This is a genomic window from Corynebacterium sp. HMSC065H09 (assembly GCF_001812845.1).
In the GTDB taxonomy this organism is placed as follows: Bacteria; Actinomycetota; Actinomycetes; order Mycobacteriales; family Mycobacteriaceae; genus Corynebacterium; species Corynebacterium jeikeium_D.
Genome location: NZ_KV810583.1, coordinates 1 through 115,343, shown reverse-complemented (window position 1 = coordinate 115,343; position 115,343 = coordinate 1). Strand labels below are relative to the sequence as shown.

Annotated in this window: 103 protein-coding genes and 2 tRNA genes (1 of these 105 running past the window's edge); 69 read left to right on the top strand and 36 right to left on the bottom strand. The window is 58.9% G+C overall.

Features of this window, described 5'->3' with window-relative positions:
- Nucleotides 1-281 carry the end of a YhjD/YihY/BrkB family envelope integrity protein gene (locus tag HMPREF2878_RS03910; protein ID WP_016422146.1) on the top strand. 745 nt of this gene lie to the left of the window's left edge, so 281 of the gene's 1,026 nt are visible here — the last part of the coding sequence; the start codon falls outside the window, past its left edge; the stop codon is at nt 279-281.
- Here HMPREF2878_RS03910 and HMPREF2878_RS03905 read toward each other — a convergent pair whose 3' ends face one another.
- Nucleotides 282-1,532 carry a D-alanyl-D-alanine carboxypeptidase family protein gene (locus HMPREF2878_RS03905; protein ID WP_210387012.1) on the bottom strand — a complete coding sequence of 417 codons (1,251 nt, stop codon included), beginning with the start codon at nt 1,530-1,532 and terminating at the stop codon, nt 282-284.
- A 156-nt stretch (nt 1,533-1,688) separates the two neighbouring features.
- On the opposite strand from HMPREF2878_RS03905, the gene HMPREF2878_RS03900 reads away from it, so the two are divergent.
- Nucleotides 1,689-2,918, top strand: a complete 1,230-nt coding sequence (locus HMPREF2878_RS03900) for an adenosine deaminase (RefSeq protein ID WP_070652877.1) — start codon at nt 1,689-1,691, stop codon at nt 2,916-2,918.
- Between the two features lie 29 nt (nt 2,919-2,947).
- Here HMPREF2878_RS03900 and HMPREF2878_RS03895 read toward each other — a convergent pair whose 3' ends face one another.
- The 3 genes from HMPREF2878_RS03895 to HMPREF2878_RS03885 form a co-directional block, all read right to left on the bottom strand.
- Complete coding sequence (locus HMPREF2878_RS03895; RefSeq protein ID WP_070652876.1) at nt 2,948-4,189, bottom strand: hypothetical protein; 1,242 nt, start codon at nt 4,187-4,189, stop codon at nt 2,948-2,950.
- A gap of 132 nt (nt 4,190-4,321) precedes the next feature.
- Nucleotides 4,322-5,365 (bottom strand): C40 family peptidase, encoded by a 1,044-nt coding sequence (locus tag HMPREF2878_RS03890; protein WP_049171958.1) that lies wholly within the window; start codon nt 5,363-5,365, stop codon nt 4,322-4,324.
- Nucleotides 5,365-5,769, bottom strand: coding sequence for a hypothetical protein (locus HMPREF2878_RS03885; RefSeq protein ID WP_070429820.1), 405 nt, complete (start codon nt 5,767-5,769; stop codon nt 5,365-5,367). Before HMPREF2878_RS03885 ends, HMPREF2878_RS03890 begins: the two co-directional genes overlap by 1 nt.
- Before the next feature lie 261 nt (nt 5,770-6,030).
- Between HMPREF2878_RS03885 and upp the strand changes: the two genes are divergently transcribed.
- A complete protein-coding gene (upp, locus tag HMPREF2878_RS03880; protein WP_049171962.1) occupies nt 6,031-6,666 on the top strand; it encodes a uracil phosphoribosyltransferase in 636 nt (211 codons plus the stop codon).
- Nucleotides 6,667-6,675: 9 nt separating this feature from the next.
- Here the strand turns inward: upp and HMPREF2878_RS11130 are convergent, their stop codons facing one another.
- Nucleotides 6,676-7,374, bottom strand: a complete 699-nt coding sequence (locus HMPREF2878_RS11130) for a hypothetical protein (RefSeq protein WP_141753109.1) — start codon at nt 7,372-7,374, stop codon at nt 6,676-6,678.
- 184 nt (nt 7,375-7,558) lie between these two features.
- Here HMPREF2878_RS11130 and HMPREF2878_RS03865 point away from each other — a divergent pair, with 184 nt between their 5' ends.
- Together HMPREF2878_RS03865 and HMPREF2878_RS03860 are read left to right on the top strand one after the other, a co-directional pair.
- Entirely contained in the window at nt 7,559-8,785 is a 1,227-nt protein-coding gene (locus tag HMPREF2878_RS03865; protein WP_070595952.1) for a M20 family metallopeptidase, read from the top strand.
- 75 nt (nt 8,786-8,860) lie between these two features.
- A complete protein-coding gene (locus HMPREF2878_RS03860) occupies nt 8,861-10,270 on the top strand; it encodes an NAD(P)H-quinone dehydrogenase (protein WP_049193280.1) in 1,410 nt (469 codons plus the stop codon).
- Between the two features lie 122 nt (nt 10,271-10,392).
- On the opposite strand, the gene HMPREF2878_RS03855 is transcribed toward HMPREF2878_RS03860, so the two are convergent.
- From HMPREF2878_RS03855 to HMPREF2878_RS03840, 4 genes are all read right to left on the bottom strand, one after another.
- Nucleotides 10,393-10,671 (bottom strand): mycoredoxin, encoded by a 279-nt coding sequence (locus HMPREF2878_RS03855; RefSeq protein WP_038627805.1) that lies wholly within the window; start codon nt 10,669-10,671, stop codon nt 10,393-10,395.
- 139 nt (nt 10,672-10,810) lie between these two features.
- Entirely contained in the window at nt 10,811-11,341 is a 531-nt protein-coding gene (locus tag HMPREF2878_RS03850) for a dihydrofolate reductase (protein ID WP_049171970.1), read from the bottom strand.
- A gap of 23 nt (nt 11,342-11,364) precedes the next feature.
- A complete protein-coding gene (locus HMPREF2878_RS03845) occupies nt 11,365-12,201 on the bottom strand; it encodes a thymidylate synthase (protein WP_049171972.1) in 837 nt (278 codons plus the stop codon).
- Between the two features lie 16 nt (nt 12,202-12,217).
- Entirely contained in the window at nt 12,218-12,973 is a 756-nt protein-coding gene (locus HMPREF2878_RS03840) for a 3'(2'),5'-bisphosphate nucleotidase CysQ (protein WP_049171974.1), read from the bottom strand.
- Between the two features lie 171 nt (nt 12,974-13,144).
- Here HMPREF2878_RS03840 and HMPREF2878_RS03835 point away from each other — a divergent pair, with 171 nt between their 5' ends.
- A complete protein-coding gene (locus tag HMPREF2878_RS03835; protein WP_049171975.1) occupies nt 13,145-13,558 on the top strand; it encodes a YccF domain-containing protein in 414 nt (137 codons plus the stop codon).
- A gap of 82 nt (nt 13,559-13,640) precedes the next feature.
- On the opposite strand, the gene pgi is transcribed toward HMPREF2878_RS03835, so the two are convergent.
- Nucleotides 13,641-15,278 carry a glucose-6-phosphate isomerase gene (gene pgi, locus HMPREF2878_RS03830; RefSeq protein WP_070652874.1) on the bottom strand — a complete coding sequence of 546 codons (1,638 nt, stop codon included), beginning with the start codon at nt 15,276-15,278 and terminating at the stop codon, nt 13,641-13,643.
- A 224-nt stretch (nt 15,279-15,502) separates the two neighbouring features.
- Between pgi and HMPREF2878_RS03825 the strand changes: the two genes are divergently transcribed.
- The gene (locus tag HMPREF2878_RS03825) at nt 15,503-16,984 is read left to right on the top strand and encodes an NAD-dependent succinate-semialdehyde dehydrogenase (RefSeq protein WP_070652873.1); all 1,482 of its coding nucleotides are present in this window, start codon (nt 15,503-15,505) and stop codon (nt 16,982-16,984) included.
- Nucleotides 16,985-17,006: 22 nt separating this feature from the next.
- Here HMPREF2878_RS03825 and HMPREF2878_RS03820 read toward each other — a convergent pair whose 3' ends face one another.
- On the bottom strand, nt 17,007-17,381 hold the full coding sequence (locus tag HMPREF2878_RS03820) for a chorismate mutase (protein WP_049171980.1): 375 nt from the start codon (nt 17,379-17,381) through the stop codon (nt 17,007-17,009).
- A 65-nt stretch (nt 17,382-17,446) separates the two neighbouring features.
- Here HMPREF2878_RS03820 and HMPREF2878_RS03815 point away from each other — a divergent pair, with 65 nt between their 5' ends.
- A complete protein-coding gene (locus HMPREF2878_RS03815) occupies nt 17,447-20,146 on the top strand; it encodes a UvrD-helicase domain-containing protein (protein WP_070652872.1) in 2,700 nt (899 codons plus the stop codon).
- 67 nt (nt 20,147-20,213) lie between these two features.
- Here HMPREF2878_RS03815 and HMPREF2878_RS03810 read toward each other — a convergent pair whose 3' ends face one another.
- Nucleotides 20,214-20,705, bottom strand: coding sequence for a hotdog fold domain-containing protein (locus HMPREF2878_RS03810; RefSeq protein ID WP_038627827.1), 492 nt, complete (start codon nt 20,703-20,705; stop codon nt 20,214-20,216).
- Nucleotides 20,706-20,857: 152 nt separating this feature from the next.
- The gene (locus HMPREF2878_RS03805) at nt 20,858-21,565 is read right to left on the bottom strand and encodes a M23 family metallopeptidase (RefSeq protein WP_016422164.1); all 708 of its coding nucleotides are present in this window, start codon (nt 21,563-21,565) and stop codon (nt 20,858-20,860) included.
- Nucleotides 21,566-22,100: 535 nt separating this feature from the next.
- On the opposite strand from HMPREF2878_RS03805, the gene HMPREF2878_RS03800 reads away from it, so the two are divergent.
- The 14 genes from HMPREF2878_RS03800 to HMPREF2878_RS03735 all read left to right on the top strand — a co-directional run bounded on the left by HMPREF2878_RS03800 (nt 22,101) and on the right by HMPREF2878_RS03735 (nt 39,204).
- On the top strand, nt 22,101-23,912 hold the full coding sequence (locus HMPREF2878_RS03800) for a cell division protein PerM (protein WP_070652871.1): 1,812 nt from the start codon (nt 22,101-22,103) through the stop codon (nt 23,910-23,912).
- 57 nt (nt 23,913-23,969) lie between these two features.
- Nucleotides 23,970-24,623 carry a phosphoribosylglycinamide formyltransferase gene (purN, locus tag HMPREF2878_RS03795; RefSeq protein WP_016422166.1) on the top strand — a complete coding sequence of 218 codons (654 nt, stop codon included), beginning with the start codon at nt 23,970-23,972 and terminating at the stop codon, nt 24,621-24,623.
- The gene (purH, locus tag HMPREF2878_RS03790) at nt 24,620-26,167 is read left to right on the top strand and encodes a bifunctional phosphoribosylaminoimidazolecarboxamide formyltransferase/IMP cyclohydrolase (RefSeq protein WP_016422167.1); all 1,548 of its coding nucleotides are present in this window, start codon (nt 24,620-24,622) and stop codon (nt 26,165-26,167) included. Before purN ends, purH begins: the two co-directional genes overlap by 4 nt.
- Before the next feature lie 199 nt (nt 26,168-26,366).
- Nucleotides 26,367-26,960: a TetR/AcrR family transcriptional regulator gene (locus tag HMPREF2878_RS03785; RefSeq protein ID WP_016422168.1), complete on the top strand. Its 594-nt coding sequence runs from the start codon at nt 26,367-26,369 to the stop codon at nt 26,958-26,960.
- Between the two features lie 307 nt (nt 26,961-27,267).
- Nucleotides 27,268-28,848 (top strand): carboxyl transferase domain-containing protein, encoded by a 1,581-nt coding sequence (locus HMPREF2878_RS03780; RefSeq protein WP_049172754.1) that lies wholly within the window; start codon nt 27,268-27,270, stop codon nt 28,846-28,848.
- Nucleotides 28,849-28,902: 54 nt separating this feature from the next.
- Entirely contained in the window at nt 28,903-30,996 is a 2,094-nt protein-coding gene (locus HMPREF2878_RS03775) for an acetyl-CoA carboxylase biotin carboxylase subunit (RefSeq protein WP_049172756.1), read from the top strand.
- Between the two features lie 62 nt (nt 30,997-31,058).
- Entirely contained in the window at nt 31,059-32,228 is a 1,170-nt protein-coding gene (locus HMPREF2878_RS03770) for an acyl-CoA dehydrogenase family protein (RefSeq protein ID WP_049193284.1), read from the top strand.
- Nucleotides 32,229-32,230: 2 nt separating this feature from the next.
- The gene (locus tag HMPREF2878_RS03765) at nt 32,231-32,773 is read left to right on the top strand and encodes a MaoC family dehydratase (protein WP_049172760.1); all 543 of its coding nucleotides are present in this window, start codon (nt 32,231-32,233) and stop codon (nt 32,771-32,773) included.
- A gap of 7 nt (nt 32,774-32,780) precedes the next feature.
- Nucleotides 32,781-33,659 carry an HpcH/HpaI aldolase/citrate lyase family protein gene (locus tag HMPREF2878_RS03760; RefSeq protein WP_049172762.1) on the top strand — a complete coding sequence of 293 codons (879 nt, stop codon included), beginning with the start codon at nt 32,781-32,783 and terminating at the stop codon, nt 33,657-33,659.
- A gap of 104 nt (nt 33,660-33,763) precedes the next feature.
- Entirely contained in the window at nt 33,764-35,518 is a 1,755-nt protein-coding gene (locus HMPREF2878_RS03755; RefSeq protein WP_070652870.1) for an AMP-binding protein, read from the top strand.
- A 4-nt stretch (nt 35,519-35,522) separates the two neighbouring features.
- Nucleotides 35,523-36,275 carry a CoA transferase subunit A gene (locus HMPREF2878_RS11450; RefSeq protein ID WP_016422175.1) on the top strand — a complete coding sequence of 251 codons (753 nt, stop codon included), beginning with the start codon at nt 35,523-35,525 and terminating at the stop codon, nt 36,273-36,275.
- Entirely contained in the window at nt 36,276-36,944 is a 669-nt protein-coding gene (locus HMPREF2878_RS11445; protein WP_005509864.1) for a CoA transferase subunit B, read from the top strand.
- Between the two features lie 58 nt (nt 36,945-37,002).
- Nucleotides 37,003-38,211, top strand: a complete 1,209-nt coding sequence (locus tag HMPREF2878_RS03740; RefSeq protein ID WP_038627863.1) for an acetyl-CoA C-acetyltransferase — start codon at nt 37,003-37,005, stop codon at nt 38,209-38,211.
- 129 nt (nt 38,212-38,340) lie between these two features.
- Nucleotides 38,341-39,204, top strand: a complete 864-nt coding sequence (locus HMPREF2878_RS03735; protein ID WP_070652869.1) for an HpcH/HpaI aldolase/citrate lyase family protein — start codon at nt 38,341-38,343, stop codon at nt 39,202-39,204.
- Here the strand turns inward: HMPREF2878_RS03735 and hypD are convergent, their stop codons facing one another.
- Both hypD and HMPREF2878_RS03725 read right to left on the bottom strand, forming a co-directional pair.
- Nucleotides 39,205-40,356, bottom strand: a complete 1,152-nt coding sequence (gene hypD, locus HMPREF2878_RS03730) for a hydrogenase formation protein HypD (protein ID WP_070652868.1) — start codon at nt 40,354-40,356, stop codon at nt 39,205-39,207.
- Between the two features lie 16 nt (nt 40,357-40,372).
- On the bottom strand, nt 40,373-40,642 hold the full coding sequence (locus HMPREF2878_RS03725) for a HypC/HybG/HupF family hydrogenase formation chaperone (RefSeq protein ID WP_049172773.1): 270 nt from the start codon (nt 40,640-40,642) through the stop codon (nt 40,373-40,375).
- A gap of 123 nt (nt 40,643-40,765) precedes the next feature.
- On the opposite strand from HMPREF2878_RS03725, the gene hypE reads away from it, so the two are divergent.
- A complete protein-coding gene (hypE, locus tag HMPREF2878_RS03720; protein WP_070652867.1) occupies nt 40,766-41,908 on the top strand; it encodes a hydrogenase expression/formation protein HypE in 1,143 nt (380 codons plus the stop codon).
- Here hypE and HMPREF2878_RS03715 read toward each other — a convergent pair.
- Nucleotides 41,905-44,319 (bottom strand): carbamoyltransferase HypF, encoded by a 2,415-nt coding sequence (locus tag HMPREF2878_RS03715; protein WP_083308218.1) that lies wholly within the window; start codon nt 44,317-44,319, stop codon nt 41,905-41,907. The two genes, hypE and HMPREF2878_RS03715, sit on opposite strands and share 4 nt — an antisense overlap.
- Here HMPREF2878_RS03715 and HMPREF2878_RS03710 point away from each other — a divergent pair.
- The 6 genes from HMPREF2878_RS03710 (at nt 44,276) to HMPREF2878_RS03685 (ending at nt 50,793) form a co-directional block, all read left to right on the top strand.
- A complete protein-coding gene (locus HMPREF2878_RS03710; protein ID WP_306297366.1) occupies nt 44,276-44,713 on the top strand; it encodes a hydrogenase maturation nickel metallochaperone HypA in 438 nt (145 codons plus the stop codon). The two genes, HMPREF2878_RS03715 and HMPREF2878_RS03710, sit on opposite strands and share 44 nt — an antisense overlap.
- 16 nt (nt 44,714-44,729) lie before the next feature.
- On the top strand, nt 44,730-45,548 hold the full coding sequence (gene hypB, locus HMPREF2878_RS03705; protein ID WP_070566216.1) for a hydrogenase nickel incorporation protein HypB: 819 nt from the start codon (nt 44,730-44,732) through the stop codon (nt 45,546-45,548).
- Between the two features lie 333 nt (nt 45,549-45,881).
- The gene (locus tag HMPREF2878_RS03700; RefSeq protein ID WP_016422185.1) at nt 45,882-47,120 is read left to right on the top strand and encodes a hydrogenase small subunit; all 1,239 of its coding nucleotides are present in this window, start codon (nt 45,882-45,884) and stop codon (nt 47,118-47,120) included.
- Nucleotides 47,121-47,133: 13 nt separating this feature from the next.
- Nucleotides 47,134-48,882, top strand: a complete 1,749-nt coding sequence (locus tag HMPREF2878_RS03695; protein WP_049193295.1) for a nickel-dependent hydrogenase large subunit — start codon at nt 47,134-47,136, stop codon at nt 48,880-48,882.
- Complete coding sequence (gene cybH, locus HMPREF2878_RS03690; RefSeq protein WP_083296836.1) at nt 48,879-50,147, top strand: Ni/Fe-hydrogenase, b-type cytochrome subunit; 1,269 nt, start codon at nt 48,879-48,881, stop codon at nt 50,145-50,147. The genes HMPREF2878_RS03695 and cybH overlap by 4 nt, the downstream gene beginning before the upstream one ends.
- Before the next feature lie 61 nt (nt 50,148-50,208).
- Entirely contained in the window at nt 50,209-50,793 is a 585-nt protein-coding gene (locus HMPREF2878_RS03685) for a hydrogenase maturation protease (protein ID WP_070566238.1), read from the top strand.
- On the opposite strand, the gene HMPREF2878_RS03680 is transcribed toward HMPREF2878_RS03685, so the two are convergent.
- Nucleotides 50,790-51,149 carry a hydrogenase maturation nickel metallochaperone HypA/HybF gene (locus tag HMPREF2878_RS03680; RefSeq protein ID WP_187403833.1) on the bottom strand — a complete coding sequence of 120 codons (360 nt, stop codon included), beginning with the start codon at nt 51,147-51,149 and terminating at the stop codon, nt 50,790-50,792. The two genes, HMPREF2878_RS03685 and HMPREF2878_RS03680, sit on opposite strands and share 4 nt — an antisense overlap.
- Before the next feature lie 40 nt (nt 51,150-51,189).
- Here HMPREF2878_RS03680 and HMPREF2878_RS03675 point away from each other — a divergent pair, with 40 nt between their 5' ends.
- Entirely contained in the window at nt 51,190-52,545 is a 1,356-nt protein-coding gene (locus tag HMPREF2878_RS03675; RefSeq protein WP_070604417.1) for a nickel-dependent hydrogenase large subunit, read from the top strand.
- 4 nt (nt 52,546-52,549) lie between these two features.
- Nucleotides 52,550-52,810, top strand: coding sequence for a HypC/HybG/HupF family hydrogenase formation chaperone (locus HMPREF2878_RS03670; RefSeq protein WP_070603458.1), 261 nt, complete (start codon nt 52,550-52,552; stop codon nt 52,808-52,810).
- On the opposite strand, the gene HMPREF2878_RS03665 is transcribed toward HMPREF2878_RS03670, so the two are convergent.
- Nucleotides 52,807-54,393 carry an LCP family protein gene (locus HMPREF2878_RS03665; RefSeq protein ID WP_048731647.1) on the bottom strand — a complete coding sequence of 529 codons (1,587 nt, stop codon included), beginning with the start codon at nt 54,391-54,393 and terminating at the stop codon, nt 52,807-52,809. The genes HMPREF2878_RS03670 and HMPREF2878_RS03665 overlap by 4 nt on opposite strands.
- Nucleotides 54,394-54,577: 184 nt before the next feature.
- Between HMPREF2878_RS03665 and rfbD the strand changes: the two genes are divergently transcribed.
- From rfbD to HMPREF2878_RS03645, 4 genes are all read left to right on the top strand, one after another.
- Nucleotides 54,578-55,552 (top strand): dTDP-4-dehydrorhamnose reductase, encoded by a 975-nt coding sequence (rfbD, locus tag HMPREF2878_RS03660; protein ID WP_070652865.1) that lies wholly within the window; start codon nt 54,578-54,580, stop codon nt 55,550-55,552.
- An 11-nt stretch (nt 55,553-55,563) separates the two neighbouring features.
- Nucleotides 55,564-56,487 (top strand): glycosyltransferase family 2 protein, encoded by a 924-nt coding sequence (locus HMPREF2878_RS03655; protein ID WP_070601206.1) that lies wholly within the window; start codon nt 55,564-55,566, stop codon nt 56,485-56,487.
- Nucleotides 56,488-56,528: 41 nt separating this feature from the next.
- A complete protein-coding gene (locus HMPREF2878_RS03650; protein WP_048731655.1) occupies nt 56,529-57,686 on the top strand; it encodes a mannose-1-phosphate guanylyltransferase in 1,158 nt (385 codons plus the stop codon).
- A gap of 320 nt (nt 57,687-58,006) precedes the next feature.
- Nucleotides 58,007-58,375 carry a WhiB family transcriptional regulator gene (locus tag HMPREF2878_RS03645; RefSeq protein WP_005510060.1) on the top strand — a complete coding sequence of 123 codons (369 nt, stop codon included), beginning with the start codon at nt 58,007-58,009 and terminating at the stop codon, nt 58,373-58,375.
- Between the two features lie 123 nt (nt 58,376-58,498).
- On the opposite strand, the gene HMPREF2878_RS03640 is transcribed toward HMPREF2878_RS03645, so the two are convergent.
- On the bottom strand, nt 58,499-58,981 hold the full coding sequence (locus tag HMPREF2878_RS03640; RefSeq protein WP_070439494.1) for a metallopeptidase family protein: 483 nt from the start codon (nt 58,979-58,981) through the stop codon (nt 58,499-58,501).
- A 172-nt stretch (nt 58,982-59,153) separates the two neighbouring features.
- On the opposite strand from HMPREF2878_RS03640, the gene HMPREF2878_RS03635 reads away from it, so the two are divergent.
- From HMPREF2878_RS03635 to manA, 4 genes are all read left to right on the top strand, one after another.
- Nucleotides 59,154-59,561 carry a DUF3499 domain-containing protein gene (locus HMPREF2878_RS03635; RefSeq protein ID WP_005509890.1) on the top strand — a complete coding sequence of 136 codons (408 nt, stop codon included), beginning with the start codon at nt 59,154-59,156 and terminating at the stop codon, nt 59,559-59,561.
- Between the two features lie 116 nt (nt 59,562-59,677).
- Entirely contained in the window at nt 59,678-61,057 is a 1,380-nt protein-coding gene (locus HMPREF2878_RS03630; protein WP_083295704.1) for a phosphomannomutase/phosphoglucomutase, read from the top strand.
- A gap of 38 nt (nt 61,058-61,095) precedes the next feature.
- The gene (locus HMPREF2878_RS03625; RefSeq protein ID WP_049172792.1) at nt 61,096-62,112 is read left to right on the top strand and encodes a hypothetical protein; all 1,017 of its coding nucleotides are present in this window, start codon (nt 61,096-61,098) and stop codon (nt 62,110-62,112) included.
- 86 nt (nt 62,113-62,198) lie between these two features.
- Entirely contained in the window at nt 62,199-63,401 is a 1,203-nt protein-coding gene (manA, locus tag HMPREF2878_RS03620; protein ID WP_049172794.1) for a mannose-6-phosphate isomerase, class I, read from the top strand.
- Here the strand turns inward: manA and HMPREF2878_RS03615 are convergent.
- The gene (locus HMPREF2878_RS03615) at nt 63,398-64,156 is read right to left on the bottom strand and encodes a hypothetical protein (protein WP_070652864.1); all 759 of its coding nucleotides are present in this window, start codon (nt 64,154-64,156) and stop codon (nt 63,398-63,400) included. The genes manA and HMPREF2878_RS03615 overlap by 4 nt on opposite strands.
- A gap of 349 nt (nt 64,157-64,505) precedes the next feature.
- Between HMPREF2878_RS03615 and HMPREF2878_RS03610 the strand changes: the two genes are divergently transcribed.
- The 9 genes from HMPREF2878_RS03610 (at nt 64,506) to secA (ending at nt 75,837) form a co-directional block, all read left to right on the top strand.
- Entirely contained in the window at nt 64,506-64,880 is a 375-nt protein-coding gene (locus HMPREF2878_RS03610; protein WP_049191146.1) for a DUF4259 domain-containing protein, read from the top strand.
- Nucleotides 64,881-64,947: 67 nt separating this feature from the next.
- A complete protein-coding gene (ahcY, locus tag HMPREF2878_RS03605; RefSeq protein ID WP_049172800.1) occupies nt 64,948-66,402 on the top strand; it encodes an adenosylhomocysteinase in 1,455 nt (484 codons plus the stop codon).
- 45 nt (nt 66,403-66,447) lie between these two features.
- Nucleotides 66,448-67,077 carry a dTMP kinase gene (locus HMPREF2878_RS03600; RefSeq protein WP_070652882.1) on the top strand — a complete coding sequence of 210 codons (630 nt, stop codon included), beginning with the start codon at nt 66,448-66,450 and terminating at the stop codon, nt 67,075-67,077.
- Between the two features lie 54 nt (nt 67,078-67,131).
- Nucleotides 67,132-67,806, top strand: a complete 675-nt coding sequence (mtrA, locus tag HMPREF2878_RS03595) for an MtrAB system response regulator MtrA (RefSeq protein WP_048731669.1) — start codon at nt 67,132-67,134, stop codon at nt 67,804-67,806.
- 78 nt (nt 67,807-67,884) lie between these two features.
- Nucleotides 67,885-69,558 carry an MtrAB system histidine kinase MtrB gene (mtrB, locus tag HMPREF2878_RS03590; protein WP_210387011.1) on the top strand — a complete coding sequence of 558 codons (1,674 nt, stop codon included), beginning with the start codon at nt 67,885-67,887 and terminating at the stop codon, nt 69,556-69,558.
- Nucleotides 69,559-71,400: an LpqB family beta-propeller domain-containing protein gene (locus tag HMPREF2878_RS03585; RefSeq protein ID WP_070652863.1), complete on the top strand. Its 1,842-nt coding sequence runs from the start codon at nt 69,559-69,561 to the stop codon at nt 71,398-71,400.
- Nucleotides 71,401-71,893: 493 nt separating this feature from the next.
- A complete protein-coding gene (locus tag HMPREF2878_RS10965) occupies nt 71,894-72,151 on the top strand; it encodes a hypothetical protein (protein ID WP_141751986.1) in 258 nt (85 codons plus the stop codon).
- A gap of 162 nt (nt 72,152-72,313) precedes the next feature.
- Nucleotides 72,314-72,973, top strand: coding sequence for a ribosome hibernation-promoting factor, HPF/YfiA family (hpf, locus tag HMPREF2878_RS03575; protein WP_016422210.1), 660 nt, complete (start codon nt 72,314-72,316; stop codon nt 72,971-72,973).
- Nucleotides 72,974-73,134: 161 nt separating this feature from the next.
- Entirely contained in the window at nt 73,135-75,837 is a 2,703-nt protein-coding gene (gene secA, locus HMPREF2878_RS03570) for a preprotein translocase subunit SecA (RefSeq protein WP_049193304.1), read from the top strand.
- Nucleotides 75,838-75,840: 3 nt separating this feature from the next.
- Here the strand turns inward: secA and HMPREF2878_RS03565 are convergent, their stop codons facing one another.
- Nucleotides 75,841-76,464, bottom strand: a complete 624-nt coding sequence (locus HMPREF2878_RS03565; protein ID WP_070652862.1) for a hypothetical protein — start codon at nt 76,462-76,464, stop codon at nt 75,841-75,843.
- 287 nt (nt 76,465-76,751) lie between these two features.
- On the opposite strand from HMPREF2878_RS03565, the gene HMPREF2878_RS03560 reads away from it, so the two are divergent.
- The 4 genes from HMPREF2878_RS03560 (at nt 76,752) to HMPREF2878_RS03545 (ending at nt 80,458) form a co-directional block, all read left to right on the top strand.
- Entirely contained in the window at nt 76,752-77,162 is a 411-nt protein-coding gene (locus HMPREF2878_RS03560; protein WP_038627918.1) for an HAD-IA family hydrolase, read from the top strand.
- Nucleotides 77,162-77,653 (top strand): DUF6912 family protein, encoded by a 492-nt coding sequence (locus HMPREF2878_RS03555; protein ID WP_049172814.1) that lies wholly within the window; start codon nt 77,162-77,164, stop codon nt 77,651-77,653. Before HMPREF2878_RS03560 ends, HMPREF2878_RS03555 begins: the two co-directional genes overlap by 1 nt.
- A 330-nt stretch (nt 77,654-77,983) precedes the next feature.
- Nucleotides 77,984-79,048 (top strand): flavin reductase family protein, encoded by a 1,065-nt coding sequence (locus tag HMPREF2878_RS03550; RefSeq protein WP_070652861.1) that lies wholly within the window; start codon nt 77,984-77,986, stop codon nt 79,046-79,048.
- A 69-nt stretch (nt 79,049-79,117) separates the two neighbouring features.
- Complete coding sequence (locus tag HMPREF2878_RS03545; protein WP_070429791.1) at nt 79,118-80,458, top strand: fatty acid desaturase family protein; 1,341 nt, start codon at nt 79,118-79,120, stop codon at nt 80,456-80,458.
- On the opposite strand, the gene HMPREF2878_RS03540 is transcribed toward HMPREF2878_RS03545, so the two are convergent.
- Genes HMPREF2878_RS03540 through aroA form a run of 3 tightly spaced genes read right to left on the bottom strand, consistent with a single transcriptional unit; the run spans nt 80,455 to nt 84,354 of the window.
- Nucleotides 80,455-81,840, bottom strand: a complete 1,386-nt coding sequence (locus HMPREF2878_RS03540; protein ID WP_070566228.1) for a chloride channel protein — start codon at nt 81,838-81,840, stop codon at nt 80,455-80,457. The two genes, HMPREF2878_RS03545 and HMPREF2878_RS03540, sit on opposite strands and share 4 nt — an antisense overlap.
- Nucleotides 81,827-82,873 carry a ribosome small subunit-dependent GTPase A gene (gene rsgA, locus HMPREF2878_RS03535; RefSeq protein ID WP_049172822.1) on the bottom strand — a complete coding sequence of 349 codons (1,047 nt, stop codon included), beginning with the start codon at nt 82,871-82,873 and terminating at the stop codon, nt 81,827-81,829. Before rsgA ends, HMPREF2878_RS03540 begins: the two co-directional genes overlap by 14 nt.
- 2 nt (nt 82,874-82,875) lie before the next feature.
- Nucleotides 82,876-84,354: a 3-phosphoshikimate 1-carboxyvinyltransferase gene (gene aroA / locus HMPREF2878_RS03530; RefSeq protein ID WP_080971514.1), complete on the bottom strand. Its 1,479-nt coding sequence runs from the start codon at nt 84,352-84,354 to the stop codon at nt 82,876-82,878.
- A gap of 70 nt (nt 84,355-84,424) precedes the next feature.
- Here aroA and HMPREF2878_RS03525 point away from each other — a divergent pair, with 70 nt between their 5' ends.
- On the top strand, nt 84,425-85,120 hold the full coding sequence (locus tag HMPREF2878_RS03525) for an SOS response-associated peptidase (protein ID WP_049172825.1): 696 nt from the start codon (nt 84,425-84,427) through the stop codon (nt 85,118-85,120).
- Nucleotides 85,121-85,159: 39 nt separating this feature from the next.
- Here HMPREF2878_RS03525 and ybaK read toward each other — a convergent pair whose 3' ends face one another.
- On the bottom strand, nt 85,160-85,672 hold the full coding sequence (gene ybaK / locus HMPREF2878_RS03520; RefSeq protein WP_049193314.1) for a Cys-tRNA(Pro) deacylase: 513 nt from the start codon (nt 85,670-85,672) through the stop codon (nt 85,160-85,162).
- A gap of 98 nt (nt 85,673-85,770) precedes the next feature.
- Here ybaK and HMPREF2878_RS03515 point away from each other — a divergent pair, with 98 nt between their 5' ends.
- Together HMPREF2878_RS03515 and rsrA are read left to right on the top strand one after the other, a co-directional pair.
- Nucleotides 85,771-86,400, top strand: coding sequence for a sigma-70 family RNA polymerase sigma factor (locus tag HMPREF2878_RS03515; RefSeq protein WP_049172829.1), 630 nt, complete (start codon nt 85,771-85,773; stop codon nt 86,398-86,400).
- On the top strand, nt 86,397-86,705 hold the full coding sequence (gene rsrA / locus HMPREF2878_RS11615; protein WP_016422222.1) for a mycothiol system anti-sigma-R factor: 309 nt from the start codon (nt 86,397-86,399) through the stop codon (nt 86,703-86,705). The genes HMPREF2878_RS03515 and rsrA overlap by 4 nt, the downstream gene beginning before the upstream one ends.
- Nucleotides 86,706-86,855: 150 nt before the next feature.
- On the opposite strand, the gene HMPREF2878_RS03505 is transcribed toward rsrA, so the two are convergent.
- The 4 genes from HMPREF2878_RS03505 to HMPREF2878_RS03495 form a co-directional block, all read right to left on the bottom strand.
- Nucleotides 86,856-86,928, bottom strand: a tRNA-Ala gene (locus tag HMPREF2878_RS03505).
- Nucleotides 86,929-87,292: 364 nt separating this feature from the next.
- Nucleotides 87,293-87,367, bottom strand: a complete 75-nt coding sequence (locus HMPREF2878_RS11610) for a 50S ribosomal protein bL37 (protein WP_014300525.1) — start codon at nt 87,365-87,367, stop codon at nt 87,293-87,295.
- A 76-nt stretch (nt 87,368-87,443) separates the two neighbouring features.
- Nucleotides 87,444-87,713, bottom strand: a complete 270-nt coding sequence (locus tag HMPREF2878_RS03500) for a WhiB family transcriptional regulator (RefSeq protein WP_016422223.1) — start codon at nt 87,711-87,713, stop codon at nt 87,444-87,446.
- A gap of 485 nt (nt 87,714-88,198) precedes the next feature.
- Nucleotides 88,199-89,398: a diacylglycerol/lipid kinase family protein gene (locus HMPREF2878_RS03495; protein WP_256375036.1), complete on the bottom strand. Its 1,200-nt coding sequence runs from the start codon at nt 89,396-89,398 to the stop codon at nt 88,199-88,201.
- A 7-nt stretch (nt 89,399-89,405) separates the two neighbouring features.
- Between HMPREF2878_RS03495 and HMPREF2878_RS03490 the strand changes: the two genes are divergently transcribed.
- Nucleotides 89,406-89,864 (top strand): hypothetical protein, encoded by a 459-nt coding sequence (locus HMPREF2878_RS03490; protein WP_236658477.1) that lies wholly within the window; start codon nt 89,406-89,408, stop codon nt 89,862-89,864.
- Here HMPREF2878_RS03490 and HMPREF2878_RS03485 read toward each other — a convergent pair.
- Entirely contained in the window at nt 89,861-91,192 is a 1,332-nt protein-coding gene (locus HMPREF2878_RS03485; RefSeq protein WP_070652859.1) for an Rv3212 family protein, read from the bottom strand. The genes HMPREF2878_RS03490 and HMPREF2878_RS03485 overlap by 4 nt on opposite strands.
- Before the next feature lie 68 nt (nt 91,193-91,260).
- Complete coding sequence (locus HMPREF2878_RS03480) at nt 91,261-92,625, bottom strand: DEAD/DEAH box helicase (protein WP_070652858.1); 1,365 nt, start codon at nt 92,623-92,625, stop codon at nt 91,261-91,263.
- A 94-nt stretch (nt 92,626-92,719) separates the two neighbouring features.
- Here HMPREF2878_RS03480 and HMPREF2878_RS03475 point away from each other — a divergent pair, with 94 nt between their 5' ends.
- From HMPREF2878_RS03475 to HMPREF2878_RS03445, 7 genes are all read left to right on the top strand, one after another.
- Nucleotides 92,720-92,944 carry a DUF3107 domain-containing protein gene (locus tag HMPREF2878_RS03475; protein ID WP_042388469.1) on the top strand — a complete coding sequence of 75 codons (225 nt, stop codon included), beginning with the start codon at nt 92,720-92,722 and terminating at the stop codon, nt 92,942-92,944.
- Nucleotides 92,944-93,852 (top strand): DUF3152 domain-containing protein, encoded by a 909-nt coding sequence (locus HMPREF2878_RS03470; RefSeq protein WP_049191106.1) that lies wholly within the window; start codon nt 92,944-92,946, stop codon nt 93,850-93,852. The genes HMPREF2878_RS03475 and HMPREF2878_RS03470 overlap by 1 nt, the downstream gene beginning before the upstream one ends.
- A gap of 9 nt (nt 93,853-93,861) precedes the next feature.
- A complete protein-coding gene (locus tag HMPREF2878_RS03465; RefSeq protein WP_049191104.1) occupies nt 93,862-94,713 on the top strand; it encodes a TIGR02569 family protein in 852 nt (283 codons plus the stop codon).
- Nucleotides 94,714-94,817: 104 nt separating this feature from the next.
- Nucleotides 94,818-98,168: an ATP-dependent helicase gene (locus tag HMPREF2878_RS03460; RefSeq protein WP_246821908.1), complete on the top strand. Its 3,351-nt coding sequence runs from the start codon at nt 94,818-94,820 to the stop codon at nt 98,166-98,168.
- Between the two features lie 2 nt (nt 98,169-98,170).
- Nucleotides 98,171-101,665: an ATP-dependent helicase gene (locus HMPREF2878_RS03455; RefSeq protein ID WP_070652856.1), complete on the top strand. Its 3,495-nt coding sequence runs from the start codon at nt 98,171-98,173 to the stop codon at nt 101,663-101,665.
- A gap of 115 nt (nt 101,666-101,780) precedes the next feature.
- The gene (locus HMPREF2878_RS03450; RefSeq protein ID WP_070652855.1) at nt 101,781-102,848 is read left to right on the top strand and encodes a potassium channel family protein; all 1,068 of its coding nucleotides are present in this window, start codon (nt 101,781-101,783) and stop codon (nt 102,846-102,848) included.
- Between the two features lie 119 nt (nt 102,849-102,967).
- Nucleotides 102,968-105,037 carry an ATP-dependent DNA helicase UvrD2 gene (locus tag HMPREF2878_RS03445; RefSeq protein ID WP_070652880.1) on the top strand — a complete coding sequence of 690 codons (2,070 nt, stop codon included), beginning with the start codon at nt 102,968-102,970 and terminating at the stop codon, nt 105,035-105,037.
- A gap of 26 nt (nt 105,038-105,063) precedes the next feature.
- Here HMPREF2878_RS03445 and HMPREF2878_RS03440 read toward each other — a convergent pair whose 3' ends face one another.
- Complete coding sequence (locus HMPREF2878_RS03440; RefSeq protein ID WP_242451365.1) at nt 105,064-105,999, bottom strand: TOMM precursor leader peptide-binding protein; 936 nt, start codon at nt 105,997-105,999, stop codon at nt 105,064-105,066.
- A 68-nt stretch (nt 106,000-106,067) separates the two neighbouring features.
- Between HMPREF2878_RS03440 and HMPREF2878_RS03435 the strand changes: the two genes are divergently transcribed.
- Nucleotides 106,068-106,598, top strand: a complete 531-nt coding sequence (locus HMPREF2878_RS03435; RefSeq protein ID WP_016422236.1) for a YgjP-like metallopeptidase domain-containing protein — start codon at nt 106,068-106,070, stop codon at nt 106,596-106,598.
- A gap of 4 nt (nt 106,599-106,602) precedes the next feature.
- Here the strand turns inward: HMPREF2878_RS03435 and HMPREF2878_RS03430 are convergent, their stop codons facing one another.
- On the bottom strand, nt 106,603-108,105 hold the full coding sequence (locus HMPREF2878_RS03430) for a zinc-dependent metalloprotease (RefSeq protein ID WP_070652854.1): 1,503 nt from the start codon (nt 108,103-108,105) through the stop codon (nt 106,603-106,605).
- A 139-nt stretch (nt 108,106-108,244) separates the two neighbouring features.
- Here HMPREF2878_RS03430 and HMPREF2878_RS03425 point away from each other — a divergent pair, with 139 nt between their 5' ends.
- Complete coding sequence (locus HMPREF2878_RS03425; RefSeq protein ID WP_049172847.1) at nt 108,245-109,318, top strand: YlbL family protein; 1,074 nt, start codon at nt 108,245-108,247, stop codon at nt 109,316-109,318.
- Between the two features lie 38 nt (nt 109,319-109,356).
- Here the strand turns inward: HMPREF2878_RS03425 and HMPREF2878_RS03420 are convergent, their stop codons facing one another.
- From HMPREF2878_RS03420 to HMPREF2878_RS03410, 3 genes are all read right to left on the bottom strand, one after another.
- Nucleotides 109,357-110,784, bottom strand: a complete 1,428-nt coding sequence (locus HMPREF2878_RS03420) for an alanine/glycine:cation symporter family protein (protein ID WP_070652853.1) — start codon at nt 110,782-110,784, stop codon at nt 109,357-109,359.
- A 69-nt stretch (nt 110,785-110,853) separates the two neighbouring features.
- Nucleotides 110,854-111,279, bottom strand: coding sequence for a fluoride efflux transporter FluC (locus HMPREF2878_RS03415; RefSeq protein ID WP_049193353.1), 426 nt, complete (start codon nt 111,277-111,279; stop codon nt 110,854-110,856).
- Nucleotides 111,276-111,695 (bottom strand): fluoride efflux transporter FluC, encoded by a 420-nt coding sequence (locus HMPREF2878_RS03410; protein WP_242451366.1) that lies wholly within the window; start codon nt 111,693-111,695, stop codon nt 111,276-111,278. The genes HMPREF2878_RS03415 and HMPREF2878_RS03410 overlap by 4 nt, the downstream gene beginning before the upstream one ends.
- A gap of 282 nt (nt 111,696-111,977) precedes the next feature.
- Here HMPREF2878_RS03410 and pgm point away from each other — a divergent pair, with 282 nt between their 5' ends.
- The 4 genes from pgm to HMPREF2878_RS03390 all read left to right on the top strand — a co-directional run bounded on the left by pgm (nt 111,978) and on the right by HMPREF2878_RS03390 (nt 115,242).
- Nucleotides 111,978-113,633, top strand: coding sequence for a phosphoglucomutase (alpha-D-glucose-1,6-bisphosphate-dependent) (gene pgm, locus HMPREF2878_RS03405; RefSeq protein ID WP_070566304.1), 1,656 nt, complete (start codon nt 111,978-111,980; stop codon nt 113,631-113,633).
- A 54-nt stretch (nt 113,634-113,687) separates the two neighbouring features.
- Complete coding sequence (locus HMPREF2878_RS03400) at nt 113,688-114,128, top strand: MauE/DoxX family redox-associated membrane protein (RefSeq protein WP_070601168.1); 441 nt, start codon at nt 113,688-113,690, stop codon at nt 114,126-114,128.
- Between the two features lie 131 nt (nt 114,129-114,259).
- Nucleotides 114,260-114,991, top strand: coding sequence for a DsbA family protein (locus HMPREF2878_RS03395; RefSeq protein ID WP_016422244.1), 732 nt, complete (start codon nt 114,260-114,262; stop codon nt 114,989-114,991).
- 175 nt (nt 114,992-115,166) lie between these two features.
- A tRNA-Ala gene (locus HMPREF2878_RS03390) sits at nt 115,167-115,242 on the top strand.
- The last annotated feature ends 101 nt before the right edge of the window (nt 115,243-115,343 follow it).

Sequence of the window (115,343 nt, the reverse complement as noted above, 5' to 3'; positions counted from 1 at the left end):
TTATCGGTGCGATTGGCCTTGAGGTTGTCAAGCAGCTCGGTAGCGTTTTCTTCTCCAACGCCCTGTCGAACCCGGCCGGTGCAGTTTTCGGTCCGGTCATCGGTTTGATGGTCGTTTTCTACCTCATCTGGCGCATCACTATGTATGCCACTGCCTGGACCGCGACGACCGAAGAAGCGCTTGCCGACGAGGAGCTGGATGCACCTGCTCCTGCTGTCATTAACGTCCGTGCGGAAGCGGCCAATCCGTCCGGATTGAACCGCCTGCTCGGTTCGAAATAATTAGCCGCGATCGCGTCTGCCGAAGCGGTAGGTGACCATCGCAATCAATGCGATGACACCTACGATGGCAGCGCTGACAGTAATTTTTAGCCCTGTTCCTGTTGACTCGTTGTCCAGGATATCGGGCAATTTTTCTACCAACTTATCCTCAGTCGCTTCCGCTTCGAGGACACCGACAGAGCTGTCCTGCGGTGCCGCGAAGCCGGCGTCGAGAAGCGATGCCGCCTGCTCCCAGGGGCGCGGTGAATCCTCCACAGTGACGTCGAGAACGATGACGCCGAGACGACGGCCATCGCGCTCAGCCACCCCAGCGAAGGTGTGACGGGCATCGTCGGTAAAACCGGTCTTGCCTCCAAGGGCGCCGGGGTAGTCCTGGGCAATCAGCTGATTGTCGTTGGCGATTTCGAAGTCATCTACCTCGAGAGCCTTGTCTCCGGGGATAGTGGCCAGGCGGGTGGCCGAGAGCTTGCGATAGGTCTCATTGTTGAATGCGTGCTGGAAGAACAGTGACATGTCGTATGCGGACGTCATCTGTCCCGGAGCATCGAGACCAGTCGGGTTGACCACTCGCGTATCCGTCGCCCCCAACTTCTTTGCCAGGGCATTGACCTTCTCGGTGGTCTTGTCCATGCCACCAAGTTCGCGGGCCAAGGCGTGGCCGGTGTCGTTGCCGGAGTTAAGCAACAGACCAGTCAGGAGCGTTTCTACCGAGTAGTTCACGTCCTCGACGATGCCGACACGAGAGCCCTCCATGTTCGCGTCCTCGAAGGTCGCCTTGACTGGAGTGTCGAGCTTCAAATTCTCGATTGCCTCCATCGCCAGCAGCACCTTAATAATCGATGCCGGACGGTAGCGGCCGTGCGGGTCCTTCGCCGCAAGGACATCGCCGGATTTCAAATCGAACACCGTCCATGCAGAGGCGGAGAGGTCCTTCGGAACGTCAAACCCCTCACCGCTGACAATGCCGCAGGCGGACATCTTGCTACCTCCAGCCGGCTTTTGAGGAACCGGAAGTGGAGCGGGAGATGTTTCGCCGGGAGCCGGAACCTCAGAGGAATCCACTGGTGCTGGTGGAAGGGTCTTGTAGGGGCAGCCCTCCGTGTCACGGATATCAGGTTCGGGACCGACAATCGGGGCGTCGTCGGTAAGCGAGGTGCTCTGCGCCATGGCTGCGGGGGCGGTGCTCGGCAGAAGCAGAGCGCTGGTAGCTAGCAGCGTAACGGCAGATGAGAAGCGGCGAGAGGGAAACATGATGAAATAAGGGTAGCAAAACGTCACCCGAAATGACGTATTCGTCATGTGTGGATGGGGGAAAACGGGGGAGCGGAAGCCTTTGTACAAAGCAGAATTACGATTCACCGGCAGTGAAGTAGAAGCGGAGGGCACAGTACCGATAGTCTGGCCATTATGACTAATTCTTTGCACAGTGATGCTCAGTCTCTGGACACACAGTCTTCGGCATCGAATCTCGATGAGATGCGCAAGGTTGTCGCCAGCCTGCCCAAGGTACTGCTTCACGATCACCTCGATGGCGGCCTGCGCCCGCAGACCGTTATCGACCTGGCCGCGGACTGCGGTTACACCGATCAGTTGCCCACCACCGACGTGGATGAACTGGAGAAGTGGTTCATTGACACCGGCAACTCTGGCTCGTTGCCGAGCTACCTGACCGCCTTCGCGCACACCTGCGCCGTCATGCAGACCGCTGAGTCGCTGACGCGCGTTGCGCGTGAGGCCGTCGAGGATCTGGCCGCCGACAACGTCGTCTACGCTGAGCTGCGCCTGGCTCCGGAAAACCATTTGGAAAAGGGCCTGGATATGCAGGCTGTCATCGACGCACTGGTCGAAGGCCTGGCGCAGGGTGAAGCCCATGCCGCCGCTGAGGGAAAGCACATCACCGCACGTCTGCTGGTCTGTGCGATGCGCCAGAATGACAATTCCAAGGAAGTCGCACAGCTGGTCATCGACAACTACAGGAAGAACTCCGACGGGTACGTTGTCGGTTTTGACATCGCTGGACCGGAAAACGGCTTCCCACCGGCTAACCATGCCGAAGCATTCACCATGCTGCGGGAAAACCTCATTCCGGTCACCATTCACGCAGGTGAAGACGCCGGTGTCGATTCGTTGCAGGATGCTGTCGTGCAAGGTGCTCGCCGCCTGGGTCACGGCGTACGCATCTACGAGGACTTCGGTGCTTCCCTCGAGGGCATCGAATGCCAGGAGGTTGCCTCCGCTATTCGTGACCGCCAGATTCCGCTGGAAATCTGCCCGACCTCCAACGTTCAGACTGGTGTTTGTGACAGCGTTGCGGATCACCCGTTCTCGCTTCTCGACGATATGAGTTTCGCCTGCACGGTCAACACGGATAACCGTCTGATTGGCGCGACTTCCATGACCCGGGAGTGCATGGAGTTGGTGGAGAACTTCGGTTACGGCTACAGCGAGCTGTTCGAACTGACCTCGAACGCGCTAAACAATGCATTCGTGGATCTGCCGACCCGCGAGCACATCATGGACACCATTATTTACCCCGCTTACCTGCAGCTTATCGACAACAGCGACGAGGACATCGAAACTGATGTCAACGGTGCGGGTTTCGGTGCCGAAGATGAGCTGAACCTGACGCTGGACTAGCCAGCGCCGGCCAGCTTTGCTGGGAGGAGCTAGATCTTGGTCGTGAACCGAGCGGCCAAGTCCTTCTCCAGCTGCCTCCAGCCCTCGGCCTCATCGTCGTAAGGCGGAACTGGCTCGGACATTTCTCCGGTGTCCAGCAGGAAGTTCAGCAGCCACTGCAGCTGCTGGTTGCCCGCCAGTACTTCGTTCACGGCATCATCTCCAGCCCAGTCAGCGGCGTCTGCGAGTAGCTCGTACGCGCGGGCGAGCTGGGCGGTGTCCACGGCGTTCGGGCCCTTTTCAATGTCCTCGGCCAGGCCGGTAAACGAGTACTCATTGTCCTCGTGCACCACGGCCTCCAGTTCACCTGCGTTGGCCGCGGTGATGATTTCATCCCACGTCGTCAGCGCCGACATGTCGTGATGCTTGTGCTCCAGCAGCCAACGCACCATCGTGCGGGGCTGTGAGAACGTGTGAATCTCACCGGCGCTGCCCAGGAATAGCGGGCGACGCCCCATGTAACAACGCAAGGTGTAGAGCGTGCGGCCAGCGATGGAGATCTTGATCGGGTCGATGCCAGCGTTGGCCCACACTGTCTGATCGTACGGATCGCCGGCGGTCTCCTCTGCGGACTTCTTTTCCTCTTCGCGCTTCTTCTCTGCTGCTTCACGACGCTCACGCTCCGCGGCCTCCGCTTCCTTTAATGCGGCTGCAGCAGTGGTTTCGGACTCTTCATCGATGCTCGGAGTATTTGCGCCGATGGCGTCGATAGCGTCAATGCAGCTGTCCCAGTTGGTCAAGATGACATTGCCGATAGCCGACCACTGAGCGGTGCCACTGCCCTGGAAGTGATCAGCACCATTTTGCGTGGCAGCCAGGACAGAGTGAGAGGCGAACATCTGGTTGATTGGAGTGAGATCCGCGATCGCACCAATTGAGCGAGTGATGGCAAGAATGCGATCAGCGCGCGAAACATGGTCGTAGTCGGCTCGGCCGGCCAGGATCTCTGGCAGTCCAATCAGGTCATAGCGGTGGCGCGGTGCCGCGATGGCCGCTCCCGGTAGCTGCTGGTTGAAGTTGCGCCAGCTGGGGTGCTGCGTGAAGTCGTGAGGAGCATCCGACTGTAGGAAAGCCAGGAGCTTTGCCGCCGATGAGAACAAATAGATGTCATCACCGCGGCCGAGCAGAGCCTGCCACTCGGAGCCACCCTCACGCCAGCTTGGAGCCCACAACGTGTAAAAGGTGCCCGAGGTCAGCTCGAGTTCGATAGGAACGATGCCTTTCCTGGCCATAGTTTTCGTCGCAGCCCTTCTGCTTGTTGGTGATTATTAAAACTCAAAAATTGTCATACCTGCAGCGCCCCCACGGGTGGCAAGTTTGCGTATTCCTATCTTAGAAGTTTTACGACGCAGATACCCACCGCACTATCCGGTCGGACGGTAGAACCCCTTAAACGGCATGCCGATGTTGGTCGTACGCACGGGGTTTACCTGCACCGGATCGCCCGCTTCGACCATCTTTCCGTCACCGATAACCATGGCGACATGGCCGTCCCACACTGCAAGATCGCCAGGTAGCAGTTCATCCTGGCTCACCTGTCTGCCGACGGCCTGTGCTTCTGCCGTGCGGGGAATATCAACACCAGCTTGCCCGTAGGCCCAGTGCGTTAAGCCTGAACAATCGAGCGCCTGCCCCGGAGTATTTCCGCCCCAACCATAGGGCGTTCCGACGGCACTGAGTGCAGCCTTCACCGCAGCTTGGGCCTCTGGTGTGGGCGCGCCAGCTCCAGCATCCGCAGGTACCGGCGCGCTGCCCGAATCGGACGACGCCTCCGAACCATCTGCAGCGTCGGTAGCGCTAGCCGATCCTGGGGTGTTCGTAGACGTAGAAGCGAGGGCGGCTTGAGTGGTACCTGGGGCCTCCAACTGTGCCGAGTGAGGTGGGGTAGGGGTGTCCACCGCGGTACTCGCTTGCTGTATCAGCGACTGCACCAGAGGTCGCAGTTCTTGCTCTAGTTTCATGAGCCGCGCAATGGCCTGGGAGATCGCGGAACTGGCCGCTGAGGCTAGGCTGGCGCCGGTCGCGGCGAGACCAGCGGGCCCCGCAGCCGTCGCAGTCAACGAGCCCATGGCGGAAGTGACAAAATCCATGGCGATCCGGGCCAAATCAGTGGCCGCTGACATTACTGAGGCCAGCCCCTTGGCAATGTCACTGTCAATGGTTCCGGCGCGAGTTTCCAAGTCGGCTGCCGCATTTGCAGCCCGTTTGAGACTTGTTCCCGCGGCCCCTGCTCCGGAACCAGCACCATCGCCCCAGTTGCGGTCAACGGAATCTGCCACTGAGCGCCAGGCGGTACTCGCGGCGGGTATTGCGGCCCCGGCAAGTCCTGCCAGTGCGGGTGCGATGGCAGGACTTAGCTGTTGTGCAATCGCGGTGGGGACCTCCGTAAGTAGATTGGTGGGAAGCATCACGCACCGCCCATTCCGCGAGTTGCAACGGCTCCCATTTTCGGTGAGATGGACTGCAGCGCATATGCGCCGGCATCTTCAGCAGTGGACACCGCAGAGACAAGAGCGTTCAGTGCACGAGCAGCGCTGGTGCCGTACTCATTCAGCTCAGCTACATGCTCATGCTGGCGCTGTAGAGCAGTGGCTGCAGCGTGACAGAAGGGCCCAGCAAACGGGACGTCGCCAAGCGAGAGCAGTGCGCTGATGCCCAAGTCAGCGCCGCTGACCTGCTGCGACAACGCGTCAAGGCGCGTGGCATCGGCAGAAATAAGCTCTGGCGCCAGCGTAAAGACTGAGTCATTCCCGCTAGTGGTCGGAGAGAGAAACGATTGGCTGTGGGAACTGTGTGGTGATGGACGGGACAATGTTGACGGCCTCTCTAGGAAATTCGCGTGTGGTTCAACACTCAGTGCTGTGGCTGAACGGCTAGCGGGGTTCGGACGGCGGCTGAGCGGCAAGTGGTTTGGTAGTAAGCGGGCTTACGCAAATGGGGCGCAGTAAAAAGCCCTCGTATTGTTAGGCGCGAAAAAGGCCGATTCGGTTCCATCTTTTTTGGGAACGCGTTTTCAGAAACTTGCGATGCCGGCACCAGAGCGGCAAAAGCAAAGCAATGTATTTTGGAAGGCATGGAGATTACCGTTGTCAACCATCCCTTGGCACAGTCACGTTTGACCATTCTGCGCGACGCGCGCACTGATAACGCGGGCTTCCGTGCGGCACTCGCCGATCTGGGCGCAATGCTGATTTACGAGGCAAGCCGGGAGCTGCCCGTCGATAACTTCGATGTTCAGACCCCAATCACTACCGCGCCGGGTTACCGTCTGCAGGATCCGCCGATTATTGTTCCCGTCATTCGTGCGGGGCTTGGCATGATCGATCCGTCGCTGTCGATGATTCCGGATGCGCAGGTGGGCTTTATTGGCTTGGCTCGTAATGAGGAAACTCATGAGCCGGTGCCGTACCTCGAGGCGCTGCCGGAGGATCTGTCCGGGCGCACTGTCTTCCTGGTCGACCCGATGCTGGCAACCGGCGGTTCACTGCTGCATGCCCTGAAGCTGTTGGCGGATCGCGGAGCGGACAACATCACGGCCGTGTGCATCATTTCTGCACAGCAGGGTGTCGACGCCTTGAAGGAATCCGGTTTCCCGGTGCGTCTTGTCACCACTGTGGTGGACCCGGATCTTAACGAGGATGCCTACATTGTGCCGGGGTTGGGAGATGCGGGCGACCGTCTCTACGGTCCCCGCAACATTGATCTTTAAATTAATCTCTTAGGCAGTTCCCCAGGCTTCTGCCGCGTACTTCTTGACGACCTCGTTGTCCTTGGTCACAAGAACTCCGTCGGGGGACATCTGGTACTTGTACGAGCCGTTTTGTGCAACAACGCGGTCGCCCTCATCGACGATGATGTCCATCGATCCGGAACCCTGTGGTGTATCCGAGCGGTAGTACTTCTCGCCGGAGCGCGTCTCACAAGCAGCAGCCTTAATTCCCTGTTCAGCGGCGATAACAGCAAAGGCGCGGTCACCGTTGTCGCAGCGTGCGGAGCTGCCCACGAAGCCCAGGCCGTCCAAGTCGGAGCGGCCAGTGCCGAAGTCCTGTCCCTCCGGAGCTGTTGTCGGCTCAGAGCTCGTCGTCGTGGATGGCGAAGACGTGGTGCTCGGCGTGCTTGACGACGAGGACGATGTCGAAGTGCTCGGCGTGCTTGACGACGTCTCGGAGGACTTCGACGTAGTTGTCGTCGTGGTGGTCGTCTTGCTCGTAGAAGTCGAACTCGTCGAGGACGGCGGTGTCGAACTGGGCGACGTCGGCTGCGAGGAGGAGGGGACCTCCGGACGCTGGGGCTCATCACTATTGTTCAGCGACAGGCCGATGGCGATGCCGATGACGACCACGAGTGCGGTGGCCACGATGATGATGGGGATGCTGAGAGACTTAGGTGTGCCATTGCCGGACATGCCTAATATCATCGCAGACTTCCTCAAAATGTGAAACATCTGATAATTGAAGGGGTCAAAGTGAAAGAAGTGGCCCCTGGTCATGTGTACGTCTGGCGCTGATATTCAAACGCTTGCCGGCCACTGCTGTCGCTGGCGCAGTCGTCGGTAGGCCTCTTGTTACGGCCTGTCGGTGGAGCGCTTACACTGGAGAATTGTGATTGAGGAGTTTATTAAGCACTGGTGGGCCGAGCACGCGAACGAGATTCTCGAGTGGCGGCGGCATCTTCATGCGCACCCAGAGCTATCTCACATGGAGCACGCCACCACGGCTTTTGTGGAGGAGAAGCTGCGTGCTGCAGGGCTGAAACCAGTGCTGTTTCCCAACACCGGCTTGATGGTCGACATTGGTGAAGATGAACTCGCCGGTAGCGAAGCCGGAGGTGAATTGCCGGGGCGTCTCGCTTTCCGCGGCGATATAGACGCGCTTCCAATTACAGAGACCACGGGGCTGGAGTTTGCCAGCACCAACGATGGCGTCATGCACGCCTGCGGGCATGATTTTCACACCACGATTACGCTCGCGACGGCTCTGGCTATGGCTGAGTACCACGAGAAGCACACGTTGCCGACGCCGCTGCGTTTCATTTTCCAACCCGCCGAGGAGGTCATGGTTGGCGGTGCACCCGAGGTTATCGCTGCCGGTGCGCTCAATGGCGTTGAGCGTATTTTTGCCGTCCACTGTGAGCCGAAGCTGCGCGTCGGTCACGTCGGCGTTCGAACAGGTGCCATCACCTCTGCGGCCGACACGTTGGAGATTCAGGTGCATGGCCCGGGCGGGCATACTTCCCGTCCGCAGATGACGGCCGATGTTGTCTATGCGCTGGGTAAATTGATTGTAGATTTGCCGGGCTTGCTGTCACGACGCGTCGACCCACGCACTGGCACCGTGCTCACGTTCGGCTCCGTTCACTCCGGGTATGCACACAACGCGATTCCGTCGGAAGGCAGCGTCAGCGGCACCCTGCGCACCGCGGACATCAAGACCTGGCGCGACATCGATCCACTGGTGCGTGAACTGATTGAACAGGTCCTCGCCCCGACCGGCGCTGATTGCACCATCAACTACGAGCGTGGCGTGCCGCCTGTGCTTAACGACGAATACTGCACCGCCCTGATTGCGGAAGCGGTGCGACGAGTGGACGAGAATGCTGTCATTCAGGCCCCACAGTCGTCCGGTGGCGAGGACTTCGGTTGGTATCTCGAGCATGTCCCGGGCGCGATGGCTCGTCTGGGCTGCTGGTCCGGTCGTGGAGACAAGCACGATTTGCACCGAGATGACCTAATCGTGGACGAGCGTTGCCTGGGCGTTGGTGTGAAACTCTTCGCTGGCATTGTTGCTCGCTATGAGGACGGCGCGCAGTCAACCATGACTGTCCGTTAGACTATGGGGGCAAAGCGGGGAAAATGCCTCCCGCGGTAGTTACATTGTGATATCCACGGCAACTTTGGAGGATTTGTGGCACAGAGGATCGTAATCATTGGCGGCGGCCCAGCCGGCTACGAAGCAGCGCTGGTTGGCGCCAAGTACGGTGCTGAAGTCACTGTGGTTGAGGATGCCGGGATGGGCGGTTCTTCCGTCCTGTGGGATTGCGTTCCCTCTAAGGCCTTCATCGCGGCGACGGGCGTTCGTACCGATATGCGTCGTGCGGACGAGATGGGTCTGCGTCCGGACTTTTCCCAGCGCAAAATCGACTTCACTGCGGTCAACGAGCGCGTTAAGCGCCTGGCTCAGCAGCAGTCCGACGATGTTCGCGCGCAGATGGAGCGTGAGGGCATCAAGATGCTGCAGGGCCGCGGTCGCCTCGATGACCACGACCCGGGCCGTGTAACTCACTACGTCACCGTCGACTTGCTCGAGGGCGGCGAGGTCACTCTTGAAGCCGACCTGGTGCTGGTCAGCACCGGTGCGTCCCCACGTATTCTGCCGGGTGCGATTCCTGATGGTGACCGTATTTTGACCTGGCGTCAGGTTTACGAACTGGAGGAGCTGCCAGAGCACCTCATTGTGGTCGGTTCTGGTGTTACCGGTGCTGAGTTCGTATCCTCGTTCACCGAGTTGGGCGTCAAGGTCACCATGGTCGCTTCGCGTGACCGCATCCTGCCGCACGAGGATGCTGACGCTGCAGATGCCCTGGAGGAGGTCCTGCTGGAGCGCGGTGTGGACGTTGTGAAGAACGCCCGCTGTGATCTTGTCGAACGCACTGAGGACGGCGGCGTTCGCGTCGTCACTTCCGACGGCCGTGAGGTCTTCGGCTCCCACGCGTTGATGACCGTCGGATCGATTCCGAACACTGCGGATATGGGTCTGGACGCAAGTGGTGTGAAAATGACCCCGTCTGGCCACATTCACGTTGACCGTGTTTCCCGCACCAACGTGCCGGGTATCTACGCTGCCGGTGACTGCACCGACTTGTTCCCGCTGGCTTCCGTTGCAGCTATGCAGGGTCGTATTGCGATGTACCACGCCCTCGGTGAAGGTGTTTCGCCAATTCGCCTGCGCACCGTTTCCTCGGCAGTGTTCACCCGCCCGGAGATTGCGACTGTTGGTGTCTCCCAGGCTCAGATTGAGTCCGGTGAGGTCTCCGCTCGTGTTGAGGTTTTCCCGCTGGCAGGTAACCCGCGTGCGAAGATGCGCTCGCTGCGCCACGGCTTCGTCAAGCTGTTCTGCCGTAAGAATTCCGGCATGATTATCGGTGGTGTGGTGGTCGCTCCGACCGCCTCGGAGCTGATTCTGCCAATTGCTGTGTGTGTCTCCAACCAGCTCACCGTCGATGACCTGGCAAGCTCCTTCTCTGTCTACCCGTCGCTGTCTGGCTCGATTACTGAGGCTGCTCGTCAGCTGATGGCACACGACGATCTGGACTAATGCTGGTATCGCGACTGGCAGCATGACCGGCCGCACTCGTAAATAAAACAAGCCGAGCCCCGAAAGTGGGGCTCGGCTTTTTGGCTGTGCAATAAGAACGTACCGATGCGCTTATGCTGCGCTTACTTGCTGGAGAGTTCAGCGTACTTAGCGGTGACTTCCTCCACAGACGGATTCGTGGCGTGCTCGCCATCGGAGTACAGCACAGTCGGCACAACGCGGTTGCCGTCATTGACGGACTCAACCCACTTCGAAAGGTCGTCGTGCTTTTCGACGTCCCAAGCCTCAAACGGAGTGCCGTTTTCCTTCAGGCCAGCAATGAGGTTCTGGCAGAAAGGGCACCAGGCCGCAGCGTAAATGGTCACGTGTTCGGTGGTCTGTGGAGTCTTCACATCAGTCATACTTAGTCCAACGCGCGGACCAAGGCCGATATTCCATTGCGCAATACGTCCGCCGGGCAGTAGCCCCACCTCAGAGCCTTGCTCGGAACCCTTCCCAGATGCTCTTCGGAGGCTTTCCTTCCGAGGCTTTTAAAGGAAGCTAATCCTCTAGACGCCGCCACGTGCAGAAGCGGTAGCGTAGGCCGGTCGTTGACGTCTGCCACGGGCCATCCTCGACACGAACCCAGTCGTAGAGGTCGGGAGCCATGACCGGTACCGGGACATTGACATCAGTATCAATGTCGGTGACCACGCATTCGTCGGCAAGCGAAAGTGCATCGCGATAGACACGTCCGCCCCCGAGAATCCATGCTGCGGGCTCGTCGGCGACGGCTGCGAGTGCCGCTTCGAGGCTGGCTGCGGATTCAGCGCCGGGGAAATCGGACACGGAGCGCGAAAGGACGATGTTTCGACGACCCGGGAGTGGACGGAACTTGGGATTCAGCGAGTCCCACGTGCGACGCCCCATGATGACCGGTGCGCCCATCGTCGTTGTTTTGAAATGCTGAAGATCTTCAGGCAGATGCCAGGGCATAGTCGCGCCGTCGCCGATAATGCCGGCCCGAGACTGCGCCCAAATCATCCCTACAAACGGGGGCCTTGCGCTGGTGGAAGCGGTGGACTCGTTCATGTTTACACTCACCTTTCGCTGACTTAGACAGCCACCTGACCGCGAATCAGAGGATGCGGGTCGTAGCCGATGACCTCGATGTCCTCGTAAGCGTAGTCGAAAATGCTGTCGGCCTTCCGAAGCTTCAGCGTGGGGTAGGGGCGTGGCTCACGGGAGACCTGCAGTTCGCACTGTTCAATGTGGTTGTCGTAGATGTGGCAATCACCACCGGTCCAGATGAACTCACCAACGTCCAAGCCCGCCTGCTGCGCCATCATGTGCGTCAACAGTGCATAGGAAGCGATGTTAAATGGTACGCCCAGGAACATGTCCGCGCTGCGCTGGTAGAGCTGGCAGCTGAGCTTGCCATCTGCGACGTAGAACTGGAACAGCAGATGGCATGGTGGCAGCGCCATATTGGAAATCTCGGAGACATTCCAGGCGCTGACGATGTTGCGGCGGCTATCCGGGTTGGACTTCAAAGTCTCCAGCGCCTGTGCAATCTGGTCGATGTGGTGCCCATCCGGAGTGGGCCAGGAGCGCCATTGCACGCCATAGACCGGGCCGAGGTCGCCGTTGTCGTCTGCCCACTCGTCCCAAATAGTCACTCCGCGGTCCTGGAGCCACTGGACGTTTGAATCGCCGCGGAGGAACCACAGCAGCTCGTACACGATGGACTTCAGGTGCACCTTCTTAGTGGTGATCAGTGGGAAGCCCTCGCTCAGATCAAAGCGCAGCTGGCGGCCGAACACTGAGCGAGTGCCCGTGCCTGTGCGGTCTGATTTAGCTGCTCCGTCAGCGAGAATTTCGCGCAGCAAATCCTCGTACGGAGTCTGAATGCCCTGATGAGCCTGTGTCGTGATGTCAGTGGAGTCGGTCATAGCCGCCCTAGCTTACCTACTTCTGCTCTTGATTCTTGAATTCCTTCACCGCTGCCAGAATCTCCTCCGACAGGTCCGGTCGGCAGAACAGCATATCCGGCAGGAAAGTATCGACATTATTGTAGGTCGGCGCGGAGCCGTCTAGGCGGCTGACGAAAAGTCCTGCGGACTTAGCGACGCCAACCGGCGCTGCCGAGTCCCACTCGTACTGACCACCGTCGTGGATGTAGGCGTCGTAGTCACCGAGCAGTACGTGCATTGCCTTCGCACCAGCGGAGCCCATCTCTACCAGCTCCATGCCCAGCTTGTCAGCGACGTACTTCGCCACAGCCGGTGGGCGAGTACGCGATACGACAATCTTGCCCGCACACGGCCCCTGGACAGCCTTGGCCTCACCCGTGTGGAAAACCTGGCCGTGATCCGGCAGACCAACAGCAGCGTGGGTCGGCTGACCGTCCTCTACCAGAGCGACATGAACTGCCCAGTCCTGGCGGCCCGAAGCGAACTCACGCGTGCCATCGAGTGGGTCAATAATCCACACCCGCTTTGAGTCCAGGCGCTCACGGTTATCCGCGGCTTCCTCCGACAGCAGTCCGTCGTCCGGACGGTGCTGCTCCAGTACGCGGGCAATCCACTCCTGTGCCAGTGCGTCGCCGGCATCTCCCAGAATGCGGCCACGCAGCAGGCCTACGTTGCGGACACCCTTGAGAATTTCACTGGCGCCCACGGCAAGTCGATAGGCAAGAACATCATCTTCAATGTAGGCAGACATGACTTAGATACTATTCACTTTTTCCCAACCCCGCTTTGCGACGGGATGCCGCGCCCCATCCTCACCGCAACCGAGTGGCCCTATGGGCTTAATGCCTCACTTTGCGCAGGCGTTAGGTGAGCTGCGCTAACTCCAGGTGCCCACTACGCATCCTGACTACACTTAAGTGGCATGAAGACCTTGCTGAATATCATTTGGCTGTTGTTCGGTGGCCTGTGGCTTGCTTTGGGCTACATTTTCTTCGGCGTTCTTGCCTGTATTTTGATTGTCACAATTCCCGCTGGCGTGGCCTCGTTCCGCATGGCTTCTTATGCACTGTGGCCGTTCGGACGCTCCGTGGTGGAGCGTTCCGGACGGGGCGCGGTCGGTGCCGTTAGCGCCGGTGTGATGAATGTAATCTGGTTCCTCATCGCCGGTCTGTGGCTGGCCATCGGTCACATCATGACTGCGGCGGCGCAGGCTGTCACCATCGTTGGAATTCCACTGGCGGTGGCCAACGTCAAGATGATTCCGGTGACCTGCTTCCCATTCGGCAAGGACATTGTGAAGGGCTACCGTGTGGACGGCTATGCGGTGAAGATTTAGAGGGATACAAATAACAACAGCCCGCCCGCAGCGAGAAGCCGAGGGCGGGCTGTTAGCTAGTTAGCCAGCTATCTCAGGGCCGTTAGCGCTTGTCGCGGTACCACGTCAGCAGCGCATCGGTGGAAGCATCGCCAGAATCCGGTGCTACTTCACCAGTGACCGCAGGCAGCAGGTCGCCGGCCTGCTGCTTGCCCAACTCGACACCCCACTGGTCGAAGGAGTTCAAGCCCCAAACAATGCCCTCGACGAAGGTGATGTGCTCGTAGAGTGCAATCAGTGCACCCACAGCGTCCGGGGTCAGTTCCTCGGCCATGATGGTCGTGGTCGGACGGTTACCAGGCATGACCTTGTGCTCTACGAGTTCCTCGTCAACGCCCTCTGCGCGAATTTCTTCTGCGGTCTTACCGAAGGCCAGCACCTTGGTCTGTGCGAAGAAGTTACTCATCAGCAGGTCGTGCATAGAACCTTCGCCGGATGCCGTCGGCAGATCCTGGCGTGGACGGGCAAAGCCGATGAAATCAGCCGGAACCAGGCGAGTTCCCTGGTGAAGGAGCTGGAAGAAAGCGTGCTGGCCGTTCGTTCCCGGCTCACCCCAGAAGATTTCTCCGGTGTTGTAGTCCACCCTCTTGCCGTCGGTACGCACGGATTTACCGTTCGATTCCATGGTGAGCTGTTGAAGGTACGCCGGGAACCGGGAGAGGTCTTCAGAGTAGGGTAGCACGGCATGCGACTGAGCGTCGAGGAAGTTTGAGTACCAGACGTTCAGCATGCCCATCAGCACTGGCACGTTCTGCTCCAGCGGAGCGTTGAGGAAGTGCTCATCCATTGCGCGGAAGCCCTGCAGGAAGCGCATGAAGTCCATCGGACCAACGACGGCCATGATGGACAGGCCGATGGCGGAGTCGACGGAGTAGCGGCCGCCGACCCAGTCCCAGAAGCCAAACATGTTCTCAGTGTCGATGCCGAATTCGGCGACCTTTTCGGCATTCGTGGAAACGGCAACGAAGTGCTTGGCGACGGCTTCTTCGCTACCCAGCTGCTGGATAAGCCAGCGGCGAGCTGCGTGAGCGTTGGAGAGCGTCTCCTGAGTGGTGAAGGTCTTGGAAGCGACGATAAACAGCGTGGACTCCGGATCGACCTCATCCAGAACTGCCTGCAGATCAGACGGGTCAACGTTGGAGACGAAGCGGGCATCAATGCCGGCAGAGGCGTAGGTGCGCAGCGCCTTGGTCACCATTGCCGGGCCCAAGTCGGAGCCACCGATGCCGATGTTGACCACAGTCTTAATGGTGTGACCCGTGTATCCCAGCCAGTCTCCACTGCGGAGGCTGCGAGCAAAGTCGCGCATGCGGCCGAGCACCTCATGCACGTCGGCAGCGACATCCTGGTCGCCGACGGTCAAATTTTCCTCTGCTGGCAGGCGCAGCGCTGTGTGCAGCACGGAGCGGTTTTCAGTGGTGTTGATCTTGTCACCGCGGAACATCTTTTCGCGTGCTTCCTCGATACCAGCGGCGCGAGCAAGTTCAACCAGCTCGGCAAAACCGTCGAGGCACATCAAGTTCTTGGAGAGGTCAACGTGGAGAGTGCCAGCATCGAAAGTCAGCTTCTCAGCGCGGCCTTCTTCATTTGTGAAGAGCTCACGCAGCGAGGTGGCGCGAACATTGTCCACGCGCTTAGCCAGCTGAGCCCACTGCTCGGTTCCAGTGATATCTACAGTCATTCCTGCTCCCAGGTGATTTTTGACGAAATGCACTTTATACATCCCCAGACTAGTTACGTTTTGGCGCTCTCGCCGGGCGGCAGGATGCGACCAGGCGTGACCGCAATCTGCCAGCAACTAGATTCCGCGGTGCCTATGCTTCGCCTATGCACCGACCATCCATCGGCTATCCGCCATCTACGAGCCCCTAGCCCGCTTCAGCAAAGGCACCTACCCTGGAAAATATGACTGATTTCACCCCTGATTACGACAACATCCTCAAAGACGTCCCCACAGGCCTTCTCCTCGGCGGCGAGTTCCGTCCCGCGTCGAATGGCGAGACCTTCGATGTCGTTAACCCCGCGACAGATAAGCCGCTGGTCCAGGTCGCTTCCGCCACAGAGGAGGACGCCAGGCAGGCGCTTGACGACGCCGTCGCAGCTCAGAAGGAGTGGAAGGCAACCCCGCCCCGCAAGCGCAGCGAGATTCTTTACCGCGCTTTTGAACTCATCCGTCGGGATGCAGACAAGTTGGCCCAGCTGCAGTCCCTGGAAATGGGCCGTGCGTTGCCGGATTCCAAGGCTGAGGTCGGCTACGGTGGCGAGTTTTTTCGTTGGTTCGCTGAGGAGGCCGTGCGTATCTCCGGCGATTACCGAATTTCTCCGAGCGGGACCTCGCGCGTCGCGGTGATTAAGCAGCCGGTCGGCCCGGCTTTGGCTATTACGCCGTGGAATTTCCCGCTGGCTATGGGGACTCGCAAGATTGCCCCGGCACTGGCCGCCGGTTGCCCGGTCATTATTAAGCCCGCGTCCAAGACTCCGCTGACCATGCTCTACCTGGGCAAACTTCTTGTCGAGGCCGGTGTTCCCGCAGGTGTCGTTTCCGTGTTGCCGACGGGGCACTCATCCAATGTCTCAGCCCTGCTTTCCGATGACCGCCTGCGCAAGTTCACCTTCACCGGTTCCACCGAAGTTGGCCAGATGCTCGCTGCGAAGGCCGCGGAAACTTCGATGAAAGTCTCCCTTGAACTCGGCGGAAATGCTCCGTTTGTCATTCTCTCTGATGGTGATGTTGATAAGGCTGTGCAGGCAGTCAGTGACGCCAAGCTCCGCAATGGCGGCCAGGTGTGTATCGCCCCGAATCGCTTTATTGTTCATGAATCCAAGAAGGATGCGTTCGTCGAAGGCGTCGTCAAGCGTTTTGCGGAGCTGAAGTTGGGCGAGGGTACCGATCCGGCGACGGACCTTGGGCCACTCGCGCTGCGTGATCAACAGGAAAAGGTTCGTGATCTGGTTGACGATGCGGTCAAGCGCGGTGCGAAGGTAGAGTGCGGCGGCAAGATCCCAGATCTCGGCGGCGCGCTTTCCGACGGCTACTTCTTCGAGCCCACAGTTCTGACTGATGTGCCCGAGGATGCGGATATTGTCCGAGAAGAGATTTTCGGTCCGGTGGTTGCGGTGACGACCTTCACGGACGATGGCCGTGCGATTGAGCAGGCAAATGACACCATCTTTGGTCTGGCGGCGTATGTGTTCAGTGAGAACCTGACCAAGGCACTTGGTGCGGCAGAGGCATTGGAGTCCGGCATGGTTGCGGTCAATAAGGGCTCGCTGTCGGACCCGTCGGCGCCGTTCGGTGGTGTCAAGCAGTCCGTTCTTGGCCGTGAGGGCGGCTTCACCGGTATCAATGAGTTCCTAGAGGAAAAGCTGATTTCCCTGGAAGGCTAGCAGGACAGGTAGCTGGCGAGGGTTAGCCCAGGCGACCGCGTCCCATGCGCAGCAGCGCCGACGCGATTGCCGGGCCCTCTGGGCCAAGTGCGTCGCGGAACTCGTTGATGATCTGCACCTCTCGGCCGTGCACGAGACGCGTGCCGCCAGATCCCAGGCGGGTTTTGCCGACGGCCTTACTGATTGCGGTGCGGCGTTGAATGGCATCGATAATCAGCCCGTCAAGGCGGTTGATTTCCTTGCGGTACTGTTCGATCTCCGCGGAGCTCAACGGGTCATCGGTACCGGTGGGGGTGCGGACTTCAAAAGGGGATACTGCCGCCGCCTGCTGGCTGTGCTCGGCGCCGTCGGTGTTGTCGGTGTGTGCGGCGCGAGTGTCCGCAGGGTTTTCGCTCATAGTTCTTATTGTGCCAAAGGATTCGAACAGTCCAATCCGGGGGCTCGGCTACTGTAGTAGCCATCATGGGAAATGAAACTGGAATGCTGTTCGGGTCCTTCAATGCTGACGATGGACGTAGTGGCGATAGCCATGCTGGTTCGAACCACGGTGAGGCGGGCGGTGCTACGCCTGGCCGTGGTGGGTTCGGCCACTTCGCCAGCGCTGGTAGCAATAGCGCACCGAGTGACGCTGCCAGCTTTGGCGGCGGTTTTGGCGGTGGCTTCGAGCCCAGTTTTGATTCAGAGTCGCTGCTAGAGGGGCTTAATCCGCAGCAGCGCCAAGCAGTGGAGCACATTGGTTCACCACTGTTGATTGTGGCTGGAGCGGGTTCAGGAAAGACATCTGTGCTGACGCGCAGGATTGCATACCTGATCGGTGCGCGTGGGGTCCTGCCAAGCCAAATTTTGGCTATTACCTTTACCAATAAGGCCGCAGCCGAGATGCGCGAGCGTGTGGCGGGACTGGTCGGTGACCAGGCGCGGCGTATGTGGGGGTCCACGTTCCACTCCATGTGTGTGCGCATACTGCGCATGCAGCATGCGCTAGTACCGGGGCTTAATTCCAATTTCTCTATTTATGATTCGGACGACTCCCGGCGTTTGCTGTCCATTATCGCTAAGGACATGGACCTGGATGCCAAGAAGTTCACCGGCCGCGTGCTCTCGTCGCGTATCTCCAATCTCAAGAATGAGTTGATTGACCCGGAGAAGGCCCTCGCGGACGCGTCGACGACGCGCAATCCTTTTGATGACGTCGTTGCACGGGTTTACCTGGAGTACCAGACCAGGCTACGGGCGGCTAATGCCGTGGACTTTGACGATCTAATCGGTGAGGTCGTTCGGATTTTCACCAATCACCCGCAGGTTGCAGAGTATTACCGTCGCCGTTTCCGGCATGTGTTGGTGGACGAATACCAGGACACCAACCATGCGCAGTATGTTTTGGTCTCGACGCTCGTCGGCAAGCCCGGTGGAGATGTGCCTCCGAGTGAGCTGTGTGTGGTGGGCGATTCGGACCAGTCCATTTATGCCTTCCGTGGTGCGACTATTCGCAATATTGAGGAGTTTGAGAAGGACTATCCGGAGGCCACGTCGATTCTGCTGGAGCAAAACTATCGCTCGACGCAGACGATTCTGTCGGCGGCCAATGCGTTGATTGCGCGCAATGAGAACCGCCGGGAGAAGAAGCTGTGGACCGATCTCGGTGAGGGCGGCAAGATCAAGGGCTACGTGGCGGACAATGAGCACGATGAGGCTCGGTTTATCGCTAACGAGATTGAGCAATTGGTCGACTACGGGCCGTACTCGTATTCAGATGTGGCGATTTTCTACCGCACCAATAATTCCTCCCGTGCGCTAGAGGATGTCTTCATTCGTATGGGCGTTCCGTACACGGTGGTTGGTGGCACCAGGTTCTATGAGCGTAAGGAAGTACGCGATATTGTCGCCTACCTGCGCGTTATTGAGAACTTCGACGATGATGTTTCGCTGCGTCGCATTATCAATACGCCGCGCCGCGGAATCGGTGACCGTGCGGTGGCTCATGTGTCGCTCTATGCCGAGGACGAGAGGTGCTCGTTCGGCACGGCGCTACGTGCCGTAGCGGAGGGTAAGGTTCCGGCGGTGGCGGCGCGGAGTCGAAACGCGATGGCGGCGTTCGTCGAGATGATTGATGGCTTGGCGGCGGATATGGCATCCGGTGAACTGGCCGATATCGGTGATTTGGTCAACGCGATTATTGATCGCAGTGGGTACAAGTCGGAGCTCGAGCGCTCCAATGATCCGCAAGATGCCACGCGCCTGGACAACCTCAATGAGCTCGTCAGCGTTGCGCGGGAGTTCTCTGCAGAGGCGCGGATGATGTCGTCGGTGGATATTAGCGCTGATGTAAATGAAGGCTCTGGCGCTGCAGCTGATGCTGAAAGCGGTGCTGATACTAGTGGCGAGTCCGAGGTGGAATCTGGAATCGCGAATGACCTCGCGCGTGATTTCGCGGCCGACTTCGACAACGATGGGGAAGCGGAACCGGGAAGTCTGCAGGCATTCCTCGAGCGAGTTTCTCTGGTGGCCGATGCGGATCAGATTCCGGATGATGACACCGGTGTAGTGACGTTGATGACGCTACATACGGCTAAGGGCCTGGAGTTTCCGGTGGTATTTCTCATTGGCTGGGAAGACGGACTGTTCCCGCACCTGCGCGCCCTGGGCGATCCGAAGGAGCTGGCTGAAGAGCGACGTCTGGCCTATGTGGGTATTACCCGAGCTCGCAAGCAGCTGTATCTCACGCGCGCTGTGACTCGGTCCTCGTGGGGTTCGCCGCAGAATAATCCGCCTTCACGTTTCCTGGGGGAAGTCCCAAGCGACCTGATCGATTGGCTGCGCGAGGCTCCGGCTCGCAGCTGGGGCGCCGGTTCTGGTGGTTTTGGTTCTGGTGGCTACGGCGCGGGCAGCGCGTTTGGTCGTGGCCATGGTGCCTCGTCGGGCTTCGGTTCCAGCTCGGGCTTCGGCTCTGGTGGATCCTCTAACTCTGGTGCGTCATCCCGAAAGAAGAATCAGGTCTTGCACCTAGAGCCCGGTGACAAGGTTGTTCACGACAAGTACGGCTTAGGCACTGTGCTTGAGGTCCAAGGGGCCGCGCCCCGGGCAACTGCGATGATTGACTTTGGATCCGCAGGTAAGGTCCGCATGATGCTTATCGGCGGCGTGCCCATGGAGAAGTTGTAAAAGAACAACCACCGCCCGACTGGCCGTCCCTACCCGCGGCCGTGCACGTGCCACTATCGCGTGGAGGCTACTTAGGCTTCTTCGCTGTCACCCAGCAGTTGATGGTGGCATCTTGTACTTCGGTGCCGTTGGCATCGGTCAGCACGATGTGGACGGGAAAATCTACCCCACCAGTCTCCGGTGTGATGGTGGAGAAGTCCGGCAACTCAGCCTTGGCCACAGCCGTCAGGCCACCAACGGAGATGCGCTTGTAGTTCGTCGTCATGCCCTTTGGAACCCAGCGATGCGTTGTCGGTACGCTGGCCTCACAGAGCATGCCCATCGCGAATTCAGCGAGGTTACACGCAGCAATCGCATGCACGGACTTAATGTGATTACGCACGCCCCACCAAGCGGGCATGCGCGCTACCGCCAGTCCAGGCTGCATCGTCTCTAGCTTGGGACAGATTGTGCGGAAATATGGCGCCGTCAATGCGGCGGTTAAGGAAAATAGACGCTTGCCGACGACTGGAGTCGCAGCCAACTTCTTCCACATGCGGAATGTTTGAGTCTCTGCCATGTGCCAAGAGTAAAGCCCCAGTACCGGCGGCGATGCCGGTTTCTGAAAAATTTAATCAGGGGAGGCTTGCAGCCGCGGTCAAACAGGGGCCGGTGCACAGGTAGGGCCTTCGCAGAGCGGCCAGGCTTGCTCGTACCTGTGCCGATACCTGATTAGTTCAGGTTCAGACCACGCTGGATGAACCAGGTCACCGGGTCGACCGGAGTGGTGCCATCCGGGTGGATCTCGAAGTGGAGGTGCGTACCGGTGGAGAAGCCGCGGTTGCCCATACCGGCGATGACCTGACCAGCTCGGACAGCTTCTCCGACAGCAACGTAGATGGACTCGATGTGGCCGTAGACGGAAACAGAGCCGTCGTCATGGCGAACGCGAATCCACTGGCCGTAGCCCTGAGCCGGGCCTGCATCGATAACAGTGCCGTCCATGACGGACATGATTGGGGTGTTGGTGACGTTAGCCAGGTCGACACCGTAGTGGAAGGTTCCCCAGCGTGAGCCGAACGGTGAGGTCAGCAGCCCCACGGTCGGGATGGAGAGTTTCGGAGCGCGGGCAGCCTGGTCGCGAGCAACGCGCTCCTGGTTGTACTGCAACGCCGTAGCGAGGTGGTCGCTGAGGTTAGTGCTCGGATTGAAGGAGCTGGAGGCCAGCACCATCGGAGCGTTGTTCTTCGGCTGAGCAGCGCGGGTCTGAGTCGAAGCTGAGTTCTCCGGAGCCTTATTCTCGGTCTCAGCTGCGTGGGCGACCGCGTTGGAGGAAGCGATCGTCGATGCGGACAGTGCGACCAGTGCTGCGCGAGAAGTTGCGGAAACCTCTACCTTGCGGTGCTTTCCGCCTCCGCGACGAGCATTGAAAAACGTCACTTCAATCTCCCTGCCAACGAAACTCTTTGTAACCCAACTGTTATCTAACTTCTGCGATAATAACGGTTCGATATAGGGCAAGCAACTTGTTTTTAGAGAACTTGTTCGCTGATTCGTCAGTTTCAGTTCAATAGGGCCGTGCTGTGGCCGTGGGGCTGTTGTCTTGTATCACGGATCCGGTGAAGCGCAACCGGTGTGTTGCCAGGGGATTTATGGCGGATGCCCCTTAATCGAGGGGCTGGGTAGGGGGATCGGCAAGTAGTTTCCGGGTGAACTAAGGGTGTGGTCGCGGGGGTGGCAAAAAGTAACCCATCGGCGTTGACAAATGGAAACCAAAGGTGAAGCCACTTTGGGGGGGGGAGGGGGCAAAAGGAGATCGGACTCAACGGATACCGTCCGTCCTGGGATCCGTACCTTCAAATTAGACTCTGCAATGCCTAAACAAAGAGGCGTTGTATGTATGGCACTATATGGCCATGGCTGTGACGCACCCTTGCGTGGCACCCTATCTATATAGGTGGGCAATCAGCTGTCAATGATTAGACGCGGGAAGGACGATGTCACTGTGAAAGGCGCGGATTCGCGGAGAGGTTCCTCCGGTAGCGATCGAAATCGGCGAAGCCGCACCGGTGCCGGTGGCAGCGGCGGGGGTTCCCGTAGCGTCCGCAGCGAGCGCACTGCCCGCGCATGGCAGAATACGCAGGCCGGTCAGACTGGCGGTGCGCGCAGCGTCGGTGCCGACAGCAATCGAGCCGCCACGACGAAGATGAAAGCGGGGGGCTCCGGAACGTCGTCACGCAAGGGGCGTCCCTCGGGGTTCCGTCGTTTCATTAACTCGCCTCGTACACGCCGGTTTGGGCTGTCTGTTGCCGGTTCTTACGGCGTCGTATTGCTGTTCATCATCTCGGTAGCTCTGATTGGCGTCATCGTCAGTGGCGCTGGAATGTCTCCGCTTCCAGCGAGTATCGCGTCGATGTGGATGATCTTTAACCTCGCGCCGTTCCGTTTTAACGGCACGACGCTGGGGCTCACACCAGCACTGCCCGCGGTGCTGATGGTGTTGTTCATCGCCTGGCGTGTACGCCGCGAAGTCGCTGACCGCATCAGCATCAAGGATGTCCGCGCGTTGGTCGGCGCGTATCTGGGCACGCCCATTGTTCTCACCATCATCGCGTGGCTCATGCTTTACGACGCGTCGAAGGTGTTTCCCCGCGTTCAGACCCCTAGTTTCGGCCTTGCGATTGCAGCCGCGCTGCTTGTAAATCTCGTGGCCTTGGTGCTGGGAATGGGGCAGCGGTTGCTGCGTGCACTACTGCTGCGCCGGAAGCTGCCGGAGTGGTTGCTCGGGTCGGCCCGTCTGGCGGGCAGCTACGTGGCATGGCTGTGGCTGGCCGGTGTTGTGGTGACACTCGTTTCGCTGATTTGGCATCGAGAGTTGCTGGCAGAGACATTTGCAATCACGGATACCGTCGGTGAAAGTGTTGCGGTCAGCGGCCTCTCGCTGCTGTACCTGCCAAATGTGGCCTTCGGTGCTGTCGGTGTGCTGGTGGGCGGAAAATCGACGTTTGGGCCAGCGGAGGCTGGGCTGTTCGCAGTGCACCCGGCTCAGCTGCCACCGCTGCCGATTTTGGCTGCCATGCCTCAGTCGCTGGTGCACTGGGCTTTCGGAGTGCTGATTGTGCTACCGCCAGCCGTTGCGGCTTGGCGCGTCGTGGCATTCCTGAAGAAATCTGCACCGAAGCAGCCCTACCTGGTCGTCGTTCTCGCTGCCGTGTGGTCGATCATCTTCCTCATGGGGCTGGCTTGGCTGCTCGGCGGTGAGGTTGGCATCTTTGGGTGGGCCGGTGCCTCCTGGTGGCTGACTGGACTGCTCGGCTCGATGTGGCTGGTTGTTCCGGGGGCCATCGTGGTTGTTGCGATGACCGGTGTGCCGTCACTTGGTAGGGACAAGGGAGTCTCGGAAGTGGCCGCCGAGAAGTTCCCGCCGAAGCCTGCGGGAGATGGAAACGGTCATGCTGAGGCTGAGGATGCCGGCGACGCCGATAAGTCCGACAATGACGGGAGCGGTTCGGAGGAGTCGGAGGAGATTGTCGACGGGGAAGTCGTAGCGACCTCCGAAGACGAAGCCGAGTCCGACACAGAGGAGGAATCAGAGTCCGGTGCTGAGTCTGAAGACACTTCAGAAGACGCTGAGGAATCGGACGACTCTGAAGAGGATTCAGAAAGCGCCGCAGGCGGAGAAGCATCGGGCGAAGTAGATGCGACCGACGAGGACGAATCCGATGAGGACACCGAAGACTCGGAGGAAGGCGGCGACGGGGAACCGTCGTCAAGCCAAAAGAGCTAAGCCAACTTAGGGGGAGCGGAATTTGGGGTCTCTGCCGGGCTGGGTAAGCTAAACGCCGTGACTGAAGCACAGCCCGTCGCAGAAATTTCGCACAATAATTCCTCCAGCAAGCAGCTCCGCATCGTAGTCCTGGCCTCTGGCCTGGGCTCCCTTTTGCAGTCGATGCTGGAACTGCTGGACGCTGAAAAGGTTCAGATTGTCGCGGTTGGTTCGGACAAGGATTGTCCGGCGCTGGAGAGGGCTCAAAACCTCAATATCCCAACTTTTCGGGTGCCTTTCGATGCTGAGGCAAAGAAGGACCGAGAAGGTTGGGATATTCGTGTTTTAGAGGCCGTGAACAGTTTTTCGCCGGATATCGTTGTCTCGGCGGGTTTCATGCGCATTCTGGGGCCATCATTTGTGGAGGCCTACAGCAATCGCATCATTAATACGCACCCAGCGCTGCTGCCGTCCTTCCCAGGGGCGCGTGCGGTACCGGATGCACTTGACTACGGGGTGAAGGTCACCGGCACGACCGTGCATATCGTTGATAATGGAGTGGACACCGGGCCGATTCTGGCGCAACAGCCAGTGGCCGTCGAGGACGACGACACGGTGGAGACCCTGCACGAACGAATCAAGGTTGTCGAACGCCGACTCCTGGTTGATGTATTGCACTCGATTGCCGATCACGGAATTGAGCGTGACGGACGAAAGGCTTATCTGAAATGACCAACGACAACACGCAGCGTAAACCGATCAAGCGCGCTCTGATTAGCGTCTACGACAAGACTGGGCTCGAGGAGCTGGCTCGCGACCTGCACGAGGCTGGCGTGGAAATCGTTTCCACCGGTTCCACGGCTGGCAAGATTGCTGCAGCTGGCGTGCCTGTGACCCCGGTTGAGGATCTCACTGGTTTCCCGGAGTGCCTCGAGGGCCGCGTGAAGACGCTGCACCCGCGTGTTCACGCCGGCATTCTGGCTGATACCCGCAAGGAAGACCACCTGGCTCAGCTGAAGGAGCTCGGTGTGGAGGCTTTCCAGCTCGTTGTCGTTAACCTGTACCCGTTCCGGGAGACCGTTGCCTCGGGCGCTTCCTACGACGAATGCGTGGAGCAGATCGACATTGGAGGCCCGTCGATGGTTCGCGCTGCGGCGAAGAACCACCCGTCGGTTGCCATCGTCGTCGACCCGGCTCGTTACGGCGATGTCGCTACCGCCGTGAAGGAAGGCGGCTTCACCCTCGAGCAGCGCCGTGAGTTCGCTCGCGACGCATTCCTGCACACCGCTGATTACGACGCAGCTGTGTCCAACTGGTTTGTTGAGCAGCTCGGTGGCGCTGAGGGATCCACTCCGACTCCGCTGCGCTACGGCGAGAACTCTCACCAGTCGGCAACTCTGACCCGCATTGGTACCAAGGGGCTGGCAAACGCCAAGCAGCTGAACGGCAAGGAGATGTCGTACAACAACTACCAGGATGCCGACGCCGCATGGCGTGCCGCCTGGGATCACGAGCGCCCGTGTGTGGCAATCATCAAGCACGCTAACCCGTGCGGCATCGCAGTCTCGGATGAGTCCATCGCCGCAGCTCACCGCGCAGCTCACGCATGTGACCCGATGTCCGCATTCGGCGGTGTCATTGCCGTCAACCGCGAGGTCTCCGTTGAGATGGCCGAACAGGTCAAGGACATCTTCACCGAGGTCATCGTCGCTCCGTCCTACGAAGACGGTGCCGTTGAGGTGCTGAAGGCCAAGAAGAATCTGCGTATTCTCGTCGCCGAGTACGAAGCACCGACCACCGAGAACAAGTTTATCTCGGGTGGTCTGCTCACCCAGGATCCGGATACTTACCAGGCAGAGGGTGATAAGCCGGAGAACTGGGAGCTGGCCACCGGCGAGGCATTGAATGCTGAAGAGCTGGCTGAGCTCGAGTTTGCATGGCGCTCCGTCCGCGCTGTGAAGTCCAACGCCATCCTGCTGTCCAAGAACAACGCCACCGTCGGCGTCGGCATGGGCCAGGTCAACCGCGTGGACTCCGCAAAGCTCGCCGTTGAGCGCGCAAATACGCTTGCCGACGGAGAAAACCGTACTCAGGGGGCCTACGCTGCGTCCGATGCCTTCTTCCCGTTCGCTGACGGTCTGCAGGTCCTGATTGATGCCGGTGTGAAGGCAGTTGTCCAGCCAGGTGGTTCCATCCGTGACGAAGAGGTCATAGCTGCTGCCAAGGAAGCTGGCGTCACCATGTACATGACAGGTACTCGTCACTTCTTCCACTAATTCCTTACTGGATTAGGGGCTAACCGCCGCGGTGCTAACTGTCACCTCGGCGGTTTTTCTCTACCCGGACGTGTGGGGACCTGTGGGCGAGGATGTGTGTCTGTTGTCGAGCCGTGGTCTATGTGAACACACGCTGAGGGCAGGCGCTGGTGATAATTATGCAGACGAAATGGCTCCAATGCGTTTAACATAAGGGCTTATGTCACGTAGAACCGAAGCGCGACGGCGTCGAGAAGCAGAGATTCTCTCCGCTGCTGCTGCGATCCTGGCCGACCGAGGGTTTCATCAGACTCGGTTGGAGGATGTTGGCTCCGCTGTCGGCATTTCTGGCCCAGCTCTTTACCGTTACTTCAGCGGCAAGGAAGAGCTGTTGGCGCAGATCCTCATCGATATTTCTATCCGACTTGTCGATGGTGCGCGAGCAGTTCTCGATCGAGCAAAGAGCAATGATTGGGAGCCAGAGGAGACTCTTCGGGGCCTCCTTGCGCATCACGTGCATTTTGCAGTCACGGAGCCCGATCGCATTCGTGTCCAAGAGCGCGAAGGGGGAAATCTGGCGCCAGAGCAGAGCGCAAAAGTGCGTTCCTTGCAGCGTCTTTACATGGTCTTATGGGTGGACGCTCTGCGTGAACTACAGCCCGAACTCACCTCCGACGAGGCGCAGCTTAAAGTCCAGCTCACCGCTGGGTTGATTAACTCTTCCAGGCATGTGCTCAAATGGGCGGGCCCCGAGGCGACAAGGGAAAATGCCTTTGAGATGGCCCTCGCTGCGCTGGGCATTAACAACCAATAATCCGTATTCATTCTTCTGCCGTCTGGCCTCACTGTGCTCAGCAGTGTGAGGTCAGGCGGCTTTGTTGTGCGGTGCAGGGCGCTCACATTCAGTTGAATTCACCCCCGAAACAGATTTCTAGGGGAAACATAAATCTCTATTGGAAACATGTTGCGACCTCGGGGAGAGGTGTGTATTTCAAGCTGCATAAAAGACTTCCGGGGGTGAAAGTGTGGTCTAAGAAACAAAATTTGTTGTGAGGTGACTGGGGTCACATTAATCTTTTCGTCAAGAAAGTTAATAGTCATTAACGGAAAGTATTTCGCCCATGACTCACGCTCCAGCATTGACCAACCGACAGCGCCACGAAGAGCTCGTCGCAGAGCTCAAAGAGCTGCTTAGCACAACAGCACGCGGTGGTTCCGAACGTGCCCGTGCTCGCCATATTTCCCGCGGTAAGCTGCTGCCACGTCAGCGCATCAACCAACTGCTTGACCCCGGCAGCCCTTTCCTTGAGGTCGCACCGCTAGCGGCCCACGAAATGTATGGCGGCAAGGTTCCGGCTGCTGGCGTCATCGCCGGCATTGGCATCATCGAAGGTCGTCGCTGCCTGGTTGTAGCCAATGACGCAACCGTCTCTGGTGGTACGTACTACCCGTTGACTGTCAAGAAGCACCTGCGCGCACAGGAGATCGCCAGCCTTAACCACCTGCCGTGCATTTACTTGGTCGACTCCGGTGGGGCCATGCTTCTCAACCAGGATGAAGTTTTCCCTGATCGCGATCATTTCGGTCGCATTTTCTACAACCAGGCCAACCTTTCCGCTCGCGGGATTCCGCAGATTGCCGCCGTGATGGGATCCTGTACCGCCGGTGGCGCCTATGTGCCGGCGATGAGCGATGAAGCGGTCATTGTGAAAAACCAGGGCACCATCTTCCTGGCAGGCCCGCCACTGGTTAAGGCTGCAACTGGTGAAGATGTCACACCAGAGGAACTCGGTGGCGGCGAACTGCACTCCAAGACCTCCGGCGTTACTGACCACCTCGCGGTTAACGATGCCGACGCACTGCGTCGTGTCCGCGATATCGTCGCAACGCTCCCCAAGGACCCGGAAGTTCCGTGGGACACAGAATCCACCGTCTCGCCGACTCGCAACCAGACCGATCTTTACGATGTCGTCCCCGTCGATGCCAAAGTGCCTTACGACGTTCACGAGGTTATTGAAATTATTGTGGATGGAGGTCAATACCAGGAGTTTAAGGCCGAATTTGGTACGACCCTGGTCACTGCTTTCGCCCGCATCCACGGCCACCGCGTCGGCATTATCGCCAACAACGGCATTCTCTTCGCGGAATCTGCGCAGAAGGGCGCGCACTTCATCGAGCTGTGTGATCAGCGCGGCATCCCACTGGTATTCCTGCAGAACACCACGGGCTTCATGGTTGGTCGCGAATACGAGGCCGGCGGTATCGCAAAGCACGGCGCCAAGATGGTCAACGCCGTGGCTACCACCCGCGTGCCCAAGTTCACCGTAGTCATCGGTGGTGCCTTCGGCGCCGGCAACTACTCCATGTGCGGTCGCGCATATTCGCCGCGCTTCCTCTGGATGTGGCCGAATGCTCGCATTTCCGTCATGGGCGGTCCACAGGCGGCGATGACGCTGTCGACGGTTCGTCGCAACCAGATTGAACGCTCAGGTGAGAGCTGGTCGCAGGAAGAGCAGGAGGAGTTTGAAGCTCCGATCCGCGAGCAGTTTGAGCGCCAGTCGCACTGCTATTACTCATCGGCTCGCCTGTGGGATGACGGTGTCATCGATCCCGCAGATACCCGCCGAATTCTTGGCATGGCCCTCGATGTGGCAAGTGGCGCGCCCCTGGATGAACAGGGCTTCGGCGTCTTCCGCATGTAGTAACCAGCTAAAAACTCTCGACACCGCATTTTCTGGAAAGGAAACACAGGGCACATGACAGCGCACAACACGCAGCCCCACGCAGCTGGCGGCAGCCTGAGTACCGTATTGGTCGCAAACCGCGGGGAGATTGCCTGCCGCATTATTCGAACCCTTCGTGACAACGGAATTCGCTCCGTCGCGGTCTACTCGGATGCCGATGCCGACGCCCCTCACGTACGCATGGCGGATATGGCCATCCACATTGGCCCATCTCCGGCACGCGAGTCCTACCTGGTCATCGACAAGATCATCGATGCCGCTCGCCGCTGCGACGCGGACGGAATCCACCCCGGTTACGGCTTTCTGTCTGAAAACGCTGACTTCGCGACCGCCTGTGAGGAAGCAGGTATTGAATTCATCGGCCCACCGGCCAGCGCCATCAACACCATGGGTGACAAAATCTCCGCCCGCGCTGCCGTCGAAGCCCGCGATGTTCCCACCGTGCCGGGTCTGTCTCGCCCCGGGCTTAGCGACGAGGACCTCATTGAGGCAGCCCCATCGATTGGCTTTCCGGTACTGATTAAGCCGTCGGCAGGCGGTGGCGGCAAGGGGATGCACCGCGTGGAAAACGCTGCTGACCTGCCGGCTGCGCTCGCGACGGCCCGTCGTGAAGCGGCGGGTGCCTTCGGCGATGACTCCCTGTTCATCGAGCACTTCGTCGACACCCCGCGGCATATCGAGGTGCAGATTCTCGCAGATAAACACGGCAATGTAATCCACTTGGGCGAGCGTGAGTGCTCGCTGCAGCGACGCCATCAGAAGGTCATCGAGGAAGCACCGAGCCCTCTGCTGGATGAGGAAACGCGCAGCGCAATTGGTGAAGCGGCCTGTGACGCGGCCCGCTCGGTCGGCTACGTCGGCGCGGGCACGGTGGAGTTCATTGTGCCGGCGAAGGACCCGTCGTCGTTCTTCTTCATGGAGATGAATACGCGCCTGCAGGTTGAGCACCCCGTGACTGAGCAGGTCACCGGCCTGGATCTGGTGGCGCTGCAGGTTGACATTGCCTCGGGACGCCCACTGCCGGTTGCTCAGGAAGATGTAACTCTCACCGGTCACTCGATTGAAGCTCGCGTGTATGCCGAAGACCCGGCGGCGGGATTCCTGCCCACCGGTGGCACGGTCACACGTGTCGTCGAGCCGAGCGGGGCGGGAATCCGGGTGGATTCCGGCATTGTCGACGGTTCCGAGGTCTCATCTCTCTATGACCCGATGTTGATGAAGATCATCTCCCATGGGGAAAACCGTGAGCAGGCGCTCGAGCGGTTGGACCGAGCGCTCGGAGACACCGTTGTCGCAGGTGTCGGAGTCAATATCGACTTTTGTCGCTACCTGCTGAACGTCCCCGAGGTTCGCGCCGGCGATCTTGATACCGGTCTGCTCGACCGCGTGGCGGAAGGCTTCGCCACCTCCGAAACACCGGACGATGTCTACCTCGCCGCTGCGATGGACTGGCTGACTTCCCGCTTTGAACAAGCCACCGACTCACCGTGGCTGACCCCGGATGGCTGGCGTGCCAGTGCGCCTGCCGCGCAGCGCATTCGCTTTGGGGCAGGGGAGGACTCGCGTCTGATCTCGATTGTGGGCACCCCGGCGAGTGCTGACGTCGTTGTCGGTGACGTAGTCGCAGGTCTGTCGGCCGAAGCGGAGAACGAAGATATCGACGTTCCAGAACCGCGAAATTACAAAGTTTCGGTCTTTCGCGACGGGGAACATCTGCGCATCGTCCGCGACGGAGTCGCACAGCACTTCCTGGTCGAGACCATCGACAATGCGGGGTCGGCGAACCACGAAGAGTACGTCGTCGCCGGTGCCCACGGCACCTGGGTATTGCCCCGCACCGAGGTAGTCACCACCGGTGCCGAAGCCGATGCAGGCGGCTCTGGCGTCATCCAAGCTCCGATGCCCGGCGCGATTATCGCGTTGGCGGTGGAGGAGGGAGCCCGCGTCGAAGCTGGTGAGGCTCTGTTGGTCATGGAGGCCATGAAGATGGAGCACACTCTCACTGCCGAAATTGCAGGTGAGGTTAGCTTCACCGTCGCGCCGGGCGATCAGGTCGCCGGTGACCAGCAGCTGGCCGTCATCACCGTGGCCGAAGCCGAAGAATAAAAGCCCACACAAAACGCACCAATCAGGTCCTACACCTACAAAATCTTTAAGGAGCACTCATCATGTCCGAAAGCACCAAGATTGCAACCGCCATCCTCGACGACGAATACGTGGAACTGCAGAAAGTAGTTCGCGAATTTGCCAACGAAGTTGTCGATCCGGTTTCCGCCGAGCACGACCGCAACCACACCTTCCCGTACGAGATTGTCTCGCAGATGGGAGAAATGGGCCTGTTCGGTCTGCCATTCCCTGAGGAAGTCGGTGGCATGGGCGGCGACTACCTGTCCTTCGGTATCGCTCTGGAGGAGCTGGCTAAGGTCGATCAGTCGGTCGCTATCACCCTGGAAGCGGGCGTTGGCCTAGGTGCCATGCCGATCTTCCACTTCGGCAATGACAAGCAGAAGGAGACCTACCTGCCCGAGCTGACTGCTGGTAAGAAGCTCGCCGGTTTTGGTCTCACCGAGCCGGATGCAGGTTCCGACGCCGGTGCCACCCGCACCAACGCCCGTGAAGACGGCGATGATTTCGTCATCAACGGTGCCAAGCAGTTCATCACCAACTCCGGCACGGATATTACTTCGCTGGTTACTGTCACCGCAGTCACCGGCCAGAAGGACGATGGAAAGAAGGAGATTTCTACCATCATCGTCCCGAGTGGCACGGAGGGCTTTGTCGCGGAACCGGCTTACGACAAGGTCGGTTGGAATGCCTCCGACACCCACCCACTGACCTTCACCGATGTCCGCGTCCCCCAGGAGAACCTGCTGGGCACCCGTGGACGCGGCTTCGCTAACTTCCTGTCCATCTTGGCGGAGGGCCGAGTCGCGATTGCAGCGCTTGCCACCGGTGCCGCCCAGGGCTGTGTCGATGAGTCGGTCCGTCACGCCAAGGAACGTCAGTCCATGGGCCGTGCAATTGGCGAGTATCAGGCTGTTTCCTTCAAGATCGCACGAATGGAAGCGCGTGCGCATGCCGCACGCATGGCGTGGTACGACGCAGCCGCAAAGATGGCCGCGGGCGCAGATTTCCGTCGTGAAGCGTACATCGCCAAGATGATCGCCTCCGAGGCAGCGATGGACAACGCGCGCGACGCGACACAGATTTTCGGTGGCTACGGATTCATGAACGAGTACCGCGTGGCACGTCACTACCGCGACTCCAAGATTCTGGAGATTGGCGAGGGCACCACCGAAGTTCAGCTCATGCTGATCGCACGTGGATTGGGGCTGTAAAAATGGCTGACAACAACGCAACCGAAGTCACCCACGACGTCGTCCAGCGCGGACTGTGGTTCGAAGAGTACGAGGTCGGCGCGCGCTACCTGCACCGTCCGGGGCGAACCGTCACTGAAACCGATGACGTCCTCTTCACGACGCTGACCATGAACACCCAGCCACTGCATCTGGATGCGCACTGGTCGAGCCAGCAGCCGGGATTCGGCGGCGAGCGTCTGGTCAACTCCATGTGGACGCTGTCGACGGTTGTCGGGCTGTCCGTCGGGCAGCTGACGCTCGGCACCATCGTCGCCAACCTCGGCTTCACCGAAGTGGCGTTTCCCGCACCGATGTTCCACGGCGACACCCTGTATGCAGAGACCGTCTGCCGTAACAAGCGTCGGTCCAAGTCTCGCCCCAACCAGGGCATTGTCGAGCTCGAGCACATCGGTCGCAATCAGGACGGCACGATCGTCTGCCGCGCCGTCCGGTCCACGCTCGTCCAATGCGCACCGACTTCGCTTGACGACGGCTCCGAGAACGCAGCTTCAGCGGGGAAGTGAGTGGCTCATGTCTACGCATAAATCCTGGCAGCCGCTGGGCCCTGCAATTCTGTTTGCGCCGGCAGACAGGCCGGAACGATTCGCTAAAGCTGCTGACCGTGCCGACATGGTGATTCTGGACCTGGAGGACGGCTGTCGCGCAGAAAACCGTGAGGCTGCCCGCGAGGATATCGCCTCCTGTGACCTCGACCCGGCCCGCACGATTGTGCGTGTCAATCCACCGGAGGTTGAGGACTACGCAGCGGATATTGACATGCTGCGTGGCACCGCTTTCCGCCAGGTGATGCTGCCCAAGGCTTCCTCGGCTCAGCAAGTGGATGAGTTGGTAGCGGCACTGGGGGAGAAGACCCAGGTCATTGCCCTTATTGAAACTCCGCTTGGGGTCATGCGCGCCGAAGAGCTGGCGCAGGCCGATGGTGTCGTTGCACTGTTCTGGGGCGCAGAGGACCTGGTGGCGGGATTGGCGGGAACGTCATCACGCTTTAGCGAAGCAGAGGCTGCACTCGCGCCGGGCCGTATCCATGCGGGTAGCTACCGCAGTGTGGCGGTACATACCCGCAGCCACGTTCACCTGGCTGCAGCGGCGCACGGTAAGGCCAGTCTGGATTCCATCTACGTCAATATCTCCGACGCAAATGGGCTAGCTGCGGAGGCCGCAGATGCCGCTGCGTTGGGATTTGCCGCCACCGTCTGTATCCACCCCGGTCAGGTCCCGACAATCCGCAAGGCTTACCGCCCCAGCGACGAGGAGATTGATTGGGCGCGTCGGCTCTTGGCGGAAGCGGAAAAGAACACCGGTGCCTTCAGCTTTGACGGCCAGATGGTGGATGCGCCGCTCTTCCGTCAAGCAGAAGCCATTGCTCGGCGAGCCGCTGTAACCGGTTAGTCCCACAGCCGGTAACTACCACTGATTTATCCCCCCCCTAAAGAACACAATTCCCTCTCACACTCCGCACTATGCGGAGTCACTTAAACCAAGGAGATCTCCCCATGACCGCGACATTGAAGAACCACGCAGAACAGCGCACTGCTGATCCTTCGAAGCTGCCGGAGGGCTTCACCACTGTGCCGGCACCATACGGCAAGGATGTTGTCGATGCTGATGGCAACAAGATGAGCCACGTGTTCGGCGCCGGTGTCGAGCAAGGTGCCGCTCCACTTCGCGATGAGACTCTCGGTGAGAACCTGCGTGCGATTGTGGAGAAATTTCCTTCCCGCGACGCCGTCGTTGACGTCTACGCGGATGTCTCCTTTACCTTTGAGCGTTTCTATAACCGGGTTCTGCGCCTGGCCAGCGCTTTCATCCGGGAGGGCTACCGTCCAGGAGACCGCATCGGCATTTGGTCCACCAACCGCTGGGAGTGGACCGTGGTGCAGTACGCCTGCCACCACATCGGCCTGGTGCTGGTCAACATCAACCCGGCTTACCGCCAGCACGAACTGAACTACGTGCTGGAAAAGGCAGGTGTGCGTATGGTGTTTGCCGCTCGCCGCTACAAGGACTCCGATTACCGAACCATGCTGATTGAGGCCTCCAAGCAGCGCGGTGTGCGCTTGGACAAGGTCATTTACTTCGGTTCGTCCGAATGGTACGAGCACATGCACAGCGAAATCGACGACCTGAGCGAGTACACCTCCCAGCTGAAGCCGGATGATCCAATCAACATCCAGTTCACCTCGGGCACGACAGGCTTTCCCAAGGGCGCTACGCTAACGCACCGCAACCTGCTGAACAATGGATACTTCATCGGTGAGCTGTTGGGCTACACCGAGACCGACCGCATCTGTGTGCCGGTGCCGTTCTTCCACACCTTCGGCATGGTGATTGGCACCTTCGCCGCCTTCACCCACGGTGCCGCTATTGTCATCCCGGCCCCGTCGTTTAAGGCGCGTGAAACACTCAAGGCTGTGCACTCGGCCAAGGCCACCAGCCTCTACGGCGTGCCGACGATGTTCATCAATGAGCTTGAAGAAGCTCATGATCAGGAGGAATACGGATCCCCCTACGACCTGTCGCTCCTGCGCACAGGAGTGATGGCAGGTACCTCGTGCCCGTCGAAGACCATGCGTGATGTGATGGATAAACTCAATATGCGCGAGATTGCCATCTGTTACGGCATGACGGAGACCTCGCCGGTGTCCTTCCAGACCCGCGCAGATTCTCCTCTGGAAAAGCGCGTCAACACCGTCGGCCAGATTATGCCGCACTTGGAAGCCCGCATCATTTGTGAAGAAACGGGTGAGACGCTGCCGCGAGGCGAACAGGGCGAGGTTGTCGTTCGCGGTTACTCCGTTATGAAGGAGTACTGGGAGCACCCGGAAAAGACTGCCGAGGCCATCGACGCCGACGGCTGGATGCACACCGGCGACTTGGGTGTGCTTGACGACGAGGGCTACCTGTCCATCACCGGACGTATCAAGGACATGCTCATCCGCGGTGGTGAGAACATCTACCCGCGCGAGATTGAAGAGTTCCTGTTCACTCACCCGGCTGTTGTCGATGCACAGGTCATCGGCGTGCCGGATGACAAGTATGGCGAAGAAATCATGGCATGGGTAATTCTGCACGACGATGTGGAAGACCTCACCGCTGAGGACGTGGCGGCCTTTGCCCACGGCAAGCTGTCGCGTCACAAGATTCCGCGCTACGTCCACGTCGTCGAGGAGTTTCCGATGACCGCGTCGGGCAAGGTTCGCAAGGTTGAGATGCGTGAGATGGCTCCGCGAATCCTGGGCTGGGTGTAGAACAATGTCAAAAACAACTGATCAGACCGGTCGCGAGCTTGTCGCAGGCCTCGTCACTGATGGAATGACCCTGGCAGTCGGCGGTTTCGGCCTTTGCGGTGTGCCATATACCCTCATCGAGGGCGTGCGCGACTCCGGGGCAAAAGACCTCACCATCGTGTCCAACAACATGGGCATTGACGGTACTGGGCTCGGCATTCTGCTGGAGAACAAGCAGGTGGCAAAGGTAGTGGCCTCCTACGTCGGCGAGAACAAGGAGTTTGCTCGCCAGTACCTCGAAGGAGAAATCGAGGTGGAGTTCACCCCACAGGGCACTCTGGCAGAGCGTCTTCGCGCAGGTGGCGCAGGTATTCCCGCGTTCTACACCGCAACCGGCGTCGGCACGCTCGTTGCAGAGGGCAAGCCCCACGCCGACTTCGACGGACAGACCTACGTGCAGGAGCGTGGCATCGTTGCCGACATCGGCCTGGTGCACGCCTACCACGGCGATATTGACGGCAACCTTGTCTATCGCCGGACCGCGCAGAACTTCAACCCGCTGTGCGCAGCATCCGGCAAGGTGACCGTTGCAGAGGTGGAGTACTTGCTTGGCCGCGGCGAGATCGACCCGGATCTGGTGATGACTCCGGGTGTGTATATCCAGCACATCGTTCGCGGTGACGGACGCGAGAAGCTCATTGAAAAGCGCACAACTCGGCCACGCAATACCGATTCCAGCCACGATGCCGGTGACGCGGCAGCAGGGGAGGAGATTTAAATGGCACCTGCGAAGACAATTATGGACAAGGGCTGGAGCCGTGACGAGATGGCACAGCAGGCCGCTGAAGAGCTGCGCGATGGCGACTATGTGAATCTGGGTATCGGCATTCCGACACTGGTGGCAAACCATATTCCCGAAGGCGTGCGCGTTCTGCTGCAGAGTGAAAACGGAATTCTGGGAATGGGTGCCTTCCCATATGAAGGCGAAGAGGATGCTGACCTCATCAATGCGGGGAAGCAGACCGTGACATTGGTGCCGGGCGCGGCAATCTTCGACTCCGCCACCAGTTTCGGCATGATTCGCGGCGGTGCCGTGAAAATGGCCGTGTTGGGTGCGATGGAGGTGAGCCAGTGCGGTGACCTGGCCAATTGGATGATTCCGGGAAAGATGGTCAAGGGCATGGGCGGTGCGATGGACTTGGTCGCCGGTACCCCTCGAGTGGTGGTTTTGACCGATCATGTTTCCAAAGATGGCAAACCAAAATTGGTAAAAGCCTGCGAACTGCCCCTCACAGGTGCAAAAGTAGTGAAAAGGATTATTAGCAACCTGGGAAGCTTCGATGTCGCTGATGATCACCTGGTGCTACGCAGGCTGGCACCTGGGGTGACGCTGGCAGATATCGAGGCCAACACCGAAGCCGCATACGTGGTTGACCTCGAGAATTAAATACGCAGCAATCATGGTCAGTCCACACTCATCAGTTTTGACTTAGGAGAATCCATCCATGAGTAACCTTCCAGCTCCCAGCCCGAATGATGTCGTTATCCTCGCTGGTGCCCGCACCCCGCAGGGCAAGCTGCTCGGTCAGCTGGCACCGCTTACTTCCGTCGAACTTGGCGCTCATGCTGTCAAGCACGCTGTCCAGCGTTCCGGCGTTGCCCCGGAAGAGGTTCAGCACGTCGTTCTGGGCCAGGTGATTCTCGCAGGTGCTGGCCAGAACCCGGCTCGACAGGTCGCCATTAAGGCGGGTCTGCCATGGAATACGACTGCTGAGATCGTTAACAAGGTCTGCCTCTCGGGCCTAAACGCTGTCATTCACGCCGCTCGCTTGATTCGTCTCGGTGATGCAGACGTCGTTGTTGCAGGTGGTCAGGAGTCCATGACGCACGCTCCGCACGTTGCACGCGGTGTTCGTCAGGGCAAGTCCTTCGGTGCGCTGAAGCTGGAGGACACCTTGGAGCGCGACGGTCTGGTCGACTCCTTCGATGGTGTGTCCATGGGTACGCTTACCGACGGTCCGAACAGCGACCTCGGCATTAGCCGCGAGCAGCAGGACGAGGTTGCGGCCGCTTCTCACCAGCGTGCGGCTAAGGCGCAGGAAGACGGTATTTTCGCGCAGGAAATCGCTCCAATCGAGATTCCGCAGCGCAAGGGTGACCCGGTAGTTGTCGACACCGACCAGGGCATTCGCCCGGAGACCACTGTGGAGACCCTGGCTAAGCTGCGTCCGGTCTTCCTGAAGGAAAACGGCACCATCACTGCCGGTAACTCCTCGCCGATTTCCGACGGTGCCGCAGCAGTTGTGCTGGCATCGCGTGCCTACGCAGAGAAGCACGGCCTAGACTACCTCGCAGTTGTGGGCAAGGCCGGCCAGACCGCAGGTCCGGATAACTCCCTGCACGCTCAGCCGGCGGACTCTTTGAAGGAGGCTCTGCGTCGCGCTGAGTGGGACGCGCAGGAGCTTGACTTCATCGAGATCAACGAGGCATTTGGTGCGGTGGCCGTCAAGTCCCTGCGTGAGCTGGACTACCCGCTGGAAAAGACCAACATCCACGGTGGCGCGATTGCCCTCGGCCACCCGATTGGCTGCTCCGGTGCCCGCCTGACTCTGACCGCTGCGATGGAGCTGAACCGTCGCGGTTCGGGTCGCGCTGGTGTGTCCCTGTGTGGTGGCGGCGGTCAGGGCGACGCGCTGCTGCTGTACCGCGACTAATCGCATAGGTTAAAAACTCAGCAAACCCGCGTGGTGGTTTCCACTCTATGGACCCCACAACGCGGGTTTTGTTGTCTCCTGGGGGAGCCTGCGCGAAGGTGATTCGAGTTTTCAATTAGGTTAGGAGCTATGACAGGCTTTAGCTCCCTCGATGGTGAACAGACCTTCCCTTGGCTTCCCTCTGGCCCGGCGCTACTCTTCGCCCCGGCTGACCGTCCGGAACGTTTCCAGAAAGCTGCTGAACGATCGGACATGGTCATTATTGACCTGGAGGATGGCGCTGCCGTTGACAATCACGAGCAGGCACGTGCGAACATCATCAACAATCCGCTCGACCCGGAGGTGACTATTCTTCGGATTACCGGTCCTGGGACTCCGACCTTCGCGGAGGATGTCGCCTTTGCCCGTACATGTGACTACGACATCGTCATGGTGCCCAAGATTCGAGACTCCATTCCCGCAGAGCTCGAAGGGTTGAAGATCATCGCGATGATTGAAACCCCGCAGGCCATGATTAATATCCAGCAGATTGCCACGCACCCGGACGTTGTGGGTCTGTTCTGGGGTGCCGAAGACCTGACCGCCGAACTCGGTGGGGCGTCCTCGCGTCAGAGTGTGGATGAAAACCCTCGCCGCCACTACCGCGATCCGCAGCGATTGGCTCGTGCACTCGTTCAGGTGCATGCAGCTGCAGCGGGTATTGCCGCCATTGATGCCGTTCATACTGACTTTCGCGATGAGCGCGGCCAGTACCTAGAGGCTCTCGATGCCGTGGGCTGTGGTTTCCTGGCTACGGCCTGCATCCACCCGGCGATGGTGCCGCCGGTGCGCAAGGCATATAAGCCGTCGGAAGCAACGCTCGCCCGCGCCCGGAAGATTATCGATCACGCAGGTACGCACACTGGCGCCTTTCAGCTCGATGGCGAGATGATTGACGCGCCCGTCGTAAAGCAGGCGGTGGCAGCGCTCGCGCGTGCGGGAATGACGGAGTAACTAGCGGCGGGATTTCGCCAGGTTCTCGGTGACCTTCCGATCGATGCGGCCGAAGTTGTAGTACGCCGCACACGCGCCTTCGGGGGAGACCATGCAGGTGCCGATGGGGGTCGCCGGGGTGCAGGCGGTGCCGAAGACCGCGCACTGCCAGGGCTTGATGTGGCCGGTGAGCACAGAGCCGCATTCGCAGGTCACGGGATCTGGGATACGGCGCCCCGGCACCTGGAAACGGCGCTCGGCGTCGAATACCGCGTATTCCTCAGAGATGCCGAGGCCGGAGTTTTCAATCCAGCCGAGGCCACGCCACTCGAAGGTGTCGCGGAGGGAAAAGACGCGGTCCATAAGTTTCTGCGCGGTGGTGTTGCCGGAGGAGCGAACGACGCGCGCGTACTGGTTGTCCACCCGCGACTTACCGGCAGCAACGTCGCCGCTGACGAATTGATCTAGCAGCATGACGACGGCCTGGAGCACATCCAATGGCTCAAAACCGGTGACCGCCACTGGCAGATTGAACTCGCGCGGCAGGAACTCGAAAGCGTCCGTGCCGGTGGTGGTGGCCACGTGGCCTGGGCCGATAAACCCATCAACCTTGGTTTCGCCGCCGTTGACGATGGCGCGCAGCGGCGGCTCGATAAGTACGTGGTTGGAAAACACGGAGAAGTTTTCCACGCCCTGCCGGCGTGCGGCCTCAACGGTCACGGCAGTCGACGGGGCGGTGGTCTCGAACCCGACGGCGAAGAAAACGACCTGCTTATCGGGGTTGTCGGTGGCGATCTTCAGCGCGTCGAGAGGCGAGTAGACAAAACGCACATCGGCGCCGCGCGCACGTGCCTGCATCAGCGACGTTTCGGACCCCGGCACACGCATCATGTCGCCGAAGGTCGTGAAAATGACGTCTTCCTGCTGTGCCAGCCAAATGGCATCGTCGACGCGACCCATGGGGATGACGCAGACGGGGCAGCCGGGCCCGTGGATCAGCTCGATGTTTTCGGGTAGGAGGTTTTCCAAGCCGTAACGGTAAATGGTGTGCGTGTGCCCGCCACAGACTTCCATCAGCGCGATGGGCTTCTCCAGCTTGGTGGCCTCGCGTTCAATGCGTGCGAGCAGCTTCTTCGCAGCGGCGGGATCGCGGAATTCGTCAACGTATTTCATGGTGCCGTCCAGCCCCTCAGTTGATCTGTGACGATGAGAAGGATTCCAGCTCATCCTCGTAAGTGTCGCCGCCTAGCTGTTTGATTTGCTGGAGCGAAAGTCTGGCTTCTTCCTCGTCGATCTTGCTCATGGCGAAACCGACATGTACGAGAACCCAGTCACCGGCGGTGAGGTTCTCGTCAACAAGTAAATCGGTGGAAATCATGCGTGCGACGCCACCAATTTCCACTGTTGCACGGGCAGCATCGTGGACTTCTGTGATGACGGCAGGGACACCAAGACACATACGCTTCTCCTCGTTTGCAATACTTATCGAGACTACCATCAGAGGCAGCGAACCTCGTTTTCGAAGGACGAGTGACGCAAGCAGTTTTGTCCGCCACCAGCTGTGAAGTTAGGGATAGTGAGCATGCAGCCGAAGAATCGTCTGAACACCAACGAAGCCAAGGTAAACACCAATATTGGTCGCGTTCGGGCACGTCCGTTCAGGCTTCTCGACGATTACGTCACCTTGCAACACGGCTCCGGTGGAAAGGCCTCCGCAGCTCTGGTTGAACAGGTCTTTTTCGACGCCTATGGCAATGAAGTTTTAGGGCAGGGTGGCGACTCCGGGCTGTTCGCTGCCGAAGCCGTCGTCGAGGCTGCGGCAGCTTCTGCACATGGTGGGGCGCGGTTGGCAATGTCCACCGACTCCTATGTGGTCAATCCCATCGAGTTCCCGGGCGGCGACATCGGGGATTTGGCCGTCAACGGCACGATTAACGATCTGGCGGTAGCTGGAGCCAGGCCCCTGGCGCTGACCGCATCGTTCATTCTGGAAGAGGGGCTGGAGATTGCGACTCTGCGCCGCATTGTGGCGAGTATGCGCGTCGCTGCCGATGCCGCAGGGGTGAGCATCGTCGCCGGCGACACCAAGGTTGTGCCGAAGGGCGCAGGTGACCAGGTCTACATCACCACGGCCGGGATGGGCGTGGTCCGCGGCGACTACGCCGGTGCCGCTACGAAAGGATCTGTCTACGCAAACATCGAGGCCGGAGACCGCATCCTCGTCTCCGGTCCAATCGCCGATCACGGCATGGCCGTCATGCTCGCCCGCGGCGACTTGGCTCTGGCCGCGCCTATCGAGTCCGATACCCGTGCCGTCAACGGCCTGGTCGAGGCACTACTTGAAGCTGCCCCCGGCACTCGTTGGATGCGCGATGCCACTCGTGGCGGCCTCGGCACGGTCGCCAACGAGCTCGCCCGTGGCACCGGTCTTGGTGTCGTACTTGACGACGATTCCATTGCGGTCCGTGAAATGACCCGTGGCGCCTGTGACATGCTCGGCATAGATCCGCTCTACGTCGCCAATGAAGGCACCTTCGTCGCCGTTGTCCCCGCCGGGCAATCCGAGGCAGCGCTCAGTGCGCTCCACGCAGCCGGGGCTTCCGAGGCTTGTGATATCGGCTCCATCGAGGACGAGCCCGCCGCTTCCGTGGTACTGGTCACCGGATTCGGTGGCACCCGCATGGTGGACATGTTGGTCGGCGACCCGCTGCCGCGCATCTGCTAGACATCCATGCCCGTTGCCGCCAGCAGGCGGCCGGCCACCGCCTGACCAAGACTCAAGCCGCCATCGCCCGGTGGCACAATTTGATGCTGCAACAGAGTAAAGCCCTCAGCTGCAACTTCGCGCCGCAGCAGCTCCATCAACAGCGCATTATTCGCGCAACCCCCGCTGACGCCGACAACATCGGTGCCGGCTTCCTCCGCAGCCTGCACCAATCGCTTGCCGACGACACCCGCGACCCCACCGTGAAACACAAATGCGGCCTGCTCAGCGTCAGGCGATGCTACCGCCTCCCGAATGGCGTCCTGGAAGGGCACTGGCTTGGTCTCTGAACTGACCGCTCCAAGCGCTTCCGCATGTGACCTCACGTAGCGAGTCGCCGCTGCCTCCAACTCCATGGCCGCTTGCGCCTCGTAGCTGATGGCTCCGCCACCGCGCCAGCGAGGAAGCAGCAGTGCTGCGGCGGCATCGAATATGCGGCCGAGAGAAGAAGTTTGCACTGTGCCAACTCCCGTCGCCAACTGGCTTTTAACCAGGGCTACTTCGCGCTCGTTGGAGAGATTGCGCAGGAGGTGGTCGTCGTCAAGCCCCCAAGCATGAGCGAGACCGAGGGCGAGCCGCCACGGGTGCGTGACGGCGCGATCTCCACCGACCAACGGGAAAGAGGGGCAGTGCCAGGTGCGTTCCCAGTTTGCGGAACTGCGACTGAGCGTGAGGATCTCGCCGCCCCAGATGGTGCCATCAGTGCCGTAGCCGGTGCCGTCGAGGGTGGCGACGACGGCACGGCCCGCGTTCAGGGAAAGGAGACGGTGCTCGGCGAGTAGCGAAAGCGCGTGTGCGAAGTGGTGCTGAACCGCGAGCAGCTCGATGTCGTGCTCGGCGGCGAAGCGTTCGGCGAAGGCGGTAGTGGCGTAGCCCGGATGAAGATCGCAGACGACAAGATCCGGGGTCGCGTCGCGCATGGAAAGGAGCTGTTCAACTGCTCTCTGGTAGGCCTTCTGGCTGGCCCACGACCCCATGTCGCCAATGTGCGCGGAGACGTGAGCGAGGTCCCCATGCGCGATAGCAAAAGTGTTCTTCAGCTCTCCGCCGGTCGCGAAAATGGTGGGTTGGGACGTGCTCCGGGTGCTGGTGCCAGGGCCAGTGCCAGGGCCAGTGCCAGGGCCAGGGCCAGTGTGGCTACGAGAATCGGTGGGCGTGATTGAAACGGGGACGGGAGCGAAGCCGCGGGACCGGCGCGATGGGGCGGTGCCGATGAAAACCGAATCTTCAACGGGTACGTGGATTTCGCGGTCGTGGAGGATGAAAGCGTCGGCGATGTGACCGAGCTTCTTCAGCGCGTCGGCATTGTCGGTACAGACGGGCTCGCCACTGAGGTTGCCGCTGGTGACCACGAGCGGGCGATCGCAAAGCAGCAGGTGAATGCCTGAGTACGGAAGCATAATCCCGAAGCTGTCGAGGCCCGGTGCGATGAGATTGGAAAGCGGCCCCGACCGCTGCTTCGGTGCAATCACAATCGGTGCCTCAGGGGAGTCGAGGAAACGCTTCTCCTGCTCAGTTAACTCAACCAGTTGGGCAGCGGTGTCAACAGTGGGGGCCATTACCGCCAACGGTTTGTCGGGTCGACGTTTGCGCATCCGTAGTTTCTCGCAGGCAGCGTCATTGGTGGCATCGCAGACCAGGTGAAAACCACCAATACCTTTGACGGCGAGCAGGGCGCCGTCGTCAAGCAGTGCGTGTGCGCGACGAAAGAGCGCGAGAACCTCCTCGCGGGAGGTGGCGGTGGTGGTGCCGCCTGCATCGTGCCAGCTCAGACGCGGGCCACAGTCGAAGCAGCTGATTGGCTGAGCGTGATAGCGGCGGTCGGTAGGGTCGGTGTACTCGCGCTCGCACGGGGTGCACATCGGAAAGGCCGCCATAGTGGTGCGCGGGCGGTCGTAGGGCAGTTCAGTGATGATGGACAGGCGCGGTCCGCAGTTGGTGCAGGAGATGAAAGGGTAGAGGTAGCGCGGGTTGGTAGGGTCGAAAAACTCACGGCGGCAGTCCGGGCACAGTGCAGTGTCGGGCGGAAGCAGTGCGCGGCCGGAGTAGCTGTGGCGAGAGGGCACGATGGTGAACTCGCGCTCATGGCCCAGTGTCGCGATGTGCTCGGCGGAGTGATTGATGATGCGGGCAAGCGCCGGCAGTTCGGTGAAAAGCTGGCTGCGGAAGGCAGCGAGGGCGTCCGGTGGGCCTTCTACCTCGATGAATACGCCCTGCTCATCGTTGCCACAGAAGCCGACGAGACCCGCGCGCCGGGCGATGGTGGCGACAAAAGGGCGGAATCCGACCCCCTGGACGATACCTTCGATACGCCAGCGAATGCGTTGAATGCTCGTACCCATCCCCGCTCCGGTCGCGCCTGCCTTTTCCATGCATTCAACTTTACGTAAGCGGCTCGGGTCCGTTCGCACTGCTAGTTTGGAGATTGTGCACGAAGTAGCGTTGAGCATGCAGTTAGCGAAGGTTGTCACGAGAGCAGCCGAAGGTCGAACTGTACGCACTGTGCACCTGCGGATAGGCGCTCTACGGCAGGTTGTGCCAGAAACCCTTTCATACGCGTGGGATTTCGTCAGTCACGATACCGGTTTGGGGGACGCGAAATTGGATATTGACTGGGTACCTGCGGTTGTCGAATGCGCGCACGGGCATCGCGAACAGGTGGGGCCACTCGATGGCCTGCTGTGCCCCACGTGCGGAAAGCCAGGACGCGTAATCTCGGGGGAAGAGTTCACAATCGTCGACATCGACGTCGACACGCACAAGTAGGAAAGACGGTTTTATCATGGGACGTTTCCACCGGCATGACGGCGATGACGCACACCACCATCACCACCATCATCATGACCACGACCATGACCACCATCACGGCCATGACCACGTTCATCTCGCCGATCCCGATGACACTAGCCACGGCGACCATTCGGGTTATGAAACCGGCGTGGAACGCGTGACCATCCTCGAGGACATCTTCAGCGAAAACGACCATCGCGCGGAGCATAATCGCGAGCTGCTTGCTGAACATGGCGTGGAAGCCATCAACCTGATGAGCTCCCCGGGCTCAGGCAAGACTGCGCTGTTGGAGAAGACACTGGCGGCTGCGCAGGGAAAGCTGCGCGTCGGCATTATCGAGGGTGATATTGAGACGGCTCTCGATGCCGACCGCCTGGAGGGTTACGGGGCACAGATTTCGCTGCTGAACACGGGCAACGGATTCGGTGGTGAATGCCACTTGGACGCCCCGATGGTCTCCCGCGCGCTCGAGGGGCTGGATTTGGCCACGCTTGACCTGGTCATGATTGAAAATGTGGGAAACCTTGTCTGTCCGGCTGAGTTTGAGGTCGGCGAGACTCGCAAGGCAATGGTCTACTCCATCACCGAGGGGGAGGATAAGCCGGTCAAGTACCCGGTGATGTTCCGCTCTGTACAGGTGGTGGTTATCAACAAGATGGACCTTGCCCCGTACCTTGACTTCGACATGGAGCTCTTCCGCGCCAACCTGGAAAAGGTCAATCCAGGCGTGAAGGTGATTGAGGTCTCCGCTAAGACCGGGGAGGGCATCGACGAATGGCTCCGTTGGGTCAACCCTGCGCTGGTTGATTAAGCGCGCGCCGGGGGCCGTCGTGAAGCAATGGGGGCGTCACGGCATGCTTGACGACGGCCCCGTTACCCCCCCCTCGCTTCGCTCCACCTTAGTGGGGGATAGGTGATATCCCGCTGTAATCTGCGGCGGTTTTTCACGTTCACTACCTGTACCTGGAGCTATATTTACGCAACATTTATCTTGCATATTATTTTGTTATAACCGCAGCGCAGCACCATTATTCAGGTTGTTCTTAGGTCGCTATACTTGGCCATGTATAGGCAATGGGCCTTGGTAGTTGTAAAACCTCGAAACCAATATTCCTAATAACTAAGCAGAAGGCGCAGCGAAAAAATGATTAGTGGCGCGAATTGGCAGGAAGGGACCCTCGGCGAAAACCTCGCTAGAGCTGGTGTCTCACGGCGCAGTTTCATGAAGTTTTGTGGCACTATGGCGGCAATTTTTGCCGCCGGAACTCCGAATGTCGGTGAGGCTGCGGCGCAGTCACTGACTCCCTCGGCGGAGGAAATCGCAGATAAGCTCTCGGCTGTAAAGAAGCCGAAGGTGGCTTGGCTGCAGTTGCAGGAATGTACCGGATGTATGGAATCCGTATTGCGTTCCGGAGGCACCACTGCTGAAGATGTGGTGCTGAACCTGGTTTCGATGGACTACAACGAGCTGCTCATGGCACCGTCCGGGCATGCGGCTGAAAAGGCTTTGGACGACATGAATGCCGAGGATCACATTCTGGTGGTCAATGGCTCGATTCCGACCGGCGAGAACGGTGCGTACTGCACCATTGGCGGTAAGTCGGCAGAACAGGTGCTGCTCGAGGCTGCTGAGAAGGCCACGGCAATCCTGGCCGTTGGTGCCTGCGCAGTCTGGGGTTCTGTCCAGGCTGCTAAGCCGAATCCGACCGGTGCCAAGGGTGTCGATGAGATTATCAAGGACAAGCCGGTGATTAACGTCTCTGGTTGTCCGCCGATTGGTGAGGTGATTACGGCCACCCTGACGTACGTACTCACTTATGGCAAGACACCGGAGGTCGACGCTGAGGGGCGGCCAAAGTTTGCCTATGACCAGCGTATTCACGACTCCTGCCCGCGTCGCGCGCATTACGATGCCGGTCAGTTCGTGAAAACCTTCGACGACGAAGGCGCACGAAACGGCTGGTGCCTTTACGAGGTCGGCTGTAAGGGGCCATCCACGTTTAGCCCATGCCCAATCGTGCAGTGGAACCTTAAGTCCGGTTGGCCAATTGGTGCTGGTCACCCATGTATTGGCTGTACTGAGAAGGACTTCTTCGACCAGTTCACTCCGTTCTACGACAAGCTGCCGGGAATCCCGGGTATTGGAGTGGAGTCCAGCGTGAACACGGTCGGCGTTGGACTGCTGGCTGCCACTGCCGCAGGTGCCGCGGTCCATGGCGGACTCACACTGGTGAAGGAACTGAAGATAAGGCGCTCCAACGGCGAAGAAAAGGTGTTGGCTGCGTTTGGTGGTGTGGAAGGCCGGAAGCCACCGATGGTCGACCTTCCTTCAAACGCACCAGGCACGCAGAGCGAGACAGCATCCGATTCGAAGGACAACTAAGGGGGCATAGGACATGGCTACGGAAAAAGTTGTAATCGACCCGATTACCCGAATCGAGGGACACCTTCGCATTGAGCTGGAACGCGAGGGAGACCAGATCAAAACCGCGTGGAGTGAGACTACTCAGTTCCGCGGTATCGAAACCATTGTGAAAAACCGCGATCCTCGCGATGTCTGGGCATTCGTTGGTCGTATCTGTGGTGTGTGCACGGGTACTCACTCGGTGGCGTCCATTGCCGCTGTCGAAGATGCCATTGGCTCGACACCGCCCCCGCAGGCACGTCGTATTCGCGACCTGGTGATTGGCTCGCAGGAGATTCACGACCACGTCGTGCACTTCTACCATCTTCACGGTCTGGACTGGATTGATGTCACGAAGGCTCTCGAGGCAGATCCGAAGAAGACCGTTGAGTTCGCGCAGTCGATCGGCTCGACGTGGAAGGGCAACAACGAAGAAACCTTCGCCCGGGTCAAGGAGACCGTGCAGGGCATTGTGGACTCCGGCCAGCTGTCCATCTTCACCGGCGGCTACTGGGGACATGAGGACTACCGCTTGCCGCCTGAGGCCAACCTGATGGCAGTGTCGCACTACCTCGACGCCTTGGCTTTCCAGCGCTCTATCATCCGCATTAACACCGTCTTCGGCGGTAAGAATCCACACCCGAACTTCCTGGTCGGAGGCATGGCGTGCTCCATCGACCCGGAACGCTCTGAGACGGTCAACCAAGTCGGCATTGATCAGATCAAGTCCTGGATCGACGAGATTGTGGAGTTCGTCAATGACTGCTTCTACCCAGATGCAGTCGCCATCATGAGCGTTTACAAGGACTACTTCGACATCGGTCGCTCCTCCGACAGCTTCCTGGCGGTAGGCATGGCCGGCGCCACTTACTCCGGCGACCCGGCTAAGTCCCGTGTCCAGACCGTGCATCCAGACATCAAGCCCGGTGTCATTCTCGACGGTGACTACACCAAGCTCCACCCATTCCAGCCGGAAAAGATCGAGGAATTCATCAACTCCGCCTGGTATACGCAGGAAGCCGGCGATGATGTCGGCCTCAAGCCGTATGACGGCGAAACAACTGTGAACTACACCGGCCCGAAGCCGCCGTACGAGTGGTTGTCGGACAATGAAAAGTACACCTGGTCGAAGGCGCCGCGTTACGACGGTCGCGCTGTTCAAGTTGGCCCGGTTGCTCGTGTGCTGTTGGCATACCTGCAGAAGGAGCCGGAGACAATGCGCCTGGTCGACGAGGTCATGGATAAGCTCGACCTGCGCATTGAGCAGATGAACTCCACTGCGGGACGCACCTACGCACGTGCTGTGGAGTCTGTGACCACCGCCAATTACTTGGCAGATCACATTTTCCCGGAGTTCGTTGAGGCCCTGAAGAACGGCGACATCGATGTCTTCGACAACAGCCGTTGGGAGCCGACCACGTGGCCGGAAAAGTGCCAGGGCGTGGGCTTCCTCGAGGTCGCTCGTGGCATGCTCAGCCACTGGGTCAAAATTGAAAATGGCAAGGTGACCAACTACCAAGCCGTGGTTCCCACCACGTGGCTGGCCGGTGGCCGTGACTCGAAGGGGCAGCTTGGCCCATACGAGCACGCGCTGGCTGGCGATGGCACACATCCGCTGGTTGATCCCGAGCAGCCGCTTGAACCACTTCGCACGATTCATTCCTTCGATCCATGTATGGCCTGCGCAGTCCACATTTTGGATCCGGCTGGTCAGGAAATGTTTAAGGTGACGACGGCATGACACCCCCAGTGAGTGAAAATCCGGAACTGCGACTAAAAGATTCCAAGGGCAACCCCCTGGTTATTGCGGTTATTGACGCACACACCAGCCACTGGTTGTCGCCATCCGAGGTCATTCAGGCCGCAGCAATTGTCCCGGACGACTCCCGCGATCCTGTCGACCTTGCGCTAAAGGTCAGCTTGCGTCGTCGTCGTGACGATCTTTTCCACCTCGACGGCACGCCACTGATGAAACTGACCCCGGATTCCTACGACCCGGCGACGCCTGACCGCCGTTACTCCATTGCCAAGGTGCACGGCCTCAACATTGCGGATCAAACGGTCGATGTCGCCATCATGCGCGGTGAATTGAATGCGGTCGTTGAGGCATCCACGATGTCCCGTGAGGAAGGCGTTCTACTTCGTCGTAACGCGAACATGCACCATGGTCGCGGGCACCGCAGCATGGGCGTCGCGCTTGCTCCCATTGACAAAGACGGAAATATCATCGGAGAGTTCATCTTCGAAGGATTCGTGGCAATGGGGCTGCGGAAACTCGACGAGGCCATTGCGGAGAACAAGAAGGGCTCCGGTTCGTGGGTCGAGGTTCACCTGTGGGGATGGGCGCTGCGCGTTCAACATTGGTTGAACCTGGCGCTGATGTTGGTGATGACCTTTACTGGCTGGTACATCATGCAGCCCTATTTGACTGAGCGCACCTATGACGGCTCGGCCGCGGGATTCGCGATGGGATATGTCCGTTTCGCGCACTTCTTAGCCGGATTCCTATGGATCGCGGTGGGGCTATGGCGTGTCATTCTGCTGTTTGTTACCCACGACCGACAAACACGATGGCGTGCGCTATGGCCGATTTATAACAAGCAGGATGTTAAAGACCTCTGGCACACGATGCAGTACTACCTCTTCCTGCGCAAGGAAGGGCCGTTCTACTTCGCTCACAATCCGCTGCAGCAGCTGGCGTACACCGGCATTTATGTGATGTGTTTCATTCAGATGCTCACAGGCTTGTCGCTATACGCGATGATGGATCAGTCCAACTGGTTCTTCCAGCTGCTGGCTATGCCGACGCACTGGATTGGCATCGGCTACTTCCGCCTGATTCACACAATCATCATGTACCTGATTTGGCTCTTCGCCATCATTCACGTCTACCTGGTCATCCGCTCCGATGCGGTGCACAACCACGGTGGTCTGTCCTCGATGATTGGTGGCTCTGTCTGGCTACCGCGCGGCACGCAACCGGTTGACTCTCCACGCATTGGATAGGAAATCATTGGGTAACGATAAGGTGTCCGACGCAGTCACCGGTGCTGATGCTGGCACTCCGTTGGTGACGGTTCTTGGCATCGGCAACCCCGTCATGGGCGACGACGGCATTGGTCTCGAGCTGCTGAGGCGTCTTGCCCCAGAACTGGAATCTGCAGGCATGGGGCAGACAACGCAGGCTGGGGATTCTGCGCATCTGGTCTGGTCGCCCTCCAACCTCGATGATCCTGCGAACCTCGCCGGGCGAGGGGACGAATGGACGGGTGCGGTTGCCTACATCGATGGTGGCACCTGCGGTATGGAGTTGCTGCCCATCGTGCAGGAGGCCAAGAACCTATTGTTGCTCGACGCTCTCGCTGGTCCGGGGGATCCCGGTACCGTCGTCAAGCTCGTCGGTGACCAGATCCCTAGACTATTGGCGGCAAAGCTGTCCGCGCATCAGGTCGGCTTGCTGGATTTGCTCACCGCGGCGCGACTGCTGGGACAGGAGCCTGAGCGCGTCGGTGTGGTGGGAGTGGTCTACGAGTCTGCCGACATGGTGGTGGGGCTCAGCAACACGGCACTTGGCGGCATTGAGGAGGCGACTGAGGTTGCGCGCGAGCTCATCGACAGCTGGCTTGCCGACGAGCGCGAAAGCGACGTCTAACTCTCGCCCTCAGCGTTGACCTCAACACTGGAGATTTCAAACTCGCGGCCGTGCCGCAAATCCGCAGTTGGGGTGCCGCAGACAGGGCAGGTTAGAGCATAGAATTCATCAATTTCATGCTCGGCCTCGCAGGTGGGGCAGTAGACCGTCGAGACAATGAGCTCGGCATCTAACTCGGCGCCCTCACACTGCGTCGCGGCACTGGCCACAGGCCATGCGGCGATGAGGGAATCGTAGACGACTCCGGAGCGGTCGCCCACACGCATTGACACCTTTGTCACGGTACGTCCCGGGCAGACCTCGGCAATCTTTTCCACCACGCTGGTCAACAATCCAAGCTCATGCACAGATACCATTATGGCGAAGCACTCAGCGCGAAGGAGGCGCAGGCGGACCATGTCATCCAAATCCGTTCCGGCTACCCAGCACATCCAGCTCGATGAGCTTGTTGACCCATTCGAGGCACGACTGGATGTCTATCGCGATGACAACGGTGCCATCACACAGGTGTCCTTCGACCTTTCAGGGCTGCCGCGTATCGACGGGATGCTCGTGGGCAAGCAGGCATTGGATGTGCCAGATATCACCAAGCGGCTGTGTGGCCTGTGCCCGGTTGTGCATCATCTTGCAGGCGTACGGGCGGTGGAGGACCTCTACAGGATTTCCGACATTCCCCGAACCGCACAGTTGATTCGAGAGCTGCTGGTGGCCGGGTCGACCTTGGATAATCTAGCGACCAAGTTTGTGGCCGTCGACCGCGAGGGGGCGCGGACAATGAAGCGTGCCGGAAAAGCTCTGATGCGTGCAGCGGGGGCACCGTCGCATTTCCCAGATGTCGCCGTCCCCGGCGGTGTGCGCGCGGCAGTGGATAAGACGCTTGTTTCTGAGGCAGAAAGTGCCCTAGAGGCGCTAGCTGAGACGGCGGTAATCAAGGAAGTGGAGCTTCTTGCCGCCCCCGATGCTTCTGATGCTTGGACGGATACTTTTGACGGTCTCGACGTCGCAGTCGTCGACGCTGACGGTGAGCTGGCTCCGCTGGGAAATTACCTGGCAGTCGCGCGGCACGACACCGATACCGCAGCGCAGATTTTCCCGGCTGCTGATTGGCCTACACGTGTTCGGGAATCCCGTCCGGGCGATGCCGCTCCCAGACCGGTGTTTGATGCCTCGAAGGAGCTGGGCAAGGATGGCTGTGAAGGTGAGCAGGCCGATTTCTACCGGGTGGGGCCGGTCTCCAGGCAGGTTGTCGTCGATAAGCGTGGAATCAGCCCACGCGACGCCCAACGCCAGCTTCTCGCCGACACCGTGGCCTGGGCGAAGCGGGTGCTTGCCGACGGGGAGCTGCTCGGCGACCATGTGTGCAATCCGAATGCTGCGACGGCGATTGAGAATGCTGACTTTGAAGAACCTCGCAGCGGTGTCGGGATGATTGACGGGCCACGTGGGCTGTTAGTGCATCGTTATACGGCAGGAGCTGACGGCATCATTACGGATTGTCAGATTATGACACCGACTGCGCAGAATGAACCCTGGCTGACGCGTATGCTCACCGAGCAGCTGTGCGGTGGCGGGGAGACTGCGGGGGTCGAGAAGTCGATTTGGGCCGCTGATCCGTGCCTACCGTGTAGTTCGGCACCTGCGGGAGTGATGACATTCACGATGCAGGAACATGCCGGTGCACCTGCGGACAATATAACAACGGACAGCCCTGGTTCGGCGGATGCCCCGACTGTAGTGGAGAGGACGAAGTAACACGATGTGTCTTGGAATTCCTGCCCGGGTTTTGGCAATCGCCGATGGTCCATTGCCGATGGCGACGGTGGATATGGCGGGGCAGAAGCGGCAATGCTCGGCAATGTACGTGCCTGAGCTGGTGGCAGGTGATTGGGTGTTCGTCCAGAACGGGTTCATCATGAACGTGCTGGACGAACAGGAGGCCAAGGAGTCCTTGGCCGCAATTGAGGAATATAACCTCATCGAACATGTCGCTGAGGTCTCCCCGAAGGGACGGGCCTAGTTCACGCAGGTCACGCCGGCGGCGTCGATAGCGGGGCGATCTTCCTGCGGAATTGCCCCGCCTTCCTGGCCGATGACATCGCCATTGGAACCATCTTCGACTTCAGGCGCGGGTTCGGCACCGTCGCCCGAATCAGCGGCCATTCCCTCTGATGTCAATCCCGGGCCTTCGTAGTCACCGGCAATTGTCACTGAGATGTGGTGCGGATCGAGGTATGGATCGTGGACAATCGGTACGCCACCGAGTGCCTCAGAGATGGCCTGCGCTGCCGGATCCTCTGGGTCAGCCGCATTGATCTGGCTGGAGGCAACGCCGGCGAACTCAGCGTTGCCGACCTCGCCCTGGGTGTAGCCCTTTTCCGTTAAGAAACCTGAGACGCCGCTGGCCAAACCTTCAATGCCTGTGGCGTTGTAAACGCTGACCGTAGTTTCAGCCGCGTTGGGGTCAGCCTTCTTTTCGTCTTCTTCCTTCGCCGGAGCTTTTTCTTCCTTGGTGCCCAGCAGGGTCTCGAAGTACTTGTGAACCTGGCCCTTATCGATTGTGACCACCGACTCGCCATAGTCACCGACACCGTCAATCGAGGTCACCGGGATAGTTTCAAACTTCACGTTGCCACCACTGAGGCCCTGCATCTGGGTGGCAAATCCGGTGACATCCCAGTTGTCGTCGAGCACCACCGAGCGCTGGACGGCGTTGCCCAGTTCAGACAGCTTCGCGGGATTAGACAGCGTGCCAGCGCCGAGCAGCTTATTGGTGAACGAGGCCATGAAGACCTGCTGGCGAGTAATTCGGTCGAGGTCACCGCGGGGCAGGCCGTGGCGCTGGCGGACGAATGAGAGCGCGTCGGCACCCTTCAACGTCTGTGAGCCCGCTGGGAAATCTGCACCCGAGAACTCGTCGTAGACAGCCTCATTCAGACATACATCGACACCACCAATGGCATCGGTGAGCAGGACGAAGCCGAGCAGGCCAACTTCTGCGTAGTGGTCAACGGTGATACCGCTGAGATCGCTAATGGTTTCAATTAGAGCTCTACGTCCGGCCTCGGTCGAGCGACGCTCAATGTCTTCCGGCGAGGCGCCGCTTCCTGCGAGTTCCTCTTCGACCATCTGCTTTGTGTTGCCGTAGACGCCATTAATCTTTGTGTTGCCTAGGCGATTGGTGTGGACATAGGTATCGCGCGGAATGGAAATTGCCGTCGCTGAAGAACCATCGGCAGGAACACGAATCACAATAATCGTGTCTGTATTCGTGGCTTCTTCGTCGCCGGCACGCAGAAGCTCAACTTCTTCCGGAGTCAGCGGGTTGCCCTGGGCATCGGTGCGAGAGTCGGAGCCGACGAGCAGAATATCGGTTGCACCGTCCTTCTCACTGCCCAGACCGAAGTCGCCACCCGAACCCAAGTTGTCGGTGGTTCTACCAAGTGTCCACCAGCCAACTGCGGAAATAACCAGGATAATGGCTGAGAGCAGCACAAGCGCATTGCGTAGCATCGGCGGCCAAGCCTGGGCTGTACTCTCTGCAGAGGACGGTGGCGCTTGAATATCGCGTGCGTGACGCGCGCGTGGCGTGTGGCTGCTCAAACCGGGGCTCCTCTTAAACCGTTTTTCGAAAATATAATTTGTGCTGCAAGTCTGCGTGGGCATTCCACACATCGTGGAGCGCAGTAAGCAGCTGCGGAAACTACATAAACCTTAACCGTCCAACCGTGTGCGGTTACACCTCAACACAGTGTCAATCGTATCTACGATAGTGATAAAGAAGAATATGTCTGAAATTTCAGTCTCGCATTTCGCCACTCATGGACCAACCCACAGCAACTCGCGGCGTCCCATTGTCGCCATAACTGGTGCGGCGGGACAGCTGGGTACTGCGCTTCAGTGTGATTCTTTTGCCGCCGGTGTTGAGGTGCGCGCTCTCACTCGGGCACAGTTGGATATCACTGATTCGGCTGCTGTGGAGGCAACGCCTCTGCTTGACGACGTCGACATCATCATTAACGCGGCAGCGGCGACCGATGTCGATGGCGCAGAATCCGATCCCGGTTCGGCGCACCTTATTAATGCACTCGGACCGAAGTACTTGGCGGCTCGGGCGAAAAAAGAAGGCGCGTATCTCATTCACATCTCCACCGACTATGTCTTCGGTGATGTAGCAATCGATGAGATGACGGGGCAGCGCCGAGCGCTGCGAGTTGATGATTTCACCGCGCCTCAGACTATGTATGGACGTACCAAGTTAGTGGGGGAGAATAATGTGCGTGATTCGGGTGCGCGTTTCGCTATTTTGCGCACGGCGTGGGTCTGGTCGGGGCCCACACAGCCGGAGGCCAAGGACTTCGTTTCCACGATGATGCGTCTGGCAGAGACGGCGACTGACGACAAAGGCAATCCGGCAATTATTAAGGTCGTTGACGATCAGCACGGAAACCCCACATTTGTCGGTGATCTCGCCGGAGCTGTCTGGGAGTTGTCCGAACGTGTGTTGTCCGAACCGAGCAGCGCACCGACCGGCACCTTCCATGTCACGGGCAGCGGTGAGGCGACATGGTTCGAGGTGGCTCGCGAAGTGTTTCGGCTCACCGGTCACGATCCGCAGCGTGTGGTGGCTTGTACCAGCAGTGAGTTCCCACGTCCGGCCCCACGTCCGGCCTGGTCCGTGTTGGATGGTTCGGCATGGAGTGAGGTAGGTCTACATGCGCTTCCGGAGTGGCAGGACACTTTGCGGGCAGTCCTGACCTAGGGTCTAGGTTTGTGATTGAAACCTCGAATTCCCCGCAACCCTCGCAGCTTCCGCTCGGTGTGGTCACCGTGACCTTTTCGCCCGGTGAGCACCTGAGCAAGCTGGTGGATTCGCTGGGCCCCGCCGCCAGTGCCTCCACGCGTCTGATTATGGCCGACAACGGCTCGACGGATGGTTCCGTGGAGAAGGAAGAAGCTCGGGCCAAGGAGACCGGAGCGGATGTTCAGCTTCTGCGCACCGGCGGCAACATTGGCTATGGCGCGGCCGCCAACCGTGGCATTGCGGAGCTGGGGCGGGCTCGCCGTGCTGGTGAAATCAATCCTGATTACGTCATGCTGGTCAATCCTGACGTGGTGTTTGCCCCTGGCGCAATCGATGTTCTGTTGGAATGCGCGCAGCGCAATCCCAAAGCTGGAGCGATTGGTCCGCTGATTCGCGAGGCGGATGGCAGCGTGTACCCGTCGGCACGCGCGGTTCCTAAACTTGTCAGCGGTATCGGGCACGCGCTGCTTGCCGATATCTGGCCTACTAACCCTTTCTCACGGCGCTACCGGGATGACACGGATATGGATCGTGAGCGATCGGCGGGATGGTTGTCGGGCGCGTGCCTGCTGCTGCGGTGGGATGCGTTCGACCAGATTGATGGCTTTGATACCCGCTACTTCATGTACATGGAGGACGTGGATTTGGGTGACCGACTGGGCAAGGCCGGTTGGAGCAATGTTTTCTGTCCCCGTGCAGAGATTCGTCACGCGCAGGGGCATTCTGCCAGTAAGCACCCGGAAATTACCGTAAAGGCCCATCACGAGTCGGCATACCGTTTTATGTCAGATCGCCTGCCGGGGCCGGCGCTGGCACCTGTGCGACTGGCATTGCGTTTGGGGCTGTTCCTGCGTGGCAAAGTCATAATCGCGGTCAAAAAGCGTAGGAATTAATTAACTGTTGGAATGATCCATCGAAGAAAGTTACCGATTTCATGACTACCGAAGTTCGTCCGAGTGCTGGGCATGGCTCCGCCTTCCAGCCGGGAGCGGATGCTGCACAGCAGGCGGGAGCCACGTTGGCTGAACAGACTGACGCTGTCATTCTGGTCGGCGGGCAAGGTACGCGTTTGCGTCCCCTTACCGTGAATACGCCGAAGCCGATGCTGCCCACGGCAGGGCATCCATTCCTGGAGCATCTGCTTGGCCGCATTCGTGCAGCAGGTATGAAGCACGTGGTATTGGGCACCTCCTACCGAGCTGAAGTATTTGAAGAACACTTCGGCGATGGTTCGGATTTGGGTCTCGAAATTGAATATGTCTTTGAAGCTGAGCCGCTGGGTACCGGTGGCGGTATCCGAAACGTCCTAGACAAGCTGCGCTATGACACCGCGATGATTTTCAACGGCGATGTCCTCGGCGGTACCGACTTGCGTGCGGTGTTGGGTACTCACGCGGAGAAGGATGCGGACGTCACGATGCACCTCGTACGTGTGCCGGATCCACGCGCGTTCGGCTGTGTCCCGACCGATGAGGATGGGCGCGTCCTGGAGTTCCTGGAGAAGACCCAGGATCCGCCAACCGATCAGATTAATGCCGGTATCTACGTGTTCCGCCGCGAGATTATCGAATCGATTCCGGCTGGTCGTCCTATTAGCGTTGAGCGTGAAATCTTCCCAGCGCTGCTTGACCGCGGTATGAACGTCTACGGTCACGTTGATTACGCCTACTGGCGTGACATGGGGACTCCGGGTGACTTCGTCCGCGGCTCCTCCGATTTGGTCCGCGGTATCGCGCCGTCACCGCTACTAGAGGGTAAGCACGGCGAAGCGCTTGTCGACGAATCAGCGTCGGTCGGTGGCGGCGCTCTTCTCTACGGTGGCTCTGTCGTCGGACGTGGGGCGGAGATTGGTGCGGGAGCTCGGATTGATCAATCGGTGATCTTCGACGGCGCACGCATCGGTGCCGGTGCTGTGATTGAGCGCTCTGTGATTGCCGATGGCGCCGATATTGGCCCGCGGACGGTCATCAGTGATGCCATTATCGGCGAGGGTGCCGTCGTTGGTGCGCGCTGTGAATTGATCAACGGTATCCGTGTGTGGCCGGGTGTCCAGATCCCCGATCACGGAGTACGTTTTTCGACGGATGTCTAGTCTGCAGCCTTCGGCGTGTCAGACTTTTGTCGGCAATATCTGATTAGAATTGCCGAAGTGTCGCCAAAGGTGCTGGTGAGAGGCATGTGGCGAATGTGATTGAGTTCAGGTGGCAGGTTTAGAGTCCGGGGGCCATCCTTCAACCTGAACTTAATCCCCAACGCGGGGGGAGGGGCTTCAGGGGCAATGAAAAGTATTGGGGCAAATTCTCTATTCGGCTTGACCGATGGTGGGTTACACGTGTGTAATCACAAATGTGTGTTTCGCACACTAAGCCCAATTTAAAGACCCGCAGCAACAACCATCAGGAGGCCCTCGGCATGGAAAAGTCCAGCATGTTTGATGGCGGCTCTGCTGTGGATAGTGAGACGAATGCGGGTGACATCGCTGTGAATGATAGCTCCTCTGAAAACCAGCCTCGGCCGTTGACAGAGTGGGCAGATGACCTTTCGGGGTTGTTTGAAGCCGTCGATCAGGACTGGCAGGAGCAAGCTCTGTGTGCCCAGACCGATCCAGAAGCTTTCTTCCCTGAGAAGGGTGGGTCCACTCGCGAAGCAAAGCGTATTTGTCGTGCTTGTGGTGTGCGAGATGAATGCCTGGAGTTTGCTCTCGAGCATGATGAGCGCTTCGGCATTTGGGGTGGCCTCTCTGAGCGTGAGCGCCGCCGTTTGAAGCGGCAGATTGGCTAGAACCGCGCGGCTAGTTTTCGTGTGCGCGCAATGCCACAGTCTCCCTTGGGGTAAACCCCTGGGGGATTTTTCGTTGAACGAGTTTTTCCCCGCTCTCTAGGGAGCTCCTTAGAAGAAAGCTTTCTACAGGAAGTTCTCGTCGAAACTAGGGTCCACCTCAACCGGATCAATGCCCAGATATACCGCCACCAGGCGGATCAGTACATATTGCAGCATCTGGTCCAGTTCCACTCGGCCCGAGACACGGCGCTCAATCGGGCGGCGGAACACTACTACGCAGGGGCGGGTGGGGTTGCCTACGCGGTCAATGCCAGCAGGGATAAGTCGTCCCAGCGGAACAGGTCCATCAGCGACAATCTCTTCCGGGAAGTACATGTCCGGGCGCAACTGCATGCGAGGAATCGTGTCGATGGCGATGTCCAGGTGCGACAGTTGTCGGGACCAGCGCTGATCCAATGGGGCATAGGCGTCAATAACCGCCTGGTCAAAAGCTTCTGAACGGCTCTTCCAACGAGGTACTTCCGGCGGCAGCAGAGGTCCCCGAGGTCCGCGACCGCGTCGCAGTGAGCGTCGCAAAGAGCGCGGAGTATAAGCCGATGAATTCATATTTGTTGAGCATAATCGGTCGGCCTGTCAACGTGGGTGAGGTCAACTTTCGGCCATGTCGCGGGTTTGCTGGGTAAGGCTGGGGTGCCCCGGGGAGCGTCGGAAAGCGAAAAACGCCCGGAGTGGGAGAAAAACTATCGAAACTTAAAGTTAGGGTCTAGACTTTGATGCCGTGAGTGTTTTTAGACGTTGTTGCCGGCCCGGCTGTGGCAAACCTGCCGTAGCTACGTTGACGTATGCCTACGCGGAGTCGACGGCTGTGGTGGGGCCGCTCGCCGCCGCGTCCGAACCGCATAGCTGGGATCTCTGTGAGAAGCACGCGCGTTCCATCACCGCACCGCTGGGTTGGGAGCTCGTGCGTTACGACGTGCCGACGCCCGCCCAGGACGATGATGATTTGACCGCATTGGCGGAAGCCGTCCGTGAAGCTGGCCGCAACGCGACTGGCCTGGTGCTGCGGGATGAGGTCGACAACCGTCCTCAGACCTACAAGATTGATTCCAGCCGTCACCCGTCGACGCGGAAATCCGCGCGCGGTCACCTGCATGTAGTTCGCGATCCGGAGGATTCGGACGACTAACGGGTCGGGCGCCGTGCCCCAGCTCATGCCATCTTGCCGCGGCATTTCTTTGTGAGAGCCTCTCTGGGGCTAGTATCATTTTTCACAAAACTGATACTTACCCAGAGAGGTTTTTCGTGGGCACTTACAATCGTTCCGATTTGGATGCCGTCATCAAGGCCTATGACGTGCGCGGTGTTGTCGGTGAGGGCATCGACGCGGACCTCGTCGGAGCCATCGGCGCCGCCTTTGGGCACATCATGCGTTCAGAGGGCGCAACGCGTGTCGTAGTTGGCCACGATATGCGTGAGTCCTCGCCGGAGTTGGCGGCTAGTTTCGCCGATGGCGCGGCAGCGCAGGGGCTCAATGTCACCCTGCTCGGCCTGACCTCTACGGACGAGCTGTATTTCGCCTCCGGAGTAAGGGAATGCCCGGGCGCGATGTTCACTGCCAGCCACAACCCAGCTGAATACAACGGCATCAAGATGTGCCGTTCGCTGGCCCGCCCAATCGGGCAGGAGACAGGGCTTGCTCAGATTAAGGATCTGCTTGTCGACGGAATTCCGGAGTACACCGGCACTCCGGGCGAAATTGATCGTGAGGATGTTCTGCAGGATTACGCGGCGTTCCTCCATGGGCTGGTCGACATTCGCTCCGGCCGTCGCCTGAAGGTTGCAGTCGATGCCGGTAACGGTATGGGGGGACTGACAGTTCCGGCAGTGCTCGGAGAAGACATGGATGTTGCTGATCTCTACTTTGAGCTCGACGGCAACTTCCCGAATCACGAGGCCAATCCATTGGAGCCCGCCAACCTCGTTGACCTACAGAAGTTTACGGTGGAGCAGGGCGCAGACATCGGTATTGCCTTCGATGGCGACGCTGACCGCTGCTTCGTCGTCGACGAGAAGGGCAACCCGGTCAGCCCATCGGCCATCTGTGCGTTGGTGACCACCCGCTACCTGGAGCAGAACCCGGGTGCGGCTATCATCCATAACCTGATCACATCGCACGTCGTGCCGGAGATGATTGTGGAAAACGGCGGAACCCCGGTTCGTACCCGTGTTGGGCACTCCTTTATTAAGGCGCAAATGGCCGAGCACAGTGCTGTTTTTGGTGGCGAGCATTCAGCGCACTACTACTTCAAGGAATTCTTCAACGCAGACTCCGGCATGCTGGCTGCCATGCATGTCCTGGCCGCACTGGCCGAGCAGGATAAGCCGCTGAGTGAATTCATGGCCGAGTACAACCGCTACGAGGCCTCCGGTGAGATTAACTCCCGCCTGGGTAGTGCCGAGGAGCAGCAGGCCAAGCAGAAGGAAATCGAGGCCGCGTTTGCCGATCGCACGGAGTCCTCGGACTGGATGGATGGCCTGACCATTGAGCTGGCGGACTCCAAGGCGTGGTTCAACGTCCGGGCCTCCAATACGGAGCCGCTGCTGCGTCTGAACGTCGAGGCTCCGACGCGTGCTGAGGTCGACGCTCTTGTCGACGAAGTTCTCGGCATCATCCGCGGTTAATCAACCCCACGCGCCCGTTTTCAGGCATGCTTGGGAGTATGACCTCGTCATTCGACTCCTCCCATAACCCGCGCCAAGAGGCCCTGTTCTATCGTATGGCCACTGCCGGTGCAGGTCTCAGAGCTGCTGCTTCCGCGACTCGCGGGGGTGCGTTTGCTCAACTTTCACTGCCGCGCAGTGCGGTCATCCTCGTGGGAAATCGTCGGGCGCAGCTCGCTGCCGAATCCGTGCGCGCGCTTGCCGACGATATCCGCTGTCCGGTGGTAATTGCGCATCAGTTGCCCAGTTATGTCGGTGCCCTCGACTTGGTCATCGTCTGTGACGACAACCCCGGCAGCCCACTGGGGGCAGCTCTGGCTGAAGCTGATAGGCGAGGTGCTGCCACGGTCGTGGTGGATCCCGGTGAAGGGCCACTGCGTGCCGCCGGTAGCCCCGATACGGTTGTGGTTCCGCGCCCGGCGATGGCGGAGTCCGCGTCCTTTACCGCCTATGTCGGTGCCATCGCCAGCGCGCTCACCGAATGCGGTGCCACCACCCTGGCTCCGGCCGGGGTAGTGGAGGAAGTCGCTGATGCGGTGGACGCCGATATTGCCGCCTGTGCTCCGCAGCGAGATGAAACAGTTAACCCCGCGCGGCAGGTAGCGCAGTGGGTGGCAGGCCGCAGAATGCTTGCAGTGTCGACGACCTCGGCGCTGGCGCCGGTAGCGGAACTGGCATCGTTACAGATGCTTGAGGCAGGCGTGGTCTCGGCAGCGTCGTCGATAAGCGAATTGTCTCTTAGTGTGGGCGCGTTGCTCGCTGCAGAACCCCAGGAAAGCCGCGATATTTTCTATGACCCGTTTATTGATGGTGGGGATGAAGGGGCGACAGTGCTACCGTTGGGGGCGATTGTTTTAGCTGCGCCGAACAATGTGGGCCACTACCGGGACCACTACGGCGAGGTTGGATGGGCTCGTGTGGAGTGCCCTGCGCTCGATGCGGAGACTCATCATCCATTGGTTGAAGTATGTGTTGCTGCAGCCAGAGTTGGTGCGATTGCGGCGTTTTCTGCGTAATCGCCGGGTGTCACCGAAGGCTTTTGGGCCTTCGGTGAGATTGGCGTGCTCGCGCCAGAAGTGACTATTAGAGGAGTGATACGGGCATGGAGCTGTTGGACCCCGTGCTGCAGTCGTACCCCTGGGGGTCTCGTACACATTTGGCGAGAATCACCGGTGCGGACGCTCCCACATCGAAGCCCTGGGCGGAACTGTGGTTTGGTGCGCATGCACTGGCATCGGCCACGGTGGCCGGCACGCCGCTGGATGAGCTCATTGCGCAGGATCCGGCAGCTGCGCTCGGATATGCAATTGACACCGACAACGGCAGGCTGCCGTTCCTGTTGAAGCTGCTCGCAGCCGATGAGCCGTTATCGCTGCAGGCACACCCCACCTTGGCAGAAGCTCAGGAGGGATTTGCACGCGAAAATGCGGAGGGCATTCCGGCCACTGCACATTTCCGAAATTACCGGGACAACAACCACAAGCCGGAACTTATTGTCGCCCTGACTACCTTCGACGCGTTGGCCGGATTCCGCCCGGTGGAGCGCACGAAGGAGTTGCTCGCGACGCTGGCGGTACCGGAGCTCGACCATTACATGGGACTGCTCGATGCCGCCGATGACGAGAGTGCTCTGCGGGCATTGTTTACAACGTGGTTGACGTTGCCCCAGGATGTCCTCGATGAGCTGGTCGAGGCCGTGGCTGCCAAGTGCGCGGATTACAGTGGCGATGACGAGGAGTTCTCGCGAGTAGCCGAGACCACTTGCGAATTGGCTCGAAAGTATCCGGGGGACCCGGGAGTCCTGGGGTCGATGCTGCTTAATCGCCTTCGCTTACAGCCGGGCGAAGCCATCTACCTTGGTGCTGGACAGCTGCATGCTTACCTCAATGGCATGGGCGTGGAAATCATGGCCAACTCCGACAACGTGCTGCGCGGAGGGCTGACCTCTAAGCACGTCGATGTCGTGGAGCTACTGCGCGTGCTCTCTTTCCGACCGCTGCCAGATCCGGTGCTGCAGTCGCGGCTGACCGATGATGGCTGGAATGACTATGACGCGCCGGTGCGCGAGTTTCGCCTTCGTTCGCGGGATCTGGAGCCGGGCGAACATGTTCTGCTCGACGAAGAATCCGCCACGGTTGTGTTGTCTACAGCGGGCACGGTGGCGTTGCGTCACGACGACTCCGTGGTTGAGGTTCCCAGCGGCCATGCGGCCTGGGTTCCGGCTGTCGACGCAGTCGATATTGAGCTGACTGCGCGCCAAGACGGGGCAACCGTCTTTGTCGCGACCGTCCCGCGGGTGGGTTAGTCCTCGTCGTTATCGAAGAGATTTCCCAGGAATCCGGAGTCCTTCGGCTTTTCCGGGATTGGGGAAATCTTGCTATTGCTAGCCCCATTGCCGCCAGTGGTGTCCTTCTCCGTCGAAGGGGTCTGGTCCTTCGGAGGTGTCGGCTCCTTCGGGGATGTCGGCTCCTTCGAAGGAGTCTTCTGAGGAGTCTCGGACGGAGTTGTGGTTTGCGTACCCGACTGGGACTGCGCCTGCGATGAAGGCGGCTTCGGCTCAGCTGCTGCACCACCATCGCCTTCCGGAAGACTGTCGTTCGGCTTTTCCGAGTTATCTTCCGGTAGCAGTGGCACCGGCTTGCTGGGCGTCGGCGAAGAAACGTCGTCAGAGGTGGGCTCTGTGGTCTCCGTGGTCGTCGGAGGTGTCGATGTCGTCGACGTCGGAGTTGTCGCACTTGAGTTTGTGGAAGTCGGCGGGATGTACGCCTGCGGTGGCAGGTACGGATCCTCTACAATCTCGGTGCTCGATGGCGTGGTCGGACGAGGTACCAGACTGCCAGTCGTCTCAGTCAGCGAGGAATCTGAATTCGATTCAGTGCTCTGCTGCAGCTCGGCATCACTAGGAACTGGAGGTAGTGGAGCAGAGGTCTCCATTTTCGACTGAGAGCCGGCGTTTTCCGGATTCGCCCCCTCGGCAGCACTGCTATCGGAGCAGCCAACGAGCGAAACGCTCAGGGGAAGGGCTGCGAGCAGAAGAGCTCCAAAGGCCTTCTTCACCATGGTAGGTACTCCTTTCGTGTCATGCGTGAAATCGCCCTGTAACGAAAAAGATAACAGTTACATTACGAAGTCTGGGAACTAACTTAACATGCCCGTTATCTTCTCTCTAGGGTGAAAATTGTGTTGAGGGGATTAAATAAGTCTCTCGCACTGTAAAAGTGGCGAAAAGTCGGGTAGAACTTCGGTAAGGCCACATGCGGTTTTCCGGCTAGCGGTACGTGCAGGCGACAGCTATTAGGTCGGCGGCCAGATTACCGTGGGCTCGTCGAAAAGCGCTCTTTGGAAAGCGCTCGTCGAAGACGAAAACTGGCAATTGGTTCGAAGCGCGAAAGGAGCGTGGCCACCTATCATGTCCATCTGGGAGACTGAGGTTTTTGGTAGCGATTCGGTCATTGAACTGTTCGATGAGGTTCAGGATCTCGACTCGCAGGATCGCGTTGGTGCATTGATTGATGCTGGCCGCATTGGGGTGGATTCCGAAAGTAGCGATGAGAAAGCATGCGCACTCGCGGCGGCTGTGATTATTGCAATTTGGAATGGTGCGCCATTTAGCGGCGGTGACATTGTGGAGGACTACAGCTTCATTCGGGAGGGAATCTCGGAGGCACACGGCAGCGAGGAGGATGCGTTGGCTATCGCCTCCGAGGTGTTCGATAGTCTTCTGGGGGAACTCAGTGAGTCTGACCAGGCGGCGCTGGAAAACTGCGTCGAAGCGGTAGAGTAATTCTCGCGTCCCCAGTAGTGATTCTTTAAGAAGAATCTCACGTCAAAGAATCTAGAGAAAGCGTTACATGTCCTCGAAGAACATTGATTTCAAGGTTGCAGACCTCTCCCTGGCTGAGGCCGGTCGTCACCAGATTCGTCTGGCTGAGCACGAGATGCCAGGCCTAATGGCGCTGCGCGAAGAGTACGCAGAGCAGCAGCCACTGGCCGGTGCCCGTATTTCCGGCTCCATTCACATGACGGTTCAAACCGCAGTGCTCATCGAGACCTTGACGGCGCTGGGCGCAGAGGTCCGCTGGGCCTCGTGCAACATCTTCTCCACTCAGGATGAGGCCGCTGCGGCTGTCGTCGTTGGGCGAAACGGCACTCCGGAGGATCCGCAGGGTGTTCCGGTTTTCGCTTGGAAGGGCGAGACGCTGGAGGAGTACTGGTGGTGCCTCGACCGCATCTTTGACTGGGGCGATGAAGATGCCAACATGATTCTGGACGACGGCGGCGACGCCACCATGGCTGTCATTAAGGGTATGGAATTCGAGGATGCTGGCCTGGTGCCGCCTGCAGAAGAGTCGGATTCGGACGAGTTTATTGCCTTCAAGGACATGCTTCGCGCCAGCTTGGAGAAGGATGCCGGCCGTTGGCACCGAATTGCAAAGTCGGTCAAGGGTGTCACAGAGGAGACCACCACTGGTGTCCACCGCCTCTACCACTTCGCAGAGCAGGGCGTGCTGCCATTCCCGGCCATGAACGTCAACGATGCCGTCACCAAGTCCAAGTTCGATAACAAGTACGGCACCCGCCACAGCCTTCTGGACGGCATTAACCGCGGTACCGACATGCTGGTTGGCGGCAAGAATGTGCTGGTTTGCGGTTACGGCGATGTGGGTAAGGGCTGCGCGGAGGCGCTGGCGGGGCAGGGCGCTCGCGTTCAGGTCACCGAGGCCGACCCGATTAACGCATTGCAGGCATTGATGGACGGTTTCGACGTCGTCGCTACTGAGAGCGTCATCGCAGATGTCGACATTGTCATCACCGCCACAGGCAACAAGGACGTCATCACTTTCGAGCACATGCAGCAGATGAAGAACCACGCGCTGCTGGGCAACATCGGCCACTTTGACAACGAGATTGACATGCACAGCCTGCACCACCGCGATGATGTCCGTCGTGTGGAAATCAAGCCGCAGGTCACCGAGTACATCTTCCCGCATGCAGACGGCGAGGAGCGCTCTCTGATTGTGCTTTCCGAGGGGCGCCTGCTCAACCTGGGCAATGCCACCGGACACCCGTCCTTCGTAATGTCGACCTCCTTCGCCGACCAGACAATCGCGCAGATTGAGCTCTACTGCAACGGTGATAAGTACGACAACACTGTCCACCGTCTGCCGAAGATTCTGGATGAGAAGGTCGCTCGCATTCACGTCGAGGCACTCGGCGGTGAGCTCACCCGACTGTCCAAGGAACAGGCCGAATACATCGGCGTTGACGTCGAGGGCCCGTATAAGCCAGAGCACTACCGCTACTAGTTCTAGCCAAGGCTAGGCCGTAGCCATGTGCGCGAGGAGAAGAATTTGATTATCGCAGTCGAAGGAATCGACGGTGCTGGCAAGAACACGCTTGTCACAGCTGTTACCAATCAACTCCGAAGTCAAGGACACTCCGTTTCTTCGATGACCTTTCCGGCGTACCGGCAGACAATCTTCGCTGATTTCGCCGATCAAGCCTTGCACGGTCAGCTCGGCGACACCGCGGACTCCGCTTGGGCAATGGCACTCCTGTTCGCTCTGGACCGCAAAGAACGTCGTGAAGCGATTGTTGATGCAGCGCGCGAGAACGATGTTCTGATTATCGATCGCTACGTCGCATCCAATGCGGCATACTCCCTGGCGCGCACACAGGATTCGGCGATCGTTGAGTGGATTGAGAAGACCGAATTCGGAGATTTCCAGCTTCCGCTTCCCGACGTTCAGGTCTGTCTGGCCACGTCGGTGGGAGTGGCAGCCGACCGCGCACGCAATCGGGAAGCCGCTGATGTGCAGCGAACTAGGGATACCTACGAAAAGGACTCGGGTTTGCAGGAGCGCACGCTGGCGGCGTACCAGAAGTTCGCGGGGGGCTCGTGGCAGTCACCATGGTTGATGCTTACGGGGGATGATGGGGCGGACCGTCTTGTGGAATGGATCAGTGCACGCCTGCGCTAGCCACCTCAACCGGAAACTACAGAACTAGATAGCTTTACGTTTAGAATATGACGCATGAGCTCAAAAATCCTGGTTGTTGATGATGATCCGGCCATCGCCGAAATGCTCACGATGGTGATGGAGCGCGAGGGCTTCGACACAGTAGTAGTCGACGATGGCCTCGAAGCTGTCAAGGCAGCAGAGCGGGAGAATCCAGATTTGATTCTGCTGGATCTCATGTTGCCGGGCATGGGTGGTGTCGATGTCTGTCGCACTGTGCGAGAGACATCGGCGGTGCCGATCATCATGTTGACTGCGAAGACCGACACGGTCGATGTGGTCCTCGGCCTGGAATCCGGTGCGGATGACTATGTCACGAAGCCCTTTAAGCCGAAGGAGCTCGTGGCGCGTGTGCGCGCTCGGCTGCGTCGTCAAGAGGACAGCCCGAGTGAGACCCTCGAGGTCGGCGACCTGACTATCGACGTGCCCGGTCACGCCGTGTTCCGCGATGGCAAGGAGATTTCTCTGACCCCGTTGGAGTTTGACCTATTGCACACTCTTGCTTCCCGTCCGAAGCAGGTCTTTTCCCGTGATGAGTTGTTGGAAAAGGTCTGGGGATATCAGCACACCTCGGATACCCGACTCGTCAACGTTCACGTTCAGCGTCTGCGCTCGAAGATTGAACTGGATCCGGAAAACCCCCAGATTGTGCTGACCGTCCGCGGTGTCGGGTACAAGACGGGTGACTAAACAAGGCCAGTCAGCTTTAGTGGGAGCCGATTCTTGCGTCGATTAATAACGAAGCTTCGAGACTTCACCAATAGGGGAGTGACCTGGGCGGTTACGCTCTGGCGCACGTCTATCCAAGCGCGCATTCTGACCTCTGTGGTGGTACTGAGCGCGATGGTGATTGCGGTACTCGGTTTCGCGCTGGCGACTATTGTTACCCAGCGGCTTATCGACGCAAAGGTTACCGCTGCCGACGAGGAAATTGACCGTGCTCGCGCAGTGGTGGAGCGGGCGATTGAGAACTCTTCGTCCAACGAGCTGCAAGCTCTGCTCAACGTGGGACGCGATGCTCTTGTGAACCGTGCAGCCGGTTCCGGTGCTGCACCACTGACAAGTTATGAACCACTGCTCGTGGCGCCGGTGCCGCGAGGCACGGTGTTGGCTTCATCGCCGATTAAGGCTGATGTCCCAGAACGATTGCATGAAGTAGTCCGACAAGGGCAAATTGCGTATCAGGTACGCCAAGTCACTGATAACCGCGGCGATACGTACTCGGCGTTAATTATCGGTAGTCCCACTTCTACTTCGGTTGATGGGCTCGAGCTCTATCTGGTCACCTCTATGGCCGCAGAGGAATCGACTATTAAGTTGGTTCGTGGTCTGCTCGCCGGTGCGACAGTAATCATCATGGCGCTTCTCGGCGGTATTACTTGGTTCTTCTCCAATCAGGTGACGACACCAGTGCGTTCCGCCGCCCAGATTGCCCAGCGCTTTGCCGACGGTCACTTGCGCGAACGCATGGTCGTGCAGGGTGAAGATGATATGGCGCGACTGGCCATGAGCTTTAACAAGATGGCCGAATCGCTGTCGACGCAGATTAGACAGCTGGAGGAATACGGCAGTCTGCAGCGACAGTTCACCTCCGATGTTTCGCATGAGTTGAGGACACCTCTGACCACGGTGCGTATGGCCGCCGATCTTATTGCTGACGGCGCTGAGGATCTCGATCCAGCGACTCGTCGCGCAGCTGAGCTGATGAATGAGGAGCTTGAGCGTTTTGAGATGCTTCTCAATGACCTGCTTGAGATCTCACGCCACGATGCCGGCGTTGCCGACCTGTCCGCAGAAAAGGTCGATGTTCGTCGCTGCGTGGATGCTGCCTATCAGCAGGTAACGGTCGTGGCTAAGGAGACAGGTACGCCCATCCGCTTCCACCTGCCCGATGAGCCGGTAATGGCAACAGTCGACTCGCGTCGTATCGAGCGCGTGCTACGCAATCTTATGGCCAACGCTGTTGATCACAGTGAGGGCAATCCGGTGGATGTCACCGTGCGGGCGAGCGATTCCGCGGTTTCGTTTACGGTCGTTGACCACGGTGTGGGGCTAAAGCCGGAGCAGCAGGAACTGGTGTTTAACCGTTTCTGGCGTGCTGACCCCTCGCGTGTCCGACGCACCGGCGGTACGGGACTTGGCTTGGCGATCGCACGCGAGGACGCACAATTGCACGGTGGGGAACTAGAGGCATTTGGCGTGCCGACGGTCGGTAGCTGTTTCCGTCTGACTGTGCCGCTGGAGCCCGATGCGAGCTTCGGCGAGCATCCGCTCGGACTGGAAGTTCCCCCGCTGCCCGATCAGATTCCGCACCAGCGGGAAATTGGTGCACGGGAGTTGGAATCGGAATCGAATGCACCGCAAGCCAAGAGCCAGGATCAGGGTAAGGGGCAGAGGGCTAGCGATAGCGAATCCCAACAGGCACGAGAGGAGGATAGTTAAATGACGGCGCAGCAACAGTCAAAGGCTCGTCGCGTCCTGCGTAAGACAGTGGCGCTTAGCTCGGTGATCATTTTGGGCACGGCCGCAGGATGTACCACCATTCCGCGGAACACCAGCCCCCAGGTGCTGCGTCCGTTTGAGCCGCCCCAGGTTCGTATTGAAGTTCCGCAGCCACGTCCGAATGTCAATGCAGACATTGTCCTGCGCGACTTTTTCGCCGCGGCCGCGCATCCGGTTGATGATTTTCAAGCTATGCGTGCCTTCATGACCCCGGAACTTGCGGCCAGTTGGAAACCGCAAGATAGCGCCCGCATTCTCGACGGTGTCAACCTCATCGCTCAGCGGGAAGATGGAGGATCGCGACAGTCCTTCGTTGCCCGAGGTCGCAGCGTTGGTCAATTCGGTACTGATGGTGCGTATGAGCCCCAGTCCGGTGACTATGAGGAAACCGTGGAGATGAAGCTCGGTTCGGATGGGCAGTGGCGCATTTCCTCGCTGCCCGACGGTGTTGTCATGGAGCGTCAGGCATTCCTGGAAAACAATGTGCCTCGCAATGTCTATTTCCTCGACCCGGCGGGTAATCATTTGGTCACAGATCGTCGTTGGCTCTATCGTGGCGTCACCGATGGCGCGACCAATCTGTTGACGAAGCTGAAGAACGGCCCATCAGCACCACTGCGACCGGGCGTCACCACCGTGCTCAAGCCCAATGCCTCAATTGCGGTGGAGGCAGGACCTGTGTCCAACGCGGACGGTCGCAGGGTCGAAATCACCGGGTTGGGTGATATTTCCGAGGAACTGCGTGTCATGCTCGCGGCGCAGATTATCTGGACTCTCGATTCGGCAGATTTCCGTGGTCCGTGGATCCTCATGGCCGACGGCGAACCACTAGTTGCCAGCCACGACGAGCCGTGGACGAAGGACACCGACACAATCCAGCTCTACGACCCGAATCATCTACCGGCTGATAACGCACCGTTGCGGACGGTCGACCGCAGCGGTATCTACGAGATCGCTGACGGCCACGCCACACCTGTGGGACGCGGCTGGACCGCCAGCGGCAGCACTGCGGTGTTTTCCGCGGCAGTGGGCACCAACCCCAATGGCAGCGAGCTTATTGCCGCCGTGTTCCGCTCGGCCGTGGACGGTCGTGCCGGTTCGTATGACCTCGGGGAGTCCACATTGATGCTCGGCGGAATACAAGATCAGCCGGTTCCTGTGCTGACTGGCGAGAGCCTCACCCGTCCGACATGGTCGCCAGACGCCGAGGCGGTCTGGACAGTGAAGGACGGTACAACCGTCGTACGCCTGGTTCGGCAGTCGACGTCATCCCGGATTCAGCAGGAGGAGGTTGATACCTCTGAGCTCAATCACCTTCTTGACGGCGGCGAAGGCACGGGGCGCCCGAGCGCCGGTATTTCTGAATTCCGCGTCGATTCTTCAGGCACGCAGGTAGCGATGATTATCGCTGGTGAAGTCTATATCGCCACAATCGAAAGGCATGACGATAAACCGTGGAAGTTGACGCATCCGCGCGCTCTGCCGCTACCTGAAAACGTCTCCCCGGTGTCGCTGACGTGGTCGCCGAATCAAACGGTCACGGTGGGTGGTTACAGCGGAGACACCCCGATGTGGAGTGCCTTCCCGGACGGTGCGACCAGCTCCGTTCTGCCGAAGCTCAACCTGACACCGCCAATTCCTGTAGTTACCGCGACCTCGTCGAAGCGTTACGCATTGGATGCCACCGGTGTCATGGAGCTGATCTCCAGCGAGGGGCAGCAGCAGTTCTGGCGCCAGGTTCCGGGTGCGCGCGGTCGAATGGCTCCGGTGTCTGTGGAATAAGCGCAAATCGGGGAGGGGATTAATGGCGCAGGGGAGGTCATCGCAGGAATTTCTGCGCGTGCTTTACGACGTTACCCGCGATGCAATCGGCCTCGTGATACCGGAAACCTGTCCGGTGTGCGGCTGCTCCGGGGCGCTGTGTCGCGGTTGCAAGGACGATCTTCAGCAACCTCCAGTGCGGTTTTCACCGCGGGCTGCGTTACGCGCAGCAGCGTGGACCTGCGGTCCGTACTCGGGTGCGAGGAGACATCTCATTTTGTCGGCCAAAGAACGGGGCAGTGGTGAAGCCAGACGAATCATGGGGGCCGTGTTCGCCGCTGCGGTACGAAGGCTGGCCTCTGATGGCCATATAATGCCCCCGGAAATTACCCCCGTCATTTTGATTCCCGCGCCGACAAGATCGTCATCCCGTCGACAACGGGGTGGGGACCCGGTAACAATTGCCTGCGACTTTGCTTGCAGTCAGCTCCCCTCCAGTTCGGTATTGCCCCTGGTGCGCATTGGCGGGCGCACGCGGGATTCCGCGGAGCTGGGGGCTTCTCAACGCAGACGAAATCTTTCTGGCCACATTGTGCCGCTGACGCAATTCAAGCGCGGAATTAGCGACAAGCTGCGACAACGCTGTGCGAAGGCGACAGTAATTCTGGTTGATGATGTGGCCACCACTGGTGCCACTGCAGCGGAAACCGAGTTGGTGGCAGCGTCATTGGGGATTCGCATCGACATGGTGTTGGTGCTCGCCCGGGCGTAGACGCAGGGGGTGTCGTCGGCAAGCGAAAAATAAACGAGGGGAACGTGGCATTGGTTACCCCCGGAACTGTATCCTGGGGGTGCAGAAAGACTCGTCACCGTAGACGCCGTGAGTAATCCCGCTCACGGAAGGGCGGTGGCCATACCGGGAGGTAGGTAGCAAGTGTCCACACCTGCTGACAACAACGAGGTACTCAGCCCGAACGCTCAGGTGACCATCACCGGGCGCAATGTTGAGGTTCCAGAGCACTTCGCAGATCGTGTTAAGGCGAAGCTGGCGAAGATTGAGCGCCTCGACCCGACTTTGACCTTCTTCCACGTGGAGCTCCAGCACGAGCCGAATCCGCGCCGTGCAGACCGCTCTGACCGTATTCAGATCACCGCTACTGGCAAGGGTCACCTGGCTCGTGCGGAAGCCAAGGAAGATAGCTTCTACGCTGCACTGGAGTCTGCTCTGGGCAAGATGGAGCGCTCCCTGCGTAAGGTGAAGGCTCGCCGCAAGATTAGCCGTTCTGGCCACCGTGCACCGATGTCCGTCGGCGAGGCAACTGCTTCGCTGGTTGCAGAGGCTGAGGCAGCGGCTCCGGAAAAGGCTGATCCGTACGAGGATCTGGTCGAGGACGTGACCCCGGGTCAGGTTGTGCGTACCAAGCAGCACTCCGCAACTCCGATGACGGTGGAAGATGCTTTGTCTGAGATGGAGCTCGTCGGTCACGACTTCTACCTCTTCGTTAACGAGGCAACCTCTCGTCCGTCCGTGGTCTACCGTCGTCACGCATACGACTACGGTCTGATTGAGCTGGCAGACGAAGACGAGAAGTAAGTCTTCACCAAAAAGAGCACGCAATACCGCGCAGAGCTGTGTATTGGTAAGTAATTGCTCACATGAGCCCGTCTTCTCTTAGAAGGGAAGGCGGGTTCGTCGTATAATCAACCGTTGCACATTAAAGTTCGACGTGAATCGGCCGGAAAGGTCCCAATTTAGTGTTTTCGCTCAGCAAGTTGCTCCGCATTGGTGAAGGCCGCGCTGTCAAGAGGCTTGGCAATATTGCAGATCAGGTCATCGCCAAGGAAGACGAGTACGCAGCTCTTTCAGACGATGAACTCCGTGCCAAGACCGAGGAGTTTAAGAAGCAGCTGGCTGACGGTGCCGATGTAGACGATTTGCTTCTGGATGCTTTCGCCACGGCGCGCGAGGCATCCTGGCGCGTGCTGGGGCAGAAGCACTACCGCGTCCAGGTTATGGGCGGTGCGGCACTGCACTTCGGCAACGTTGCCGAGATGGGTACTGGTGAAGGTAAGACCCTGACCTGTGTGCTGCCCGCATACCTCAATGCGTTGGCAGGCAAGGGTGTTCATGTCGTTACGGTTAATGACTACCTGGCTAAGCGTGACGCGGAGTGGATGGGTCGAGTCCACCGCTTCCTGGGGCTTGAGACTTCCGTGATTCTCTCTGAGCTCAGTCCGGACCAGCGCCGCAAGGCCTATGCTGCCGACATCACCTACGGCACGAACAACGAGTTCGGCTTTGACTACCTGCGCGATAACATGGCGCATTCGCTCGACGATTTGGTGCAGCGTGGGCACCACTTCGCCATCGTCGATGAGGTTGACTCGATTCTGATTGACGAGGCCCGTACCCCATTAATTATTTCCGGTCCGGCAGATGGCGATCCGCACTGGTACCTGGCGTTCTCCAAGATCGTGCCGCGTATGAAGCGCGATATTCACTACGAAGTCGATGAGCGTAAGCGCACCATCGGTATTCGTGAAGAGGGTGTTGAATTCGTTGAGGATCAGCTGGGCATTGCCAACCTGTATGCTCCGGAAAACTCTTCGCTGGTCAGTTACCTGAACAATGCCCTGAAGGCCAAGGAACTGTTCACCCGCGACAAGGATTACATTATTCGTAATGGTGAGATCCTCATTGTCGATGAGTTCACCGGTCGTGTGCTGGCAGGCCGTCGCTATAACGAGGGCATGCACCAGGCAATTGAGGCCAAGGAAGGGGTGGAGATTAAAAACGAGAACCAGACGCTGGCAACCGTTACGCTCCAGAACTACTTCCGCCTCTACGACAAGCTGTCCGGTATGACCGGTACGGCTGAGACCGAAGCGGCTGAGCTGCACCAGATTTACAAGCTGAACGTCATGGCGATCCCGCCGAATCGCCCGAAGCAGCGTGAGGATCTGCCCGACCTGATTTACAAGACGCAGGAGGCAAAGTTCGCCGCTGTTGTCGAGGACATCCGCGAATGCCATGAAAAGGGCCAGCCAGTTCTCGTTGGCACGACGTCAGTCGAGAAATCCGAGTACCTTTCCAAGCTCCTGCAGCGCGAAGGTATTCCTCACTCTGTGCTGAACGCTAAGCACCACGAGAAGGAAGCTGAGATTGTCGCAGTGGCGGGTCGGCTCGGAGGCGTTACCGTGGCAACTAACATGGCCGGTCGTGGTACTGACATCGTGCTGGGCGGTAACCCGGACATCATCGCTGACCTGAATCTGCGCTCTCGTGGTCTGGACCCGGTGGAAACTCCGGAAGAATACGAAGAGGCGTGGGACGCTGAGATTGAGCGTGTTCGTCAGCAGTCGAAGGAAGAAGCTGACAAGGTACGTGAGGCCGGTGGCCTCTACGTCCTGGGCACTGAGCGCCATGAGTCGCGCCGTATTGATAATCAGTTGCGTGGTCGGACCGGTCGTCAGGGTGACCCGGGCGTTACCCGCTTTTACCTGTCCATGCGCGATGATCTCATGGTTCGCTTCAACGGTCAGCGCATGGAAGCGCTGATGAACACTCTGAATGTCCCGGATGACGTTCCTATTGACTCCAAGGTTGTCTCCAACTCCATTAAGAGCGTTCAGGCTCAGGTGGAAAGCCAGAACTTCGAAATCCGTAAGAATGTTCTGAAGTATGACGAGGTTATGAACCAGCAGCGTAAGGTCATCTACGCTGAGCGCCGTCGCATCCTCGAAGGTGAGGATTTGAAGACTCAGGTCCGTGACATGCAGGACGACGTCGTCGATGCGTATGTCAACGGTGCCACCGCTGACGGTTACGTGGAGGATTGGGACCTCGACGAGCTGTGGAATGCCCTAGAGCAGCTCTACAGCCCGACGTTTACGGCGCAAGAGCTTATTGATGGCTCTGACTTCGGTACCCCGGGTGACCTCTCGGCCGATGAGCTGTCCAAGGCTCTGCACACGGACATCTCGGCCAGCTACGACCAGCTTGAGGATGCGGTCTCCGCAATTGGCGGCGACGACCAGATGCGCAACATCGAGCGCTTCACCATCCTGAACGTCATGGACCAGAAGTGGCGCGAGCACCTCTACGAGATGGACTACCTCAAGGAGGGCATTGGCTTGCGCGCCATGGCCCAGGCTGACCCGCTGGTGGAGTACCAGCGTGAGGGCTACGACATGTTCACCGCGATGATGGACGGCATCAAGGAAGAATCGGTTCGTCAGTTGTTCCTGATCCGTAAGCAGGTTATGCCTGCAGTGGAAAACGCCGAGGGGCAGGAGAACCAGGCTCCAGCTCTGCCAACGGAAGCTGCTGAGCAAAATCAGCAGATGACTTACTCCGGCCCCAGCGAGGACGGCAGTGCAGAGCAGCAGCGCGTGGATCAAGAGTCTGAGGGCAACCGAGCGCAGCGTCGGAAGGCGGCTCGCAAGCGCCGTCGCTAAGCACTAAAGCACCCGAAACGCGGTCATGGTCCATGGCCGCGTTTTTGCTGTTCCGCGGCGGAAAGTGCCCGTGAACGCGCGAACGCGCGGACCGACACGGCAACTACCCAGGAACTCGACCTTCTTGCCGTCCGCGGAAGCGCTGGCGTGGAAGGATTGCAACGCGACACCCTTGAGGCTGGTGTTCTTCGACAGCGTGAGTATCGCAGCGTGAATAATCGGGTCGATATTGATGCGACGCAAATCGTTGACTCGCCTGCGACCCGCGATGATGTCGAAGACGCGGCGAGTAATCGTGCCAAGCTCCTGTCTCAGATTCTGCTCACAGTGCTGGACGACGTGCGGTGTTTGCGGCGTCTTTTTCGCAGCAGGAGTGGCCGCGGCGGGCGGTAATGCCGTCATGACAGCGGTCCCGGTGGCAGCGGAGCATCCGCTATAGGTCGGTGCCACTTTTGCGGTTTGAGAGGCGGCGGCATTAGCTGACTGGCCGAGTTGAATTGTGTGGAGAAGCGAAAAGCCCGTTGCCGGTTCAATGGATTCCCTGCCACTGGAGCGGTACTCAGCGGCGTGCGACAGCGCGTAAGGCATCGGTGTCTGAGATTTTGGTACGTGAGACGTTGGTGCCATGGATTAATCCCCCTAAAAACTCTCCATTGGCAAGTTCCCCCTTGCTGAAGACCATTGTCCTACAAGTGCTTTAAGTGTGCAGCTTGTGAAGGGGAATTCACGGCCGGCGTGGGGGGATTGTGGAGAAGGCGCAGTCGCGAAATGGGCTGAGTGTTTCGCTGTTAATGGTCCTATCGGTTTCCGTCAAGGCCGTTCTGGTCGTCTACAAATGGGCGTAACGAACAGCCAATTAACACGCTGAACTGGAAAAAAGGCAAACGTGCAGGTCATGCGATAAACTACAGGCCATGCGCGGAATGATTATCGATTACTGTGGTGTCCTTGACGGCACGGATGAAGACCAGGCACGTTGGCGTAATTTGCTGGTAGAGGCGCGTGCAAATGGTGTTGGCCTGGCAGTCCTGTCGAATGACCCAGGTGGCCCATCGGCGGATCCGATTCGCAAGCTCGAAGATGAGGGCCTGGTAGACGCAGTTGTGCTCTCTGGTGAAATTGGCCATGAGAAGCCTTCGGCAGAGGCTTTTAATGCAGCCGCTGCGGCTATTGAACTGCCGGCACGGGACTGCGTGTTGGTAGATGATTCGATTGAGAACATCCATGCGGCCGTCTCTAACGGCATGGTGGGAGTCTTCTATCAGCAGTTCGACCGCGCAGTGGTCGAGATTGCCGGTCTGCTGGGTCTCGAGGGCGAGTTCTAATGCGTGTCTATATCCCAGCGACTTTCTCCATGCTTGAGGCGCTTAAGGAGGATGAGCTCTTCCACGCCCGCGGTGGTTGGGGCTTTGCTGTCACTGAAGCGCTGCGCGATTTTTTTACTGAGGGCGATGATGAGGAGCTGGCAGACGTAGCCTTTGATGAGGCTGCGCGTGCGTCGCTCCGTCTGCTCGATGCCGCAGAAGAGAAGTTCCCGCACCGTCGAGTGGTCATTTCCGTTGATGTGGAGGCGGAGCCGCAGTCGGATATGGGAGATGCCGTGGTTAAGGTCGGCGGCCCAATTTCGCTTGCCGACGTTGCAGCGCTCCACATTGATGTGGAAGAGGCGGAAAGCAAGGTTGAGGCTGCGATTGATGCCGTCGATAAGGCAGATCTCGGTGACGAGGATGCGGAGCTCACTGTCGGCGATGCGCTGGAGATCCCGCTGGCGTGGTATGACGTAGCTGAGCTCGGCATGGTGGTCGACTTCCTGTAGTAGCGCGTGCTTGGCGTTAAAGAAGGGGACTGGGTTTAGGAACCCAGCCCCTTTTTTTGTATGGCACAAGTGTTTTCAGCGGGGGTATAAAAGGCGGGATTGTTTTGTGTGGATAAGCTCCATGTCAAAGGGGGTGTTTCGCACGAGGGTGGGGGTAATGACAATTTCGCTATTTGTGTCAAAATCATTTGTTTCTCTTGACCAATAACTTACCGCTCCGTAGTCTACGTCTAAGTAACCTACGGACACGTAATGATGAATCGGGTGGGGCATGCCTGCTGATGAACAGCGTTATTGCGTGTTCGTCCGTGACAGTCAGGAGGGCCAAAAATGGGGCTTAAGACCAAAGTTTCCCGGGTATTCAAGCATTTATCCACGCCACTTTTGCCCGATGACTACACGCATTTGCTAAATCCGCTGTGGTCAAGTCGCGAGCTGCGCGGTCAGATTGAGGCCATCAATCCCACATCTCCTACTTCAGCAGAGTTGATAATCCGTCCGGGTTGGGGGATGCCAACAGACTTCAAGCCAGGCCAGTTCATCGGACTTGGCGTAGAGGTCAAGGGGAAATACCTGTGGCGTTCCTACTCGCTGACAAATGCGCCGCGGCCTCATGACGGGCTGCTGACTATCAACATCCGTGCGCTCAACGACGGCTACGTGTCCCAACACCTCGTCGCCAATGTCAAGCCGGGTACTGTCGTCCGCCTGGCTGCCCCGGCTGGGGATTTCCATCTTCCGGAGCCGCCCCCAGCCCGCATTGCGTTTGTTACCGCAGGCTCCGGCGTCACTCCGGTGATTTCGATGCTGCGTGATCTTTCAGCTCGCAATGCCTCGGTGGAAGTCGAGCACATTCACTCCTACCGCGGCGAGACAGAAGCTGTGTTTGTCACCGAACTTCGCGAGCTGGAACAGCACAGCGCCACTAGCGCGTTGAAGTATCGCCTGCATGCCCGGAATACCGAGACGCAGCCGCGGATTGACGCTGCGGCGGTTACCGACATCATTGCTGACTTTGGAGCGCTGGCATCGTCGGCAAGCGCCTATGCCTGTGGTCCGGTTGAACTGCTGAAAAACCTTGAGCCGGAGTTTCCCGGGCTGCGGACGGAACGTTTCACCGTTGACCGCTCGGCGGCGGGGGAGGTCGGCGGCACGGTGAGTTTCGGCAGCCGAGGCGATATCGACGTAGACGGTGCAACGACCATCCTGGAGGCGGCCGAGAGCGTCGGGGTTGACCTGCCGTACGGCTGTCGGATGGGAATTTGTGCGACGTGCGTGCAGCAACTCTCCGACGGCGCAGCGCGGGACATCCGCACCGGGGCGACGTTTGTGGCGGGGGAGCGGGTCCGAACGTGCGTCTGTGCGCCGGCGGGGCACGCGCGTATCGAACTGTAAGTTCGCCCCACATCTATCTCAACCTGCATTAACCAGGAGAAACTACCTAAAGGAGTTGGGACCCTTCCCATGGCAATTTCCGATATCGCATCGTATGCGCACTTGAGCGAAGAAGACGTCGCAGAGATTGGGCGTCGGTTTGCGGAAATCGAAAAGCAACACCGCGATTCGCTGGGACAGAAGGATGCTCGCTACATCCGCACGCTCATCCGCATTCAGCGCACCCTTGAGGTGACTGGTCGAGGCCTGCTGATGGTGCCGACCGCCGGCATGGCCCTGAACAAATTGGGGATGCTGCCGAAGTCGTGGAAGAACACCGCGCACTGGGGTTTCAAATGGGCGGGCGTCTCAGCGCTGGGGTTGGCAAAGATTTTGGAAAACCTCGAAATCGGACACAACACCATGCACGGTCAGTGGGACTGGATGAATGACCCCGAGATTCACTCGGCCACCTGGGAGTGGGACAATTCCTGCCCATCCAGCGGGTGGAAGCACTCCCACAACTTTGTCCACCACAAGTACACCAACGTGCTCGGTATGGACAACGATGTGGGATATGGCATTCTCCGGGTGACTCGTGACCGCCGTTGGAAGCCATCGACGCTGCTGCAGCCGGTGACAAACGTGGTGTTGGCCAGCCTTTTCCAATGGGCAGTGGCCTTCTATGACGTCGAGCTCGGGCGCGTGTTCGCCGGCAAGAAATCCTGGGATGAGGCCCGACCGCAGCTCATGGAGGTGCTCAACAAGTCGGGGCGCCAGGTGCTCAAGGACTACGTTCTCTTCCCGGCGATGGCGGGTCCGCGTTACCGTGAGGTGGCCTTTGCGAACATGATGGCCAACCTCGCCCGTAATCTTTGGGCCTACGCGGTCATCTTCTGCGGACACTTTCCGGATGATGCCGAGACTTTCACCAAGGAGCAGTACAACACCGAGGACAAGAGTGAGTGGTATTTGCGCCAAATGCTGGGCTCGGCGAACTTCCACGGTGGGCTGGCGCTGTCGGTGCTCTCAGGAAATCTGAATTACCAGATTGAGCACCACCTGTTCCCGGACATGCCGTCCAACAGGCTCGCGCAGATTTCGAAGCAGGTTCAGCAGATCTGCCGGGAATACGACCTGCCATACAACACGGGGTCGTTCCCGAAGCAGTTCTTCCAGGTCCAGCGCACGCTGCTGAAGTTGTCGCTGCCGGATCGTTTCTTAGTCGCTGACCCGGACAACGCCCCAGAGGTACGTTCGGAGGCGGCGTTCAAGAAGTATCCGCAGGTTGAAGCGGAGCTCCAGTCCAGTTCCCCGCAACGCAAGGGCTTAGCGACGGGCCTGCGAATGCTCCGCCGTCTTCGCCCAGGTGTCCGGGAAATTGTCCGGGCCTACACCGGTCGCTCGACGCACACTGCTGCGCGCGGTTAGCCCTCGGCCCGCTTGCGAACCGCAGCCGCGACTGCTGGTTCGCGGTTCCATGGCATTGATTGCTTGTGGGGGAGCCGTAGCCAGGCGCGAATCATGGTCACGGTCAGCGTCGCAGTTGCACCAGCGAGGAAGAGTGCTAAGTAAGCCGAGGAATTCTGGCCGGTGAACTCCACGGTCACGATCAGTGCGAAAAGTGGTGCTGCCATGGACGCCGACAGGAAGGCCGCCGCGCCGAGAATCGCAAAGTCGCTCAGCGGAACTGAGGGCATCAATGGCTGTACGAAGCAGCCGACGATGAAACCGCTGAGCGCGCCAAGGGCAAAGCCGGGAGTCAAGAGACCACCGACGGCACCAGAACGGAAAGTAACGAGAACCGCGACAGCTTTCGCAATCAGCAGGATGACTGCAAAACCCAGCAGCGGGCGGTCCATGAGAACTGTGGTCGCAGCGATACGGCCATTGCCCAACACTTCTGGAACCCACAGTGAAATCACACCAACCAGTGTGAATGCGAGGGGGATGGCCCAGGCAGAATGCCAGCCAGTCGGTGCTTTGTCCGACATCCGCGAGCTGAGAATGCGAAATGCGTAGCCAATGGCACCGCAGATAACACCGATGAGCAGTGCTGCCCCGAGGTTGCCCCAGCCGTCCGAGAGATTAATTGGGCTGTAGAGCGGGCTACTGCCGACCACAATGCCCGACGTCACCGTGGCAATGGCTGAACACGCCAGCACCACCATCACCGCGGTAATACTCAGCGAGCCCAGCAGAATCTCCAACGAGAAAACCGCTCCAGCCAACGGGATGTGATAAATCGCCCCCAGGCCGGCACCGGCCGCTGCTGCGACCAAAATACGGCGGTGTAGTGGATCGATGCGCAGTCGATGCGACATCTGCGAGGCCACCATTGCACCGAGCTCACGCGGGGCATTCTCGCGTCCCATGGATGCACCTGCAGCGACAGTCGCCATCTGCAAAAACACATTGACAAGAGTTGACCACACAGGCATGGGGCGGCCGTGCATGCCCGCTTCAACGCTTTCCACAGGCTTCGCCTTTGTGCGAAGAGCTGCCCAGATTGGTCCTGCAATCAGCCCCGCCAACACAATTCCGACAAAGCGCTGTAAACCAGTGGTGCCATCGGTTACGACCGCTACGTCACCCTCGTGCTGCCCGTAGACCGCGTACTCGATGCCGTGCATGATCAGCGCGAGCCCGGCAGCTCCGAGCCCCGTCGCAAGACCCACGATAAGCGTGTAGATGCACAGCCGAATCCAACTGCCGGGAGCGGGGTAGAGTCCGGAGCCCGCTTTGTCCGACTCAGCACCAGCCGCGGCTTCAGAGGGCGTCTCCACAGAATCGGTGTGGCTAGTCTCTTTCAATGTCCAGCTCCCAGTCCTCGTTGTCGCTGATGGCGCTCAACAGGCGACGCACGGCCATCGCTCGACGGTGCTGAACTCCCTCCAGCTTGTCGAGGGCGCACTCTGGATCCGCGGGCGGCCCCAAATGGGTGCAACCACGTGGGCATTCATCTGTCGCTGCCTGGATATCTGGAAACGCCGCCAGCAGCGTCTCCGGTGTCACATGAGCCAGACCAAAGGAACGAATGCCCGGGGTATCAATAATCCACGACGCCGCATCGTCATCGCTTTCCGACGGCAACATCAGCGCCACCGACTGCGTGGAGGTATGGCGGCCCTTACCCACACCACTAACTTCGCCGGTCTCACGGTTGGCTTCGGGAACAATCCGGTTGACGAGGGTCGATTTCCCCACGCCGGAATGCCCAACCAAAGCTGTCACTCGTCCTGGGGCATCGATGAGTTCTGACAGAGGAGCCAAGTCATCATTAATACCGCAGACAACGACATCCACTCCGAGTGCCGAGAACTCCCCGGCAAATTCCTCTGGGTCGGCCAGATCGGATTTAGTCAGACAGAGCACGGGGCGGACACCGCCGGCGTAGGCCGCGACCAGCGCGCGTTCGACAAAACCGGTGCGAGGTTCAGGATCGGCGACTGCGCACACAATGAGCAGCAGGCTGGCATTGGCCACGACGATGCGCTCATACGGGTCATTGTCATCGGCGGTGCGACGCAAAACCGTGCTGCGCTCTGCCAGCTTGACGATGCGGGCCAGTGTGCCCGCACGGCCGCTGACATCGCCTACGACACCGACACGGTCACCGACAACGATATTGGTGCGGCCGAGCTCGCGGGCACGCATGCATGTCACTGCAACATCAGGGTTGTTATCGAGGACTACACCCCAACGACCACGATCCTTGGTCACCACCATGCCCCAGTGGGCATCGGCGTGGCGGGGGCGATCCTTCGTCCGTGGTCGCGACCCTTTACCGGGGCGGATGCGTACATCGGACTCGTCCCATTGCCGTCCACGCCTGCGTGCCGCCACTGTTATTTCCCTGCCTCGGTTCCGTTGTCCACACCATCAATTCGAGCTTCGACTGACTTTTCCAACGAACTAGGGCTGGGGGAGGCCAGTCCGAGCATCTCCAGCCAGCGCAGATCGAATCCAGGCATGGTCTTAGCAGTGGTACCGATATTTTCGACTTCCACGCCCTCCGTGCGCAGGCCAACAATGGCACCAGCGGTGGCCATTCGATGGTCGGCGTAGCTGTGCCAGAGACCACCGTGGAGCGGAACGGGGTCGATCGCAATGCCGTCGTCAAGCTCGGTCGCGCGACCGCCGAGACGGTTGATTTCCGTGGTGAGCGCGGCGAGACGGTTGGTTTCGTGACCGCGCAGGTGTGCGATACCCGTCAGCTCGGTGCGGGTAGTGGCCAAGGCGGCGATGGCCGCGACGGTGGGGGTCAGCTCGCCAACCTCGGACATGTCCATCGTGATTCCGCGCAGCTCCGACGGCTTTGGGCCCACGACGGTGAGGCTGGTGTGGCCACCTTCGTGACGGTTGAACGTCACGGTAGCGCCCATAGCGGTGAGGATCTCGCGGATGCGGTCGCCCGGCTGCGTGGTGTGCTCTGGCCAGTCGGGCACGGTGACGCTGCCACCAGTGACAGCCGCAGCGGCCAGGAAGGCGGCGGCGTTGGACAGATCAGGCTCGACCTGCCAAATACGACCCATCATTTCGGTCGGGTGAATGGTGAACGTTGTGCGTGGTCCCTCAGGTGTGTCGGCCGTGGTCTCCTCGACCTGCACACCGGCCTCGCGAAGCATGTCCAGGGTCATGTCAATGTGCGGGCGGGAAGGAATCTCACCGGTCGGGCGAAGTACCAGGCCACGGCCGTAGCGCGGTGCTGACAGCAACAGACCAGAGACGAACTGGCTCGAAGCCGAAGCGTCAATTTCCACTTCGCCGCCGATGTCCGGCAAATCTTGCTCTTGAACCGAGTCACCGAGGCGGTTGCCCTGATTCGGACCCTGCGGATTGACCGTGAAGGGAAGCCCATTGCCCGCGATGTTCACACCGAGGCTGCGCAGGGCATCCAGCACGGCCGACATCGGGCGAGCCTTGGCTTCTACGTCGCCTTCGAAGAACACCGACCCCTGCGCAAGAGCTGCGATAGGTGGCACGAAGCGCATAACCGTACCTGCGAGACCACATTCCACGACACCACCGCGAAGCATGCGTGGAGTGACGCGGAGCGTGTGGTTCGGGGCACCCGAATATGTCGAGTCGGCACTGATGTCAGTTCCCAGAGCCTGCAGTGCGCGAATCATAAGATCGGTATCGCGAGAGCGCAGAGCACCATGGATAACCGATGGTGTCGAAGATATCGCCGCGATGACAAGGGCACGGTTCGTAATCGACTTCGAGCCGGCAATCTGCACCGTGGCGCTAAAAGGCTGTCGACCGGCCTCGGCACCGTCGACACTTACAGTAGGGGCGGACCAATTCTGATTTTGGGAACACACACAACCAATTATGGAACACTTTCACTCCATACCTCGACTAGAGGGGGAGTCAACGGCACAATCAGTTGGTATGTGTGGTCGTTTCGTCAATTTCACAGTCGCCGAAGAACTGCTCAGCACCACGGCTGAGATTCCCGGTTTGGCGCCCGTGCGTGCCGACGGCCCGTTGCCCACCTCCCGCTACAACATCGGACCGACCATGCCAATAGTTGCTCTTGCCCGCGAGCACCCCGGCCGCACAGGAACCATTGCTGCCACCGTGCGCTGGGGTTTAATTCCGCAGTGGGCCCGCGAAGTGCCAACAACACCTTTCTTCAATGCTCGTGCGGAAACCTGGCAGTCCAAACCGACTTTCCGGGACAGCCTGCCCTGCGCAATCCCCATGAACGGTTGGTACGAGTGGAAGAATCGCCAGCCCTACTTCGTCAGCTTCAGCGATGACGCACCGCTTTTCACCGTCGCGGGGCTGTGGGCGCGCTGGGGCGATATCGTCTCCGCCACAATTCTCACCACCGACGCCGTGGGACAGCTCGCGGATCTGCATCATCGTATGCCGCGCGTGCTTGCCGACGACGAAGTCAGTGACTGGTTGGATCTCTCGGCCTGGGCAGCAGACGGAAATGTTGGCATGACCAGCGCAGAAGTGGTGGACAAGCTGACCATCCGACCGGTCAACCGCGCCGTCGGCAATGTTGCGAATGAAGGGCCGCACCTGCTGAATGGGCCCGATGGAGCAGCACCCGGCCACAACGAGGAGCTGTTTTAAGGCCGTATCAGCGGGGAGGTTGCAGGAGTAGCCGCAGGGTTAGCGGGCGATGTCGGCGACCGTGGCGTCGCAAAGCGAAACCAGATCAGCGGGTGACAGTTCGATGTCCCACCCGCGGCGACCACCGGAGACAAACACAGTGTCGGCGAGAGTGGCTGTCTCATCAATGACTGTGGGGAGCTTGCGGCGACCGCCAAGCGGGGAGATGCCGCCGGGAACGTAGCCGGTGGCAAGTGACGCGTCATGGGGGTCGGCCATCGTTGCCTTGGAAGCCCCGACAGCCGCGGCGGCGGCCTTGAGGTTGAGCATTCCGGTGGCGGGGACGACGGCGATGGCCAGCCCAGTGCGTTTGCCGGATAGCTCGATAATGAGAGTTTTGAAGATGCGTTCGGGCTCGACTCCGAGATGCTCTAGTAGCCAAGAGGCGGCCTCTTCGCCGAAGTTGTCGCTGCCGTGGGGGAATTGGTGAACGTGGAAGTCGATTCCGGCGTTCTGACAGACGGCGATTGCCGGGGTGGCGGCAGCGGATTTCTTGGCGGACTTCTTCGACATAATTTCCCATCGTTGCACACCAGTGCAGCTACGCGACGAAATGCCTGGTGACGGGGGTCTGGCCGACTCGTGGGTGCGGATGTTTTAGGATAGGTAGCATGTCAGGTGATCAGACAGGAACATCGGCCATCCGGACTGATGAGTCGGATGAGGAGCTTGCGCAGCGCTTTGAGCGTGATGCCATGCCGCTTTTGGATCAGCTCTATGGAGCGGCGCTGCGGATGACACGCAACCCCGCCGATGCCGAAGACCTGGTGCAGGAGACCTATATCAAGGCTTTTCAGGGCTTCCGCTCCTACAAGCCGGGCACGAATCTGAAAGCGTGGCTCTACCGCATTCTGACGAATGCGTACATCAACAGCTACCGCAAGGCGCAGCGACGTCCTGCCGAGTACGCCACCGATGACATCACGGATTCACAGATCGCGGAAACCGCGTCGCACACTTCGATAGGGCTGCGCTCTGCTGAGGTTGAAGCGCTGGAAAAGCTTCCTGATGAGGAAATTCGTGACGCTTTGATGAGCCTCAAAGAGGACTACCGGATGGTGGTCTACTACGCCGATGTCGAGGGATTGCCCTACAAGGAAATCGCCGAAATCATGGGCACGCCCATCGGAACTGTGATGAGTCGGCTCCACCGTGGAAGAAAACAGCTCCGAGACGCGTTGCACAACGTAGCCGTGGAACGTGGATTCTTGAAAGAAGAGAAGGGAGATTCTCCGCGATGAGCCGAGAGTCGAGCCAAGATATGGAGCAGACGCCAGAGCGCGGGCACGCCTGTGAAGATGCTTTCTGTCAGGATGTCCACTCGCGCCTACACGCATTTTTGGATGGAGAGTGTGATTCGGAGGAACGCCGCTTTCTCGAGGAACACATTCACAAATGCCCTCAGTGCTTGGAAGAGTTCGGTTCCGAGCAAGCTATACGACGGCTGCTGCGCCGGTGCTGCCAGCAACCTGCCCCTGAGGACCTCCGTCAGCGCATTACCACTCGGATTCGTGTGTCCTATACGCGGGTGGAGTATCGCAGGTAGCTGCTGGCGGCTAGGTTAGGTGCGTCATCTTTTGGCGCGTATTCCTTTGATGCTTAATGCGATGTTGCGTAATACGGTAATGCGTAATGCGTAATGGGAAAATCCCAGGTCACGGTGATGTGGCCTGGGATATTTTTGTGGAGCTATTTGTGGAGCTAAGGGGAATCGAACCCCTGACCTTCGCATTGCGAACGCGACGCTCTACCAACTGAGCTATAGCCCCATTGCTTTCGAGCAACCTAGCTGGAGCTGCTGTAAAAGCTCTGTTTTCAGACGTTACTCCGGTGGGGTTGGGGCTCCAAACTCGCTGGTAAGGTTCTGGCGGATGGTTAATCCGGAAAGCGAGGATGCGGTATCGACGAGGCATCGAAAAGGTGTTGAAAGTGACTAGGTTTATGACAAAAAACCGCGGGTGAATTCAATTCATGTGTCATAAACCTAGTCACTTTCAGACCTGCTACCCGTTGAGGTATCCGCTGGAGGCATAAAAAACTCCACCCCGTCCCTCGGTGCAATACCGAGTTGTGCTGGAGTGGAGTGAGATGTCTTAGCCGGTGATGGCTAAGACTGCTGCAACTAAGGGCAACTTAGCTGTTCGGACGCTTGCCGTGGTTAGCCTTGTTCTTACGGCGGTCCTTGCGCTTACGGCCACGCTTGCTCATAGCTGGGCTCTCTTTCTATCGGGTTAAACAGGTATCAACCGGTATAGATTACACGGTACGAGGGTAAGTCCTTTAATTAGACCGTGGTGCTGGTGCGAGTGCGACGGGTGCGGCCGCGGTTGCGACGGCGCTTCAGTGCGCGACGCTCATCCTCGCTCATGCCGCCCCAGACACCTGCATCCTGGCCGGTCTCAAGTGCCCAGGCCAGGCACTGAGCAGTAACGGGACAACGGTTGCAAACGACCTTGGCCTTAGCAATCTGGGCGAGAGCCGGGCCGGAGTTACCGACCGGGAAGAACAGCTCCGGATCCTCTTCACGACAAACGGCCTTGTGACGCCAATCCATGACAAACTCCTAAAACATTACGAGCCCCGGGTGAGGGCAGGGTTAAATTTCCTTGCGGGAAGGCAGCTCCGGAAATGGATTTCGTCAGACACGACAAATCGCCGTATCTCAACGAAGGTTGGGGTTCATTCCCGGTTGCCCAGGGGTATTAGGCATCTTGGGAGGGGCCACCTGTTCCATCGCCTATACGACGTGAAAGGTAGTGGGGACTCACCAAAGAGTTTGCGCCTAAAAAGGCGAGACTTGCATGGTTACACAACCAGTGAACTGCGTGCCTGTCTCGCTGACGATTTACATGTTTTCACGACTGGGGCGGTTCGTAAAGAGCAAAATGAATAAAAGTGCCAAACCTCACAGAAAAGTGAAGTTTTGGTTAAAACGCCAGGTCAAAACTAGCCCTTTGTGGGGGTAAAATTAGTTTTGGTAATTGCAGTAGTGAGGGTGTATGGCGCATTTTTGTTGGCTTGTCAGTAAACAGTTGCAGTTTAAGTCGGGTTTGCCTCGGCTTTTTGGCTAGCACTGAACAGTCGGCGTGTGCGATCCATGACCTTTTTGGTCACCACAACGAGCAAGCGCTCGTCCACGGGGCGGGTAGCGACTTTCTTGGTGAACTGGTCCTCGGTGTAATCGTCGGCACGCGCCACAAAATTGATAGCGCCTTGCTTAACACGGATGTTGAGGGACTCACACTGATTGATGTACTCGCCGTCCAACTGGAGACGAAGTGGGGCAGTAGCGGTGAGCTCGATGTGCTGGACGTTGTCGGCGCGTCGTTCGCGGGCTTCGACGTGGAAGGGGGAACGCAGTCGGGTGAAGAAACCGGCTAAATTGGCTGCGGCGACAAGTCCCGTCACTCCCCTCAGGGAAGTGAAGCCATAAAAGCCCAGGCCCCTGCGTAGGGACACAGTGGGGTTGGTGACGATGGGGAGGTCGCCGAGGAATGTCCAGGGATTGGAGTTGGACACCACGGCCATTGCGAGATCACGGCCAAACTCCGTGCCGTCGATAGTTGCGGTGATTTGTGGCGGGCTTTTGCGCAACTGATTCCATGCGGTGAAAATTGCCGGCAAATAGCGCACGGCTTTGGCGCGGGTACCGTTTTGTCGGAGCTGTTCCATGGTGGAAATGACTTCCGCATCGATGCCGATACCGGCATTGACGACGAAGCATCGCTCTGCTGCATGTCCAACACTAATAGCGCTGCGGGTTCGGGAGCGCAGCAGGCTTGCGATGTACCACGCGGCATCTACGGGGTCGCGGGGAATGCCCAACGCACCTGCCAAGACGTTGGCGCTGCCGGTGGGAATTGTCGCGATGGCAGGCAGTTCAGTGGCAGGCAGTGCGGAGAATGGGTTGGAGTCCATGAGCCCATTGACAATCTCGTTAATGGTTCCGTCGCCGCCGAGGGAAATAATGACGTCGTAATCGCGAACCGTTATTCCCGCCACCATTTCCTCAGCATGGCCGGGGTAAGCGGTGAACATGGATGTCAAGCGGATCCCCTCGACTGAGCGAAGCGCCCGCACAATGCTGGGCATGCGTCGAGCAGAGTTACTGGTCGAATTCGGATTGGAGATTAGCAACGCACGCACAGGCACCAAGAGTAGTGCATGAATAGACCTGTGATGGGTGCATTGGTCGACTTGCCTCCAGAGTGTATTCATCGGTTCTCGCCGGGCTAACATGGAGGGCGTGAGTAACCAGAAAAACAGCAGCAATGCGTCCAAATCGCGTACTACTGACCAGCTTGCGGTAACTGACGGGCCGATGGCCGCACCTCAGGTTGTCATGGTCGGTGCGTGGATCGGTGTCGCCGAATGTGCCCTCGGTCTGGGCTACGGAGTCTTCCTTCTGATTCGTGATTTGATGGGGTACCGCGACGAGGCCGCGGTCATTTCCGGTTGGGGTACCGCGCTGTGGTTCCTTCTCATTTTTGGCTCTGTTCTCGCTGGTGCGATTATGTTGCTGCGTGGCGCCCGTTGGGGGCGCGGGCCGATTATTATGCTCAACCTCTGCTTGCTCGGTGTGGCCTATTACATGTTCCGCTCGAGCGCTTTTCTGCTGGCTCTGCCGACGGCGGCAGCTTCAATTGCGGCGCTGGTCTGTATGTTTAGTCCGAAGGCAATTGACTGGGCTGCCCGCTCTTTCTAAGCTTCGATGGCGAACGCGTCGACTGACTCACCGCGCTGAACCAGTAGCGTGTCACCGACAACCGCAAGGCGCACGGGCACTTCCGGCTTGTCCGCATTATTTGCTTGAGTGGACTTCGCAGCTGCAGGCAACGGGAGTGTGCCGATAATCTCGAGAGTCTTGGCATTCAATACCGCGACTCCGTCAGCGACTGGCATGAAAACATGCTCACCCCATGGAGCTGGGGTTCCTGTGGCCTCAGGAAACTCGAAATCCGGCGCCAGGGTGCTCGGGCGGAAGCCCAGTAAACCACGCGGCGACCACCACGTCATGTGATGGGGAAGATCCGTTGTAAAAGGCGCACGCGGGGCATCGCCGTTGGAGTTAGCTTCCACCGGTGCTGGGCGCAGGGTAGTCTCATCCAGCGCCAATTCAGTCAGCATCGTGCCGTCCATACGAAAAACTCGGATGCGGTTGTCTGACAGTACCGCCGCCGTGTCCTGGCCAATCGATACCAGTGACATATCTGCAGTTGCCGGACCAAGGTCAATATCGCTCTTGACCTCCGGTTTCCGAGACTCCTCCGGATTTGCCGCCTGCATGACCAGGCGCCCGTGACCATCGCAGTTGTTTACGACGGCCAGCAGCTCCACGCGCGTGAGCGCACTGATAATCGAACACTCCGGATGCGGCTGCATCTTCGGTTCCGGAGACGCTGGAATCTTGCCGTACTCGACTACTCGGACCAGGTCAGAGCGCCACAGCTCCAGGAATCCAGAGTCGTAGACACCTGCGTATGAGTTCGAGCGCACGGCGGCAGGGCCGTCAGCCGCAATCGATTTACGGGTCGCAACATACTGTCCCGAGTCGGGCTTGAGTGCAACGGTCTCACCGCAGCCAGCTGCCCCACGAAAAGTCGCGAAAACTTGGCCATCACTGCCCGAGAGCGCACAAAGCGGAATATCTCGTCGATAGTGCCAGCGCTCCGTGCCGTCGTTAAGCGAGATAGCACGCACGCCCTTGTTCTCAGCAACGATGAGGGAGTTGTCCATCACCAGTGGCGCCGGGGAGATGGTGTGCGTGCTTGTGCTTGCCGACGATTCGGTGGACCACACCGGCCGGAGAGTATGTGGCATTGCCTCCGGATTGTTCGCGGCCGGGGCTTGCGCTGTGCTGCTCGTCGGTGCCGTGGATTCAGTGCGATCGACCTTACGAGCCGGAGAAGCGACCCATGTCCAACCGACGACTAGCACTACGGCGATGATGAGAACTACTGATGCGATTCGATTGCGGCGCAGTCGGGTCTCTGCAGTGGTGGGCTCAGCGTTGGCTTGTGGTGACTGCAGCACGGTTGGAATGTCCTGTCGACGAGTGGTCGTGGCGAGAGGTGAGGCGGGGAGTTGGCACGCGCAGCGGCCTAGCTGCGACGATGAGAATTGGAGTGGCCGGCCCGCTTTGAGCTTCGTCCTTGGCCGCGATTGCGATGATGAGCCTGTGAGCGGTTGTTTCGCGGGCGTCTTCCGCCACGCCCGCGAGGTGGTCTGGAACCCAACACCGGGCGGGCTGGCCCGACCTTCTCATCGATCCCCTCGGGGATGTCTAGAGCTTCAGCGAGCTCGGGGGAGGTGGAAAACCACGTCGGAATCTCGGCCATGTCCAGGTCGAGAGCATCTGAAATAGCCTTCCACTTTGTGGTTTCATCCCAGCCGACGAGCGTAACGGCGACACCGCTGTGTCCCGCGCGGCCGGTGCGGCCGATGCGGTGGACATAGGTCATTTCGTCATCGGGCACCTGGTGGTTGATGACGTGGGTGACATCGTCGATATCGATACCGCGAGCCGCGACATCGGTTGCGACCAGGACGTCGACGTCGCCATTGCGGAACGCCGTTAGCGAGCGCTCACGTGCAGGCTGGCCCATATCGCCGTGGACGGCGGTGACCAGGAAGCCGCGCTCGCCGAGCTGCTCAGCAACCGAGGCGGCGCCGCGCTTCGTGCGAGCAAAAATGATGGTGCGACCACGACCGTTGGCTTGCAGGATGCGGGCAATGACCGAGACCTTATCCATCTGGTGCGATTGGAAAACAATCTGTTTAGTGGTCTCGTGGACTGTGGCCTCTTCCTCGCCTGATTCAGCGCGGATGTGCACCGGGCGATTCATAAAGGTACGTGCGAGAGTCAGAATTGGGCCCGGCATTGTTGCCGAGAAGAGCATGGTCTGACGTTCATCTGGCACCGCAGCCAGAATCTTCTCGATGTCCGGCAGGAAGCCCAAGTCGAGCATCTCGTCGGCCTCGTCGAGAACCAAAATCTTTACGCCTGACAGCTCTAGATTATTGCGCTGGTAAAGATCGATGAGACGGCCGGGAGTACCGACGATGATGTCCACGCCGCGGTCTAGCTGTTCAATCTGTTCCTCATAGGGGCGGCCACCGTAAATAGTGCACACACGCAGATTGGTTGAGTGCGCAGCGCGGGCCAAATCCTCGCCGACCTGCACACATAGCTCACGGGTGGGGACGATGATGATTGCGCGGGCAGTGCCATCCGGTTCTGGAATGCGGGCGTCATCAAAGACGCGGTCAATAAGGGGGACACCAAAACCAAGAGTTTTTCCCATTCCAGTACGGGCTTGGCCGATGATGTCCGTGCCGTCGAGCGCCAAGGGCAGCGTCAGTTCCTGGATGGCAAATGTGCGGGTGATTCCTTCGTCGGCGAGTGCGTCGCAGATTTCCGCGGCGACCCCCAATTCGACGAATGTCGGGGACTGGGACTCTGCCACGGCGACTCCTTTGCTGTTTGTAACCTCACGTGACACGACGGCTTAATCGGTCTCTCTAATCCTAGCCGCTTTGGGAATGGTTATGATGTCACCTATGGACATCACTATTGGATTTGCAGACAATACGCGTGAGCTGAACATTGAAAACGTCGCTGGTGGCGAGGAGGTCAAGGCTGCGATCTCTCAGAAGCTGGCTGCTGGCGAAGGTGTGATTGAGCTCAGCGACGGCGCTGGTCAGGAGTACCTGATTAATGCTGACAAAGTCGCCTACGTCCGTACCGGTAACAACGCAGACCGTAAGGTTGGCTTCTTCGCCTAATGACGCAAGAACCCTTTCTCGTACGCATTGCAAGGAGCTGGGGATGGCGAGCCTATGCCATCCCCGTACTTGTGGTGCTCACAGTCATCATTCTCTTCGACATCTTCACTGCTGAAGATGATTCTTCAGGTTCCGGCACTGGCACTGTCGCCTCGCAGAGTGGCAATGGTCGCCCTGGCCCGGTGCCCGGTGAGGGATACGGTGATGGTTACGAGGGAGGGCAGTTGCCACCCGGTCCGGCCTTTGCCACGGAGCCCTCGGGAAATTTTAAAGATGTCACCGTGGCGCATCCCCGTGTCGGGGAGGGGCGCGACAATGCGGTCAGTTATTCCGTGGAAATTGAAGACAACATTGATGTTCCTTCGATTGGTGGCGAGCGCGCCTTTGCAGAGACGGTGAACTCGATTCTGGCCGATCCACGTGGCTGGACAGCTAATCCAGATTTTTCTTTCGAGGCAGTGCCTCGCGACCAGGATCCGACGATTGTCGTGCAGCTTTCCGCGACTGGAACCGCACATCAGCTGTGCGGCAACACCTTGGGAATGGAGACCTCCTGTTACCTGTCTGGGCAGCGGGAAGGTGAGCCGGGGCGCGTGGTCGTCAGTATCGCCCGGTGGGTTCGAGGTGCCCTGCCTTTTGAGGGGGATCTGGGATTGTATCGCCAATACCTTATTAATCACGAGGTTGGTCACGGACTTGGGTACGCGGTTCACGAGCCCTGCCCGAGGGACGGCGGTATCGCGCCAATCATGATGCAGCAGACCCTGAGCGTGTCGAACGATGAACTGCACGAAATCGACAGCAGCGAGGTCTATCAGGTCGATGGTAAGACGTGTTCTGTCAACGGCTGGCCGTACCCATTTGGGGCGGACGACGATACGGCCGCACCGACTCAGAAAGCAAGGTAGTAGCAGATTATGATCGCCACTCCTCCCGACCGTGTTTTAGAGGCCTTTGGTGCCGAGGGCGAGCCGCATCGTGCCGGGCGAGCTTGGGACAATGGCTGGGTCTACGACGATTCCATTGTCCTTTCGCCGGTACATAATTCGGCGCAGGCGCTGTGGTCTGCAAAGGTTCGCAGTGCGCTAGATGTCGATGGCGTCCGAGTGGCGAAATCCGTGCGTACCAGCGACGGCCGCTTGGTTATTGCTGGGTGGCAGGCTCGTCATTTCATCCCGGGGGGATTCGCGCCACGTGCCGATGAAACCATTGTGGCCGCTGGTCGTGTGGAAGAGTCGCTTGCCAGTATTGAACGGCCACAGTTCCTCCTTGATAAGGAGCCCGATTACTTCGTCATGTGTAATCGCGCAGCTTGGGACTCTGACCCAATCGGCATCCTCGAGCAGCTTCTCGACGCGGATAGCGTCCCCCGCGCCGATTGTGCCGAGGCTCTCACGATCTCCGGTGATCTTCTCCAGCTGCGGGCAGAGATGGTTGTGCCAACGGAGCTTCTGCAGGTCTGTCACGCAGACCTCGTCGGCACGCTGCTTTACGACGGCACGGCCGCCCCGGTTCTCACCGATATCGTGCCAGCGTGGCATGTCCGTGGTTGGACAGCTGCCTTGGCGGCAGTGGATTGTCTGTCCATGATGGGGGCTGATGAGGAGCTACTGCGGCGCTTCGATCACCTGCCGGATTTCGGTCAGTTGCTCGTTCGTGCGATGTGTTATCGACTTTTTGTCCACGCTGTTAGTCCAGAATCGCAGCCGGGTGCGTATCGCGGTCTGTTCCGCGCAGCTTCGCTAGTTCGCGCGTTTGTGTCTAAGTAACGCCGGGCAGTATTTACAGGCGTTTTTTTGGGCGGGGGTATTTTTCTCCCTATTTCGAATAGGTGTTCGAGTGCTGGTCCGGGGGTTGTGCCACAATGGTGCACATGAACGTAGATGGAATGCCGAAGGTTCGGTTCGTCCAGGAGGAACCTCCTCGTCGTCGGCAGTGGTTGGGTACTGCGGTAGAGACGCTTTTCCCTTCCCATAATCAGGCGCTCGTGGTAGAGAACAAGCTTGTAAACCAGCCTGTTGTGCGTGTTTTAGGCGGTCCAGGGACTGGTAAGAGTTCGCTGCTGGCAGATCTCGCGGTGGACTACATGCAGGCGGGCATTCCGGCGGACAGCATTTTGGTGGTGTCACAGTCAAAAGAGGCCGCCGCGGAATTGAGGCGGGATATTGACAGGCGTTTTTCCTCTGAACTGGGGGAAGGTGGTTCGGTCGGGGCAGGTCAAGGTGGCATGGTGCGTGCCGTGCATTCGCTTGCCTATGCAGTAGTACGTGATGCCGCTGTCAGTCGGGGAGAGCCTGAACCATCGTTGACCACTGGTGCACGCCAAGATGCTGTCGTGCGGCAACTTTTGGCCGGTCATGCGGAAGATGGTGGTGCGTATTGGCCAGAGCGGTTGCGCCCGGCTCTTCCGTTAGTCGGTTTTTCCCGTGCGGTTCGTGACTTTCTGCTGCGTGCAGCTGAGCGGGGGATTGACGCCCCGAGGCTTCAGCAGCTCGGCGTGGACTATGGCATTGAGTCGTGGTGTGCGGCTGGCAAGTTTATGGCGGAGTATCAGCAGACTATGCGGTTGGCGTGGGAGCCCAGCCTGAACGCTGCAGAGATTGTCTCTGCGGCATTGATGGAGCTGGATACAGACGCGCAAGCACTGGCTCGGTGGGGAAAGTCGGTGGTGCTGGTCGATGATGCTGAACACCTATCCCCGGAAGCTGCGCGTCTTGTGGATCGGTTTGTGTCGCAGGCGGCCGTAGCCGTCATTACTGGTGATGAAGATCAATCGGTATTCCATTTCCGCGGTGCTAATAATGACTATCTCCGGGGGACTGGTGAGGTCGAGTACAAGGCAATCCACTTGCAGCAGTCTTACCGCTGTAACGCTGATATCGCGGATTTAGTCAACGCAGTTTCTCAGCGCTTGCCTAAGGCGCCTGCATACCGTGGCATTGTCGGTTCAGTTGGAGCACAGGAAGCTCGTGAATCCGAAGTTGGAAACAACAGCGATACCGTCGCAGCGGAAAACTCGTACGCAGCTAAAAGTGCAGTAAAAATAGCTATTCATCCTTCTGAACGTGCACAGCGAGCCACAGTCGCGGACTACTTCCGGCGCCTTCATATTGACGAGGGAGTGGCATGGAAGGATATGGCGGTCATCGTCCGGTCCGGTGCAGGGGAGTCCTCTCTGTTCCGTGCGTTGTCGCGTGCGGGTGTGCCTGTGCAGATTGACCCAACGGACATCGTGCTAAGTCATCAGCGATTGGTGCGAGCGCTGATGGTGGCGTTGCGGGCAACTATGAACCAGCTCGATGACGTGGAGTGGGACGAGTTCCTCTCCGGCCCATTGGTCAACATGGATCCGATTGTCAAAGAGCGTCTGCTGCGCGGAATCCGGAAGGCCGACCTGTTCGGCGGGGCCGCGATGACTCAGCTCATCGGAATCTTGAAGGCAGAGGGACTCACAGCTGAACAGCTGGAGCTTATTGAGTCTCTGTCGCAGCGTGAACGTCAGGCGCTGCAGGTGCCGCTGGATCTGTTGAGCGCAGCTCGTGAAGCGTTGCGCGATGGTGTGGAAGCAACTTTGTGGGCAATTTGGCAGTCCACTGGTTTGGCAGACCATCTGGTGGCGGCATCGTTGCGCGGCGGTACAGCTGGCGCATCGGCTGACCGCGATTTGGATGCTGTGATGGCACTGTTCGACTTTGCTGGTGACCGTGTGGAGCTGAATCCAAAACTGACGGTTGACGGTTTTATCGCTTCTGTGGAAGAGCAGGAGCTGCCCATCGGCGCACGTGACCGTAGCGGGGTAGAGCGCGATGCCGTGCGCATTCTCTCAGCCCATGCGGCTCTGGGCAGGCAGTGGAAAGCAGTAGCGGTTGTCGGAGTCCAGGAAGGCCAGTGGCCCAGCCTCGGTGTGACTGGCTCGGTGATGAAGCAGAACGAGTTCATCGGTCTCGTCGATCACGGAATTGAGCCGCGGGAGTACATCAATTCCATGGCGGATGCGCTGGCGGAGGAACGTCGTTTGCTGCACGTCGCGGTATCACGGGCGAGCGACAGGGTACTGCTGACCGCAGTCGATTCTCCTGACGATGTTGGAGTTCCCAGTCCGTTTATTATCGAGCTCGTTGAAAAGCTCGGTAATTCGGTGACGGAGCTGGCGAAACAATCGGAAGCCTCGTCGTCTGCGAACGGAGTCGGGGCTACGGCTAATGAAGTAAACGCCGGCAATCCGGATGTTGCAGAGGCAGAAGATGTCGCATGGGCCGGTGAAGGCCTGCCACGGGTGCTCTCTGTGGAGTCACTGCTGGCAGAACTGCGTGCAGCCGTTGTAGACGATGCGGAGACTGAGACGCGGCGTCGACAAGCTGCACGTCAACTCGCGCGATTGGCGCAGGTTGAGGTTGCTGGCGCACATCCAGACACCTGGTGGGGGCTCCGTGCACCGTCGACTTCGAAGCCGGTAAATGACAAGAAGCCGATGAGGATCAATCCCTCCAAGGTGGAAGCAACCCTGAGTTGTCCGTTGAAGGCCATGTTGGATAAATCAGCACCGACATCGGCCATGTATCTGGGCTCTCTACTGCATCAGGCGGTAGAAGCAGTCGCGAAGGGAGTGACTGTGCCTGAGGCTCAGTCTGAGATCCGGCGTGTTTTTGGGGACCTGTCCGATGATCCGGAGTGGCGTAAGCGTACTGAGGAAGAGACCTGGTTGACCGGGCTGGAGGATTGGCAGCGGTGGATTGAGACTAAGAAAGATATCGGAACCGAGGTCCCAGTAAATGTCAACATCAACGATGACATCGTGATTGTCGGACGAATCGACCGGTTGATTGAAGACGCTGATGGTGCAGTTCAAATCGTCGATATCAAAACCGGTAAGACAGCGCCCTCCGGTAAAGAAGTAGAAGGACACGCACAGCTAGCTACATATCAACTAGCGCTGTCGAAGGGGAAGCTCGTTGAAAGCGGAGATGGGCTCGCTGTGGACAACGGCGAAGGCATTGAACAATCTGGGGCATACCTGGTATTTCCGCGAAAGTCACACAATAAGACCATTATCACTAGCCGAGAACAGTCAAAGCTCACGGAAGACAAGTTGGCTGACTGGGAGCGTCGCGTGGAGCAGGTAGCACGTGCGACGTCTGGCCCGCGTGCCTTGGCGCTCGCTGGTGATCATTGCAAGTTCTGCACGCTTTCGAAGGCGTGCCCGGCAGCAGAAGGGAATCGGTAGTCATGTCGGAGGAACGAACCATCATTGATCCCGTCACCCTGTCGGAGATGATGGGGCAGGACTTTCCGCCCACTCCGCAACAAGCGGCGGTAATCGGTGCACCGATGGAACCAATGCTTGTTGTCGCCGGTGCCGGTGCTGGTAAAACAGCGACAATGGCTGCCCGTGTCGTGTGGTTGGTCGCCAACGGCTTTATCCGCCCAGAAGAAGTTCTAGGTTTGACCTTCACCAGGAAGGCAGCGCGCGAGCTCGGCGTCCGTATCCGCCAACAGCTGAATGCGCTTGCTTCCTCCGCTGCATTTCGTGCACAAGCTTCACCAGAGGTATTAGCAAGCCTCGAGGTCATTGCCCCAACCACGCTTACTTACGATGCTTATGCCTCTGAAGTCGTGAGCAATTATGGTCTTTTGCTGCCGACGGAGCCGGGGGTCACCATTATGGATGGCGCGACGCAGTGGCAGTTGGCCTGGGAAACAGCTCGCAATGTGACCGAAATTGATGTCGATATTGCACCATCAACGCTGGCTAGTCGCATTATTGAGCTGGGGTCGAACATCGACTCAAACTTATCTACCCCGCAGGCGATTCGCGAGGAAACCGAAGCGTTCATCAGCAATATTGAGCAGACCCCGCAGAAGGGTAAACGCGAGGGACTAATTGGCGATCTACAGGGCATCGTCGATAAGCAGCGGGAGAGATTAGAGATTTTGCCGCTGGTAGAGCAGGTTCGAGCTCGGTGCAATGAAGAAAATGTCGCCACCTTCGGTATGCAGATGGCTCGGGCGGCCCGGCTAGCCACCGACTTCGCGGAAGTCGGGGAGGAGGAGCGGCGTCGCTTTAAGATCATCATGCTCGACGAGTACCAGGACACGTCGCACACACAGCGGCTGTTCCTGCGTGCGCTGTTCTCCGGTGGTTGTGTCACCGCTGTCGGCGATCCGATGCAGGCAATTTATGGCTGGCGAGGAGCAACGGCCGAAAACCTTGTGCAGTTTGTCAATGATTTTCCGCGGTCGGATGGGCAGCCAGCGGAGAAAAAGCAACTGACCATTTCTTGGCGAAACCCGCAGTCAGTGCTGCAGCTTGCTAACGCAGTCTCCGACCGTGCTTTTGCGGGGCAGGCTCGTACGGTAGAGGCACTGGATGCAGGGCCAAAAGCAGGCCAGGGCGAGGTGCAGCTTGCTTTCACTGCAACCGGTGAGGAAGAAGTTGCATACATCGCAGATTGCATGGAGGCGCAATTACGCGAATGTGAAGCAGCTGGCAACAAGCTCGATGCCGCCATCCTGGTTCGGACAAATGCTGAATCGGCTGTCTATTTAGAGGCACTGTCTGAGCGGGGTGTGCCTGCAATCATTGTGGGACTCGCTGGATTGCTGCACTTGCCCGAGGTCATGGATATCACCTCGGTGATGAAGATATTGGTCGACCCCAGTTCAGACCCGGATGCTCTGCGTCTGCTGCTCAGCCCACAGTTCAATTTGGGTGCCGCGGACGTGGAGGCACTTCGCACTCGTGTAGACCAGCTGGCAATGGCAGGCAAGGACGAGTTGGCCCGAAAGAAGGGCAATGTCGAAGAGACTTCAGACTCCTCACCGCTTTCCCAGCTCGCTCGCCAGTATGACAAGCTCGTGGAAGATGCCGAAGCAGCATCGTCTGCGGTGGGGTTGGGGCACGCCATCGCCGACCCGGATATTCGTTTTTACGACGGCACCCCGCTGGCGCGCGGCAGTGTGGAAAAAAATGGGCGGTTGGTCTGTAGCGAGTCACTGAACTACACAGATGAAGCAATGGTGCGCATCGCACAGTTGGGTGCAAGCCTACGAAAACTACGCCGGTTCTCGCTGAATAAGCCTCTGCCGGAACTGGTCGAGGACATCGCTACTGAGTTTGGAATTCGCGTAGAAGCAGCGGCTGGACAGTACGGTTCTGCTACCGCGATAACCAGGCCGACAACCGCACATCTGGATAGGTTTGTCGATATCGCTGCGACGTATTCTCAAAATATCTCGGACGATGTGACAGGGTTTTTGAACTATCTGGAATTCGCTGTCGAACACGATGATGGCTTGGAACGGGCACCTATGAACATGCCGGAAAACTGCGTCCAAATCATGACTATGCACAAGTCAAAGGGCTTGGAGTGGGAAACGGTTGCTGTTCCGGGCATCACCACCAGCAAATTCGACAAAGTTGATTTGTCATCGTGGCTCACCAATTCAGTTCAACTTCCTCCTGGTGCAATTACCCAAGTGGATCCGTTAACGGCTAGTGCAGAAACAACAGAGGATGCAACACAGCTTGCAGCAGGCGATTGGGCTCCGGTCGCTGATTCTGTCGATAGCAATGCCCCCGAACTGGACATATCAGGCGCAGATAACCAGACCGACCTCAACAAGGTGATCAAAGCCTACAAGGAAGAGCTGCGAGAAGTGGAGAGGGAAGAAAAGCAGCGCCTCTTCTACGTTGCCATGACTCGCTCTGCAAAAAAGCTCATTGTTACTGCAAGCAGGCGGCCTAATCCGAGCTTGAAGAATCCCACTGACGTGTCGGCAGACTTCGGAGCCATCGCCACGCAATTCAGTGACTATGTGGTGTCGTGGACAGATGGGGAGGACCCTGAGGTAGAGGACACCGAAGTCGATTTGGACTGCGACACTGCGGTTGATGGGGTGGTCTGGCCCGTCGATACCCTGGGGGACCGCCGAGATAGTGTGCAGCGAGCAGCCGAAAATGTCATGCGCTACATGGGCGAACACCAGGATGAGCGCCCCATTGCAGGTGACCTGTCTGAGGTATGGGAAACGGAAACGACCATTCTCGTGGATGAAATCCTTCGGGCTAAGGCCGCGGAGATTCATCTACCAATGCCGACAAGCATGTCCACTAGCGAATACCAAGCCATGATTGCGGATCCGGTCGCGTTTGCTCGTCGGAAAGCACGCCCGGTGCCGTTTAAGCCAAACCGATTCGCACGCCGAGGTACGGCATTCCACGCTTGGTTGGAGAATCGCTTCGGTGCACACAGCCTGCTGGACGATGAGGATCTCTTCGGGGATCAACTGGATGACTTCCTCGGCACAGAACAAGTCGCGTCCGAACGCGAACTGGAGAAATTGAAGGCGAACTTCGAGGCATCTGAGTGGGCTGACCGCACGCCAGTGCATGTGGAAGTGCCGTTTGAAATTGCCATTGGGCAACGGCGGGTCGTCGGCCGAATCGACGCGGTGTTTAAGGACAACGGGAAGTGGAGCGTCATTGACTGGAAGACAGGCCAGATGCCGCGCGGAAAGGAAAGGGAAGTAGCGGCGCTACAGCTGGCGATTTACCGCTTGGCGTGGTCGGATAGGCTGCGTGAGATGGGAGTGGAAACGGCCCCCGAAGACATTGAAGCCGGATTCTTCTATGTTTCGGCAGGACGAACGCTAATACCAGATGAAGCGCTACTGCCAAGCAGGATAGAGTTGGACAGGAAAATGCGCGAGCTGATTGGATAATCATCTACGTATGTAACTGCCGCGTGGCCGTGGCCAGTTATCCAGGTGAAAGCTGCAGTTTGTATGCGCTATTTTTCACCGGGAGGAGTTTTCATGAAAGGCAGGCGAGGAGCGGTTGCGTAATCCAATTCGGAAATCTTCGGGATACGAAACCGGGCTCAATGATCTTCCCGGGCATGCACTGCTGGGAGTCATTGGTCTGCCTGAGTCCGCGCCGAAGAATCCTTGGCGGCTAATCATACGTCGTTTGAACTACGCCGTGTTTTTGCTGCTGGTTGCATCCGTCGTGGTCTACTACGACCACGACGGATACACGGAGCCTCTCACCTTCATCGATGCGGTGTATTACTCGGCTGTCAGCCTGTCGACGACGGGCTACGGTGACATCACGCCGGTGACTCAGAGGGCTCGATTACTCAATATTTTGATCATTACGCCACTGCGTGTGGCCTTCCTTGCTCTCTTGGTCGGTACTACTCTGACCGTTTTGACCCAAGAGTCTCGGAAAACCCTGCAAATTCAGCGCTGGAGGAGACAGTTGCGCAACCACACCGTCGTTATCGGATACGGCACCAAGGGTCGTTCTGCCATTGCAGCTCTTCTCGCGGACGGCGTAGATCCGGCAGAAATCGTTGTCATTGATACGGACAAGGAAGCACTCGACCACGCTTCGAATCAAGGCTTGGCGACGGTGCATGGGTCGGCTACTAAATCTGATGTGCTGAAGTTAGCTGGTATTCAGCGTGCCCGCTCTATAGTCGTTGCACCGAACAAAGATGACACAGCGGTGCTGGTCACGTTGTCTGTCCGCGAGTTGGCACCGGGTGCCTCAATTGTGGCTTCAGTGCGTGAATCAGAAAACCGCCACTTGTTGACGCAGTCAGGTGCGGACCAAGTGGTCATTTCTTCTGAAACCGCCGGCCGAATGCTGGGGCTGGCCACAGTGACTCCTTCGGTGGTGGAGATGATGGAAGACCTCCTGAGCCCGGATGAAGGATTCTCTGTTGCAGAGAGGCTCGTCACCGAAGAGGAAATCGGTGCCAGCCCACGGCACCTCGCGGATATTGCACTCGGTGTGGTGCGCTCGGGTGAGCTGTACCGAATTGATTCACCGGAGTGTGAATCGGTGGAGCCAGGCGACCGGCTGCTGTACGTCCGCCGTGTCTACAGCAATGACGAATAGCACTCGACAAGTTTGAAAATGGGGTCTAACAACTTTTGACTTACTCAGAGGCGGATGTGAACGAGCCGGAATATCTAGCTGGGCTGGATCCAGATCAGCGCGAGGCAGCCACGGCTCCGATGGGGCCGGTGTGCATTCTTGCCGGAGCCGGTACAGGTAAGACCCGAACAATTACTCATCGCATCAAGTACCTCATTGACCAGGGGTTTGTGCAGCCGCAAAAGGTATTAGCGGTGACATTTACCTCGCGTGCCGCAGGGGAGATGCGCGACCGCCTGGCAAAGATGGGAACGCCTGGAGTCCAGGCGCGCACTTTCCACTCGGCATCACTTCGCCAGCTGCGCTACTTCTGGCCCCAAGTCGCCGGTGATATGCCCTGGCAGCTGTTGGATGACAAGAAATTCCGTGTTGTCGCCCAAGCAGTACGTCGAGTGGGCTTGGACACCTCTAAGGAAACAATCCGAGATGTCATGGGCGAGATTGAGTGGGCTAAGGCCACTCTGGCCGGTGCGGATCAGTACCAAGCCGCGCTGCGGGAGCATGGGCGCACGGCGCCTCTGTCTGCGGAGAAAATTGTCGATTGCTATCGCGCTTACGAGGACATAAAAACCACCCCGGACGGGCTATTGCTCGACTTCGACGACCTACTCATTCACACCGCCGGTGCGATGGAGAATTCCCGTGCAGTGGCGGAGGAATTCCGCAACCAGTATCGGTGCTTCGTCGTCGATGAGTACCAGGATGTCACCCCGTTACAGCAGCGAGTTCTCAACGCCTGGCTGGGAGACCGTGACAACCTGACAGTTGTCGGGGACGCCAACCAGACGATTTACTCTTTCACAGGCGCGACTCCGCAATACCTGATGAACTTCTCTCGGGACTACCCGGAAGCCACAGTGGTCCGCCTGCAGCGGGACTACCGATCGACCCCACAGGTCGTCGAGCTGGCTAACAATGTCATCGGCCGTGCGCAGGGCCGTATCGCCGGCTCGCGGCTGAAGCTGATTGGGCAGCGTGAAGACGGCCCGGAGCCGACTTTCAATCAGTACGACGATGAGCCGATGGAAGCTCGCGCGACCGCGCGCAGCATCAAGCGACTTATCGACGCGGGTACGCCGGCATCGGAGATTGCCGTTTTGTACCGGATTAACGCACAGTCCGCAGTTTTTGAGCAGGCTTTGTCCGAGGTAGGAGTCGCCTACCAGGTTCGTGGCGGGGACGGTTTCTACCAGCGTCCCGAGATCCGCGATGCCATCGCAGCACTTGTGCGAGTTTCCCGTTCCTCACGGACTGTTCCGACATTGCAGGGCACGAATCTGTTGGATTTGGTCAAGCAGGTTTTCGCGGGTCTTGGCATGACTGACCAAGAGCCGGAAGGCACTGGTGCCAGGGAACGTTGGCAGTCACTGCGCGCCCTATTCGACCTGTGTAAGGACATCGTTCATGCCAACACCGAGGTCAATATCCAGGCGCTCCTCGGCCAATTGCACACTCGGCAGCAGGCCAAGCATCCGCCGACGCTGGATGGCGTGACGTTGGCTAGCCTGCATGCAGCCAAGGGGCTGGAGTGGGATGCGGTGTTCCTTGTTGGGCTTACCGACGGTTCGCTGCCTATCCAACATTCGCTGAATAAATTCGACCGATCTCCTGCACAGGGAGCGGAAGCCATCGAGGAAGAGCGCCGTCTGTTCTATGTCGGCATTACTCGAGCCCGTGAACATCTGGAGCTATCTTGGTCATTGTCGAGGACAGAAGGAGGCCGCAGGTCACGTCGCCGCACACGATTCCTCGATGAACTCGACATTGATGTCTCTGACTACTCGGCGGAGGCACAGCGAAGCTCAAGGGGCTCTAGTTCCCGTGGTAAGCGTCAGCAGTCCAAACAGTGCAAGGGCTGCACTAAGCCATTGCACACCGATGCGGAGCGGATCTCAGGGCGCTGTGAAGAGTGCCCGGTCAGTGCGGATCCTGCGCTACTGGAAGCATTGCGTGCATGGCGCCTGGAAATGTCGAGAGAAATGACTGTCCCCGCATTCGTGATCTTCTCCGATGCGACCCTTCTGGCCATCGGTGAGCAGCAACCGACTACGCCGGAGGAACTTCTGCAGATTCCCGGAATTGGAGAAGCGAAGCTCAATCATTTCGGCGAAGGCATCTTGGGAATCGTCAATTCTTTTGTGAATTCCTAGTCAGATTCTGCTCAAGGCACTTCGAATTACATGAACTGCATCTGCGAGTTGCCATGACCACACACTGGGCACTGCGGGTGGGGAGCAACCGTAGTGCGGGTGATATCGAGGCTTTCCAGATCTATGCGCACCTCTGTCGCACATAGATCTGAGAGGTCCGGTCGCCGCAGCTGTCCAACCAACAGCGGCACCGCTGTGTTCAGCCATTCCGGTGCGGTTACGGGCGTAAAAGTGCGAAGCTGCAGCGCAATCAGTGCCCGGACGGGGTCGCGGTCTCGTCGATAAGCTTCGAAACACATCGAGCAGGGCCCTTGACCTGGCTGAACAAGCGGCCCAAGAATCAGTGCTCCATCGCGGAAATGTGTGTGCAGATGCTCAATTCCACGATGAAACAGAGCGCGAACCAAGGGCATGCTCGGTACTTCCATGCCCGTGACCACCGCGAGCCCGATGTCTTCCGGCGTGGATTGAGATATTTTCAGCGTCGCATTGCGGGTAGGCGACATTGCCGTCGTCCAACTACCACAACCCGTGCGACGAAGCTCTTTTAAAAGTCCAGTGCGCAAACTGTCCCGACCGATTAGCGTAATTCTCCGTCGTGTCGGTGGTTTTTGAACCAGTGCTGCTCGGTGAAGGTCGGAGATAAGTGCTGTAATGAACTGTGGTGACAGTTTGTCGTGGCTGTCAGCAAAGGCCTCGCTTAAGGTGCTACCTCTATGAGCTGCAAGAAGTGCCGAGAAGACAGGCCCCGGCGGGGTGCCGTCGGAAAGCGGCAGAATCATGCTGCGCTCCGGTTCCACGCCGAACTGAATCCGCGCGCCTGGGCGCATGATAATCGGTATCTCCGGCCGCAGCGCGTAGTCCGTCGTAGGCGCGGCAAGCGTTTGTGCTGCGGGTGCGTCCGAACCTATTTCGTCAGCCGTACCATCCCGCCCCCGAGACGTATCCCTGTATTCCCCCATAAAAATATCTTTTACCCCGGGGCCAGCTTTTACGCAATCGCAGGGCAGAGCATATACGCTTAAAAAGCATGAGCACCAAGCGACCTGAGTACGGCCCGGATGTTGAGGTTCGGCGCTCGAAGCGCCGCCGCCGTACTGTGTCAGCCCGTGCGGAGGGAAACCGAATCATTGTCATGGTTCCGGACGACCTCAGCGCCGCTGCGGAAAAACAGCAGGTCAATGAAATTGTGGCGCGAGTGCGGAAGAAAGTTGGCAGCAACCTGGATAATTCCGAGCTGGAGCGCCGCGCGCGGCTGCTCTCGCGTACGGTGCTGGAAGATCGCCCGCGGTTTGAGTCAATCAAATGGGTCAAGAACATGTCGCGCAGGTGGGCATCGGTCACCGGCGGCGTCGATAGTCCGGGGCGTATTCGCATTTCGCACAGGCTTGCCGACGTCCCGGGGTACGTCCTCGACGATGTCATTGTGCACGAACTGGTGCACACTTTCGTCGACGGGGGTCATACCGAAGAGTTCTGGTATTGGGCGGCAAAAGCCCCGTACCACGAACGGGCACGGGGCTATTTAGAGGCGTATCAGCGCTGGGGAACCCAGAGCTAACTAGCTACTTATCGTCATCGGTGTCGCCAGAATTGTCCTCGTCGGTGTCACTGTCCTTGCCCTCAGCCGCGCGTTTTTCGGCTTCTTTGCGCAGCTGCTCTTCAAGCTCTGCGATCGGGTCGAAGTCATCGTTGTCCGAGCCACCAAGAACCGAGTCAATAAAGGCCGCGGGTTCATCCAAATCTTCTGCTACGGGCAGGAAGTCCGGGTGATCCCAGACCTTGTCACGTCGCTCGATGCCCACAGCGGTGGTCAGGCGGTGCCACAAGTTGGTTGCCTCACGCACCTTGGGGGAGCCGAGGTCAATGCCGGTGGCCTTCTCCAGCGCCTGCTCAGCACCTTCGGTGGCGCGGCGACGACGCCAGGCTTCATCCAATTGTGCGGCACCCGGTAGACGCTCACCGAGGGCATCGGTGACAACCATGTCCACCCACCCCTCGACCAGTGCTAGCAGCGTCTGGAAACGAGTACGAGCATTCTCGTTACGAGAACGAATCTTCGGGCTCAGATCCATATTCTGCAGCTGACTCATAGCCTCCTGCATACGCTGCGGATCCTGCATGTTCTCAATATCCAGACCGCGGGCGGCCTCTTCAATCGCGGAGTAGTCGATGACGATGCCAGCGGCGTACTCCTCGACAGAGGAAATCATGCGTTCAGCCAGCCATGGCACGCGGTCGAAGAGACGTTGGTGTGCAGCTTCGCGGGCAGTGGCGTAGATAAACAGATCGCGCGCTGGAACCTCGAGTTCCTCTGCGAGAGCAACTAGATGTGTTGGCAGCAGTACCGCCGCACCAGTGGTGTGTAGCGGCAGCCCGAGGTCAGAACCAGTCAGGCTCGTCTGTGCCAATTCAGCCAGCGCATTCCCTAGCTGAGTACCGAAACTCATCGAGTTCATCTGGCGCATGATGCCCAGCATCGGGCCCATCATCTCGCGAGCTTCCTCTGGAACGCCCTCGAGGGAGGCATCACTCATGCGGCTGGCGACGGGATCGACAAGGCGAGTCCATGTCGACTTGGTGTTCTCCAACCACTGCAGGCTATTCCACGCTTCTACGCGGTTGACACCAGCCGGCAGGGAGGTGACGTCATCTAGCCACAGTTCGGCCAGGCGCAAGGAATCAGTCAGCGCCTCGCGGGCCGAGTCCTTCACCGGAGCTGGGTTACCAAGACGGGTCCGCGCAACGCGCTCGGCCGCGTCGTAGTTGACAGGGCCAGAGTTAGACTCCTGGAATCGCTGCCCCATGCCGGAGAACATCTCGCCGAACTGGTTGAGAATATCGCCCAAGTTCGGCTGTTCTCCTTTGCCAGAGGAGCCGCTGCCGGGCTGCCCGGGGCCGCCGAAACCGAAGCCACCGGCGCCGCCCATGCCACCGAAGGGAAACCCGAAGAAACCGAAAGGACCGCCCTGGCCGCCCTGACCGCCCTGGCCGGAGTCATTGTTGCCAGCGTCGTCACGATCGTCATCATTGTCGTTCGGACCAAAGCCAAATCCGTTAGAACTCATGCTCCCACCGTACCGGGCAATGACCCGCGTGAGTACTTAAAAGCACCACTTTATTGGCAACTTCGCGCCCAGCGAACAGACACGGACAAGATTCATCAGGTGTCCAGTAGGCAGATAGCGAGAATGTAGGGTGTTATTTGTGAATCGTCGTACCCAAACTCTTGTTGCGGGCGCTGTGCCCATCGCCGCGTTGGCAACTGTGCTTTCGCTGCCAACGCTGACAGTGCCCTATGCCGCGCAGGGGCCTGGCCCGGTCTTCGACGTCCTCAGCGATGTCGAGGGAAAGAGCATTATCTCAGTCAGCGGCAGTGCTGCGGACTCCGAACGCTCTAAGGGCACGCTGGATATGACAACCGTCGCAGTCAGGCATAACCTGACATTGCCGCAGGTCATTGGCCTGTGGTTCGATCGTGACAACGATATCGTCCCCATTGAGGCGGTATTCCCTCCGGGCCAGAGCCAGGACGAGGTGGAAGAGGAGAACAAGGCTGCATTCACCGAGTCGGAGGCCAACGCCACCTCCGCTGCGCTAGCCCATCTCGGGTTGCCGATGGAAGTCACCGTCGCCTACACAGTGCCGGATAGTCCTGTCGATGGGCGACTGCATGAAGACGATGTGATTCTCGCCGTGGATGGGGTGGCCGTAAGCAAGCCTGAGCAAGTCAAGGCGATCATTGCCGGACGCAACCCGGGCGATACTGTCACGTTGAGGGTCAAGTCTGCGACCGTCGACAAGCAGAAGACTGCTAAGGGCGAGGACTCTGACCCCGAGAAAGCCGTCGATATTTCTGTGACACTGGCGGAAAACCCGCATCAGAAGAATGCCGCGCTGCTCGGCGTTGGGATGGGGGCGCAATCCGCGGACGACACCAAGGTTGAGTACCAGCTCAGCGGCATTGGAGGTCCGTCGGCGGGTCTCATGATGACGCTCGGAGTGATTGACAAGCTGAGTCCAGGCGATCTGACCGAGGGGCAGGACCTCGCTGGCACCGGCACTATTGACGCTGCCGGCAACGTGGGCGAAATCGGTGGCATTACACACAAAATCTCGGCCGCCCGAGATGAGGGCGCCGAGATGTTCTTCGTGCCGGAAGGCAATTGCGCAGAAGCGGTGACTGCCGACCGAGGCGATATGAAATTGGTAAAGGTCTCTGTGCTTGACGACGCGCTTGCGGCAATCGAAAAGCCGGAGACCGCGCAGACCTGCTCGTAGTTTTTGCCGTAGTCCCTACGAGCAGCTGCTAGTTTCAGCTAGTTCTTGCTGAAGGCCTCGAAGTTTTGCTGAGACTGCCATTTATCAATCTCTGCAGCCGTTGCGCGCAACTGCGGGTCAAATTTGAGGTAGGCCTTTGTCTCGCGCGCAATGAGCCCGGACAGGACAATCAGACCGATGAGGTTCGGTAGCGCCATCAGACCGTTGAGAGCCGAGGCGACGGACCAGACGGTTTCCAGATGAGTAACAGCGCCGACGAAGACTACGCAGGTGAAGACCGCACGGTAGAGACCGGTGCCGCGGCGACCGACCAGGGACTCGAAGGCGCGCTCACCGTAGTAGGACCAGCCCAGCATGGTGGAGAATGCGAAGAAGACAACCGACAGCGTGACGATTGTGCCACCCCAGTGGCCAGGCAGACCGCGGGAGAATGCCTCAGCAGTCAGAGCGCCAGTGTCGACGTTGCCATCCTGCCAAACACCGGTGCTGATGATAACCAGGCCGGTGAAGGACACGACGATGATGGTGTCAATGAAGGTCTGAGTCATGGAGACCAGACCCTGACGAACCGGGTGAGTGGTCGATGCGGCGGCAGCGGCGATAGCACCGGAACCCAGGCCCGACTCGTTGGAGAACAGGCCGCGGGCAACACCCATCTGCAGGGCGAGAATGAGCGTGGAGCCTGCGAACCCACCAACGGCCGCGGTGCCGGTGAAAGCATCGGTGAAGATGAGCTTGAAGGTCTCGGGCAGCGCCGAGACATTGGCGACGAGCACCCACACGGCCGCACCGATGTAGAGCACAATCATCATCGGCACAAAGCCGGCGGTGATGCGGCCAATCGACTTAATGCCACCCATCAGCGCCGCACCTACCAGGATGAACATGATCATGCCGGAGAGCGTCGGATCGATGTCGAAGCTGTTTTCCAGGTTCGAGGCCACGGCATTGCCCTGGGTCAGGTTGCCGATACCAAACGCTGCCAGCGCAGCAAAGACGGCGAAGAGAATACCCAGCGTCTTACCAAAACCATTCGGGATGGCCTTGCGCAGGTAGTACTGCGGGCCACCGGACTGTTCGCCAGCTGCATCGACCTGACGGTACTTCACACCCAGGAATGCCTCGGAGTACTTCGATGCCATACCTAGCAGGCCGGTCACCCACATCCAGAACAGCGCACCGGGTCCGCCCAGGCCGATCGCGGTAGCGACACCGACAATGTTGCCGACACCGACTGTTGCCGCGAGAGCCGTCGCAAGCGCCTGGTAGTTGGTGATATCTCCCTCGGCGTTTTCATCGTTACGGTCGATGAGTCCGAGGCGCAGTGCCGGGCCGAGTTTGACCAGGTGAATTGCACCCAGGCGAATGGTCAAAATGATTCCGGTGCCAATCAGCGCGGGGATCAGGAGATACGGACTCCAAATAAAACTATCCGCCGCTGAGGCAAAATCGCTGAAGCTTTCCATGCTGTGGAACTTTACTGGTAGAAAGCCTTAATCCGATCATTAAATTCTCAGAAAATGATTATTGTGCTACTAATTCGTCACAAGTGGGGGTAAACATATTCCGGCGAAAGCAAAAACTATTCCGCCAATCAGTGTGAGAGCAAGGTACCCACATGCCCTCCAAAAGTGTTGGTTCTTAAGGCGTACGATCTCTCCGGCGAGTGTGGACCACGTCGACAGGCCGCCGGCGAAGCCAATCATTACCGTCGCATAGGCCAGGGCAGGCGTCATGCCATTGCTTATCGACGTTCCCCGCGACCACACCACAGCAGCGACACCGGCGACGAAGCAGGCAATCATATTCGCGGTCCACGTTCCGGGCAGTTTGGAATCAGCCCACTTCACCGCAAGTTCGGCCAGCGCATAGCGCAGCGCTCCACCTACTGCCGCGCCAACTGCGATAGCGAGGATGGCAGAGAGTGCCGAGGAAAAAGAGCCGAGGAGATCGCCGGTCATTCCGCGACCTCCCATGTGCACTTGGTGCCCAACCAGTAGGCGAGAGGGCAGCACAGCAGGTGAATAAGTCCAACGCTCACAATCAGCACGACTGACGTGTCCGCCTGCGCCAACAAGAGAATGATAAATGCGGAGAAAGTGGTGAAACCGCCACAAAAGCCAGTACCGCAGAAAGCGGAAAGCCGAGGATTAGCAAACGCGATACTGCTGACCAGGCCGAAGAGAAAGCAGCCCAACAAGTTGATGACAGTGGTCGAAACTGCGCTAGTTCCCGAGCTCGCAATCGCATCGATTGCCGCGCCGAGCAGAAAGCGACTTACCGCGCCAATAGCGGCACCGCCGGCGACAACCAGGGCCATGAGAACCTGCGCCCGTCCTGCTGATGGCAGTTTCGCAGCGACAGATTCCTCATTCACGGTGAAAACGCTAGCACAGTGGCGAAAGGGGAGGTAGGCGCCGACAATTCGGAATCTTTCACCAGGAGGTGTTCCCGTCGGCACGCGACAATCTACCTACTGCACCCTATTGCAGGGGCGAGTTTGCCTTACCGAGTGGTTCTTGCCATGCGCGCTGACCCTAAAACGGGGACACTGGGGAAGAGGAAGCGCATTTAAGTCCGGTTTCCCCATTCCGGCCGGCTCGTCGGCGGTGAAATCGGTGGTTGCGCAGTTCGCCGATTCAGCAGGAGGATACCCACAATGGCTTATGAGCGCGCCGGGCAATTGGCCCAGCCATCCGACCTTATCGATGTCGCGGAACTGGTCACTGCTTACTACACAAAGCACCCGGATCCGAATAACCCCGACCAGAAGGTCGTCTTCGGTACTTCCGGTCACCGCGGTTCCTCCCTCGACGGCGCTTTCAACGAAGACCACATTCATGCCACCACTCAGGCCATCGTGGATTACCGCAAGGGCCAGGGCATTGAAGGCCCGCTCTACGTCGGTCGCGATACCCACGGCCTGTCCGAGCCGGCAATGATTTCCGCCCTCGAGGTGCTCACGGCCAACGGCATCACCGTGATGGTTGACGCTCAGGATCGCTACACGCCGACTCCGGCCGTCAGCCACGCGATTCTGACGTACAACCGCGACGTGGAGGGAGGTCCGACGGGGAGTAGCTCCGCGCGTGCCGACGGCATCGTGATTACCCCTTCCCACAATCCGCCACGGGATGGTGGTTTTAAGTACAACCCGCCGACTGGTGGTCCGGCGGACGCGGATGCGACGGACTGGATTGCAGCTCGTGCCAATGAATACTTGGCTAAGGGCCTGGATGGGGTTGAGCGCCAGCTGGTGGATAAGGCCGGAGACCTCGTCGTAAAGCACGACTACCTCAACGCATACGTGTCGGACCTGCCGAATGTTGTCAACCTCGACGCCATCCGTGATGCCGGCGTGCGTATCGGCGCCGACCCAATGGGTGGTGCGTCGGTGGATTACTGGGGCGCAATTGGCGATGCGCATAACCTAAACCTGACTGTGGTCAATCCGCTGGTTGATGCGACCTGGCGTTTTATGACGCTGGATACAGACGGCAAGATTCGTATGGACTGCTCCTCGCCGAATGCGATGGCGTCCTTGATTGGTAACCGCGATAAGTTCGACATCTCCACCGGCAATGACGCGGACTCCGATCGCCACGGAATTGTGACACCGGACGCGGGGCTGATGAACCCGAACCACTACCTGGCCGTTGCCATTGACTACCTCTTCGCACACCGTCCGGGCTGGTCGCAGGAGACCGCGGTCGGTAAGACGTTGGTGTCTTCGTCGATGATCGACCGCGTCGTTGCCAATTTGGGCCGCAAGCTCGTGGAAGTTCCAGTCGGCTTCAAGTGGTTCGTCCCGGGTCTGCTCGGCGGCACCATCGGTTTCGGTGGTGAAGAATCCGCTGGTGCATCGTTCCTGCGTCACGACGGCACTGTGTGGTCTACCGACAAGGACGGCATCATCCTGGACCTCCTGGCCAGCGAGATCAAGGCCGTGACCGAGAAGACTCCATCGCAACTCTACGCAGAGCTCGCCGATAAGTACGGTGCCCCGGCTTACGCCCGCACCGATGCGGACGCAACCCGTGAGCAGAAGGCAATCCTGAAGAAGCTCTCACCGGAGCAGGTCAAGGCCGACACCCTGGCAGGGGAGACCATCACAGCCAAACTGACCGAAGCGCCGGGTAACGGCGCTGCGATTGGTGGCCTCAAGGTGGTTACGGAAAACGCATGGTTCGCGGCGCGTCCGTCGGGCACTGAAGATAAGTACAAGATTTACGCGGAGTCTTTCAAGGGCGCGGATCACCTGGCACAGGTTCAGGCTGAGGCACAGGACGTGGTCTCGGCGGTTCTGAACGGGTAAACGGTATCCGTTGGGCTAGCTGTAAACAGTTAGCCTGTACTAATATTTCTATGCATGAAGAATTTCGTAGGCGTGGTGGCACGATTCGGCCTGGCTGCAGTTTGGTTGTACTCGGGTCTAATCAAACTGCTGAACCCGCTGGAATCGCGTCAGGCAGTGCAAGCTTATGAGCTGCTGCCGAGTGATTTGGTGCCGATGGTAGCGGTTGCGCTGCCCGCCTTCGAAGTCATCCTCGGACTCTTACTGGTATTGGGGCTTTTCCTGCGTCCGGTAGCAGTGCTGTCGGGGTTGCTCCTACTGGCGTTCATCGGCGGCATTATCTCGGCGTGGGCGCGCGGCCTGCAAATTGACTGCGGTTGTTTTGGTGGCGGTGGCTACGACGAGAACGCTGACGCAGTTTCATATCTCACATCAATTGCCCGGGATATAGGTTTTCTGGCCTTGGCTGTATTTGTGTACGTGTGGCCGTGGAAGAAGTTTGCCATTTACGCCTAGCCCGCTGGCTAGAGGGGAAGCCTAGGGGATAGGCCAGGGGAATGGGGCAAGGTGATGGGGCCTAGCAACCATTTCTGTTTTCTCAGGCGCAATTGTGTCATTGGCAAGAAAACACCGCTATCGTAAGCGGTGTGAGTCAGAAGATTAAGAATCCAAATGAAAAGGGCAGTGGCTTCGTCGTCGGCCTGATTGCTCTTCTTGCTGTCGTTGCAGTTGTTATTGGTGGCGTTATCTACATCGGCCGGTCGCAGCCGATTGAGGGACTGCCAGATGAGGACGTCGACTTCTCCGTCGCACTCGACGGCGATGTCATCCGACTGAGCAAGGACGGCGCCGAAGGGGCTAAAACAGCCACGATTTTTGAGGACTTCTCGTGCCACTACTGTGCTCAGATGAGCGAAGAGGGTCACGATGATGAGCTCAAGGCGCTAAACGACGGCAAGCTTGTCGCTGAATACCGCACGCTGAACTTCCTGGATGGTCAGGAGAAGGAGCAGCGTGACGGTCACTCCACTCGCGTCTTCGCGGTTGCCCGCAAGATTGCTGAGACCGGTGATGCTCGCGCATATTGGAACTTCCGCACAATGATGATGGCTGACCAGCAGAACTCTGTCACGTGGAGCGATGATGAGTTGGCTGACCGTCTGGAGCAGCTCGGTGTTGCTGACGAAATTGTCAGCGAAGTCCGTTCCGGCATCGACACCACCGAGGCTAAGGCAAGCGCAAATGCCAACTTCGATGACCTTGAGAAGCGCTTGGGCAAGGTTTCCTCACCGCACGTCTTTGTCGATGGCAAGGATATTCTGGAGAACATTTCCGGTGATGGCGGACTGGGGCAGTGGGTCAAGGTGGCCCTGCGCTAGGTTCCGTGCACGCTCACACGATTCATCTTCAGTTCATGTTCGGCAGATCCACTCTGGGGCACTCGGCGAATACGTAAAAGAGTGTTCTACATGCGGATTTGGTGATACATGACAGTGCCATGTAGCCTTTGAGGAGTCCACAGCGGAGGGTGAAAGCCACTTCGATGTTGATTCTGGGGCTATGGCGCAGCTGGTAGCGCACCACACTGGCAGTGTGGGGGTCACGGGTTCGAGTCCCGTTAGCTCCACCAGTATGAAATCCCTCGGTCGAAATGACCGGGGGATTTCTTGTATCTGCCCTGATAGTAGCGCGTTTTTGGGGGTTAAGTAAAGAAAAGTGTGTCTTTTCCGG

Bases quoted from the DNA above. Each gene is read 5' to 3' on its own strand.
- HMPREF2878_RS03905 (WP_210387012.1), bottom strand. From the start codon at position 1,532: ATGTTTCCCTCTCGCCGCTTCTCATCTGCCGTTACGCTGCTAGCTACC.
- HMPREF2878_RS03900 (WP_070652877.1), top strand. From the start codon at position 1,689: ATGACTAATTCTTTGCACAGTGATGCTCAGTCTCTGGACACACAGTCT.
- HMPREF2878_RS03895 (WP_070652876.1), bottom strand. From the start codon at position 4,189: ATGGCCAGGAAAGGCATCGTTCCTATCGAACTCGAGCTGACCTCGGGC.
- HMPREF2878_RS03890 (WP_049171958.1), bottom strand. From the start codon at position 5,365: ATGCTTCCCACCAATCTACTTACGGAGGTCCCCACCGCGATTGCACAA.
- upp (WP_049171962.1), top strand. From the start codon at position 6,031: ATGGAGATTACCGTTGTCAACCATCCCTTGGCACAGTCACGTTTGACC.
- HMPREF2878_RS11130 (WP_141753109.1), bottom strand. From the start codon at position 7,374: ATGATATTAGGCATGTCCGGCAATGGCACACCTAAGTCTCTCAGCATC.
- HMPREF2878_RS03855 (WP_038627805.1), bottom strand. From the start codon at position 10,671: ATGACTGATGTGAAGACTCCACAGACCACCGAACACGTGACCATTTAC.
- HMPREF2878_RS03850 (WP_049171970.1), bottom strand. From the start codon at position 11,341: ATGAACGAGTCCACCGCTTCCACCAGCGCAAGGCCCCCGTTTGTAGGG.
- HMPREF2878_RS03845 (WP_049171972.1), bottom strand. From the start codon at position 12,201: ATGACCGACTCCACTGACATCACGACACAGGCTCATCAGGGCATTCAG.
- HMPREF2878_RS03840 (WP_049171974.1), bottom strand. From the start codon at position 12,973: ATGTCTGCCTACATTGAAGATGATGTTCTTGCCTATCGACTTGCCGTG.
- HMPREF2878_RS03835 (WP_049171975.1), top strand. From the start codon at position 13,145: ATGAAGACCTTGCTGAATATCATTTGGCTGTTGTTCGGTGGCCTGTGG.
- pgi (WP_070652874.1), bottom strand. From the start codon at position 15,278: ATGACTGTAGATATCACTGGAACCGAGCAGTGGGCTCAGCTGGCTAAG.
- HMPREF2878_RS03825 (WP_070652873.1), top strand. From the start codon at position 15,503: ATGACTGATTTCACCCCTGATTACGACAACATCCTCAAAGACGTCCCC.
- HMPREF2878_RS03820 (WP_049171980.1), bottom strand. From the start codon at position 17,381: ATGAGCGAAAACCCTGCGGACACTCGCGCCGCACACACCGACAACACC.
- HMPREF2878_RS03815 (WP_070652872.1), top strand. From the start codon at position 17,447: ATGGGAAATGAAACTGGAATGCTGTTCGGGTCCTTCAATGCTGACGAT.
- HMPREF2878_RS03810 (WP_038627827.1), bottom strand. From the start codon at position 20,705: ATGGCAGAGACTCAAACATTCCGCATGTGGAAGAAGTTGGCTGCGACT.
- HMPREF2878_RS03800 (WP_070652871.1), top strand. From the start codon at position 22,101: ATGATTAGACGCGGGAAGGACGATGTCACTGTGAAAGGCGCGGATTCG.
- purH (WP_016422167.1), top strand. From the start codon at position 24,620: ATGACCAACGACAACACGCAGCGTAAACCGATCAAGCGCGCTCTGATT.
- HMPREF2878_RS03785 (WP_016422168.1), top strand. From the start codon at position 26,367: ATGTCACGTAGAACCGAAGCGCGACGGCGTCGAGAAGCAGAGATTCTC.
- HMPREF2878_RS03780 (WP_049172754.1), top strand. From the start codon at position 27,268: ATGACTCACGCTCCAGCATTGACCAACCGACAGCGCCACGAAGAGCTC.
- HMPREF2878_RS03775 (WP_049172756.1), top strand. From the start codon at position 28,903: ATGACAGCGCACAACACGCAGCCCCACGCAGCTGGCGGCAGCCTGAGT.
- HMPREF2878_RS03770 (WP_049193284.1), top strand. From the start codon at position 31,059: ATGTCCGAAAGCACCAAGATTGCAACCGCCATCCTCGACGACGAATAC.
- HMPREF2878_RS03765 (WP_049172760.1), top strand. From the start codon at position 32,231: ATGGCTGACAACAACGCAACCGAAGTCACCCACGACGTCGTCCAGCGC.
- HMPREF2878_RS03760 (WP_049172762.1), top strand. From the start codon at position 32,781: ATGTCTACGCATAAATCCTGGCAGCCGCTGGGCCCTGCAATTCTGTTT.
- HMPREF2878_RS03755 (WP_070652870.1), top strand. From the start codon at position 33,764: ATGACCGCGACATTGAAGAACCACGCAGAACAGCGCACTGCTGATCCT.
- HMPREF2878_RS11450 (WP_016422175.1), top strand. From the start codon at position 35,523: ATGTCAAAAACAACTGATCAGACCGGTCGCGAGCTTGTCGCAGGCCTC.
- HMPREF2878_RS11445 (WP_005509864.1), top strand. From the start codon at position 36,276: ATGGCACCTGCGAAGACAATTATGGACAAGGGCTGGAGCCGTGACGAG.
- HMPREF2878_RS03740 (WP_038627863.1), top strand. From the start codon at position 37,003: ATGAGTAACCTTCCAGCTCCCAGCCCGAATGATGTCGTTATCCTCGCT.
- HMPREF2878_RS03735 (WP_070652869.1), top strand. From the start codon at position 38,341: ATGACAGGCTTTAGCTCCCTCGATGGTGAACAGACCTTCCCTTGGCTT.
- hypD (WP_070652868.1), bottom strand. From the start codon at position 40,356: ATGAAATACGTTGACGAATTCCGCGATCCCGCCGCTGCGAAGAAGCTG.
- HMPREF2878_RS03725 (WP_049172773.1), bottom strand. From the start codon at position 40,642: ATGTGTCTTGGTGTCCCTGCCGTCATCACAGAAGTCCACGATGCTGCC.
- hypE (WP_070652867.1), top strand. From the start codon at position 40,766: ATGCAGCCGAAGAATCGTCTGAACACCAACGAAGCCAAGGTAAACACC.
- HMPREF2878_RS03710 (WP_306297366.1), top strand. From the start codon at position 44,276: ATGCTCGTACCCATCCCCGCTCCGGTCGCGCCTGCCTTTTCCATGCAT.
- HMPREF2878_RS03715 (WP_083308218.1), bottom strand. From the start codon at position 44,319: ATGGAAAAGGCAGGCGCGACCGGAGCGGGGATGGGTACGAGCATTCAA.
- hypB (WP_070566216.1), top strand. From the start codon at position 44,730: ATGGGACGTTTCCACCGGCATGACGGCGATGACGCACACCACCATCAC.
- HMPREF2878_RS03700 (WP_016422185.1), top strand. From the start codon at position 45,882: ATGATTAGTGGCGCGAATTGGCAGGAAGGGACCCTCGGCGAAAACCTC.
- HMPREF2878_RS03695 (WP_049193295.1), top strand. From the start codon at position 47,134: ATGGCTACGGAAAAAGTTGTAATCGACCCGATTACCCGAATCGAGGGA.
- cybH (WP_083296836.1), top strand. From the start codon at position 48,879: ATGACACCCCCAGTGAGTGAAAATCCGGAACTGCGACTAAAAGATTCC.
- HMPREF2878_RS03680 (WP_187403833.1), bottom strand. From the start codon at position 51,149: ATGGTATCTGTGCATGAGCTTGGATTGTTGACCAGCGTGGTGGAAAAG.
- HMPREF2878_RS03675 (WP_070604417.1), top strand. From the start codon at position 51,190: ATGTCATCCAAATCCGTTCCGGCTACCCAGCACATCCAGCTCGATGAG.
- HMPREF2878_RS03670 (WP_070603458.1), top strand. From the start codon at position 52,550: ATGTGTCTTGGAATTCCTGCCCGGGTTTTGGCAATCGCCGATGGTCCA.
- rfbD (WP_070652865.1), top strand. From the start codon at position 54,578: ATGTCTGAAATTTCAGTCTCGCATTTCGCCACTCATGGACCAACCCAC.
- HMPREF2878_RS03650 (WP_048731655.1), top strand. From the start codon at position 56,529: ATGACTACCGAAGTTCGTCCGAGTGCTGGGCATGGCTCCGCCTTCCAG.
- HMPREF2878_RS03645 (WP_005510060.1), top strand. From the start codon at position 58,007: ATGGAAAAGTCCAGCATGTTTGATGGCGGCTCTGCTGTGGATAGTGAG.
- HMPREF2878_RS03640 (WP_070439494.1), bottom strand. From the start codon at position 58,981: ATGAATTCATCGGCTTATACTCCGCGCTCTTTGCGACGCTCACTGCGA.
- HMPREF2878_RS03625 (WP_049172792.1), top strand. From the start codon at position 61,096: ATGACCTCGTCATTCGACTCCTCCCATAACCCGCGCCAAGAGGCCCTG.
- manA (WP_049172794.1), top strand. From the start codon at position 62,199: ATGGAGCTGTTGGACCCCGTGCTGCAGTCGTACCCCTGGGGGTCTCGT.
- HMPREF2878_RS03615 (WP_070652864.1), bottom strand. From the start codon at position 64,156: ATGGTGAAGAAGGCCTTTGGAGCTCTTCTGCTCGCAGCCCTTCCCCTG.
- HMPREF2878_RS03610 (WP_049191146.1), top strand. From the start codon at position 64,506: ATGTCCATCTGGGAGACTGAGGTTTTTGGTAGCGATTCGGTCATTGAA.
- ahcY (WP_049172800.1), top strand. From the start codon at position 64,948: ATGTCCTCGAAGAACATTGATTTCAAGGTTGCAGACCTCTCCCTGGCT.
- mtrA (WP_048731669.1), top strand. From the start codon at position 67,132: ATGAGCTCAAAAATCCTGGTTGTTGATGATGATCCGGCCATCGCCGAA.
- HMPREF2878_RS03585 (WP_070652863.1), top strand. From the start codon at position 69,559: ATGACGGCGCAGCAACAGTCAAAGGCTCGTCGCGTCCTGCGTAAGACA.
- HMPREF2878_RS03565 (WP_070652862.1), bottom strand. From the start codon at position 76,464: ATGGCACCAACGTCTCACGTACCAAAATCTCAGACACCGATGCCTTAC.
- HMPREF2878_RS03560 (WP_038627918.1), top strand. From the start codon at position 76,752: ATGCGCGGAATGATTATCGATTACTGTGGTGTCCTTGACGGCACGGAT.
- HMPREF2878_RS03555 (WP_049172814.1), top strand. From the start codon at position 77,162: ATGCGTGTCTATATCCCAGCGACTTTCTCCATGCTTGAGGCGCTTAAG.
- HMPREF2878_RS03550 (WP_070652861.1), top strand. From the start codon at position 77,984: ATGGGGCTTAAGACCAAAGTTTCCCGGGTATTCAAGCATTTATCCACG.
- HMPREF2878_RS03545 (WP_070429791.1), top strand. From the start codon at position 79,118: ATGGCAATTTCCGATATCGCATCGTATGCGCACTTGAGCGAAGAAGAC.
- HMPREF2878_RS03525 (WP_049172825.1), top strand. From the start codon at position 84,425: ATGTGTGGTCGTTTCGTCAATTTCACAGTCGCCGAAGAACTGCTCAGC.
- ybaK (WP_049193314.1), bottom strand. From the start codon at position 85,672: ATGTCGAAGAAGTCCGCCAAGAAATCCGCTGCCGCCACCCCGGCAATC.
- HMPREF2878_RS03515 (WP_049172829.1), top strand. From the start codon at position 85,771: ATGTCAGGTGATCAGACAGGAACATCGGCCATCCGGACTGATGAGTCG.
- rsrA (WP_016422222.1), top strand. From the start codon at position 86,397: ATGAGCCGAGAGTCGAGCCAAGATATGGAGCAGACGCCAGAGCGCGGG.
- HMPREF2878_RS03500 (WP_016422223.1), bottom strand. From the start codon at position 87,713: ATGGATTGGCGTCACAAGGCCGTTTGTCGTGAAGAGGATCCGGAGCTG.
- HMPREF2878_RS03495 (WP_256375036.1), bottom strand. From the start codon at position 89,398: ATGTTAGCCCGGCGAGAACCGATGAATACACTCTGGAGGCAAGTCGAC.
- HMPREF2878_RS03475 (WP_042388469.1), top strand. From the start codon at position 92,720: ATGGACATCACTATTGGATTTGCAGACAATACGCGTGAGCTGAACATT.
- HMPREF2878_RS03470 (WP_049191106.1), top strand. From the start codon at position 92,944: ATGACGCAAGAACCCTTTCTCGTACGCATTGCAAGGAGCTGGGGATGG.
- HMPREF2878_RS03465 (WP_049191104.1), top strand. From the start codon at position 93,862: ATGATCGCCACTCCTCCCGACCGTGTTTTAGAGGCCTTTGGTGCCGAG.
- HMPREF2878_RS03460 (WP_246821908.1), top strand. From the start codon at position 94,818: ATGAACGTAGATGGAATGCCGAAGGTTCGGTTCGTCCAGGAGGAACCT.
- HMPREF2878_RS03455 (WP_070652856.1), top strand. From the start codon at position 98,171: ATGTCGGAGGAACGAACCATCATTGATCCCGTCACCCTGTCGGAGATG.
- HMPREF2878_RS03445 (WP_070652880.1), top strand. From the start codon at position 102,968: ATGGGGCCGGTGTGCATTCTTGCCGGAGCCGGTACAGGTAAGACCCGA.
- HMPREF2878_RS03440 (WP_242451365.1), bottom strand. From the start codon at position 105,999: ATGGGGGAATACAGGGATACGTCTCGGGGGCGGGATGGTACGGCTGAC.
- HMPREF2878_RS03435 (WP_016422236.1), top strand. From the start codon at position 106,068: ATGAGCACCAAGCGACCTGAGTACGGCCCGGATGTTGAGGTTCGGCGC.
- HMPREF2878_RS03430 (WP_070652854.1), bottom strand. From the start codon at position 108,105: ATGAGTTCTAACGGATTTGGCTTTGGTCCGAACGACAATGATGACGAT.
- HMPREF2878_RS03420 (WP_070652853.1), bottom strand. From the start codon at position 110,784: ATGGAAAGCTTCAGCGATTTTGCCTCAGCGGCGGATAGTTTTATTTGG.
- HMPREF2878_RS03415 (WP_049193353.1), bottom strand. From the start codon at position 111,279: ATGACCGGCGATCTCCTCGGCTCTTTTTCCTCGGCACTCTCTGCCATC.
- pgm (WP_070566304.1), top strand. From the start codon at position 111,978: ATGGCTTATGAGCGCGCCGGGCAATTGGCCCAGCCATCCGACCTTATC.
- HMPREF2878_RS03400 (WP_070601168.1), top strand. From the start codon at position 113,688: ATGAAGAATTTCGTAGGCGTGGTGGCACGATTCGGCCTGGCTGCAGTT.